This is a genomic window from Roseicyclus mahoneyensis, from assembly GCF_003148775.1.
GTDB classification, from domain to species: Bacteria; Pseudomonadota; Alphaproteobacteria; order Rhodobacterales; family Rhodobacteraceae; genus Roseicyclus; species Roseicyclus mahoneyensis.
In genome coordinates this window covers 55,660-166,759 of the sequence record NZ_QGGW01000001.1, presented here as the reverse complement: position 1 = coordinate 166,759, position 111,100 = coordinate 55,660, and the positions used below count along the sequence as shown (strand labels likewise).

The 111,100-nt window shown below is 65.1% G+C and carries 118 protein-coding genes and 1 riboswitch (2 of these 119 running past the window's edge); of the genes, 64 read left to right on the top strand and 54 right to left on the bottom strand.

Features of this window, described 5'->3' with window-relative positions:
- The 4 genes from fabG to C7455_RS00835 form a co-directional block, all read right to left on the bottom strand.
- Nucleotides 1–271: the start of a 3-oxoacyl-[acyl-carrier-protein] reductase gene (fabG, locus tag C7455_RS00850; protein ID WP_109664225.1), read on the bottom strand. It extends 467 nt beyond the left edge of the window; the window shows 271 of its 738 coding nt (coding positions 1–271); it begins with the start codon at nt 269–271; the stop codon falls past the left edge of the window.
- Nucleotides 272–285: 14 nt separating this feature from the next.
- Nucleotides 286–864, bottom strand: coding sequence for a hypothetical protein (locus C7455_RS00845; RefSeq protein WP_146199896.1), 579 nt, complete (start codon nt 862–864; stop codon nt 286–288).
- Nucleotides 854–1,798 (bottom strand): ACP S-malonyltransferase, encoded by a 945-nt coding sequence (gene fabD, locus C7455_RS00840; protein WP_109664221.1) that lies wholly within the window; start codon nt 1,796–1,798, stop codon nt 854–856. Before fabD ends, C7455_RS00845 begins: the two co-directional genes overlap by 11 nt.
- Before the next feature lie 115 nt (nt 1,799–1,913).
- Entirely contained in the window at nt 1,914–2,867 is a 954-nt protein-coding gene (locus C7455_RS00835) for a hypothetical protein (protein ID WP_109664218.1), read from the bottom strand.
- Nucleotides 2,868–3,147: 280 nt separating this feature from the next.
- Here C7455_RS00835 and rpsF point away from each other — a divergent pair, with 280 nt between their 5' ends.
- The 4 genes from rpsF (at nt 3,148) to C7455_RS00815 (ending at nt 5,735) form a co-directional block, all read left to right on the top strand.
- On the top strand, nt 3,148–3,597 hold the full coding sequence (rpsF, locus tag C7455_RS00830) for a 30S ribosomal protein S6 (protein WP_109664215.1): 450 nt from the start codon (nt 3,148–3,150) through the stop codon (nt 3,595–3,597).
- A gap of 17 nt (nt 3,598–3,614) precedes the next feature.
- The gene (gene rpsR / locus C7455_RS00825) at nt 3,615–3,842 is read left to right on the top strand and encodes a 30S ribosomal protein S18 (RefSeq protein WP_109664212.1); all 228 of its coding nucleotides are present in this window, start codon (nt 3,615–3,617) and stop codon (nt 3,840–3,842) included.
- A gap of 12 nt (nt 3,843–3,854) precedes the next feature.
- Nucleotides 3,855–4,439 carry a 50S ribosomal protein L9 gene (rplI, locus tag C7455_RS00820; protein WP_109664209.1) on the top strand — a complete coding sequence of 195 codons (585 nt, stop codon included), beginning with the start codon at nt 3,855–3,857 and terminating at the stop codon, nt 4,437–4,439.
- Nucleotides 4,440–4,529: 90 nt separating this feature from the next.
- On the top strand, nt 4,530–5,735 hold the full coding sequence (locus C7455_RS00815) for a PQQ-dependent sugar dehydrogenase (protein WP_109666030.1): 1,206 nt from the start codon (nt 4,530–4,532) through the stop codon (nt 5,733–5,735).
- 68 nt (nt 5,736–5,803) lie between these two features.
- Here C7455_RS00815 and C7455_RS00810 read toward each other — a convergent pair whose 3' ends face one another.
- From C7455_RS00810 to C7455_RS00790, 5 genes are all read right to left on the bottom strand, one after another.
- A complete protein-coding gene (locus C7455_RS00810; RefSeq protein ID WP_109664207.1) occupies nt 5,804–7,351 on the bottom strand; it encodes a hypothetical protein in 1,548 nt (515 codons plus the stop codon).
- 244 nt (nt 7,352–7,595) lie between these two features.
- The gene (tig, locus tag C7455_RS00805; protein ID WP_109664204.1) at nt 7,596–8,921 is read right to left on the bottom strand and encodes a trigger factor; all 1,326 of its coding nucleotides are present in this window, start codon (nt 8,919–8,921) and stop codon (nt 7,596–7,598) included.
- 193 nt (nt 8,922–9,114) lie between these two features.
- Nucleotides 9,115–10,599, bottom strand: a complete 1,485-nt coding sequence (gene ggpS, locus C7455_RS00800; RefSeq protein ID WP_109664202.1) for a glucosylglycerol-phosphate synthase — start codon at nt 10,597–10,599, stop codon at nt 9,115–9,117.
- A gap of 16 nt (nt 10,600–10,615) precedes the next feature.
- Nucleotides 10,616–11,386 (bottom strand): HAD-IIB family hydrolase, encoded by a 771-nt coding sequence (locus C7455_RS00795; protein ID WP_109664199.1) that lies wholly within the window; start codon nt 11,384–11,386, stop codon nt 10,616–10,618.
- A complete protein-coding gene (locus C7455_RS00790; RefSeq protein WP_109664197.1) occupies nt 11,383–12,525 on the bottom strand; it encodes an NAD(P)H-dependent glycerol-3-phosphate dehydrogenase in 1,143 nt (380 codons plus the stop codon). Before C7455_RS00790 ends, C7455_RS00795 begins: the two co-directional genes overlap by 4 nt.
- A 338-nt stretch (nt 12,526–12,863) precedes the next feature.
- On the opposite strand from C7455_RS00790, the gene C7455_RS00785 reads away from it, so the two are divergent.
- On the top strand, nt 12,864–13,748 hold the full coding sequence (locus C7455_RS00785) for a UTP--glucose-1-phosphate uridylyltransferase (RefSeq protein WP_109666028.1): 885 nt from the start codon (nt 12,864–12,866) through the stop codon (nt 13,746–13,748).
- Nucleotides 13,749–13,776: 28 nt separating this feature from the next.
- Here C7455_RS00785 and C7455_RS00780 read toward each other — a convergent pair whose 3' ends face one another.
- The 3 genes from C7455_RS00780 to C7455_RS00770 all read right to left on the bottom strand — a co-directional run bounded on the left by C7455_RS00780 (nt 13,777) and on the right by C7455_RS00770 (nt 16,546).
- A complete protein-coding gene (locus C7455_RS00780; protein ID WP_109664194.1) occupies nt 13,777–15,099 on the bottom strand; it encodes a UDP-glucose dehydrogenase family protein in 1,323 nt (440 codons plus the stop codon).
- Nucleotides 15,100–15,227: 128 nt separating this feature from the next.
- Nucleotides 15,228–15,458: a hypothetical protein gene (locus tag C7455_RS00775; protein WP_109664192.1), complete on the bottom strand. Its 231-nt coding sequence runs from the start codon at nt 15,456–15,458 to the stop codon at nt 15,228–15,230.
- Nucleotides 15,459–15,805: 347 nt separating this feature from the next.
- A complete protein-coding gene (locus tag C7455_RS00770) occupies nt 15,806–16,546 on the bottom strand; it encodes a YebC/PmpR family DNA-binding transcriptional regulator (RefSeq protein WP_109664189.1) in 741 nt (246 codons plus the stop codon).
- Between the two features lie 113 nt (nt 16,547–16,659).
- On the opposite strand from C7455_RS00770, the gene C7455_RS00765 reads away from it, so the two are divergent.
- From C7455_RS00765 to C7455_RS00740, 6 genes are read left to right on the top strand one after another with little or no spacing between them, the layout of a single operon-like run.
- The gene (locus C7455_RS00765) at nt 16,660–18,435 is read left to right on the top strand and encodes an SLC13 family permease (protein ID WP_109666026.1); all 1,776 of its coding nucleotides are present in this window, start codon (nt 16,660–16,662) and stop codon (nt 18,433–18,435) included.
- Between the two features lie 43 nt (nt 18,436–18,478).
- Nucleotides 18,479–19,099 carry a heme ABC exporter ATP-binding protein CcmA gene (gene ccmA, locus C7455_RS00760; protein ID WP_109664187.1) on the top strand — a complete coding sequence of 207 codons (621 nt, stop codon included), beginning with the start codon at nt 18,479–18,481 and terminating at the stop codon, nt 19,097–19,099.
- Nucleotides 19,096–19,752 carry a heme exporter protein CcmB gene (gene ccmB / locus C7455_RS00755; RefSeq protein WP_109664184.1) on the top strand — a complete coding sequence of 219 codons (657 nt, stop codon included), beginning with the start codon at nt 19,096–19,098 and terminating at the stop codon, nt 19,750–19,752. The genes ccmA and ccmB overlap by 4 nt, the downstream gene beginning before the upstream one ends.
- Before the next feature lie 56 nt (nt 19,753–19,808).
- Nucleotides 19,809–20,540: a heme ABC transporter permease gene (locus C7455_RS00750; protein ID WP_109664182.1), complete on the top strand. Its 732-nt coding sequence runs from the start codon at nt 19,809–19,811 to the stop codon at nt 20,538–20,540.
- 2 nt (nt 20,541–20,542) lie between these two features.
- A complete protein-coding gene (gene ccmD / locus C7455_RS00745; RefSeq protein ID WP_109664179.1) occupies nt 20,543–20,701 on the top strand; it encodes a heme exporter protein CcmD in 159 nt (52 codons plus the stop codon).
- Complete coding sequence (locus C7455_RS00740) at nt 20,698–21,294, top strand: DsbE family thiol:disulfide interchange protein (protein ID WP_281269393.1); 597 nt, start codon at nt 20,698–20,700, stop codon at nt 21,292–21,294. Before ccmD ends, C7455_RS00740 begins: the two co-directional genes overlap by 4 nt.
- A gap of 16 nt (nt 21,295–21,310) precedes the next feature.
- Here the strand turns inward: C7455_RS00740 and C7455_RS00735 are convergent, their stop codons facing one another.
- The 3 genes from C7455_RS00735 to C7455_RS00725 form a co-directional block, all read right to left on the bottom strand.
- The gene (locus C7455_RS00735) at nt 21,311–21,805 is read right to left on the bottom strand and encodes a MarR family winged helix-turn-helix transcriptional regulator (protein ID WP_109666024.1); all 495 of its coding nucleotides are present in this window, start codon (nt 21,803–21,805) and stop codon (nt 21,311–21,313) included.
- Nucleotides 21,806–21,885: 80 nt separating this feature from the next.
- Nucleotides 21,886–22,152 carry an FAD assembly factor SdhE gene (locus C7455_RS00730; RefSeq protein WP_109664174.1) on the bottom strand — a complete coding sequence of 89 codons (267 nt, stop codon included), beginning with the start codon at nt 22,150–22,152 and terminating at the stop codon, nt 21,886–21,888.
- Nucleotides 22,153–22,154: 2 nt separating this feature from the next.
- The gene (locus C7455_RS00725; protein ID WP_109664170.1) at nt 22,155–22,559 is read right to left on the bottom strand and encodes a helix-turn-helix domain-containing protein; all 405 of its coding nucleotides are present in this window, start codon (nt 22,557–22,559) and stop codon (nt 22,155–22,157) included.
- Nucleotides 22,560–22,682: 123 nt separating this feature from the next.
- Here C7455_RS00725 and C7455_RS00720 point away from each other — a divergent pair, with 123 nt between their 5' ends.
- Nucleotides 22,683–23,885, top strand: coding sequence for a pyridoxal phosphate-dependent aminotransferase (locus C7455_RS00720; RefSeq protein WP_109664168.1), 1,203 nt, complete (start codon nt 22,683–22,685; stop codon nt 23,883–23,885).
- A 3-nt stretch (nt 23,886–23,888) separates the two neighbouring features.
- On the opposite strand, the gene C7455_RS00715 is transcribed toward C7455_RS00720, so the two are convergent.
- Nucleotides 23,889–24,812 (bottom strand): DUF6635 family protein, encoded by a 924-nt coding sequence (locus C7455_RS00715; protein WP_109664165.1) that lies wholly within the window; start codon nt 24,810–24,812, stop codon nt 23,889–23,891.
- Nucleotides 24,809–25,108 (bottom strand): hypothetical protein, encoded by a 300-nt coding sequence (locus tag C7455_RS00710; protein ID WP_109664163.1) that lies wholly within the window; start codon nt 25,106–25,108, stop codon nt 24,809–24,811. The genes C7455_RS00715 and C7455_RS00710 overlap by 4 nt, the downstream gene beginning before the upstream one ends.
- A gap of 141 nt (nt 25,109–25,249) precedes the next feature.
- Between C7455_RS00710 and C7455_RS00705 the strand changes: the two genes are divergently transcribed.
- The 15 genes from C7455_RS00705 (at nt 25,250) to C7455_RS19800 (ending at nt 41,732) form a co-directional block, all read left to right on the top strand.
- On the top strand, nt 25,250–26,515 hold the full coding sequence (locus C7455_RS00705; protein WP_109664160.1) for a hydroxymethylglutaryl-CoA reductase: 1,266 nt from the start codon (nt 25,250–25,252) through the stop codon (nt 26,513–26,515).
- Entirely contained in the window at nt 26,512–27,417 is a 906-nt protein-coding gene (locus tag C7455_RS00700) for a UbiA family prenyltransferase (protein ID WP_109664158.1), read from the top strand. The genes C7455_RS00705 and C7455_RS00700 overlap by 4 nt, the downstream gene beginning before the upstream one ends.
- Nucleotides 27,417–29,834 (top strand): PEP/pyruvate-binding domain-containing protein, encoded by a 2,418-nt coding sequence (locus C7455_RS00695; RefSeq protein WP_109664156.1) that lies wholly within the window; start codon nt 27,417–27,419, stop codon nt 29,832–29,834. Before C7455_RS00700 ends, C7455_RS00695 begins: the two co-directional genes overlap by 1 nt.
- Nucleotides 29,821–30,921: a BtaA family protein gene (locus tag C7455_RS00690; RefSeq protein ID WP_109664154.1), complete on the top strand. Its 1,101-nt coding sequence runs from the start codon at nt 29,821–29,823 to the stop codon at nt 30,919–30,921. The genes C7455_RS00695 and C7455_RS00690 overlap by 14 nt, the downstream gene beginning before the upstream one ends.
- Entirely contained in the window at nt 30,918–32,249 is a 1,332-nt protein-coding gene (locus C7455_RS00685) for a diacylglycerol/polyprenol kinase family protein (RefSeq protein ID WP_109664149.1), read from the top strand. The genes C7455_RS00690 and C7455_RS00685 overlap by 4 nt, the downstream gene beginning before the upstream one ends.
- Nucleotides 32,246–33,091, top strand: coding sequence for a GNAT family N-acetyltransferase (locus tag C7455_RS00680; protein ID WP_109664146.1), 846 nt, complete (start codon nt 32,246–32,248; stop codon nt 33,089–33,091). Before C7455_RS00685 ends, C7455_RS00680 begins: the two co-directional genes overlap by 4 nt.
- Nucleotides 33,084–34,511 (top strand): AMP-binding protein, encoded by a 1,428-nt coding sequence (locus tag C7455_RS00675; protein WP_109664144.1) that lies wholly within the window; start codon nt 33,084–33,086, stop codon nt 34,509–34,511. The genes C7455_RS00680 and C7455_RS00675 overlap by 8 nt, the downstream gene beginning before the upstream one ends.
- A 55-nt stretch (nt 34,512–34,566) precedes the next feature.
- Complete coding sequence (locus C7455_RS00670) at nt 34,567–35,193, top strand: class I SAM-dependent methyltransferase (RefSeq protein ID WP_109664141.1); 627 nt, start codon at nt 34,567–34,569, stop codon at nt 35,191–35,193.
- 101 nt (nt 35,194–35,294) lie between these two features.
- The gene (locus C7455_RS00665) at nt 35,295–36,308 is read left to right on the top strand and encodes a ligase-associated DNA damage response exonuclease (protein WP_109664138.1); all 1,014 of its coding nucleotides are present in this window, start codon (nt 35,295–35,297) and stop codon (nt 36,306–36,308) included.
- Nucleotides 36,305–37,189, top strand: a complete 885-nt coding sequence (locus tag C7455_RS00660) for an alpha/beta hydrolase fold domain-containing protein (RefSeq protein ID WP_109664135.1) — start codon at nt 36,305–36,307, stop codon at nt 37,187–37,189. Before C7455_RS00665 ends, C7455_RS00660 begins: the two co-directional genes overlap by 4 nt.
- Before the next feature lie 36 nt (nt 37,190–37,225).
- On the top strand, nt 37,226–38,314 hold the full coding sequence (locus C7455_RS00655; RefSeq protein WP_109664133.1) for an endonuclease/exonuclease/phosphatase family protein: 1,089 nt from the start codon (nt 37,226–37,228) through the stop codon (nt 38,312–38,314).
- Between the two features lie 24 nt (nt 38,315–38,338).
- Complete coding sequence (locus C7455_RS00650; RefSeq protein WP_109664130.1) at nt 38,339–39,937, top strand: ATP-dependent DNA ligase; 1,599 nt, start codon at nt 38,339–38,341, stop codon at nt 39,935–39,937.
- A gap of 100 nt (nt 39,938–40,037) precedes the next feature.
- Nucleotides 40,038–40,424 (top strand): hypothetical protein, encoded by a 387-nt coding sequence (locus C7455_RS00645; RefSeq protein WP_109664127.1) that lies wholly within the window; start codon nt 40,038–40,040, stop codon nt 40,422–40,424.
- Nucleotides 40,425–40,590: 166 nt separating this feature from the next.
- Entirely contained in the window at nt 40,591–40,773 is a 183-nt protein-coding gene (locus tag C7455_RS00640; RefSeq protein ID WP_109664124.1) for a hypothetical protein, read from the top strand.
- 146 nt (nt 40,774–40,919) lie between these two features.
- Nucleotides 40,920–41,732: a hypothetical protein gene (locus tag C7455_RS19800; RefSeq protein ID WP_146199895.1), complete on the top strand. Its 813-nt coding sequence runs from the start codon at nt 40,920–40,922 to the stop codon at nt 41,730–41,732.
- Nucleotides 41,733–41,735: 3 nt separating this feature from the next.
- On the opposite strand, the gene C7455_RS00625 is transcribed toward C7455_RS19800, so the two are convergent.
- The 9 genes from C7455_RS00625 to C7455_RS00585 form a co-directional block, all read right to left on the bottom strand.
- A complete protein-coding gene (locus C7455_RS00625; protein ID WP_109664116.1) occupies nt 41,736–42,515 on the bottom strand; it encodes a gamma-glutamyl-gamma-aminobutyrate hydrolase family protein in 780 nt (259 codons plus the stop codon).
- A gap of 148 nt (nt 42,516–42,663) precedes the next feature.
- Entirely contained in the window at nt 42,664–43,053 is a 390-nt protein-coding gene (locus C7455_RS00620; RefSeq protein WP_109664113.1) for a RidA family protein, read from the bottom strand.
- Nucleotides 43,050–43,448, bottom strand: a complete 399-nt coding sequence (locus tag C7455_RS00615; RefSeq protein ID WP_109664110.1) for a RidA family protein — start codon at nt 43,446–43,448, stop codon at nt 43,050–43,052. Before C7455_RS00615 ends, C7455_RS00620 begins: the two co-directional genes overlap by 4 nt.
- Nucleotides 43,445–43,864, bottom strand: a complete 420-nt coding sequence (locus C7455_RS00610; protein ID WP_109664108.1) for a GlcG/HbpS family heme-binding protein — start codon at nt 43,862–43,864, stop codon at nt 43,445–43,447. The genes C7455_RS00615 and C7455_RS00610 overlap by 4 nt, the downstream gene beginning before the upstream one ends.
- 95 nt (nt 43,865–43,959) lie before the next feature.
- Nucleotides 43,960–46,104 (bottom strand): malate synthase G, encoded by a 2,145-nt coding sequence (locus C7455_RS00605; RefSeq protein WP_109666022.1) that lies wholly within the window; start codon nt 46,102–46,104, stop codon nt 43,960–43,962.
- Between the two features lie 128 nt (nt 46,105–46,232).
- Entirely contained in the window at nt 46,233–47,126 is an 894-nt protein-coding gene (locus tag C7455_RS00600) for a Hint domain-containing protein (RefSeq protein ID WP_170118963.1), read from the bottom strand.
- Between the two features lie 29 nt (nt 47,127–47,155).
- Nucleotides 47,156–47,326 (bottom strand): DUF2256 domain-containing protein, encoded by a 171-nt coding sequence (locus C7455_RS00595; RefSeq protein WP_109664102.1) that lies wholly within the window; start codon nt 47,324–47,326, stop codon nt 47,156–47,158.
- Between the two features lie 58 nt (nt 47,327–47,384).
- Nucleotides 47,385–48,926 carry an FAD-binding domain-containing protein gene (locus tag C7455_RS00590; protein WP_109664098.1) on the bottom strand — a complete coding sequence of 514 codons (1,542 nt, stop codon included), beginning with the start codon at nt 48,924–48,926 and terminating at the stop codon, nt 47,385–47,387.
- Nucleotides 48,927–48,983: 57 nt separating this feature from the next.
- On the bottom strand, nt 48,984–49,163 hold the full coding sequence (locus C7455_RS00585) for a hypothetical protein (RefSeq protein ID WP_109664095.1): 180 nt from the start codon (nt 49,161–49,163) through the stop codon (nt 48,984–48,986).
- Between the two features lie 199 nt (nt 49,164–49,362).
- Here C7455_RS00585 and pepN point away from each other — a divergent pair, with 199 nt between their 5' ends.
- A complete protein-coding gene (gene pepN, locus C7455_RS00580; RefSeq protein WP_109664092.1) occupies nt 49,363–51,963 on the top strand; it encodes an aminopeptidase N in 2,601 nt (866 codons plus the stop codon).
- A 57-nt stretch (nt 51,964–52,020) separates the two neighbouring features.
- Here the strand turns inward: pepN and C7455_RS00575 are convergent, their stop codons facing one another.
- A complete protein-coding gene (locus C7455_RS00575) occupies nt 52,021–52,791 on the bottom strand; it encodes an acetyltransferase domain-containing protein (RefSeq protein ID WP_109664090.1) in 771 nt (256 codons plus the stop codon).
- 232 nt (nt 52,792–53,023) lie between these two features.
- Between C7455_RS00575 and C7455_RS00570 the strand changes: the two genes are divergently transcribed.
- On the top strand, nt 53,024–53,434 hold the full coding sequence (locus C7455_RS00570) for a hypothetical protein (RefSeq protein WP_109664087.1): 411 nt from the start codon (nt 53,024–53,026) through the stop codon (nt 53,432–53,434).
- A 13-nt stretch (nt 53,435–53,447) separates the two neighbouring features.
- Here C7455_RS00570 and C7455_RS00565 read toward each other — a convergent pair whose 3' ends face one another.
- Nucleotides 53,448–54,233, bottom strand: coding sequence for a transglycosylase SLT domain-containing protein (locus C7455_RS00565; protein WP_109666020.1), 786 nt, complete (start codon nt 54,231–54,233; stop codon nt 53,448–53,450).
- A gap of 242 nt (nt 54,234–54,475) precedes the next feature.
- Entirely contained in the window at nt 54,476–55,006 is a 531-nt protein-coding gene (locus C7455_RS00560) for a transglycosylase SLT domain-containing protein (RefSeq protein WP_245904172.1), read from the bottom strand.
- A 313-nt stretch (nt 55,007–55,319) separates the two neighbouring features.
- Between C7455_RS00560 and C7455_RS00555 the strand changes: the two genes are divergently transcribed.
- The 3 genes from C7455_RS00555 to C7455_RS00545 all read left to right on the top strand — a co-directional run bounded on the left by C7455_RS00555 (nt 55,320) and on the right by C7455_RS00545 (nt 57,927).
- Nucleotides 55,320–55,844, top strand: coding sequence for a hypothetical protein (locus C7455_RS00555; protein ID WP_109664081.1), 525 nt, complete (start codon nt 55,320–55,322; stop codon nt 55,842–55,844).
- Between the two features lie 70 nt (nt 55,845–55,914).
- Complete coding sequence (gatB, locus tag C7455_RS00550; protein ID WP_109664078.1) at nt 55,915–57,441, top strand: Asp-tRNA(Asn)/Glu-tRNA(Gln) amidotransferase subunit GatB; 1,527 nt, start codon at nt 55,915–55,917, stop codon at nt 57,439–57,441.
- Between the two features lie 99 nt (nt 57,442–57,540).
- Nucleotides 57,541–57,927, top strand: coding sequence for a DUF4177 domain-containing protein (locus tag C7455_RS00545; protein WP_109664075.1), 387 nt, complete (start codon nt 57,541–57,543; stop codon nt 57,925–57,927).
- A gap of 10 nt (nt 57,928–57,937) precedes the next feature.
- Here C7455_RS00545 and C7455_RS00540 read toward each other — a convergent pair whose 3' ends face one another.
- Nucleotides 57,938–58,195: a BolA family protein gene (locus C7455_RS00540; RefSeq protein WP_109664072.1), complete on the bottom strand. Its 258-nt coding sequence runs from the start codon at nt 58,193–58,195 to the stop codon at nt 57,938–57,940.
- A gap of 76 nt (nt 58,196–58,271) precedes the next feature.
- Between C7455_RS00540 and C7455_RS00535 the strand changes: the two genes are divergently transcribed.
- Both C7455_RS00535 and C7455_RS00530 read left to right on the top strand, forming a co-directional pair.
- Nucleotides 58,272–58,901: a DnaJ domain-containing protein gene (locus tag C7455_RS00535; protein ID WP_109664070.1), complete on the top strand. Its 630-nt coding sequence runs from the start codon at nt 58,272–58,274 to the stop codon at nt 58,899–58,901.
- A 172-nt stretch (nt 58,902–59,073) separates the two neighbouring features.
- Nucleotides 59,074–60,264: a BaiN/RdsA family NAD(P)/FAD-dependent oxidoreductase gene (locus C7455_RS00530; RefSeq protein ID WP_109664067.1), complete on the top strand. Its 1,191-nt coding sequence runs from the start codon at nt 59,074–59,076 to the stop codon at nt 60,262–60,264.
- On the opposite strand, the gene C7455_RS00525 is transcribed toward C7455_RS00530, so the two are convergent.
- Nucleotides 60,261–61,709 (bottom strand): TrkH family potassium uptake protein, encoded by a 1,449-nt coding sequence (locus C7455_RS00525; RefSeq protein WP_109664064.1) that lies wholly within the window; start codon nt 61,707–61,709, stop codon nt 60,261–60,263. The genes C7455_RS00530 and C7455_RS00525 overlap by 4 nt on opposite strands.
- A 205-nt stretch (nt 61,710–61,914) precedes the next feature.
- On the opposite strand from C7455_RS00525, the gene C7455_RS00520 reads away from it, so the two are divergent.
- Together C7455_RS00520 and C7455_RS00515 are read left to right on the top strand one after the other, a co-directional pair.
- Nucleotides 61,915–62,100: a hypothetical protein gene (locus C7455_RS00520; RefSeq protein ID WP_109664062.1), complete on the top strand. Its 186-nt coding sequence runs from the start codon at nt 61,915–61,917 to the stop codon at nt 62,098–62,100.
- Between the two features lie 41 nt (nt 62,101–62,141).
- Nucleotides 62,142–62,450 (top strand): hypothetical protein, encoded by a 309-nt coding sequence (locus tag C7455_RS00515; RefSeq protein ID WP_109664059.1) that lies wholly within the window; start codon nt 62,142–62,144, stop codon nt 62,448–62,450.
- Nucleotides 62,451–62,523: 73 nt separating this feature from the next.
- Here the strand turns inward: C7455_RS00515 and folE2 are convergent, their stop codons facing one another.
- The 3 genes from folE2 to metZ all read right to left on the bottom strand — a co-directional run bounded on the left by folE2 (nt 62,524) and on the right by metZ (nt 65,468).
- Nucleotides 62,524–63,615, bottom strand: coding sequence for a GTP cyclohydrolase FolE2 (gene folE2 / locus C7455_RS00510; protein WP_109664057.1), 1,092 nt, complete (start codon nt 63,613–63,615; stop codon nt 62,524–62,526).
- Nucleotides 63,616–63,768: 153 nt separating this feature from the next.
- Entirely contained in the window at nt 63,769–64,266 is a 498-nt protein-coding gene (locus tag C7455_RS00505; protein WP_109664054.1) for a GNAT family N-acetyltransferase, read from the bottom strand.
- Nucleotides 64,263–65,468 (bottom strand): O-succinylhomoserine sulfhydrylase, encoded by a 1,206-nt coding sequence (gene metZ, locus C7455_RS00500; RefSeq protein ID WP_245904171.1) that lies wholly within the window; start codon nt 65,466–65,468, stop codon nt 64,263–64,265. Before metZ ends, C7455_RS00505 begins: the two co-directional genes overlap by 4 nt.
- A 69-nt stretch (nt 65,469–65,537) precedes the next feature.
- A riboswitch (SAM riboswitch) is annotated at nt 65,538–65,616 on the bottom strand.
- A 133-nt stretch (nt 65,617–65,749) separates the two neighbouring features.
- On the opposite strand from metZ, the gene C7455_RS00495 reads away from it, so the two are divergent.
- The 6 genes from C7455_RS00495 to C7455_RS00470 all read left to right on the top strand — a co-directional run bounded on the left by C7455_RS00495 (nt 65,750) and on the right by C7455_RS00470 (nt 71,853).
- Nucleotides 65,750–66,643, top strand: a complete 894-nt coding sequence (locus C7455_RS00495) for an alpha/beta fold hydrolase (protein ID WP_109664052.1) — start codon at nt 65,750–65,752, stop codon at nt 66,641–66,643.
- A 219-nt stretch (nt 66,644–66,862) separates the two neighbouring features.
- Nucleotides 66,863–67,777: a 5-bromo-4-chloroindolyl phosphate hydrolysis family protein gene (locus C7455_RS00490; RefSeq protein ID WP_109664049.1), complete on the top strand. Its 915-nt coding sequence runs from the start codon at nt 66,863–66,865 to the stop codon at nt 67,775–67,777.
- Nucleotides 67,778–67,786: 9 nt separating this feature from the next.
- Nucleotides 67,787–68,998 (top strand): toxic anion resistance protein, encoded by a 1,212-nt coding sequence (locus C7455_RS00485; RefSeq protein ID WP_109664046.1) that lies wholly within the window; start codon nt 67,787–67,789, stop codon nt 68,996–68,998.
- A 9-nt stretch (nt 68,999–69,007) separates the two neighbouring features.
- Nucleotides 69,008–69,943: a DUF2927 domain-containing protein gene (locus tag C7455_RS00480; RefSeq protein WP_170118962.1), complete on the top strand. Its 936-nt coding sequence runs from the start codon at nt 69,008–69,010 to the stop codon at nt 69,941–69,943.
- A 26-nt stretch (nt 69,944–69,969) separates the two neighbouring features.
- A complete protein-coding gene (locus C7455_RS00475; RefSeq protein ID WP_146199894.1) occupies nt 69,970–70,629 on the top strand; it encodes a hypothetical protein in 660 nt (219 codons plus the stop codon).
- A 102-nt stretch (nt 70,630–70,731) separates the two neighbouring features.
- Nucleotides 70,732–71,853 (top strand): SPFH domain-containing protein, encoded by a 1,122-nt coding sequence (locus C7455_RS00470; protein ID WP_109664041.1) that lies wholly within the window; start codon nt 70,732–70,734, stop codon nt 71,851–71,853.
- A 47-nt stretch (nt 71,854–71,900) separates the two neighbouring features.
- On the opposite strand, the gene C7455_RS00465 is transcribed toward C7455_RS00470, so the two are convergent.
- The gene (locus tag C7455_RS00465; RefSeq protein WP_109664039.1) at nt 71,901–72,287 is read right to left on the bottom strand and encodes a CZB domain-containing protein; all 387 of its coding nucleotides are present in this window, start codon (nt 72,285–72,287) and stop codon (nt 71,901–71,903) included.
- Nucleotides 72,288–72,499: 212 nt separating this feature from the next.
- Between C7455_RS00465 and C7455_RS00460 the strand changes: the two genes are divergently transcribed.
- The 7 genes from C7455_RS00460 (at nt 72,500) to C7455_RS00430 (ending at nt 79,146) form a co-directional block, all read left to right on the top strand.
- Complete coding sequence (locus C7455_RS00460) at nt 72,500–73,651, top strand: TFIIB-type zinc finger domain-containing protein (protein ID WP_109664036.1); 1,152 nt, start codon at nt 72,500–72,502, stop codon at nt 73,649–73,651.
- Between the two features lie 64 nt (nt 73,652–73,715).
- The gene (locus C7455_RS00455; protein ID WP_109664033.1) at nt 73,716–74,642 is read left to right on the top strand and encodes a carbohydrate kinase family protein; all 927 of its coding nucleotides are present in this window, start codon (nt 73,716–73,718) and stop codon (nt 74,640–74,642) included.
- Nucleotides 74,639–75,076, top strand: coding sequence for a D-aminoacyl-tRNA deacylase (dtd, locus tag C7455_RS00450; RefSeq protein ID WP_109664031.1), 438 nt, complete (start codon nt 74,639–74,641; stop codon nt 75,074–75,076). The genes C7455_RS00455 and dtd overlap by 4 nt, the downstream gene beginning before the upstream one ends.
- A 114-nt stretch (nt 75,077–75,190) precedes the next feature.
- On the top strand, nt 75,191–76,618 hold the full coding sequence (locus C7455_RS00445) for a circularly permuted type 2 ATP-grasp protein (RefSeq protein WP_211315418.1): 1,428 nt from the start codon (nt 75,191–75,193) through the stop codon (nt 76,616–76,618).
- Nucleotides 76,619–76,622: 4 nt separating this feature from the next.
- Nucleotides 76,623–77,564: an alpha-E domain-containing protein gene (locus tag C7455_RS00440; RefSeq protein ID WP_109664028.1), complete on the top strand. Its 942-nt coding sequence runs from the start codon at nt 76,623–76,625 to the stop codon at nt 77,562–77,564.
- Between the two features lie 4 nt (nt 77,565–77,568).
- A complete protein-coding gene (locus tag C7455_RS00435) occupies nt 77,569–78,372 on the top strand; it encodes a transglutaminase family protein (protein ID WP_109664025.1) in 804 nt (267 codons plus the stop codon).
- Nucleotides 78,373–78,405: 33 nt separating this feature from the next.
- Complete coding sequence (locus C7455_RS00430; RefSeq protein WP_109664023.1) at nt 78,406–79,146, top strand: proteasome-type protease; 741 nt, start codon at nt 78,406–78,408, stop codon at nt 79,144–79,146.
- A gap of 131 nt (nt 79,147–79,277) precedes the next feature.
- Here C7455_RS00430 and C7455_RS00425 read toward each other — a convergent pair whose 3' ends face one another.
- Together C7455_RS00425 and dksA are read right to left on the bottom strand one after the other, a co-directional pair.
- Nucleotides 79,278–80,441, bottom strand: a complete 1,164-nt coding sequence (locus C7455_RS00425; protein WP_109664020.1) for an FAD-dependent oxidoreductase — start codon at nt 80,439–80,441, stop codon at nt 79,278–79,280.
- Nucleotides 80,442–80,531: 90 nt separating this feature from the next.
- On the bottom strand, nt 80,532–80,999 hold the full coding sequence (gene dksA, locus C7455_RS00420; protein ID WP_109664018.1) for an RNA polymerase-binding protein DksA: 468 nt from the start codon (nt 80,997–80,999) through the stop codon (nt 80,532–80,534).
- Nucleotides 81,000–81,247: 248 nt separating this feature from the next.
- On the opposite strand from dksA, the gene C7455_RS00415 reads away from it, so the two are divergent.
- The 5 genes from C7455_RS00415 to C7455_RS00400 all read left to right on the top strand — a co-directional run bounded on the left by C7455_RS00415 (nt 81,248) and on the right by C7455_RS00400 (nt 85,916).
- Nucleotides 81,248–82,093: an AAA family ATPase gene (locus tag C7455_RS00415; RefSeq protein ID WP_109666012.1), complete on the top strand. Its 846-nt coding sequence runs from the start codon at nt 81,248–81,250 to the stop codon at nt 82,091–82,093.
- Between the two features lie 299 nt (nt 82,094–82,392).
- Entirely contained in the window at nt 82,393–83,754 is a 1,362-nt protein-coding gene (locus C7455_RS00410; RefSeq protein WP_425450622.1) for a DUF2927 domain-containing protein, read from the top strand.
- 25 nt (nt 83,755–83,779) lie between these two features.
- Nucleotides 83,780–83,944 carry a hypothetical protein gene (locus C7455_RS20030; protein WP_170118960.1) on the top strand — a complete coding sequence of 55 codons (165 nt, stop codon included), beginning with the start codon at nt 83,780–83,782 and terminating at the stop codon, nt 83,942–83,944.
- 15 nt (nt 83,945–83,959) lie between these two features.
- On the top strand, nt 83,960–85,144 hold the full coding sequence (locus tag C7455_RS00405; protein ID WP_109664015.1) for a vWA domain-containing protein: 1,185 nt from the start codon (nt 83,960–83,962) through the stop codon (nt 85,142–85,144).
- 73 nt (nt 85,145–85,217) lie between these two features.
- Complete coding sequence (locus tag C7455_RS00400) at nt 85,218–85,916, top strand: M48 family metalloprotease (RefSeq protein ID WP_109664013.1); 699 nt, start codon at nt 85,218–85,220, stop codon at nt 85,914–85,916.
- 49 nt (nt 85,917–85,965) lie between these two features.
- Here the strand turns inward: C7455_RS00400 and C7455_RS00395 are convergent, their stop codons facing one another.
- From C7455_RS00395 to C7455_RS00345, 11 genes are all read right to left on the bottom strand, one after another.
- Nucleotides 85,966–86,508 carry an RSP_2648 family PIN domain-containing protein gene (locus C7455_RS00395; protein ID WP_109664010.1) on the bottom strand — a complete coding sequence of 181 codons (543 nt, stop codon included), beginning with the start codon at nt 86,506–86,508 and terminating at the stop codon, nt 85,966–85,968.
- The gene (locus tag C7455_RS00390) at nt 86,505–87,707 is read right to left on the bottom strand and encodes an RSP_2647 family RNA methyltransferase (protein ID WP_170118996.1); all 1,203 of its coding nucleotides are present in this window, start codon (nt 87,705–87,707) and stop codon (nt 86,505–86,507) included. Before C7455_RS00390 ends, C7455_RS00395 begins: the two co-directional genes overlap by 4 nt.
- A 43-nt stretch (nt 87,708–87,750) precedes the next feature.
- The gene (locus C7455_RS00385; protein WP_109664005.1) at nt 87,751–88,383 is read right to left on the bottom strand and encodes a DUF6778 family protein; all 633 of its coding nucleotides are present in this window, start codon (nt 88,381–88,383) and stop codon (nt 87,751–87,753) included.
- 215 nt (nt 88,384–88,598) lie between these two features.
- Nucleotides 88,599–89,360, bottom strand: a complete 762-nt coding sequence (locus C7455_RS00380) for an HpcH/HpaI aldolase family protein (RefSeq protein ID WP_109664002.1) — start codon at nt 89,358–89,360, stop codon at nt 88,599–88,601.
- Between the two features lie 88 nt (nt 89,361–89,448).
- Nucleotides 89,449–90,438: a FliM/FliN family flagellar motor switch protein gene (locus C7455_RS00375; protein ID WP_146199893.1), complete on the bottom strand. Its 990-nt coding sequence runs from the start codon at nt 90,436–90,438 to the stop codon at nt 89,449–89,451.
- Nucleotides 90,439–90,517: 79 nt separating this feature from the next.
- Nucleotides 90,518–93,202, bottom strand: coding sequence for an ATP-binding protein (locus C7455_RS00370; RefSeq protein ID WP_109663997.1), 2,685 nt, complete (start codon nt 93,200–93,202; stop codon nt 90,518–90,520).
- Nucleotides 93,202–93,507, bottom strand: a complete 306-nt coding sequence (locus C7455_RS00365) for a hypothetical protein (protein WP_109663994.1) — start codon at nt 93,505–93,507, stop codon at nt 93,202–93,204. Before C7455_RS00365 ends, C7455_RS00370 begins: the two co-directional genes overlap by 1 nt.
- Nucleotides 93,508–93,516: 9 nt before the next feature.
- Entirely contained in the window at nt 93,517–93,912 is a 396-nt protein-coding gene (locus tag C7455_RS00360) for a response regulator transcription factor (protein WP_109663991.1), read from the bottom strand.
- Nucleotides 93,913–94,469: 557 nt separating this feature from the next.
- On the bottom strand, nt 94,470–94,877 hold the full coding sequence (locus C7455_RS00355) for a curli assembly protein CsgF (protein WP_109663989.1): 408 nt from the start codon (nt 94,875–94,877) through the stop codon (nt 94,470–94,472).
- Nucleotides 94,870–95,718 (bottom strand): CsgG/HfaB family protein, encoded by an 849-nt coding sequence (locus tag C7455_RS00350; protein WP_109663986.1) that lies wholly within the window; start codon nt 95,716–95,718, stop codon nt 94,870–94,872. Before C7455_RS00350 ends, C7455_RS00355 begins: the two co-directional genes overlap by 8 nt.
- Nucleotides 95,719–95,744: 26 nt before the next feature.
- A complete protein-coding gene (locus C7455_RS00345) occupies nt 95,745–97,514 on the bottom strand; it encodes a beta strand repeat-containing protein (RefSeq protein ID WP_109663984.1) in 1,770 nt (589 codons plus the stop codon).
- A 336-nt stretch (nt 97,515–97,850) separates the two neighbouring features.
- Here C7455_RS00345 and C7455_RS00340 point away from each other — a divergent pair, with 336 nt between their 5' ends.
- Nucleotides 97,851–98,513 carry a LuxR C-terminal-related transcriptional regulator gene (locus tag C7455_RS00340; protein WP_170118959.1) on the top strand — a complete coding sequence of 221 codons (663 nt, stop codon included), beginning with the start codon at nt 97,851–97,853 and terminating at the stop codon, nt 98,511–98,513.
- On the top strand, nt 98,510–100,390 hold the full coding sequence (locus tag C7455_RS00335; RefSeq protein WP_109663978.1) for a sensor histidine kinase: 1,881 nt from the start codon (nt 98,510–98,512) through the stop codon (nt 100,388–100,390). The genes C7455_RS00340 and C7455_RS00335 overlap by 4 nt, the downstream gene beginning before the upstream one ends.
- A 288-nt stretch (nt 100,391–100,678) precedes the next feature.
- On the opposite strand, the gene C7455_RS00330 is transcribed toward C7455_RS00335, so the two are convergent.
- The 5 genes from C7455_RS00330 to C7455_RS20650 all read right to left on the bottom strand — a co-directional run bounded on the left by C7455_RS00330 (nt 100,679) and on the right by C7455_RS20650 (nt 104,974).
- The gene (locus C7455_RS00330) at nt 100,679–101,062 is read right to left on the bottom strand and encodes a hypothetical protein (RefSeq protein WP_146199892.1); all 384 of its coding nucleotides are present in this window, start codon (nt 101,060–101,062) and stop codon (nt 100,679–100,681) included.
- Between the two features lie 10 nt (nt 101,063–101,072).
- Nucleotides 101,073–103,592 carry an alpha/beta fold hydrolase gene (locus C7455_RS00325; protein WP_170118958.1) on the bottom strand — a complete coding sequence of 840 codons (2,520 nt, stop codon included), beginning with the start codon at nt 103,590–103,592 and terminating at the stop codon, nt 101,073–101,075.
- A 41-nt stretch (nt 103,593–103,633) separates the two neighbouring features.
- Complete coding sequence (locus tag C7455_RS20660; protein ID WP_146199891.1) at nt 103,634–104,488, bottom strand: flavin-containing monooxygenase; 855 nt, start codon at nt 104,486–104,488, stop codon at nt 103,634–103,636.
- 33 nt (nt 104,489–104,521) lie between these two features.
- On the bottom strand, nt 104,522–104,770 hold the full coding sequence (locus tag C7455_RS20655) for a hypothetical protein (RefSeq protein ID WP_425450618.1): 249 nt from the start codon (nt 104,768–104,770) through the stop codon (nt 104,522–104,524).
- Nucleotides 104,771–104,848: 78 nt separating this feature from the next.
- The gene (locus C7455_RS20650) at nt 104,849–104,974 is read right to left on the bottom strand and encodes a hypothetical protein (protein ID WP_425450617.1); all 126 of its coding nucleotides are present in this window, start codon (nt 104,972–104,974) and stop codon (nt 104,849–104,851) included.
- A gap of 134 nt (nt 104,975–105,108) precedes the next feature.
- Between C7455_RS20650 and C7455_RS00315 the strand changes: the two genes are divergently transcribed.
- The 3 genes from C7455_RS00315 to C7455_RS00305 all read left to right on the top strand — a co-directional run bounded on the left by C7455_RS00315 (nt 105,109) and on the right by C7455_RS00305 (nt 108,132).
- The gene (locus C7455_RS00315; RefSeq protein WP_109663970.1) at nt 105,109–105,744 is read left to right on the top strand and encodes a TetR/AcrR family transcriptional regulator; all 636 of its coding nucleotides are present in this window, start codon (nt 105,109–105,111) and stop codon (nt 105,742–105,744) included.
- A 1,131-nt stretch (nt 105,745–106,875) separates the two neighbouring features.
- Entirely contained in the window at nt 106,876–107,649 is a 774-nt protein-coding gene (locus C7455_RS00310; protein WP_170118957.1) for a helix-turn-helix domain-containing protein, read from the top strand.
- 81 nt (nt 107,650–107,730) lie between these two features.
- Nucleotides 107,731–108,132: a VOC family protein gene (locus tag C7455_RS00305; RefSeq protein ID WP_109663965.1), complete on the top strand. Its 402-nt coding sequence runs from the start codon at nt 107,731–107,733 to the stop codon at nt 108,130–108,132.
- Here the strand turns inward: C7455_RS00305 and C7455_RS00300 are convergent.
- Nucleotides 108,111–108,590, bottom strand: coding sequence for a MarR family winged helix-turn-helix transcriptional regulator (locus tag C7455_RS00300; RefSeq protein WP_109663962.1), 480 nt, complete (start codon nt 108,588–108,590; stop codon nt 108,111–108,113). The two genes, C7455_RS00305 and C7455_RS00300, sit on opposite strands and share 22 nt — an antisense overlap.
- A gap of 117 nt (nt 108,591–108,707) precedes the next feature.
- On the opposite strand from C7455_RS00300, the gene C7455_RS00295 reads away from it, so the two are divergent.
- The 5 genes in view from C7455_RS00295 to C7455_RS00275 are tightly spaced (at most 46 nt apart) and all read left to right on the top strand, a layout consistent with a single transcriptional unit that may run on beyond the window.
- Complete coding sequence (locus C7455_RS00295; RefSeq protein WP_211315417.1) at nt 108,708–109,142, top strand: VOC family protein; 435 nt, start codon at nt 108,708–108,710, stop codon at nt 109,140–109,142.
- Between the two features lie 27 nt (nt 109,143–109,169).
- Nucleotides 109,170–109,826, top strand: coding sequence for a glutathione S-transferase family protein (locus tag C7455_RS00290; RefSeq protein WP_109663959.1), 657 nt, complete (start codon nt 109,170–109,172; stop codon nt 109,824–109,826).
- 18 nt (nt 109,827–109,844) lie between these two features.
- Nucleotides 109,845–110,534, top strand: coding sequence for a DUF899 domain-containing protein (locus tag C7455_RS00285; protein ID WP_109663957.1), 690 nt, complete (start codon nt 109,845–109,847; stop codon nt 110,532–110,534).
- Between the two features lie 46 nt (nt 110,535–110,580).
- Nucleotides 110,581–110,886 (top strand): DUF6958 family protein, encoded by a 306-nt coding sequence (locus tag C7455_RS00280; protein WP_109663954.1) that lies wholly within the window; start codon nt 110,581–110,583, stop codon nt 110,884–110,886.
- Nucleotides 110,887–110,924: 38 nt separating this feature from the next.
- A protein-coding gene (locus C7455_RS00275) for a VOC family protein (RefSeq protein WP_109663951.1) crosses the window boundary here: on the top strand, nt 110,925–111,100 show its beginning. Its footprint extends 283 nt past the window's final position; only the first 176 of its 459 coding nucleotides appear in the window; its start codon is at nt 110,925–110,927; its stop codon lies off the right edge, out of view.

Sequence of the window (111,100 nt, the reverse complement as noted above, 5' to 3'; positions counted from 1 at the left end):
TGATGCCTGCGTTGTTCACCAAAATGTCGACCGCGCCCATCGCATCAACGGCCTGCTTTGGCAAAGCCTCGACCGCCTGCGCATCGCTCAGGTTGCAGGCCAGCACATGGGCGCGCGCGCCCATCTCGGCGGCCAGCGCCTCCAAAGGCTCCACCCGCGTGCCAGACAGCGCCACGGTCGCGCCCGCACCGTGCAGGGCCCGCGCGATTTCGGCCCCGATGCCGCCCGACGCGCCCGTCACCAGCGCCGATTTCCCCGTCAAGTCGAACATATCCGCCCCTTCCCTCAATTCGCAGTCGCAAGGCCGAAGCGCGCAAGATCGTCTCCGGTCAATTCATAGCTGTCCCGTGAGGCCCGCGTCTCGCCCATGAACGCGGCGAACCCCGCGTCGCCCAGCATCGCCTCGACAAAGCGGACGCGGTCCGCCTCGGCCGCCGAACTGACATCAGCAGCCACACCCGCCTGACGCTGCACCGCATCGCTGTGCAGCACCAGCGCGCCGCCTTGTGCCACCGACCGGCTTGCCCCCCCCAGAAACAGGAACAATCCGTCATTCACCACAATCCCTGTCGCCCGCGTCTCAAGGCCCGCCGCCCGGATCATCCGCCCCATGCCCGTGACCCAAGCCACGTCATCGGCGCCCGGAATATCGCCCAGCGCGACCGCTGCGATGCCGGGGTTCTCGTCAAGCAGCCGTTCCAGCCGATCAGATGCCGCGCCCGACACCGGCCCCGAGATGTGCAAGACATCGCCCTCAACCCGGAATTCCGTCGCGCCCGCATCCATCATCCGCACCAGTGCAAAACCACCGGCGCCGAAGGCCACCACGACCGCAAGAGCAATCCCCAGCTTCCTAAGCATCACGCAAACTCTCCGCCGCTGCGCGCACCTCGTCGGCGGTGGCGATGCTGCGCGTCTCGACCCCTCGCTCGATCCGCTTGACCATGCCCGACAGTGCCTTGCCCGCGCCGATCTCCCATGTCTCGGTCACGCCTTGGGCGGCCATCCAGACCACGCTCTCGCGCCAGCGCACGCGGCCTGTCACCTGATCGACCAGCCGCGCCCGGATCGCGTGGGGATCGCTTGACGCCTCGGCCGTCACATTGCCCACCAAAGGCACAAGCGGCGCTTGGAATTCGACCGTCGCCAGCGCCTCGGCCATCGCCTCGGCAGCGGGTTGCATCAGCGCGCAATGGAACGGGGCCGACACCGGCAGCAGCAGCGCCCGCTTTGCGCCCTGCAGCTTGGCGATTTCGACCGCCCGCAGCACCGCCTCGCGCGCGCCCGAAATCACCACTTGTGCCGGATCATTGTCATTGGCGGCCGTGCAGACCTCGTTCTGTGCGGCCTCCTCGGCAATCGCTATCACGGCGGCAAAATCAAGACCGAGGATCGCGGCCATCGCCCCCTCGCCCGCAGGCACCGCCGCCTGCATCGCCTCGCCCCTCAGCCTGAGCAGCCGAGCCGCATCGCCGACGCTCAACGCACCCGCCGCGCAGAGTGCAGTGTATTCCCCCAGCGAATGGCCCGCCACATAAGCCGCCGCCGTCACGCCCACCCCCTCGGCCTCCAGCGCGGCCATCGCCGCCATCGAGGTGGCCATCAGCGCCGGCTGGGCGTTGCGCGTCAGCGTCAGCGCGTCCTGATCGCCCTCCCAGATCAGCGCCGACAGCGCCTCCCCCAATGCCGCGTCCACCGCGTCGAACACGGCGCGCGCCTGCGGATAGGCCGCGGCCAGATCCCGCCCCATACCGACGGTCTGTGCCCCCTGTCCAGGAAATAAAAAGGCGCGTGTCATGGCAATCCCCGTCGTGTCTGCGGCATGGGCCTACCGCATGGTGCGCCTTGGTGCAACGACGGCTGACTCGTCTCTGCCGATGCCAGCGGATCGTGCAAACGCCGCTTGACGGTCGTCAGTTGGTGAACCTTCCCACGACGTTATCCACCAGCAGATCACCGCCAGCACCGGGAGGATTCACGATCTCGAAGCGGATGGCCTGTCCGTTCAACGCCGAATTGTACACGGTCGACGTCACTGTAACCGTTCGCAGAGCGTTGATGTCGCCGGTAGAGCCGCTCAGCGTGCCAATGACCGTCGATCCTGCGTATATATTCAGAACATACGCAACATCGCCACTGAACCCATAATTTCCGTCGCCAATATCTACCGAAAAACTGTACGTAGCCGTGGCGGTGTAGGTCTGAGAGAACGTCTGCGAAAGCGCAGCCCAACTGTTCCAACCCTCATGGTAGAGATAGGCCACCAAGGATCCGGTCACGGTCGACTGGTTGATCGCACCGGAGCCGGGATTGAAATCGCCAACATCGCCCGATCCGCTCTTTGTTATGGTCCAACCTGGAACGCCCGGCGACCAGTTGCCACTGCTATGATTGCTCTGCTCAAAGCTACTATTGCTTATGGCGATCGACGTGACGACAGGTGGTGGGGGTGGCGGCGGCGGCGGCGGATCGGTCGGGTCCGTCGGGTCCGACGGGCCCGTCGGATCGGACGGATAGCTCGTATCGTCATCGGGATCGGACGCCGGATCGGGATTAATGATATCGTCGAAAATCCCGGTCTGAATCAGCTCCTCGGGCGCCGGCACGATCGGCTCGAGATCTTCCCAGTATTCTCGCGGAGGGATCTCCAGCGTCGAAGTCCAGGAGGTGTCGAAATAGGGCGATTGCACCTCGTTGCGCACACCAGACGTGTAGCCGGTCACCGCCCCGCCCGCGATTTCCAGCGCAATCAGCGCCGCCCCGGTCGCACCCGCGGTCACGATCACCCAATCGACCGTCGCGGCCCCGGTTTCGTGGCTGGCAAACCTGCGGATCGGGGCGGCAATGGCAAACGGGACACGGATCATAAGGGTATTCCTGCCTGAGGGGCATGACGCACAATGGGTTGCATTCGACTAAAGGATGCCAATGGTCAAAATGTGGCATGATCTTGAAGGCATTGTGATCGCTGCCCCGGCCCCGATCAGCCAAGGGTTCCGGCAGGGCTTGCCATGGCATGGCGCCGCCGCTATAGCCCGCGGGTCTCCGCCGCATGTCATCTTGATCGGCGCTCTACCTCGTGGTCCGGGGGGCGGGGATGCGAATGCCCGGCCTTTGAAAGACGCCCGTACCAGAACTGGAGCTTCCATGCCTCTCTACGAGCATGTGATGATCGCGCGCCAGGACCTTTCCGGCACCCAAGCCGAAGGCCTGATCGAACATTTCGGCACCGTCCTTTCAGACAATGGTGGCGCCGTGGTGGAAAGCGAATACTGGGGCCTCAAGACGATGGCCTACAAGATCAACAAGAACCGCAAGGGCCATTACGCCTACATCCGCACCGACGCCCCTTCGGCGGCCGTGCAGGAGATGGAGCGTCTGATGCGCCTGCATGAGGACGTGATGCGCGTCATGACCGTCAAGGTCGACGCCCATGAGGAAGGCCCCTCGGTCCAGATGCAAAAACGCGACGACCGTGAGCGTGGTGACCGCGGCGATCGTGGTGACCGGGGCGACCGCGGAGATCGTGGCGACCGCGGGGATCGCGGCGACCGGGGTGATCGTGGCGACCGCGGCGAACGCCGCGAACGCCGCTGACAGGAAGGAATACGACCATGGCATCCAAACCGTTTTTCCGCCGCCGCAAGTCCGATCCGTTCGAGGGCGAAGGCGCCCCCAAGATCGACTACAAGGACGTCCGCCTCCTGCAGCGCTACATCTCTGAGCGTGGCAAGATCGTCCCCTCCCGCATCACCGCCGTCGGTGCGAAGAATCAGCGCAAACTGGCCCAGGCCATCAAGCGCGCCCGATTCCTCGCCCTGCTGCCCTATTCCGTGAAGTAAGGAGACGATCCGATGGAAGTCATCCTTCTGCAACGTGTCGCCAAGCTCGGCCAGATGGGCGAGGTTGTGAACGTCAAGGACGGTTACGCCCGCAACTATCTGCTGCCGCAGAAAAAGGCGCTGCGTGTCAATGCCGCCAACCTCAAGACCTTCGAGGCCCAAAAAGCCCAGCTCGAGGCGCGCAACCTCGAGACCAAGACCGAGGCCGAATCTCTTGCCGCCCGTCTGGACGGCCAGCGTTTCGTCATCATCCGCTCGGCCTCCGACGCGGGTGCTCTCTACGGCTCGGTCACGCCCCGTGACGCGGCAGATGCCGCCGAAGAGGCCGGCCTAAGCGTCGACCGCCGTCAGGTGGTGATGCAAAAGCCGATCAAGGAACTGGGTCTGCACGCGGTTCAAGTCGTCCTCCACCCCGAGGTCGAGGTCGAGATCGTGCTCAACGTCGCACGTTCCGTCGAAGAGGCCGAGCTTCAGGCATCGGGCAAGACGATCCAGGAGCTTGCCGCCGAGGAAGAGGCCGCCGCCGAATTCGAGATCGCCGAACTTTTCGACGACATCGGCAGCGCGCAGGGCGACGAGGACGGCGACGACCGCTAAGCTCGACGCTGAATCGCTCGCGAAAATGTCAGGCCGCACCCACCGGGTGCGGCCTATTTCGTTCCGGACAAGACGACAGGAGACATGACCATGCGCCACGCCCTCAGCCTTGCCGCCCTTCTCGCCTTGCCTGGCACGCAGGCGACAGCCCAGACACCGGGCGAACCCTGGCCCGACGGGGCCGCGAACCGCCCCGAGGTGACGCCCGCCTTCGCCGCCCAGACGCGGGCGCCCGCGCAGGTAACGAACCCGGCCCCTGCCCTTTCCATGGTTTCGGACGGTCTCGATAGCCCATGGGCCATCGAGGTGCTGCCCGATGACGCTGGCTATCTTGTCACCGAGCGCGGCGGCGATCTGCACCACATCTCCCGCGATGGCAGGGTCTCCGCCCCCTTCACCGGCGTGCCCGAGGTGGTGGCCGAACGGCAGGGCGGGCTGCTCGATCTGGCGCTGGCTCCCGATTTCTCCGACAGCCGCGTGATCTACCTGACCTTCGCAGCACCCACGGGCGGCGGCCAATCCGCCACCGCCGCCGTCAGCGCGACCCTGTCGCCCGACATGACCCGGCTCGACGACGTCACGGAAATCTTTCGCCAGACGCCCCCCGACGCGACCCCCGGGCATTTCGGCAGCCGGGTCGTGCCCCTGCCCGACGGAACGCTCGTGATCACCACAGGCGACCGGATGCGCCACGCCGCACGCGCGCAAGACCGCGCCACCAGCTATGGCGCCGTGATCCGTGTTGGGCCCGATGGCAGCCCCCCGCCCGACAATCCCTTTCTCGAGGTCGCAGGCGCCCTGCCCGAGCTCTACAGCCATGGCCATCGCAACCTTCAGGGCGCTGCCGTCGATCCCGCCACCGGACGGCTCTGGACGCTGGAACACGGGCCCGCGGGCGGGGACGAGTTGAACCTGATCGTACCGGGCGGCAACTATGGCTGGCCCGTCGCCAGCTACGGCGTGAACTACAACGGATCGGAGATCGGCGATGGCCGCGCCGACCATGCGCCCGACTTCACCGCGCCGCGCTACTATTGGGACCCGGTGATCGCCCCGGGCGGCATGGTCTTCTACGACGGCGCGATGTTCCCCGACTGGCAGGGCGACATTCTGGCCGCCGGACTGATCGCGCAGGCGGTCGTGCGCCTCGATCTCGACGGGGACGTGGTGGCGGGCGAGGAACGTCTGGCCGAGGGTGTTGGCCGCGTGCGCGACATAGCCATCGATGATGACGGATCGATCCTCTTTGTGACCGACGAAGGCGGTGCCTCCCGCCTCATGCGCCTGTCGCGCTAGAGCGCAAAAGAAAACCCCCGGGCGCGCTCGGCTCCCGGGGGTGATGCGACGCAGGATGGCGCGTCGGGTCAGTTGTACCAAGTCTCCATCTCGATGGTCGCAGGACAGCTCACGCCGGTGTAGCTTCCGACCCAGACATCGACCCGGCCGTTCAGCATGAAGGTGTTGAACAGGTCCAGCCGCGGGTTGAAGTTGCCGTTCGAATCATCGTCAAGATACCACTGACCATCAGGTGTGCGGACAAGCAGCACGGTATCGCAAGATGCCTCGCCCTCGATTTCCAGCCGTCCGTAGTCCTGCATGCCCGACAGGAAGAAGCTGAAATTCGGCTGCGCGTTGAAATAGCCGCTGCTGAAAACCGGCAGGCCGCAGTTGTTCAACTGCTGGCTACCGCCAGCAGTGGTGAAGTAATCTGTCGGGCTGTACAGCGCCTGACCCGTAGTCGAAACAGGCACGCCTTGCAGGTTCGGGTTCGGGCAGCCCCCCACGACCGGCGGGGTCATCGACGCGGTGCGGAAAGTGATCGAGCCTTGGCAGGCCGAACTTCCGAACCCGCCGACCCAGAAATCGACCCGGCCATTCAGGGACGTCCCGTTCACCTGAAGCTGCGGCTGCAAGCCATTGGTATCATCATTGAAATGCCACTGCCCAAAGGCGTCGCGCATCAACAGGACAGGATCGCAATCCGAGGCGACGTCGGTGGTCAGCAGATAACCATCCATCTGCGACATGTAGAGCGTGAAGCTCGGCGCCTCGTTCACGTTGCCCCAAGCATCGGGAATGCCGGGGCAATCGGCCAGCGCGTACTGCCCGCCGATCTGCGCCACATAGGCTTGCGGCTGCAGCAACTGCCCCCCGGTCAGCGTCAGGGACGGGCCAACCATGTTGGGATTGGGGCAGATCGCGGCGGGCATCGGGATGGGCGCCGGAACCGGGATGGGCTGGGGCACCTGAACGGGCACTGGCGCCTGCGGCTGCGGCACGATCGGGGCGGGCGCTTGCGGAATAGGCACCACCGTCGTCCCACCCAGCGAGGCGCCGGGCGCAGGCGCCACGGGCAGCGGCGCAGGCATTGCCGCGGGCGGCGGCGCAAGGGCGAAACCGGCCGCGCCGGAAGGTGCGCTGATCGTCGGCGGCGCGACGGGGATCGCCGCACCGGCCTGCGCGATGTTCAGCGTCGCGGCGCATTCGCCGCCGGCAAAGGTTCCGACCCAGACATCGACCTGTCCATCAAGCGACGCGCCGGCGGGGATCGTCAGGCGCGGGTCGAGGTTGCCGTTCGCATCATCATTGAAATGCCACTGACCGTCTGCGGTATTGACCAGCATCGTCGCATCGCAATCGGATGTCACGGCCAGCACCACATTACGGCTGATGTCGCCGGTGACCACAAAGGAATAATCCGGCACCGAGCGGAACTGCCCGAAGCCGAGCATGCCGAGCCCGCATTGCTCCAGCCGATTCTCGCCACCGGCCGTCAGCGAAATGCTTTGCGAGCTGGACAGCTGGTCCATACCAAGGCTGGTCGCGCCTTGCGACATGTTCAGCGCCGGGCAAGCCACGGCGGCGGTGCTGCAGGCCAGCACACCAAAAAGACTTAGTGCGAAAAGACGCATGGGATTTCCTTCCACATGATGGTTCGGCCCGCTCGGCGTTCCGGGCCCGTTATACGACATGCCAGCGTTTTGCCCGTTTAAAGAGCGAACCGATATTGCGGAAACCCTGACCCTGCCGTCACCGTCTGAGTTTACGCAGGGTCAGACCGCCGCGCTAGAAAAACAACGCGGGCGCATGAAAAAGGGCGACGCTTTCGGCGCCGCCCCCATCCGATCCTCTACCGACGCCCGACCGGGCGCAGGATCATTCGTCTTCCAGCGCGTCGACCGCGGCCTTAAGCTCGTCCTTGGTGATCTGCTTCTCGGTGACCTCGGCCAGTTCGACGATGAAATCGATGACCTTGTCCTCGAACAGCGGCGCGCGGATCTGCTGCTGCGCGGCTTGGTTGCTCTGGATAAACTCGAAAAAGGCGCGTTCCTGCCCCGGATACTGGCGGGCCTGCATCATGATCGCCTGCGTCATCTCTGCGTCCGAGACCTTGACCTCGTTCTTCTGGCCCAACTCGGCCAGAAGCAAGCCCAGCTTCACACGGCGCACGGCCAGCTTGCTGTGCTCATCGGTCGGCGTGATCTCGGGGTGGTCATGGCCCTGATGCTCAGGGTTTTCCTCGTGCCACAGCTGGTGGGCGATCTGGCCTGCCTCGGCCTCGACCAGGCTTGAGGGCAGGTCGAACTCGACCAGCGTATCCAATTGGTCCAGCAGCTTGCGCTTGAGCACCTGACGTGCAGCGCCTGTGTATTCGGCCGCCATCCGCTCGGAAATCTGGCCTTTCAGCGCGTCAAGGCTTTCGGCACCGTATTTCTTGGCCAGCTCGTCATCGACTTCGGCCGGAACGGGTTTTTTCACTTCCTTGACCGTGATGTCGAAGACCACGTCCTTGCCCGCCAGATGCGAAGCGCCGTATTCCGCGGGGAATGTGACGTCGATGGACTTTTCGTCGCCCGCCTTCAGGCCGACCAGCTTCTCCTCGAAGCCCGGGATGAACGACCCCGAGCCCAGCACCAGCGGGTAATCCTCGGCCGCGCCGCCGTCAAAGGGCTCACCATCGAGCTTGCCAAGGAAATCGATCACGATCTGATCGCCATCGGCGGCCTTGCCCTTCTTGGTCTCGAAATTCTGCGCGCTCGCAGCAAGGTTCCCCAGCGCCTCGTCGATATCGGCATCGGCGGGCTTGGCGACCAGCTTCTCAAGCTTCACCGCCTTGAAATCCACTGCTGGGATCTCGGGCAGCTTCTCGTAGGACATGGCGACAACGATATCGTCGCCCTCTTTCCAGTTCTCGTTCACCATCTTGACGTCAGGCTGCATGGCGGGGCGGTCGCCGCTGCCCTGCAGGTGGTCTTGCATCGCGCCATCGACCGCTTCTTGCATCGCCTCGCCCAAAAGGCGGGGGCCGAACTGCTTGCGCAACAGCGCCATCGGAACCTTGCCCTTGCGAAAGCCCTTCATGGCAACCTCGGGCTGCGCCTCCACCAGCTTTTCGGTCACCCGGGCGTCCAGGTCCGCGCCGGTGATGATGATCTGGTATTCGCGCTTCAGGCCCTCGGCCAGGGTCTCGGTGATCTGCATCGCATCCTCACGAAAGTCGGGGCCGGACCGGGCAGCAGATTGCGACCCGGGACAACCCGATGGCGTCACGAAATTTGCGCCGTTCTAGGGTTGTGGGCGAGGCACTGCAAGCCCAATCCGGGTGCGCAGGCACGCCGGGGCGACCTGGGGGCAAAACTGCGGTTTTGCGGCGGGGAAAACAGCCGTTCTGCGGTCACGCCGCGCGCTTGGGCCCCGGGGCCACGACCAGCCGCCCCGGCCCCCACTGGCCCAGATCGTTTTCGGCCACCGCCGCGCGCAGCCGCTCCATCCTGTGGCTTCGCTCGGAGCCTTCCATCGCCAGCGCCTGCAAGATCGTGCGATCCATCGCCCGGTAGGAAAACGGGTTGACGATCAGCGCATCCCCCAGTTCGACCGCCGCACCCGCGAATTCCGACAAGACCAGCACCCCTTCGCCATCCACGCGCGAGGCCACGAATTCCTTGCACACCAGGTTCATGCCGTCCGCCAAGGGCGTGATCCACGCCACATCCGCCGCCCGGTAGTAGGACACCAGTTCATCGAAGGGAATCGCGCGGGAAATCAGCGCCACGGGCTGCCATTCGAGCGTGCCAAAGCGCCCGTTGATGCGCCCCGCGATCTGTTCGATCTCGGTCTGGATATCCTCGTAGGACGACATGTTGCGGTTGGCAGACACCGAGACATGCATCAGCCGCACCTGGCCGCGCAAATCCGGGTTGGTCTCCAGCACGCGCTCGAAACTCTGCAACTGCTGCGCGCCGCCCTTGGTGTAATCGGTGCGCCCCACCGAAAGGATCAGCTTGGATTGGCCAAGATCTTGCCAGATCTCCTTGACCCGCGCCTCGGTTTCCGGGCGGCGGGCACGGTCCTCGATGAACGCCACAGCCACGCCCAGCGGACAGACGCTGACGCTCGTCTCGTGGCCCTCATGGGTGATCCGCTCATGCATCACCCGTTCGGTCAGCGCGGTGCCTTCGGTGAACCACTTGCCCGGCACGCGGACAGGGGGCGAGACCTCGACATCGAACAGGCTGCGCACCACCGAAACGAAATTCTCGGCATAGCGCGGGATGTGGAAGCCAACGTCGTCACAGGCCAGCAGGCTTTCCACGATCTGCTTGCGCCATGGCAGCACGTTGAACATGTCGGCCGACGGAAAGGGCGTGTGGTGGGTAAAGGCGATGCGCAGATCGGGCCGGATCGCGCGCAGAAAGCCCGGCACCAGCCACAGATTGTAATCATGCACCCAGACCAGCGCGCCTTGCGCCGCTTCCTCGGCGGCGGCCTCGGCAAACAGCCGGTTGACCTCCTGGAAATTGTCCCAGTCGACGGGGTCGTAATTGTAGCGTTCCTTGAAGGAATGCAGGATCGGCCAGAACGCCTCTTTTGAGGAGACATGGTAGAACTCGCGCACCTGATGCTCGGTCAGCGCAAGCCGCGACACCGTATAGCGCCCTTGCGCATCCTCGATCTCGACCCGCTGTTCGAACCCGGGGTTTTCCGGGTCCTCGGCCAGCTTCCACGCCACCCATGCGCCGTGATTCACATGGCCGAAGAACCCTTTCAGCGTCGGCACGATGCCATTGGGGCTCTTGTTTTCGCGGAACACGGTCTTGCCGTTTTCCTCAACTTCTTCATAAGGTTGGCGATGGTAGACGATCACGAGTTCGGATGCCATTTCCCCTGCCCTCCCCTTACGAATACAGCTTGTGGTGCAAGATCGCCTCGGCGATGCCCGCGACACCGTGCTGGCGCGCGGCATGCACATGGTCCAACCCCGCCACCTGCTCCAGCAGCGCCGGCTCGGAATTGCCCACCGCCACGGCGGGCAGACCCATGGCCAGCATGGACAGATCGTTCAGCGTATCGCCCGCGACCAGAACCTTGCGGTTGTCCACACCCAGATGCGTCAGCAGCCTGAGCAAAGACGGCCCCTTGCTCACATCCTTGGGCAGCACGTCGAAATAGCGGTTGTCCGAGATCAACGCATCCAGCCCCAGCCCCGCGATCACATCCAGCGCACCGGCATCGAAAGCCGCAGGGTCCATGTCGTAGCTGACGCGGTAGCGAAACCCCGAGGATTGCAGCTTGAGCCCCCGCACCGATTGCAGCGCCGCCTGCACCCGCATGCCCGCATTGTTCCAAGCCGCCTCGATCTCGGCCTCAAGCTCGCCGATGGGCGACAGGAAATGGTCCTCATCCACCTCTGCGATGGTGGTGCCCACATCGCCCACCACGAAATCGGGCCTTGGCACGCCGCGCTTGCGGGTCAGGTCGCGGATATGGCCCGGATCGCGCCCGGTCACGAAGATCAGCCCGACGCGGGCGCGGCTGGCCTCGATCCAGTCGTAGAACTGGCGGCGCTCTGAGTCAGTGCCTCCGAGGAAAGTACCGTCCAGGTCGGTTGCAAGGACGAAATCCTTGTCGGCGATGGTCTTGGTCGGGAAGGTTTCGTGACGGGTCATGAGATCCTTTCTGCAAGTGTTGCAATGTCTTGGTCGGTTGCGGGATGGGAAAACGACAGGTCCATCGCGCGCGGTTCCGCCTCGATGGGGCGCGCCCAAAGCGCGGCAAAGGCTTCGCCCAAGGGCCGCCCCTCGTGCAGGATGGCGCGCACAGTCTCGCATATCGGCAGACGCACCCCCAGCTTGCGCGCAAGGTCAGTGACCGAGGTGGCGTTCATCTCGCCTTCGACCACCACCGTCTCGCCGTCGAAACAGGCTGCACGCGCCACGCCCCGGCCCAGTTGCAGGCCCAGCGCCATGTTGCGTGAGGTAGGGCTTGAACAGGTCAGCGTCAGATCGCCCACGCCCGACAGGCCGGTGACCGTTTCACGCCGCCCGCCCAGCGCCTCGGCCAGTGTCTTCATCTCGTCGAGGCCGCGCGTGATCAGCGCCGCGCGGGTGTTCTCGGCAAAGCCCGCGCCGGTCATCATGCCGCAGGCAATGGCGATGACATTCTTGAGCGCGCCGCCGATCTCGACACCCACCAGATCATCCGAGACGTAGGCCCGGAAGCTCTCCGTCGAGAGCGCCAGCGCCAACCGCACGGCAGGGCTTTCGGCGGGCTTGAGCCGGTCGGCGTAGCTGAAGGGAAAGGCGACCGTCGCCGCCGTCGGATGACCGAGCGCGGTTTCCACCGCAAAGGTCGGCCCCGAGACGCAGCCGACCGGGCGACGGCCCAGCTCCTCCTCGGCGACCTGGGTCATCAACAGGCCGGTTTCCGCCTCGATCCCCTTGGCGCAGACCGCCACGGGCACCCCCGCCGCCAGATGTTCGGCCACCTGCCGCGCAACCGACCGGATGGAGCGCGAGGGGACGACGATCAGCACGACCTCGGCGCCCTGCAGCGCCGCCTTCATCTGGTGCACGCCCAGCAGCGCTTCGGGCAGCGTGACACCCGGCAAGAACCGCTCATTGCGGCGCGTTGCGTTGATCGCGTCGACCACCGCCCGGTCACGGCCCCAAAGTCGTGTCGACACGCCTCCTTTCGCCAAGGTGGCGGCAAGCGCCGTTCCCCAGGCGCCCGCACCGATGACGGCGGCGGAGCGATAGGGATGGGCGTGGGACGGCAAAGGGTCGCCGGAAAGCGGCTGATGTCTCATGTGTCCTCGCAGGGTCTGCCACAGGGTCGGGCGGAATGGGCGGATGCCCCGGGGGGCACACAGCATATGGTCGCTTACAGACTATCCATGTCGCAAATGTTGCATCTCTTTTGCGAAAAATCAATGCCGCGGCCGCAAAACAACGGGTCTTGACGCTCGGATCGCCTCACGGGCGGATGTTGAACTGCACGAATTGTTCTCAATTTTGGCGCTCCGCTTGAATTTCAGGCGAGAAAAATGAGATAAAACGACAATATTGTGTCGTTTTTTGACTCTCCGCGGCGATTTGCTATTGTGCTGCAATGCAGCGCAACCCAACCAACAAGGAGATAGACGCCATGACATCCCCCGTCCGCACCGCCATCTTTCCCGTCGCAGGCCTTGGCACCCGCTTCTTGCCGGCGACCAAGGCGACCCCCAAGGAACTGCTGCCGGTGCTCGACACGCCCCTGATCCAGTACGCGATCGACGAGGCGCAGGCGGCAGGCGTCGAGCGGTTGATCTTCGTCAGCCACCCCTCCAAATCGGCTATCGAACGCCATGTGATGGACGACGTGCGCCTTCGCGCCGACCTGCGCGCCCGCGGCAAAGACGATCTGGCCCAAGCCCTGCAGGACGCGGCCCTCTGCCCCGAGGCCGATGACGTGGTCTTTACCATGCAAGACCAACCTCTTGGCCTCGGCCATGCCGTACTGTGCGCGCGCGACCATGTCCTGCCGGGGCCTGTCGCCGTGATCTTGCCCGATGACCTGATCCTTGGCGCGCCCTGCCTGTCCGAAATGGTCGCGGGCTATACGGGCGGTCACATGGTGGCCACCATGACGGTCGCCGCCGAAGAGGTGTCGAAATACGGCATCCTCTCGGTCACGGGCCGCGACGGCGCCCTGCTCCGCGCCGATGGCATGGTGGAAAAGCCTGACCCGAAAGCCGCACCATCGTGCGAGGCGGTGGTCGGACGCTACGTCCTTGATGCCTCGATCTTCGACGATCTGGCCACCCAAGCCCCCGGCGCGGGCGGCGAGATACAGTTGACCGACGCCATCGCGCGCGGCGCGGCCGCCGTGGGGCTGTCGGGCATGCGGTTCTCGGGATTGCGCTTCGACTGCGGGTCAAAGGGCGGCATGCTTCGCGCGACGCTGCATCTGGCCGAAAGCGACCCCGAATGCGCCGCCGTGCTGGCCGATCTGCGCGGCTCCAGCACCGCCCCGCCGCGGGCAGCCTAGGCGGGCGTCATGCCCGGCCGCGCGCGTCTCAGGCGGGCGCCATGCCGGGGCGCCCGATACACTCATAGGCCTCGAACCCGGCGCGCTTGGCGTCCTGCACCGAATAGATGTTGCGCAGGTCTGCCATGCGCGGGCTCGCCATCTTCTTGGCCAGCTTCTTGAGATCCAGCGCCCGGAACTCGTTCCATTCGGTCAAGATCACCACAAGATCGGCGTTCTGCGCCGCCTTGTAGGGGTCCTCGGCCCAGACCACACCGGGCAAGAGCCCCTCGCCCTCGCGCTTGCCCTGCGGATCGACCACCCGCACCTTTGCCCCGCCGCCCACCAGCGCGGGCACGATGGTCAGGCTCGGCGCATCGCGCATATCGTCGGTGTTGGGCTTGAAGGTCACGCCCAGCACGGCGATCGTCTTGCCGTTGAACGTGCCCCCACACAGGTCGCGCAGCTTTTCGATCATCCGGTGCTTGACCGTGTCATTTACCCGGATGACCGTTTCCACGATGCTTTGCGGCACAGCATTGTCCTGGCCGATCCGCGCCAACGCCTGCGTGTCCTTGGGAAAGCACGACCCGCCATAGCCGGGGCCGGCATGCAGGAACTTGTTGCCGATCCGGCCATCGAGGCCGATGCCCTTGGACACTTCCTTGACGTCCGCGCCCACCCGTTCGCACAGGGCCGCGATCTCGTTGATGAAGGTGATCTTGGTCGCGAGAAACGCATTTGCCGCATATTTGATCATCTCGGCCGATTCGAGATCGGTCGTGACAATCGGAAACTCTCGCAAGAACAGCGGGCGGTAGATGTCCGCCATCACCTCGGCCGCGCGCTCGGTCTGCACGCCCACAACCACGCGGTCGGGTTTCATGAAGTCGTCGATGGCCGCGCCCTCGCGCAGAAACTCGGGGTTCGACGCCACATCGAACTCGGCCTGCGGGTTGGCCTTGGCCACCACCTGCTTGACGCGGCGGTTGGTACCCACCGGCACCGTCGATTTCGTCACGATCACCGCATATCCGGTCAGAGCGTTGGCCACTTCCTCGGCGGCAGCCATCACATAGGTCAGGTCGGCATGCCCGTCGCCCCGCCGCGTCGGCGTCCCAACAGCGATGAAGACCGCTTCCGCCCCATCCACCGCAGGCGCGAGCTCCGTGGTGAAGGACAGCCGCCCCGCCTCCACGTTGCGCGCCATCAACGCCTCGAGACCCGGCTCATAGATCGGAACCTTGCCCGCCTTGAGCATCTCGATCTTCTTCGGATCCTTGTCGACGCAGATCACGTCATGCCCGAAATCCGAGAAACACACCCCCGACACAAGGCCGACATAGCCCGTCCCGATCATCGTGATACGCATGGAAAAGCCCTGACTCTATTGTCCTTCGCCCGGGCGGTGTCGCTGAAATCCCCCCAAAGATCAAGGGTCGGGGGCTTGAGGCCGGCGAACGCGTCCTTGAGGTCACAAGGCCATCGCGGGTGTCGCGTTTACCTGGTGCCCAAGTATATCAGAAGCAGGCTACCGACGCCAAAATTACCGACGATATAGGACCCGACGAGGCCCCAGATTCCGAACCCGGACAAGGCCGCCAGTGCCACTGCCCCAAGCCCCCCAAAAAGCGCTGCCATTACAATCGCAAGTATCTTGGGCGATACCGCGACATCGTCAAATGCTGCAACGCTTTGATCGGGAGTGAAGGCTTGGGTCTGGGTGTTCATCAAATCGCTACCTTGTGCAGATGCTGATTTGGCGTAGTCCTGCAGACCCTCTCGCCGCAACAGATCTTCGGAAGCAAGGAAGCATCTTTCGATACAACTCGATACTCTTCCGATAAATTCCTGCAATTGCAGGGTAAATTTATCAAGCCGACGTGACTTTACGCTTTATAGATAAAGCACCGGACGACACTGGTTAAGGAAAGGTAAAGATCACGCTGCCATCCGAAGAAGGGCAACGTGACGCTGTTCGCCCCAAGGCGGACGACTACATGCGCGCGCCATCGCGCGGGCGCTTGGTCGGCTCGGGCGGGGGGGCTGCTGACAACTGCCACGCAACCGCCCCCTGATTACAGCTGCGCCATCACCTCGTCGGAGATCTCGAAATTCGCGGTGACGGTCTGCACGTCATCGTCGTCTTCAAGCGCGTCGATCAGCTTCATAAGCTTTTGCGCATCCTCAAGACCCAGATCGGTCGTGGTGGACGGCCGCCAGACCAGCTTGGTAGACAGGCTTTCGCCCAAAGCCGCCTCAAGGGCTGCCGAGACATCGTTCAGGTCGGTATCGGCACAGTAGACGACATGTTCCTCCTCGCCCGACTCCACATCCTCGGCGCCCGCCTCGATCGCGGCCATCATCACCGTATCGGCATCGCCCACACTGGCGGGGTAGCTCACCTGCCCCTTGCGCTCGAACATGAAGGCCACCGATCCGGTCTCGCCCAGATTCCCGCCATGCTTGGCAAAGAGCAAGCGGACGTTCGACGCGGTGCGGTTGCGGTTGTCCGTCATCGCCTCCACGATCACCGCGACGCCGTTAGGACCATAGCCCTCGTAGCGGATTTCCTCGTAATTCTCGGCCTCACCGCCGACAGCCTTCTTGATCGCGCGCTCGATCACGTCCTTGGGGACGGAGCTTGATTTCGCTTCCTTGACCGCCAGCCGCAGGCGCGGGTTCTTGTCGGGATCGGGATCGCCCATCTTGGCGGCGACGGTGATTTCCTTGGACATCTTGGAAAAGACCTTGGCGCGCAGCTTGTCCTGACGCCCCTTGCGGTGCTGGATATTCGCCCATTTGGAATGGCCTGCCATGGGTTCCTCGACATGCTGTGTGGTCCTGATCGCGCGCTCCTTAGCGCATCGCGCGCGCCATGGGCAATGCCCCCCGCTTTCGCCGGAGGCCCGGCACACCTATGTACACGGTGATGACACCGGATCAGATCACCCTTTTCGCGCTCTTCGGCGCGGTTTTCGCTTTGCTGATCTGGGGTCGCATCCGCTATGACATCGTCGCCTTCTCGGCGCTCATGGCCGGCGTGCTGCTGGGGGTGGTGCAGACCGAGGATGCCTTTGCCGGCTTTGGCCACCCGGCCACGTTGATCGTGGCGCTTGTTCTGGTCGTCTCCGCCGGGCTGGTGCGCTCGGGCGCGGTCTTGCTCATTACCCGCACGCTGGTCGACAGCAGCCGCAGCCTGGGCGCTCATATCGCCATCATGGGGGGCATCGGCGGCGTGCTCTCGGCCTTCATGAACAACGTCGCGGCCCTTGCCCTTCTGATGCCCGTCGACATCGCCACCGCGCGCAAGGCAGGGCGCAACCCGGGCCTGTCGCTGATGCCGCTGAGCTTCGCCACCATCCTCGGCGGGATGATCACCCTGATCGGCACGCCGCCCAACATCATTATCGCCGCGATCCGCGAGGAGTCGTTGGGCCGACCCTTCGCCATGTTCGATTTCGCCCCCGTGGGCCTTGCTGTCGCCGTCGCGGGTTTGGGCTTCGTGGCGCTGGCGGGCTGGCGACTGATCCCGACCCGCGACGACGGCGCGGCGGGCGTCACGCTCAAGAGCGTCACCCCCTACATTGCCGAACTGGCCGTGCCCGAGGATCACAAGCTTGTCGATACGCCCCTTCGCAACTTGATGGCATCGGCCGAAGAGGCCGGCGCGTCGATCCTCGGCCTTACGCGCGACGGCGACCGGAGGCTTGGCCCCCGCCAGAACCTCAAGATCAGGGCCGGCGACATTCTCGTCATCGAAGCCGAACCCGAAGCCCTTGACGAGTTCCGCACAACCCTTGGCCTGCAGATCGTCGAGGCTGACAGCCCCGCCGCAGAACGCCTGAGCGACGGTGCCACGCTGGTCGAGATGGCCATCCCCGTCGGCGCGCGGATCTCGGAGCGTTCGGCGCAGTCCATCGGATTGGGCTGGCGCAAATCGACGGTGATCGTGGGTCTGTCGCGGCGCGGCAAGCAGATCACCCGGCGCCTGCGCCATGAGATTGTCCGGCCCGGCGACATCTTGCTGCTGCTCACCCCCGCCGACACCGCCGACGAGGTCGTCGACTGGCTGGGCGGTCTGGCGCTGGAAAGCCGCGGGCTGGCCGTGACGCAAGACCACAAGGCATGGGCTGCAATCGGGCTGTTCGCCGCCGCCGTGATCCTTGCCTCCTTCGGGCTGATCTATCTGCCCATTGCCTTGGGGATCGTTGTGCTGGGCTATATCGCCCTGCGCGTCGTGCCCCTGTCCGAGCTTTACACCCATATCGAATGGCCTGTCGTGGTGCTGATCGGCTCGATGATCCCGCTGGGCGCGGCGCTTGAGGCGTCGGGAGGCACCTCGCTGATCGCGGGCGGGCTGATCACGGCCACCGATGGCCTGCCCGTCTGGGTCAGCCTGACCGTCTTGATGGTCGTCACCATGTCGCTGTCGGATGTGCTCAACAACACCGCCACCGCCATCGTCGCCGCCCCTGTAGGCATCACCATGGCCCAAAGCCTCGGCGTCTCGCCCGACCCGTTCCTGATGGCGGTCGCTGTCGCCGCCTCCGCCGCCTTCCTCACGCCCATCGGGCATAACAACAACACGTTGATCCTCGGGCCGGGCGGCTACCGCTTTGGCGATTACTGGCGCATGGGCCTGCCGCTCGAGATCATCGTCATCGCCGTCTCGGTCCCGACCATCCTGATCGTCTGGCCGCTCTGAGGCCGCTTCCCCTAGCCGCGTCAATCAGTTACCGCTGCCAAGCATGAACCTGCGCGTAACCGACCTTGCCTGTGCCCGCGGCCCCGCCCAGATCCTTGCTGGCGTCAGCTTTGCCGTGGCACCCGGTCAGGCGCTGATCTTGCGCGGCCCGAACGGAGCGGGCAAGACCACGCTGCTGCGCACGCTGGCAGGCCTGACCCCGCCGCTGGCCGGCACGATCGAGGCCGACCCCGACGCCATCGCCTATGCCGCCCATGCTGACGGGCTGAAATCGCAACTGACGGTCATGGAAAATCTGCTGTTCTGGGCCGGCGTCTTTGGCACACGCGACCCCGCGCCCGCGATCGCGGCCTTTCACCTCACGCCGCTCCTCGACCGCCGGGCGGGCGAGATGTCGGCGGGCCAGAAACGGCGCCTGTCGCTGGCGCGCCTTCTGGTCACGGGCCGCCCGGTCTGGTGCCTCGACGAGCCGACGGTGTCGTTGGACGCCGAAAACGTCGCCCGCTTCGCCGCCGCCGTGACGACGCATCTGGCGGCCGGTGGCAGCGCCGTCATCGCCACCCATATCGACCTTGGCCTGCCTGACGCCACGACGCTCGACATCACGCCCTTCGTCGCCAAGCGCATCCGCACCGACGACCCTTTCGCGGAGCGGATGGGATGATCGGCCTGCTCAAGCGCGACCTGACCCTTGCGATCCGCGCGGGCGGCGGGTTCGGCCTTTCGCTGGCCTTCTTCCTGATCTTTACCACGCTGGTGCCCTTTGGTGTCGGCCCTCAGACCGCCATCTTGTCCGACATCGCGCCGGGTATCTTGTGGCTGGGCGCGCTTCTGGCCTGCCTTCTGTCGCTCGACCGCATCTTTCAGCTCGACTGGGAAGACGGGACGCTCGACCTGATCGCCACCTCGCCCGTGCCCCTCGAAGGGCTGGCCGCGATGAAGGCGCTGGCGCATTGGATCACCACCGGCCTGCCGCTGGTGCTGGTCTCTCCGGTTCTGGGGCTGTTGCTGAACCTGCCCGGCCCCGGCTACCTCTGGCTGATGGCGTCGCTTGTGCTGGGCACGCCCGCGCTGTCGGCAATCGGAGCTTTTGGCGCGGCGCTGACCGTGGGCGTCAAGCGCGGCGGGCTGTTGCTCTCGCTGCTGGTCTTGCCGCTTTACGTGCCCACCCTGATCTTCGGCGCGTTGACCGTGGCGCGCGGCGCAACCGGGCAGGACGCGCTGACACCGCTCATCTTGGTGGGGGGCATCACCTTGGGCAGCCTTGCGATTCTGCCCTTCGCCGCCGCAAGCGCCCTCCGCGTCAATCTGCGCTAGAGGCGCGCGCCTCTGACCCATTGTGAGCGCAATCAGCCCCGATTAAGTTGCGCCTCATGGCATCGTTCTGGGAATATGCGAACCCGCGCAAGTTCATGGCGACCTCCGCCTTCCTCCTGCCTTGGACGGCAGGGATCGCGGGGCTTTGCCTTGTGACCGGTCTTGTCTGGGGGTTCTTCTTCACGCCTGATGACTTCCGTCAGGGATCGACGGTCAAGATCATCTATGTCCATGTGCCGTCGGCCATCATGGCGGTGAACGCATGGTTGATGATGCTGGTCGCCTCGCTGATCTGGGTGATCCGGCGTCACCACGTCAGCGCCTTGGCGGCCAAGGCTGCAGCCCCGGTGGGCATGGTCTTCACCGTCATCGCCTTGGCCACCGGCGCGCTCTGGGGCCAGCCCATGTGGGGGACATGGTGGGAATGGGACCCGCGGCTGACGTCCTTCCTGATCTTGTTCCTCTTCTACCTCGGCTACATGGCCCTATGGGAAGCCATCGACAATCCCGACAGCGCGGCCGATCTGACCGCCGTGTTGTGCCTCGTGGGGTCGGTCTTTGCCATCATCTCGCGCTACGCACTGGTGTTCTGGAATCAGGGCCTCCATCAGGGCGCGACCCTGTCGCTCGACCGCGAACAGAACATCGCCAATGTGTTTTGGTATCCGCTAGTCATCACGCTGGCCGGCTTTGGCTTCCTGTTCCTTGCCCTCGTGCTCTACCGCACCCAGACCGAGATCCGCGCGCGGCGCCTCAAGGCGTTGATCGCGCAGGAAAGGATGGCCTGACCATGATGCCCGATCTTGGCACCTATGCCGTTCCCGTGCTGTCCTCCTACGGCGTGTCGCTGATTTTGCTTTTCGCCGTGATCGCCGCCTCGATCTGGAAGGCGCGCCGCATCCGCGCTCGGCTTGAACAGGTGGAAAGCCGCCGGGACCGCACGACATGAGGATGAACTGGCTGATGGCCCTGCCCGTGGCGCTGACCATGGGGTTCTTCGGCATTGCCGGATACCAGTTGATGAACACGCAAGACGCCATGCAGCAAGGCGTCGACACCCAGTCCTTGCGCTCCGCCCGTCAGGGGCGCGAGGCACCGGACCTGAACCTTCAACCGCTGGGGCAGACACCGCTTTTGACCCGCGACGCGCTGGAGGGCAACGGTCTGGTGATGGTCAATTTCTTCGCCAGCTGGTGCCCGCCCTGCCGCACCGAACATCCCGTCCTGACCGCGCTGGCCGAGGCAGGCGTGCCGCTTTATGGCGTGAACTACCGCGATCGCATCGATCAGGCACTGGGGTTTCTGGACGAGCTGGGCAATCCCTATGACGCCATCGGTCGGGACGAGCAGGCCCGCAATGGTGCGGACTGGGGCGTGGTGGCGATGCCCGAGACCTTCTTCATAGACGAGACGGGAACCGTGGTGCTGCATTTCCGCGGCCCGGTGACGGAGCGTTCGATCCGCACCCAGATCCGACCGGCGCTTGCAGCGGCGGGGCATGATCTGCCGCTGATCGCGGGCGAAGAGGCGGCGGGGGGCTGAGCCAAGCCTCAGGTCGTCAGTAGATGTACCGGATCTGATCCGTCCAGTAGCGCTCCACCCGCTTGAGCGAATGGTTCACCCGGTCGATCCCGTCAGCTCCCAGCACCCCGTGCCGTTCCAGACCGTCGGCGTGGCGGGCGAACAGCGCCCCCACCACTTCGCGCACATGGCGGCCCTTTTCGGTCAGGCGCACGCGCACCGACCGGCGGTCGATCTCGCAGCGCTGGTGGTGCATGTAGCCCATCTCCACCAGTTTCTTGAGATTGTAGCTGACGTTGGAGCCCTGATAGTAACCGCGCGTCTTCAACTCCCCCGCCGTCACCTCATGCTCGCCGATGTTGAACAGCAAAAGCGCCTGCACCGCGTTGATGTCGAGGATGCCCAGCCTTTCGAATTCATCCTTGATGACGTCGAGCAGCAGACGGTGCAACCGCTCCACCAACGACAGCGATTCGAGATAGCCGGACAGGAATGCCGACCGGGTCGTCGCAAGGGGCGCGTGCATACTCATCATGGGCTCCGCATCTTGGTGCTTCACCCCCCTGACTGGCACAAGATTCGCAAAGATTGAGTTAAGCGCGCGGCAAAATCTCAGCGCCCCGCCATGAACTCGGCCCTGAGCCGTTCGAGGAACGGCCTGAGCGAGCCAGGCGGCTCTGCCTGCCCGGAAACCCACTGGTAAAGATCCTGATCTGCCTCGGCCATAACCGTCTCGAAAGCGTCCAGCGTCGCGTCATCGGCCGTGGCCAGATGCCGTTCGGCCCAACCACCCAGGATCAGGTCCATTTCCTTGATCCCCCTATGCCCCGCCCGCATCCGCAACCGCTTGAGCCGGATCTCGCGTGTCTCGTTCGTCATTTTCAAACCTTGTTCGACAGCGCCAGCCGCAGCCGCTTTTCCAGCCGCCCCATCTGATCCGCCAACCGCGCCTGGTCAACCTTCAGCGCCCGCAGATCGCCCAGCAATGCGACCAGATCATCACTCAGCGCCTCGGGCGTCTCGGGCCCGTCCAGCCCGTCACCCCGCCCCGTCAGCAGCCACATGATGGAAACGCCCAACATGCCCGCCAGCATCTGCAGCTTGTTGGCGCGCGGCTCTGACTGGTCGTTTTCCCACCCCTGCACGGTTTTCACCTTGACCCCCATGCGCCGCGCAAGCTCGGTCTGGCTCAACCCCGCCGCCTCGCGTGCACCTGTCATCCGGTCGCCGAAAGTGGCGGTATCGCCGTCATACCAACCCGGTCCCTCTTGCACGTCCGTCGTCATGTCGTGTCCCCTCCGCTGCTTGTTCGCCGCTTGATCGTGACCGGGGTGCACCCTAATGGTGAAGCCAGTGAAACGCCACCCGACACCCTGACACGGATGCCGGCCCAACGAGGACGCGACCCGATGCCCTTCCTTTCCGACACGCTCGCGCGCGTGAAACCTTCGCCGACCATCGCCGTGTCCAACCTCGCGGCCGAGCTCAAGGCGCAGGGCAAGGATGTCATCGGTCTGGGCGCGGGCGAGCCCGATTTCGACACCCCGCAAAACATCAAGGACGCGGCCATCGCGGCCATCGTCGCGGGGAAAACGAAATACACCGCCGTCGACGGTATCCCCGAGCTGAAAAAGGCGATCTGCGCCAAGTTCAAGCGCGACAACGATCTCGACTACACCCCTGCGCAGGTCACCGTGGGCACCGGCGGCAAGCAGATCCTCTACAATGCGCTGATGGCCACGCTGAACCCCGGCGACGAGGTCATCATCCCCGCCCCCTATTGGGTCAGCTACCCCGACATGGTACTTTTGGCAGGCGGCACGCCCGTTTTCGTCGAAGGACCCAGCCAGAACGGCTACAAGATCACGCCCGAGGATCTGGAGGCCGCGATTACGCCCAAGACCAAGTGGTTCATCTTCAACTCGCCCTCGAACCCTACGGGTGCGGGCTACACGGCCACCGAACTCAAGGCGCTCACCGATGTGCTGATGCGCCATCCCCATGTCTGGGTGATGACCGACGACATGTATGAACACCTTGTCTACGATGACTACGAATTCGCCACGCCCGCGCAGGTCGAGCCGGGGCTCTATGACCGCACGCTGACCTGCAACGGCGTGTCCAAGGCCTATGCCATGACCGGCTGGCGCATCGGCTATGCCGCAGGCCCGGTCGAGGTCATCAAGGCAATGGGCAAGGTCCAGTCGCAATCGACCTCGAACCCCTGCACCATCTCGCAATGGGCCGCGGTCGAGGCGCTGAACGGCCCGCAGGATTACATCGCGACCAACAACGAGATGTTCAAACGCCGCCGCGATCTGGTGGTCTCGATGCTGTCCGAAATCGACGGGATGGTCTGCCCGGTGCCCGAGGGTGCGTTCTACGTCTACCCCTCCATCACCGGGCTGATCGGCAAGACGACGGCGGCGGGCACATTCCTCGACACCGACGAGACCTTCGCCAAGGCGCTCTTGGAGGAAAAGGGCGTGGCCGTGGTCTTCGGCAGTGCCTTCGGCCTCTCGCCCGCGTTCCGGATCAGCTACGCCACCGATGACGAGACGCTGCGCGACGCCTGCACACGGATTCAGGATTTCTGCGCGTCCCTGACCTGAGCGTCAGCCGCGAAAGACCCTGAGCGCAGCCAGCGCTGTGTCCCACAGGTCAAAGACCCGCATCACCAGATGCTCGCGCGCGGCAAATCCCGCGCCCGGGCAGGCCGAGCGTTCCGCCTCGATCACGTGCATCAACCGCACGAGGCGGCGGCGGTGCAGCCCTGTGCGCACCTGCAAAGGGTCGGCGACGATCCCGGCAAAGGCGGTGACGGTCGACCCCATCAACAACAGCCCCGCGAAACTCGCCGCGACAAGACCGGGCGACGGGCCGACCGGAAACACCCCATACCAGACCCCGCCCAGCCGGTCGCCCAGCGGGAAATCCGCAATGGCGACGCTGTGCGCCAATGCCCCGGCGACACCGGGCGCCATCGAGATCATGCCGGGCGTCAGCGCGTGGAACACCATCGCGCCCAAGACCAGCGTGAGAAAGGCGGTCACGATCTCGGCCATGGCAGACCGCGTGCCGCTGTAATCGCCCAGCGCGCCCGCGACCCGGTCGGCCATCGCCTGCGCACCCTCGATACTGCCGCAGCGCTGGACGGCGGCGCGAAACGACGGGGCGGCAAGGATGGCGCGCGCCGTCGCGGCCCGGTCGCGGGGGATGCCCTGCGGCAAGGACACGTCCAGCAGGTCGTGCAAAACGGCGGCCTCGACCTGCGCGGCCACCGCCGTCCGGATCACGATGCGCCGCCCGCGCAACCAGCCCGCCGCGCGACCCAAACCCAGCCGCATCAGCACCCATGCCAGCAGGCGCGGCAGCACCAGCACCGGCGAGAGCAGCAGGTTGGCAGGAGCCCGCGCAATGTCCCAACCTAGCGCCATACGGTTGAGCCTGAGGCTGCCGGGCCATGTGAAATACCGCGCGACGAACCCGTCGATCCGGGCCATCGGATCAGTGCCGAAGGGCGCGCGCGCAGCGCTCATGTCAGGCTCAACCCCGCCATCAGCACAAGCACTGCGCCGCGCGCGACGTCCGCCTGAACCTGCGGCCCGTCATGGCGTGCAGCCGACCGCCAGACCCCCACCGTCGCCAAGGCGTTATAGGGCAACGAGAGGCCATAGCCCACCAGCAGCGCCGGGATCGGATGGTCATTTGTGATGAGCCACAGAAAGATCCCGCTCGTCGCGACATTGACCAACAGACCGCCCATCACGGCCCAGGTCCAGAAGGCATCGCCCAGCGGCAGGTGGCCCCGCCAAAGATCCGTGATCTTGCTCATGCCCGAGATATGATATCACGGCCAGTCTTGCACCAGCCCCTGCACGCGCGCATGTCGAAGTCTCTGGTCTGATGGCACAATCCGCGCTAGTCCAAAGACGGTGGCGTCTGTCCGTGGACAGACCGTGTAACGAGGACAGGCATGACGATCCCCTCCCATGTCAAGGACATGCTGAGCCGTGTGCGCGCCCGCTTTCTCAACGCGCCCCTACAAGACCGCATGTTGCCCAGAGATGCGGATTTTGCCACGCTCCGCCCCGTGCGCAAAGCGACCGAAGCCTCGGTCGCGCGCTACTGGGACAGGCTGATGGGCACGGCCACGCCCGAGGATCGCGTGGCGCTGGCCGATCCGATCACCATGGAGAGCCCCGGCCGCTTCGACGCCAATATCGAGAACTTCATCGGCACGGTAAAGCTGCCCGTGGGCATCATCGGGCCCTTGCGGATCAACGGGTTGAACGCGCATGGCGACTATCATGTGCCGCTGGCCACGACCGAGGCTGCGCTGGTCGCCTCCTATGCGCGCGGTGCGCTGGCGGCGACGAAATCGGGCGGCATGTCGACGGCCATCCTGTATGAGGGCGTTATGCGGACGCCGGCCTTCGTGCTGAACAACCTGCTCGATGCGGGCCTCTTCGTCGAGTGGGTGGTGAGCCACGTCGACACCCTCAAGGCCACCGCCGAGAAGACGACGCGGCATGGCAAGCTGGTGTCGCTCGAACCCGTGATCGACAATAACGTGGTGTTTCTCATCTGCCGCTACACCACGGGCGATGCGGCGGGGCAGAACATGGTCACCATCGCCACCAACGCGCTGTGCGAGGCGATCGTGGCGGGCTGCCCGGTCGCCCTCAAGGCGTGGTATATCGAAGGCAATTTCTCGGGCGACAAGAAGGCGTCGTTTCTGGGCCTCGTCACCGGGCGCGGGCGCAAGGTCTCCGCCTCGGTCACGCTCAAGGCGCAGGTGGTCGAAAAGACGCTGGGCACATCCGTGCAGGCGATGCTCGATTACGGGCAGGTCGCCAACCTTGGCGCGCATCTGTCAGGCCAGATCGGCGCGCAGGCCCATTTCGCCAATGGCCTTGCGGCACTCTACATCGCCACCGGGCAAGACGCGGCCTGCGTGGCCGAAAGCGCCATGGGCATCACCCGGATGGAGGCGCGGGGGAATGACCTTTTTTGCAGCGTCACCATGCCCAACATCCTTGTCGGCTCCGTCGGGGGCGGCACCGGCCTGCCCAGCCAGTCGGCGGGGCTGAACATTCTCGGGCTCAAGGGTACGGGCCATGGTGCTGCACTGGCCGAAGTGGTGGCGGCAACCTGTCTATGCGGGGAAATCTCCATTGTCGCGGCAATCGCTGCGGGGCATTTCACACGCGCCCATGAAACGCTGGCCCGCCTGAGATGACGCCCCGAACCCTCTGGACCTACCAGAAGGAACGCTTTCCGCTGGCCAAGACCGCGCCGCTTCTGGCGGTGTTCTCAAGCGCCAGCATCGCGGTGTCGGCAGAGATGGCGGGGCGTCCCCTGCCCGGCCCCGGCGCATTTCTGGCGGGCTTTGTCGTGGCCCTGCTCCTTTTCTTCCAGATGCGGGTCTGCGACGAGTGGAAAGACCTCGACGACGACCGCCGCCTGCGCCCCGACCGCCCGATCCCGCGCGGGCTGATCTCGCTGCGCGCAGTTCTGACGCTCGGGGCGGCATCGCTGCCCTTGGCGGCGCTCGCCGCTTGGGCGTGGCACCCGCCCGTCCTGTGGCTCTTGGCACTGGTTTGGGTCTGGCTGGCCGCGATGACGCTGGAATTCGGATTTCCCGCATGGCTCAAGGCGCGCCCCATCCTCTACCTCGTCAGCCACATGGCGATCATGCCGCTGATCGACCTGTTGCTCACGGCCATGGAATGGCTGCCATCAGGCACGCCCGCACCGGGCCTTGTGCTGTTCCTTGCGCTTTCCTTCGTCAATGGCTGCGTGCTGGAGATCGGGCGCAAGCTCTGGTCCCCCGAGGCCGAGATCGCGGGCGTCGACAGCTATTCCGCGCTCTGGGGTCCGGGGTGGGCAGCGCTTGTGTGGTCGGGCTGCGTCGTGGTTTCCTTTGCGCTTTTGATGGGGGTTGCTCTCGTCACCGGGGCTTTCTGGATCACGCTGACCCTTGGCGGAGCGATGGCCTTGGTCTGCCTTGCCTCTGCCGCAAGCTACGCCCGCGCGCCGACGCCTGCCGCGCAGAAACGGATGGACACTATGGCGGGCCTCTGGGTCTTTGCCTGCTACGCGCTGGCAGGCTTCGCGCCCCTGATCGTGAGGCTGATCTGATGTCCCCCATCGTCCCGCAAGCCCAAGCCACCGAGGTCGGGCAGGTCGGCGGCAAGGCAGCGGCGCTGGCCCATCTGGCGGCCCACGGTTTCGCCCCCCCCGCCTTCTTCGTCATCCCCGCCGAAGCCTTCGAGGGTGACGCGCCGGTGGCCGGTCTGACCGACGCGCTCGCCACCCTCGGCCCCGGCCCCTATGCCGTGCGGAGTTCCGCGCGTGCCGAAGACGGGGTTGAGCACAGCCACGCAGGCCAGTTCGACACGCATCTCAACGTGCCCCCCGAAGGCGTGGAACAGGCCGCCCGCGCCGTCTGGGCCTCGGGCTTTGGCGAGACGGTGGCGACCTACCGCGCGCTCAAGGCGGGCGGTGCCGCCGAAGGGCCCGCCGTCATCGTGCAACGCATGATCGCGGCCCGCGCGGCCGGTGTCGCCTTTTCCGCCGATCCGGTGTCGGGGCGGCGCGACCGCGTGGTGATCTCGGCCATCGCGGGCTTGGGCGAAAGGCTCGTCTCGGGCGAGGAGGATGGCGAGGATTGGACCGTCACCGACGCCGCCACCTGCGCCACCCCACCCACCGTCCTGACGGCGGAGGAGGCGTTGGCCATCGCCGCCCTTGCCCGGCGCGCCGAGGCGACATTCGGCAGGCCGCAAGACGTGGAATGGGCGCTCGACGCCGAGGGCCTTCACATCTTGCAATCCCGCCCCATCACCACGGCGCTACTGCCGCCGCCCACCCCCGACAACGCCCTGACCATCTTCGACAATTCCAACATCGTGGAAAGCTACCCCGGCCTTGTCAGCCCGCTGACCTATTCTTTCGCCGTCCATGTCTACGCCCGCGTCTACCGCGCCTTCGTGGCGCTTCTGGGCGTTCCTGAGGCGACCATCGCCGCCAACTCCGCCGTTTTCGGCAACATGCTGGGGCGGGTCGATGGGCGGGTCTATTACAACCTCGTCAACTGGTATCGCGCGCTGGCGCTCTTGCCCGGCTTCTCGCTCAACCGGGCGTATATGGAGACGATGATGGGCGTGGATACGCCCATGCCGTCGGAGGTGACGAACAGCATCGGCCCACCGCCGGCGACGGGCGCGGCCAAGCTCGTCGAATACCTGCGGCTGGCGCGCGCGGGCGCGGGTCTGGTCTGGCAGGCGGTGCTGTTGCCCCGCACGCGGCGGCGGTTCTACGAGCGGCTCAATGCGGCGCTCGACAGCGGTTTCGACCCCGAGACCGCGAACCCCACCGCGCTGGCGGCTGAATACCGCAAGATCGAGGCGACGCTGCTCGACCGCTGGGATGCGCCGCTCGTCAATGATTTCCTGTGCATGATCGCCTTTGGCGCATCCCGCAACCTGATGGCGCGCTGGCTGGGCGAGCGGGGCCTTGCGCTGCACAACGACGTGATGATCGGTCAGGGCGATATCGTGTCGGCCGAGCCCGCGCGGCGCATTGCCGAGCTGGGCGGCATGGTGCGCGCCGCAAGGATCGAGGCGGCACTGGCCGAACGCGGGCTGATGGCGCTGGAGGGGCACCCCGAGATCGCGCGGGCGGTGGAAAGCTATCTTGCGAAGTTCGGCGACCGCTGCACCGAGGAGTTGAAGCTCGAAAGCCTGACGCTGCGCGACGACCCTGCCAGCCTGATCGCGGCCATCCTTGCGCACGCCGCGCGCGGCGCGCAGGCGCAGCACGCGGCCATCACCCCCGACTGGGCAGCCCTTTTCCCCAACCCGCTGAAGCGCACCATCGCCCGCGCCGTCATGGGCTGGACGAAGGCGCGCGTGCGCGACCGCGAGAACCTGCGCTTCGAACGCACCCGCATCTTCGGCCATGCGCGCCGCGTCTTTCTGGCGCTTGGCCGCGAGTTCGCGGCGCGCGGCCTGATCGAGACGCCCCGCGACATCTTTCACCTGACCACGCAGGAGGTTCTGGGCGCGGTCGAGGGCTTCGGCCTGTCGGGAGACCTCAAGTCTCTGATCGCCTTGAGAAAGGCCGAAGCGCATGCGGCCGCCACCCGTCCCGACCCGCCCGAGCGGATCGAGATGCGCGGCCCCGCCATCGCCCCCTCATGGACCGAGACGATGACCACCCGCGACGACAGCACCCGCCAAAAGGCGACCGGCTGTTCAGCGGGCCGCGTCACGGCCAAGGCCCGCGTCATCCGCGACCCGCGCACCCAGTCGCTTGCTGCAGGCGAGATCCTTGTCGCGCGTCACACCGATCCGGGGTGGATCGCAGTGTTCTCCAACGCATCCGCCATCGTGGTCGAACGCGGCTCGCTGCTGTCCCATTCGGCCATCGTCGCGCGCGAGTTGGGCATCCCTTGCGTTGTCGGCCTGAAGGGCGCGACCGGCTGGATCAGCGACGGTGAAACCGTCACCGTGGACGGCACGACCGGAGAGGTGGAACGTCATGGCACGCTCTGAGATCGAGACCCGCGCTACCTTCGACCACATCCGCTATGCGCAGTTGTGGGAAGACGCCGATGTGCTGACCGCAGCCTTGGGGGACAAGGCGGGCGGCACGTTGGTGTCGATCTGTTCGGCGGGCGACAATGCGCTTGCGATGCTGGTGCTCGACCCCGCCAAGGTGGTTGTGGTCGACCTCTCGCCCGCGCAAATCGCCTGCCTGTGGCTCAGGATCGGGGCCATTCGCTCCCTTGGCCACGCCGAATTTCTGGAACTGATGGGCGCGCGCCCGTCGGATCGGCGAAGGGCGCTGCTGGCGCGCGCGACCGACGGGCTGGACGGGGAAACCCAAGCCTTCTGGGCCGCGCTGGCCGACGATGTCGACCGGTTCGGCGCAGGCGGCGTCGGCAAGTTTGAACGCTACTTCCGCATCTTCCGCACCAGGCTTTTGCCGCTTGTCCATTCCCGCCGCACCATCGCGGATATCTTTACCCCCCGCCCGCCCGCAGCCCGCCGCGTATTTTTTGAGTCCCGTTTCGATACATGGCGTTGGCGGATGTTGTTGAACCTGTTCTTCTCGCGCTTCGTCATGGGCCGCATGGGCCGCGACAAGGCGTTCTTCGACCATGTGGCAGGCAGCCCCGCGCAGCACGTGGCCCGCCGCCTGCGCCACGCGGGCGTCGACACCGACCCGAGCGCCAATCCCTACCTGCACTGGATCATGACCGGCACCCATGGCGCGGCTCTGCCGATGGCGTGGCGGCCCGAGCATTACGACACGATCCGCGCCCGGCTCGACCGGCTCGACATCCGTCCCGGATCGCTCGAGGCCTTTGTAGGCACAGGCGAAATGGCCGACGGCTTCAACCTGTCGGACATTTTTGAGTACATGTCGCCGCCTGTCTTCGAACAGGTCTATGCCAGCATCCTCACCGCCTGCGCGCCGGGCGCGCGGCTGGTCTACTGGAACATGATGGCACCGCGACGGGTGCCTGCGGCCCTTGCGCCGCGCGTGACCACCCAGACCGCGCTGGAGGATGACCTGAAGGCGCGCGACATGGCCTTCTTCTACTCCGACTTCGTGGTCGAGGAGGTCAGGGATTGAGCACTGCCCTGCAAATCGCCACCGCCTTCGGCTCGGTCGGCGTGCTCTTGGGCCTGATGGCGCTGGTGCGCATGGCAGGCCAGCGCCGCCACATCCAACCCGAGGTCAGCCGCAAGCTCATCCATGTCGGCACCGGCCTTTACTCGCTGATCCTGCCGTGGCTCTTTCCCGACCGTTGGCCGGTCTACATGCTGATCGGCCTGACACTGGTGGCGATGATCGCGCTGCGCCTGCCCGCCCTTTCGGGCAATCTCGGCCAGACGCTTCACGCGGTCGAGCGGCGGTCCTACGGGGATTTCCTGCTCGCCACGGCGGTCGGGCTCTGCTTCTTTTTGTCGAACGGAGACCCGCTCCTCTACATCCTGCCCATCGCGGTCCTGACGCTGGCCGATGCGGCTGCGGCGCTGGCGGGCACCACCTATGGCCGCAAGCGTTTTGCCGTGGAGGCGGGCCAGAAAAGCGTCGAGGGCACGGTGGTCTTCTTCACCGTCACGCTGCTGATCGCGCTGGTCTGCCTGATGTTCCTGTCGGGCCTTCCGCCCGCCAATATCCTCACGCTGGCCCTCATGGTCGCCGCCTTTGGCGCGCTGGTCGAGGCGCAAAGCTGGCGCGGCTTCGACAACCTGTTCCTGCCGCTGGGCCTGCTGGTCTTTTTGGCCATCCATGCCAAGAGCAGCCTGTTCGACCTGCTCACGCTGGCGGCGCTGTTCTTCGTCACCCTTGTGGGCTTTCGCGCGCTGGGGCCACGTTTCGGCCTGACGCGCCATTCCGCGCGGGTGCATGTGGTGGCGATGTTCCTGATCCTCGCCGTGACCGAGGCGCAGAACGCTCTGCTCCCCGCGACCGTCCTGATCGCACATACTTGGGCCAGCCTGCGCAACCGAGGTGCGGATGACTATGGCGATCTCGACATCGTGGCCGCACTCGGCCTTTTCAGCTTCGGCTGGCTGGCATTGGGGATTGCCACAGGCTGGAATGCCGTGGCCTTCTACGGGCTGACGGCGATGGGTCTTTCCATGGGGCTGGCGACGTTGGCCCTGCAGGGGCGTCTGATCCTCGTGCCACTGGTGGCCGCCCTTCTCTTCGGCCTGCGCGAGGGGGCGGCGGCGCTGAACCCTCCGGGCACGCTCTGGGCGGAACCGCTCTGGCCCGTGGCGCTGCTCTGCCTTGCAATCGGCGCGGGTGCTGCGGCCCTTGCCCCCGCCGCTTTCGCGCAGGACCGGGTGCTGAAACTGACCACCCTGTCGTTGATCCCGCCGCTCGCCCTTTACGCCGTTCTCGTCTGGAACGGCACGGGCGTGCCTGTCTCTGCCGGAGGTGCAGGTTGACCCACGAGACCTTCAGGACCGAGGGCGCATCGCTCACTCTCCACCTCGACGGCCCGGACTGGGAGGGCGCGCGCGCCGCGACCCTCGGCAATATCGCCTTCCGCGACGCCGAGGCCGGGGCCCGCCTGCTGGCAGAGGCGCTTACCCACCTCCGCGCCGCGGACCGAACCCGTGTGCTGGGGCCGATGGCAGGCGACACATGGCACGCCTACCGCTTCGTCAGCGAGACCGACGGAACCCCGCCATTTTTGCTGGAACCGACCAACCGCCCCCATGAGCCCGCGATTTTCGCTGCGGCAGGTTTCACCCCCGTGGCGCGCTATTTCTCGGCCCGGATGCGGCTCGCCGACATCGACCCCACGCCGCCCCCCGCGACCGACGCAATCACCATCGAGCCTTGGGACGGCGCGAACCCCGAGGCGCTCATCCGCGAGGTCTTTGCCCTCTCGACCGGGGCCTTCGCCGCCAATGCCTTCTACACGCCGATCACCGAAGACGACTTCCTCGCCATGTATCGCCCGGTCATGCCGATGATGCGCCCCGATCTCATCTTTTTCGCCCGCCGCCCGGACGGGTCGCTTGCGGGGTATCTCTTCGCCATCCCGAACTACGCCGAAGGGCTGGAGACCAAGACCATCATCCTCAAGACCTACGCCAGCCTCATACCGGGCGCGGGCCGCCACCTTGTCCACGCCTGCCACAGCGCGGCCCGCGCTCTGGGCTTTCAGACGGTGATCCACGCGCTCATCCACGACGCCAACCGTTCCGCCGAACGCAGCCGCATGGAAGGCGCAACGGTCTTTCGCCGCTACGAGCTTCTGGGCCTCAAGCTCGATGTCTGACCTGCTCCGCGACTTCGCCGCCGCGGTCGCGCGCCACCCCGACCGCACGGCATTGGTCGAGGCGTCTGGCAACGCCATCAGCTTTGCGGATTTGCAAACGCGCAGCCACGCCTTCGTAAGCAGTTGGGCCGCGCGCGGCATCGCGCCGGGCGACCGGGTGCTGCTCGCCATGCCCGTCGGTGCGGATCTCTACGCCGCGCTCGCCGCCGTCTGGTCACTCGGCGCCACGGTTGTGCTGCCCGAACCCGCGATGGGCCTGCGCGGCCTCATCCACGCCGCCCGCACCACCCGCCCCCGCGCTTTTTGCAGCGCCGGGGCTTACGGCCTGCTGCAGCTTGCCCTACCCGCGCTTTGGCCGATGATCCACCTGCGCCCCTCGACCGGCGGTGGCGCAAACCTGGGCAGACCCCTGCCCGGACCCGATGACATCGCGCTCATCTCCTTCACATCGGGCACGACGGGCGCGCCCAAGGCGATCCCGCGCAGCCATGCCTTTCTTGCGGCCCAGCACCACGCCATCGCCCCGCTGCTCGACAGCGCCACCGAGGAACGCGACCTCACAGCCTTCCCGGTCTTTGTCCTCATCAACATCGCCAGCGGCCGCACCTCCGTCCTGCCCGACTGGAAGATGTCGCGGCTTGCCCATCTATCCCCCGACCGCCTCGCCGCCCGGATCGCCACGCAAAACGTCACCCGCGCGCTGCTGCCGCCCGCGCTGTGCGAGACGCTCGCCCGCGCGCCCGCGACGCCCATGCTGCACACCGTCTTCACCGGCGGCGGCCCGGTCTTTCCCGACCTCCTCGACCGGCTGTGGTCAAACCGCCCCGGCCTGCGCATCGCCTGCGTCTACGGCTCGACCGAGGCCGAACCCATCGCCCATCTCGAGGCCGCCGCCATCACCGCCCGCGACCGGGCCGCGATGGATGCGGGCGCGGGCCTCTTGGCAGGCCACCCCGTCCCCGGCATAGACCTTCGGCTGCAACACGGCGAGATCCTCGTCGCGGGCGCGCATGTGAACGCCGGCTATCTGGACCCCGCCCATGACGCCGAAAACAAGATCCGCGAAGACGGGCGCATCTGGCACCGCACCGGCGACGCCGGGCGCCTCGACGGGGCGGGTCGCCTCTGGCTCCTGGGCCGCGCGGGCGCCGAGGTGCGCACCGACGCCGCCACCCTCCACCCCTTCGCCGTGGAGGTCGCGGCCCGCACATGGCCCGGCGTGCGGCAGGCGGCGCTGATGCCGGGCAAGGGCTCGCCCTGCCTCGTGATCGAGGGGACGGCGTCCCACCTGCAAGACTGGCAGGCCCGCGCCCGCGCCCTCGGCATTGTCCGCGTCACAGCCATCCGACGCATGCCCATGGACCGCCGCCATGCCTCCAAGATCGACCGCGCGGCCCTTGCGCGCCGCGACCTCGGCTGACCCCCGCGTCACCACCGCCCCTTGCGCCACGACTGCGGCCGGGCAACCAAGACCCATGACTGTCGAGACCCCCCAAGCCGCCTTCTGGAACCGCGTCGCCCGCCGTTACGCCGCCATGCCCATGCGCAACCCGCAAGCTTGGGAGGAGACGCTGGCACGCACCCGCGCCCACCTGCCGCCCTCGGCCCATGTGCTTGAGCTTGGCTGCGGGACCGGCTCCACCGCGCTGCGGCTTGCGCCCCACACGGCGCGCTACATCGCCACCGATGACGCGGCGGAAATGATCGCTATCGCCTCTGAACGCGGCGCGGACATCCCCGGCCTGCAGCCCCTTCAGGCCCGCCCCGGTGACGGCAGCCTGCCCCAAGGCCCCTTCGATGCGATCCTCGCCTACAACCTTCTGCACCTTTTGCCCGACCTGCCCGCCGCCCTGTCCGAGGCCCATTCCCTCCTCAAACCCGGCGGGCTCCTTATCACGAAAACCCCCTGCCTCGGCGGGCCTTGGCTGGCGCTGTGGCCGCTCGTCCGCGCGCTTGGCCTGTTCGGCAAGGCCCCGCCGCTCCGCTTCGTCTCGCCCGCAGCGCTCGAACGCCGCATCATCACGGCAGGCTTCACGATCGAGGCCCGCGCCGACCTGCCCCGCCGCCCGCCATCGCGCTTTCTCGTGGCCCGCAGAATCTGACCCTTCTCTGTTTCGAAAATATCCCGGGGGCGGCGCCCGGAACGGGCGACGGGGGCAGAGCCCCATCTTGCACCGCCCCCGCGAAAGCCTACCTTGCGGCCATGGTCCTGACCTTCACCGAGGCCGGCATCTACTGCCCGGCCGCCGACGCCTATATCGATCCCTGGAAACCGGTCGACCGGGCGCTGATCACCCATGGCCATTCCGATCATGCCCGCTGGGGACACCGCCGCTATCTTGCGACCGAGGCAGCAAGCCCGGTGATCCGCCACCGGCTGGGCGACATCACGCTCCAGACCATCCGCTACGGTGAGCGCACCCGCATCGGCGATGCCACAATCAGCTTTCACCCCGCAGGCCATGTGCCGGGCTCGGCCCAGATCCGGGTCGAGGTCGGCGGCGAGGTCTGGGTCGTGTCGGGCGATTACAAGACCACGCCCGACGGTCTTTCGGAACCCTATGAGCCGGTGCGCTGCCACGCCTTCATCTCGGAATGCACCTTTGGCCTGCCGATCTACCGCTGGCCCACCGAGACCGCGCTTGCCGCTCAGATCAACAGCTGGTGGGCCGAGACCCGCGCCAAGGGCCAGACCCCCGTGCTTGGCGTCTACGCCTTGGGCAAGGCGCAGCGTGTCTTGCGTCTGCTCGACCCCGCCATCGGCCCGATCTTGACCCATGGCGCGGTCGAAGCGACGAACGCGGTCCTGCGCGCGCAGGGCATCGCGCTGCCGCCCACGGTTCAGGTGACGGCCGATCTCGACCGCAAGGCGCATCGTGGCGCGATGGTGCTGGCGCCGCCCTCGGCGCTGGGATCGGCGTGGATGCGGGCCTTCGGCCCGGTCTCCACCGGCTTCGCCTCGGGCTGGATGCAGCTGCGTGGCGTGCGCCGCAGACGGGCGGCCGACCGGGGCTTTGTCGTGTCGGATCATGCCGACTGGGCAGGGTTGAACAGCGCAATCGCCGCAACCGGGGCCGAGAGGATCTTCGTCACACATGGCTACACCGCGCAATTCGCGCAATGGCTTGTGTCGCAGGGGTATGATGCGGGCATTGTGCGGACCGAATTCGGGGGCGAAACGCTTGACGAGACACCCGAGGGAGAGACCACCGGATGACAGACCTGACCGCAACTGATCGCTTCTGGCGCATCATTGCGCGCTGGATCGACCGTCCGGTGCTGGCCGCCGTCGCCTCGCAGCGCGTCCTGCGCGCCCTCTTCGCCTTTTCCGCCCGCATGGGCAGCGCGCTGCCCGCGGGACTCACCATGACCCGCGACCGCCACGGCGCGCTTTGGCTGACGCCGCGGGGCGTGTCCCCCGACGCGCCCGTGCTGATGTATCTGCATGGCGGCGGCTTCACCATCGGCAGCCCGCGCACCCATGCGGCGCTGGCCGGCCACCTTGCCGCCCATGCCGGGATGCGCGCCTGCATCCCCGCCTACCGGCTTGCCCCCGAACACCCCGCCCCCGCCGCGCGCGCCGACGCCATCGCCGCATATGCCCGACTGATCGACAGGGACACGCCCCCGGCCGCGCTTGCGGGCGACAGCGCGGGCGGCAATCTTGCGCTGCTCGTGGCGCAACACGCCCGCGACACGGGCCTGCCGCAGCCGCGCGCGCTTGCCCTGATCGCGCCCGCCGCGGATCTCACCGGCGACATCGCCGCCCGCTTCGCCGCCGCACCGGGCGAGGTGCTGATCCCGCCCGCCTGGGCCCGGCGCATCAAGCGGGCCTATCTGCCGAACATCGACCCCGCCGATCCGACCATCTCACCCCTGTGCGGCGACCTGACCGGCCTGCCCCCTGCCCTTATCCACGTCGGCGCCGAGGAGGCACTGGCAGACGAGGCGCGCCGACTGGCCGACAGGATGGACGTGGCGGACCTGACGCTCTGGCCCGGCCTGCCCCATGTCTGGCATCTTCATGCGGGCCGCGCCCCCGCCGCCGACCGCGCGCTGGCTGACCTCGGCGCCTTCCTGAAGGCAAGGATTTCCTGACACGCGCCCGACACGCGGCCATGCTACCGTCCCTGCATGGATATCCGCATCACCACCTTCAACATCGAATGGATGGTCTCGGTCTTCGGGGGCCGCTGGGCCGATTGGGACGGCACCATCCCCGACGCCTTCCCCGGCCGGCGCTTGGGCGACATCACCCTAGAGCCCGTGCCCGACATGCCCGCCCTGATTGCCCGGATCACAGGCGTGATCGATGCCATCGACCCCGATATCTTGTGCGTGCAAGAAGGGCCGCCGCGCCGCGACCAGATGGAGGCCTTTGTCGACCGCCACCTTGGCGGACGCTTCGGTGTCGTGACGGCCAACAGCCAGTGGCAGACCAACCATGTCCTGATCCGAAAGGGCCTGCCGCTCGACCATACCGCAGATGACCCCAAGGACCGTGCGACGACCCTGCGCTGGTCCGGCGGCCCGTGGTATCCATGGGGCCTTGTCGCGGCAGAGGCGCGCAAGCTGCAGCGCTACCACCGCCAGCCCGTGCGCCTGATGCTGACGCCCGACGCCGCCGACCCCGACGCGCCGCGGCTGGAGCTGATCTCGCTCCACACCAAGTCGAAATTCTCGAAACTGCGCACCCGACAGCAATGGGAAAGGCGCGAGACCGCCGCCGTGCTCGATGCGCTCAACGTGCGCCAGAAGCTTTCGGCCGAGATCGCGCTCCTGCGTCGCCATATCGAGGCGCAGATCGACGCGGAAGGCTCCGATCACGCCATCTTGGTTCTGGGCGATCTGAACGACGGGCCTGCCGCCGACCTGTTGGAGGGTGAATTCCTGCTTCACAACATCATCGACCAGCTGCTCGGCACCATCCTTTCGCCCCAGACGCGCATGCGCCACGCGATGAGCGACGATGTTCTGGCGACCTCGGCCACCACGCGGTTCCACAACCCGCTTGCGGATGGCGAACTGACCGAGGAACTGATCGACCACATGCTGATCTCGGACGGGCTGGCGACAGGCCGGGCGGGCGTCTTGTTCCGCCCCGGCAGCTGCGCCGTCGACCGCCCTGCATGGGAGGCGCAAAATGAAGAGGCCGACGATCAGGACATACGTCAATTGCGCCCCTCTGATCACCTTCCGGTCTCGGGCATCGTTGCGTTCTGAGCCAACGGGCCTAGCTTGGGCGGCATGAAGGATTTCGCCGCCCTCTTCACCGCGCTCGACCAGACCACCCGGACCAGCGTCAAGACCGCGGCCTTGGCCGAGTATTTCCGAACCGCGCCCGAGGATGACCGGCTCTGGACCGTGGCGCTTTTGTCAGGCCGCCGCCCGCGGCGGGTCATCACGACGACCCGGCTGCGCGAATGGGCCGCCGAACGCGCGGACATCCCGCTGTGGCTGTTCGAGGCCTGCTATCCCGTCGTGGGCGACCTGTCGGAAACCATCGCCCTTGTCTTGCCACAGCCGACCGACCGGATCGAGCGCTCGCTCACCGGCTGGATCACCGCGCTGCGCGCGCTCGACACCGCCGACGAGGCGGCGCGCAAATCCTTTGTCCTGTCGGCGTGGGATGGGCTGGAGCCGACCGAACGCTTCGTCTTCAACAAGCTGATCACCGGCGGCTGGCGCATGGGCGTGAGCGCGAAACTGACCACGCGGGCACTGGCGCAAGCCACCGGCATCGCGGAGGCCGACCTGATCCACCGCCTGATGGGAGACTGGACGCCCGAGCGCGTCTCATGGGCCAGCCTGATCGAGGCGCCCGACCCCACCGCCGACCTGTCGCGCCCCTATCCCTTCAGCCTCGCCTACCAGCTGGAAGACGCCCCCGACACGCTTGGCCCCGTCGCCGACTGGCTGGCCGAGCACAAATGGGACGGCATCCGCGGCCAGTTGATCTTGCGCGCCGGCACCCGCCACCTGTGGTCGCGCGGCGAAGACCTGATGACCGAGCGGTTTCCCGAGCTTGCCCCGCTGACCGATTTCCTGCCCCAAGGCACCGTGATCGACGGCGAGGTTCTCGCCTGGGACCATGCTGCGGACCGCCCGCTGGGCTTTTCCAGCCTGCAGCCCCGGATCGGGCGCAAGTCCGTGCCGAAAAAGCTGCTGACCGAGGCGCCGGTGATCGTGATGGCCTATGACCTGCTGGAATGGCAGGGCAACGACATCCGCGCCCGCCCCCTGTCCGAGCGTCGCGCCACGCTGGCCGCAGCGCTGGACGGCCTGCCGCCCACCCTGCCCCTGCGCCTGTCGCCTCTGGTCGCCGCACAAGATTGGGCGGGCCTTGCGACAGCCCGCGCGCAGGCCCGCGACATCGGGGCCGAGGGGCTGATGCTCAAACGCCTCGCCGCCCCCTACCGCGCGGGCCGCCGCAAGGGCGATTGGTGGAAATGGAAGCTCGACCCGCTGACCATCGACGCGGTGATGATCTATGCGCAGGCGGGATCGGGGCGGCGGGCCACGCTCTACACCGATTTCACCTTCGCGGTCCGCGACGGCGACAGGCTCGTGCCCTTCACCAAGGCCTATTCCGGCCTGACCGACGCCGAGTTCCGCGAGATCACCGCCTGGGTCCGCAAGAACACCACCGAACGCTTCGGCCCGGTGCGCGGCGTCCGGCCCGAACATGTGTTCGAGATCGCCTTCGAAGGCATCCAGGCCAGCCCCCGTCACAAATCCGGCGTCGCCCTGCGCTTTCCCCGCATGGCCCGCTGGCGGCGCGACAAGCCCGTGGCCGAGGCCAACACGCTTGACGATCTCAAGGCGATGCTGGCGCGCTACGGTTGAGGCGCGGGCGAAAAAGCGCCCCGCCCTGTCCCCGAGATGGCCACAATCGGCTGTCACTTGCAGCGTCGGGAGCAGTTCCGCGCAACAACGGGTTGTCATCATGTTTTTCTTCGAAATCCTCGCTGGTCTCATCGGGGCGCTGGTCGGCGCAGTCCTGATCGCGGCGGCCATCTTGATCGCCTTCCGTCTCTGCCGCATGAACCGCCCGCGCTTTGCCAATATCTGGAAGGCGGCCTTCATCGCCTCGGCCGCGGTGATCGTCGCAGATGCCTTTGGCACCGCACTGCTGCCGCAGACCATTGGCCCGATCGTGGTGCTGGCCGTCGGCCTGACAAGCGGGTTCTTCGCCTATTCCAGCGTACTCGAGACGCCCGAAGGCGAGCCGATGGGCCCCCGCGCCGCAGCTCTGGCGCTGAGCGCGCATGCCGCCTTTTCAGTGGCGATGTTCTTTCTCGTCTATCCGATCGTCATCTCGGCGGTGCTGTAGCGGGTCCACTCCAAGGCCCGCCTAATCCTCGGGCAGATCGCGTGCCATGCCCATAATTTCAGCGCATCCACCAATAGACCTGACGCCGCCCTTCGGGTTACCTTGTTGGTCCACCGGAACCGGGCCCGCGCCCGCGCGCTGTGCCCCCAAGACGGGAGAGTGACCGATGGACCACAAGGATCTCGTGCAATACGCGCGCAGCCTGTTCGACGCTCATGGCGACAAGGCCGAGGCCGAGGCCGCGCAAAAAGCCGCCGCCGCCCGCGAGGCGGGCATGACCGACGACGCCGAGAAATGGGACAAGATCCGGTTTCACATCAAGGAATTGCGCGGCCCGCGCGCGACCTGACGCCGGCCACCCGGACCGAACGTCACTGCCATCGGCGCAGGTTTGCCAAACTGCCGCCCAAAACCTCTGGCAGGCTTGCAAGGGCAAGGCACCGATGCGGCGGACGCCCTATGGCACGACGACACCGACACCGCACCCCGTGTCGCTTGGTCGTCCGCCGCATGGGCCTCGTGGTCAGCGCGGTCTTTCTGTGTTTCGGGGTCGCGTGGCTACTGCATCGCCTCGAGGCAACCGAGCCACAGGCGACTTGCGTGGCCGAACCGACCGTCGCCTGCCTTGCCGATCATGCAGAGCGCCTCGCTCTCGCCGACCGCGCAGTCGGTGACCTTGCACAACTTGGCCGGATCGACGCGGCCCACCGGATCGCGCCGCATGGCGCCTTGCGGAACGGCCGCGCCGAAGCAGAGGCAGAAGCGCAGGCCGACGACCGCACCGCCGCCCATCGCATCGAGACATTGACGGCGGGCCTTGGCGACCCGCAAGCCGCGGCTCATGTCATGGACAGTATAGCGGATGCCCGCTTTGTATGGTCCGAGGTGCTGACCGAAACCCTGCCTACACAGACGCGCCTGACGCTCCTGCCGGTCGCGGAGGCCGCGCTGGCCTCCGACGGCGAGCGGCTCATGCTACGGATGCGTCTGGCCGAGAGCTTGTCGCGTCCCGAAAGCCCCGTCATCGACAGGACGGCCGCAATGCGCCTGCTGGACGGGGTGAACGATGTTCCCACCCTTTGTGCACGGGACGCGCGCACGATCTTGCCCCCGGCCATCACTGTCGCCGCCCGGCTTGGGCGCGACGACCTTGTGCAGCGATTCCTCCGCGACGGCATCGGTCACGCGCTGGAAAGTGGGGACGCTCAACTTGTCGCCCGCATGGCCCTGCTGCTTGCAGCCCACGGGCGGGGTTGCGACCGGCCCCAAAGCGATCCGGGTGCCTGCCGCCTTGCGGACAGGCCCTGAGCCTCAGGCGACCGCGGCCACCGGTACCGGCCGCCGGCTTTCGGCCCAGGCCCGCGCTGCCGCCCCGAAAGCCTCGAACAGGGGCCGCGACACCGGGTCTTGCGCCGCGCGGTATTCGGGGTGCCACTGCACCGACAGGGTGAAACCCGGCGCGCCATCGACATAGATCGCCTCGGGTGTGCTGTCGGGCGCGTGACCGTCGATGACGATTCGGCAGCCAGGCGTCTTGATCCCCTGACCGTGCAGCGTGTTGGTCATCACCTCGGTCGCACCGAAGATCCGGTGAAACGGCCCGCCCTCGGTCAGCGTCACGGCGTGGCGCAATGCGAATTTCTCCTCCATCGTGCCATCAGGCGGCATGCGGTGGTTCATCCGCCCGGGCAGATCGCGGATTTCGGGGTAGAGCGAGCCGCCCATGGCCACGTTCACCTCCTGAAACCCGCGGCAGACGCCCAGAAACGGCTGTCCACGCTCGACACAGGCCCGGATGAGCGGCAGCGCCACCGCGTCGCGTGCCCGGTCAAAGGCACCATGCGCCTCGGTCTCGGGCTCGCCGTATTCCTCGGGATGCACGTTGGGGCGCCCTCCGGTGAACAAGAAGCCGTCGCAAACCTCCAGCAAGTCGCCGATGCAGACAAAGCGCGGATCGGCCGGGATCACCAGCGGCAAGCCGCCCGCCACTTCGGCCACGGCCTCGGCATTCATCGCACCGCCCGCGTAGGTGCGGTATTGTTCGTTCACCAGATGCTGGTTGCCGATGATGCCGATGACGGGCCGGGCCATGTGTCTTCCCCTGTAGGACTGCCCAAGATGTAGCGCCGTTTCGGGCCGACGAAAAGACCATGGCTGGGCACGGACGCCCTGCGTTGATGCAGATGCCCAAGGATTGGGCAGCCTTCACCCCCAGGATGCAGGCCGTGCGCGCCGCGGGTCAGCCGTCCACCGCCCGCGCCGCGCGCACCATGATCTCGACCTGCCAGTCCGGATGCGCCAGCCCCGCCACGATCAAGGTCGCCGCCGCCAGATGCGGGCCCAGCGCGCGCTCCCGTTCCTCGCGGAACAGCGCGACACCTTCAGACCCAGTGACGATACCGATGATCTCGGTGATGTCCGACACGGTCATGCCGCCCGCCGCAAGGATCGCCGCGACATTGGCCCAGGCTTGCCGATGCTGGCCGCGCGCATCCACCACCAGCACGCCCTCGGGCGTCATGCCAACCTGACCGGCCACCGTGATCTGGCGTGCGCCCGCGCCGATCTCGACGCCTTGGGCATAGGCCGAAAACGGAGGCGGTGCCGCATCGGTGGACAGAACCCTCACCCTTTACCCTCCGATTGGGACAGACGCGCCGTCGCCTCGATCTCGATCTTCATCCGCGGGTCCTGAAGACCCGCCACGATCATCGTGGCCGCGGGCCTCACCGCGCCCAGCCATTTGCGCGTCACCGGCCAGCACGCTGGCCACATCCCCGCGTCGGGCAAGATGTAGCGCACCCGCACCACATCTGCCATCGTGGCGCCAGCCTCCTGCAGGGCTGCATCGATGTTGGCAAAACTCTGCTCGGCCTGTGCTGCCGGATCCTCGGCGATCTCCATCGTGGCATAGTCGAACCCGGTCGTGCCCGCGACAAAGACCCAGCCATCCTCCACCACCGCGCGCGAATAGCCGATCTCGGCCTCGAAGGGCGAGCCGGAGGAGATCAACCGCCGCGTCACGCCCGCGCCTCGAACCCCGCCGCCTCGATCCCGGCAACAGCCACGGCTGCATCCTTGTCCGACGTGTCGCCGGTTACGCCCACAGCGCCCACCACGACCCCGTCTTGCAACACCAACACCCCGCCGGGCACCGGCACCAGCCGGCCGCCGAAGGCGCCATTCACCGCGCCCATGAAGAACGGCTGTTCTTCCGCACGCGCCTTCTGGACGCTGCCGGGCATGCCGAGCATCACCGCCCCATAGGCCTTTCCCCGCGCGATCTCGAACCGGCCCGGGCTGGCCCCATCCTCGCGCTCGAAGGCAAGCGGATGGCCGCCCGCATCCAGCACAACAACCGACAACGGGTTCAGCCCCATCTCACGCCCCTTGGCCCGCGCCACCGCGATCATCGCGCGCGCCTCATCCAGTGTGATCATCGCGTCCTCCCTTCGGGCCGGCGCGCCACGTCCCCGCGCGCCACCTTCTCTGTTTTCCAAATATCCCGGGGGTCCGGGGGCAGCGCCCCCGGTCCTCAGGCCGCCTTCAACTCCAGCCGCCGGGCATGCAGAACCGGCTCGGTATAGCCCGAGGGCTGCTCGCGCCCCTTGAAGACCAGATCACATGCGGCAGCAAAGGCGATGCCGTTGAAGCCCGGCGCCATCGGAGTGTAGCTGGGGTCGCCCGCGTTCTGTCGGTCCACCACACCGGCCATGCGGCGCAGGATCTCCATCACCTGCGCCTCGGACACGACACCGTGATGCAGCCAGTTGGCGATGTGCTGCGCCGAGATGCGGCAGGTCGCGCGGTCCTCCATCAAGGCAACGTCGTTGATGTCGGGGACCTTGGAACAGCCCACGCCGCCATCGATCCAGCGCACCACATAGCCCAGGATGCCCTGGGCATTGTTTTCCACCTCGCGCGTCACCTGAGCCTCGGACCAGCGCTGGTAGGCGGCCAACGGAATGTCCAGCAGCGCATTGACATAGGCCCGCCGCCCACCCTTGGCGAGCTTGGCCTGTACTGCCGCCACATCGACCTGATGGTAGTGCAAGCTGTGCAGCGTCGCGGCAGTGGGCGACGGCACCCAGGCGCAATTGGCCCCTGCGCGCGGGTGTTCGATCTTGACCTCCAGCATCTCGGCCATGGCATCGGGCTTGGCCCACATGCCCTTGCCGATCTGCGCCCGGCCCATCAGGCCACATTCCAGCCCGATGTCGACATTCTGGTTCTCGTAAGCGGCGATCCAGCTTTTGCGCTTGATGAAATCCTTGCGCGAAAACGGCCCCGCCTCCATCGAGGTGTGGATCTCGTCGCCGGTGCGGTCCAGAAACCCGGTGTTGATGAAGGCCATCCGGTGTTTGGCCGCCCGGATGCATTCCTTGAGGTTGACCGAGGTGCGCCGCTCCTCGTCCATCACGCCGAGTTTTACCGTGTAGCGTTCGAGCCCCAGAATGCGCTCCACCTCGGTGAAAGTCGCGTCAGCGAAGGCCACTTCCTCGGGCCCGTGCATCTTGGGCTTGACCACATAGACCGATCCCGCATGGCTGTTGCGCAACCCGCTATCCTTTTTCAGGTCATGCATGGCGATCAGAACCGTGACCATGGCATCCATCAGCCCCTCGTGGACCTCGGCGCCATCATCGAGCAAGATCGAGGGGTTGGTCATAAGGTGGCCCACGTTGCGCACCAGCATCAGGGCGCGCGCCTTGACCTGCATCGGCGTGCCGTCGGGCGCGAGATAATCGAGGTCGGGCTCCAGCGCCCGCGTCATCTGCCGCCCGCCCTTCTCGAACGTCTCGGTCAGATCGCCCCGCATCAGCCCAAGCCAGTTGCCATAGGCTTGCACCTTGTCCTCGGCGTCGACGCAGGCCACCGAATCCTCGCAATCCATGATCGCGCTGATCGCGGCCTCCATCCGCACATCGGCCAGTCCCGCCTGATCGCGCGAGCCGATCGGATGGGTGCGGTCGAAGACCAGTTCCACATGCAGCCCGTTGTTGACCAGAAGCACATGGCTCGGCGCCTTGGGATGGCCCCGGTAGCCCGCGAATTTGGCCGGGTTTTCCAGAGGTTTGTCGTCGATCAGCAGCTGACCGCGGTCGATATGGTAGCGCCGCGCATCCGCGTGGCTGTGGCCCTCGACCGGAAAGGCACTGTCGAGAAAGACCCGCGCCCGCGCCACGACCCGTGCACCGCGACCCCGATCATAGCCGCCGGATCGGGGCGCGCTGCCCATCGCATCGGTGCCATAGAAGGCATCGTAAAGACTGCCCCAGCGCGCGTTCGCCGCATTCAGCGCAAAGCGTGCATTGGTGATCGGCACCACCAGCTGCGGGCCCGCGACACTGGCGATCTCGGGGTCGATGCGGGTCGTGTCGATGGAAAACTCTTCGCCCTCGGGCAGGAGATAGCCGATCTCGCGAAGATAGGCCTCATAGCCGTCCGCGTCATGGGGCTGGCCGCGCCGCGCGATATGCCAAGCGTCGATTTTCGCCTGCAGATCCTGCCGCTTGTCCAGAAGTGCGCGGTTTTTCGGCGCGAAGGCGTGCAGCATGTCCGAGAACCCGTCCCAGAACCGCCCCACATCGACGCCGGTGCCCGCCAGGGCCCGGTCTTCCAGGAATTGCGCCAGCTCCGCCGCCACCTGCAGGCTTGCGCGCGCCACATATGTCGTCATGTCGATCACCTCTCGATGCAGCCATTCCACCGGTATCCCGCAGCATACCGGAGCCTCGCGCAGCGGATTACGGAAAAAGTTTCCGATCGGCAACAGGCCGCAACGTGGTTTGTACGACAAACCGGGCATCAGCCGATCAGGCGGACAGCCTCGGCCTCGGTCAGGCGGGGATGGGCGGGGCTGTCTGGCAGGGCAATACCCGCAGGCCAGTCGGCGGGCGGGCCGAGGGCGAGGCTTTCGCGCGGCCAGAAACTCTCGCAAGCCAGCGCCTGCGCAAAGATCACCGCATGATCTCTCAAGAGCAATTGATGCCATGTGATGCTGGCCCCGAAGTCGCGCGTGGCCTGCCCTGCCGCAACAAAGGCCGCTGCCGGCACCAGCACCGGTCCCTCGGGGCGATCCAGCCGCACGCATTGGGTTCCGGCGATCAGAAGATCGTCGCCCAGGCCCATGAACCCGCGGCGCAGGCGCACCGGCGCGGCCTGCCCGCGCGCCAGAACGCTGTGCACCCCATGCCAGACGACCGGCTGAAAACCATGGCCATCGGTCCAGACCTTGTCGCCGACGGCGATATCCTCGATCGGGCGCTTGCCGACTTCGGTCAGGATGCGGGTTCCCGCCGCTAACCCACCGGCAAAGCCCGGAGTGTCCCGTCCGCCGCCATGCGACAGCGAAAGCTGATAGCGCTGGCCGGGCTTGAGCGGTAGCGCCGCGCCGATCACCTGCTGGGTTGGTCCGGGCGGTTGACTGGTGCGCAGCACATAGCCGGTCAGCCGGATGCCCTTGGCGACATCGGCAAGTGTCCAGATCCGCTGTGCCAGATCGCCCGTCGCAAAGGCCTGCCCGCCCATCGTGACGGGGGCAGCAAGCCTGTCGCCGTCCAGCAGCACCTGAACCGGCACAGCGGACCGTGCCAGCGTCAGCGGCAGACCCGCTACCGTCTGCGCCGCGGCGATGGGATCGGAGGGCAGGCTACCGCCGAAATCCTCGGGCAGGTAGGCATAGATCGTGCTGGCGGTCATGTGCTGCCCCGATGGACCTGTGCCGGGGATCATCCCGGTCTCTTGGCGGATTTATCCGCTGGGCGCGCGTTCCTGCACCTGTCCGAGCAATAACGCACTTCGTCCCAGACCTTTTCCCACTTCTTGCGCCACGTAAAGGGTCGCCCGCAGGTGACGCAGGTCTTTTGCGGCAGGTCGGATTTCTTGCGCATGCGGGCCATGGGCGGGAGCTAGCCCTGAGACCCTGCAAGGCCAGAGCGCCCGGAACCTGCCCAGCAGCTATAGATCGAGGTGCAATTGCGCATCGGCCACCTGCGGCTTGCGCTTGCGCGGGGCGCGGTCATTGACGAAATGCCGCCCCGCGCCGCCATCCTTCCGGCTGGCATGCTTGTGGACGACCCGCGCCGCCTCGGCGCGGAAGGCATCACCGCGCCGCACTGCCCAGACCGCATCGCGCGCCGCGCGGGCGGCCTCGGTCACATCGACGACTGGCGCGGGGTAGCGCATGCCCAAAAGACGCGCGGCATCCTCCCACGCCCAAGGTGTCTGCAAGAGCGCATCGGGCACCTCGCGCAATTCGGGGCACCATGTCCGGGTAAAGGCGCCCGTCGGGTCCTGATCGTGCCCCTGCTTGACCGGGTTGTAGATGCGCACCGTGTTCATGCCGGTCGTGCCAGATTGCATCTGCATCTGCGGCCAATGGATGCCGGGCTCGTAATCGGTGAAGAGCCGCGCCAGATGCGGGCCGGTCGCGCGCCAGTCGAGCCACAGATGGTAGCTCGCAAAGGAGACCAGCATCGCGCGCATGCGGAAATTGAGCCAGCCGGTGGCGATCAGCGACCGCATGCAGGCATCGACGAAGGGCACGCCCGTTTCGCCCTTTTCCCATGCGGAAAGGCGCAGGGCATCGGGCACCATCGGCCGCAGCCCCTCATAGGCGGAATGCAGGCAGCGCCGTTCCAGCGCCGGTTCATCCTCCAGCTTTTGCATGAAATGGTCGCGCCACGCGAGCCGCGCCTCGAAACTGGTCATGGCACCCGACCAACCTTCGCGCGTGCCCTTGGCCTGCCGCTTGCGCATTGCAGCCGCCTGAGCCGCCTCCCGCCCGCTGATCGTGCCCCAGGCCAGATGGGGGCTCAAGCGTGAACAGGCATCGGCCCCCTCCAGCGGCGAGGACATGGCGCGCCGGTAGGTCTGGCCGCGCAGCTCCAGAAAAGAGGCGAGCGTCGCCTCGGCCAGGACGCGGCCGCCCTTTTGCCGCCCCGGACAGGGATCGAAGGGCAAGCCCAGATCGCGCGCATCGGGGATCGGACCGGGGTCGAGGGCGAACCCGGTCAACCCCTCTGGCGGCGCGAGCATGGCGGCGCGCATCGCGCCGTCGCGCCGCGCGGCCCAACCATCGCGCCCCTTGAGCCGCCGTACGACACCCGCCTGCGGCCGCTCGGACCAGCCCACGCCCAAGGCCGAAAGACGCGCGGCGACAGCACGGTCGCGGGCATAGCTCCAGAGATTGCCGGTTTCCTCGCAACTCAGGACCTCGGTGATCTTGGTTTGCACAAGAAGGTCCGCCAGAACATCGGCCGCGGGCCCCACCCGCACGATCAGGGGCGCGCCAAGCAGCCCAAGATCGTCGCGCAACCCCCTCAGGCTTTCGGCCACGAAACGCCAGTGCCGCGCCGAGGCGTCGTGTTGCGCCCAAGCCTCTGGTTCAACGATGAAAAGCGGCAAGATGCGCCCGCCGCGTGCGGCTGCCTCGGCCAGGACGGGATTGTCCTGCACCCGGAGATCGCGCTTGAACCAAACAAGAACATCTGAACCCATGGCGGGTCAGATAGCAGGCGCGGAGCCCCTGTCAAAGCCCCGCCGCATCGCCCACCGTCAATCTGCGACCGTGGGTACGACCAGCCCGGCCTCGGGCGTGGTGCCGCTGCCGATGACCTGCAGGGCAATGAAGCCCACAAGGATCACGGCAGCCAGAATGATCAGACCGCGCAGGACCATCAGAACCGGCTTGTGGCGGCGTTCCTGTTTCTCGACATTGGTGCTTGGGGCGGACATGGCTGTCTCCTTTCGCCTTGGGTGTCGATGACGCGACACAGGCCGATTGCCCGTGCGACGTGGTCTTTGACTTATGACCGTTCTCCAAGGAAACAAGGAATTGATCCCGTCGCGGCCCTTGCCGCGCCTTGCTCCGGGCCTCCACCCGGCCTAGCCTCGTGCCGAGCCGCCGCCTGCCAGAGGCGCCAGAGGAGAGACGATGAAAGACGCCGCCCCGCAGCCCATCCACCTGGCCGACTACCGCCCGCCTTCGCATCTGGTCGAGACGGTCGCGCTGACCTTTCGCCTGTCGCCGGGGGCGACGCGCGTTCTCTCACGCATCCGGTTCCGCGCCAATCCGGCGGGGTTGGAAAACGGTAATCTGCGGCTGGATGGCGAGGGCTTGCGCCTGATCTCCTGCGCGATCGACGGGGTGGCGCTGACCGCGCTCGACTACCTGTTGACACCCGAAGGGCTGACCGTGCCCGCAGAACGTCTGCCCGCCCAAAGCTTCTTGTGGGAGGCCGAGGTCGAGATCGATCCGGCGGGCAATACCGCGCTCGAGGGGCTGTACATGTCGGGCGGCATGTATTGCACTCAATGCGAAGCCGAGGGGTTCCGCAAGATCACCTTCTACCCCGACCGCCCCGACGTCATGGCCCCCTTCACCGTGAGGATCGAAGGCGACGCGTCCGTGCTCTTGTCGAACGGCAATCCGGGCGCGTCTGGCCCCGGCTGGGCCGAATGGCACGACCCTTGGCCCAAGCCTGCCTATCTGTTTGCGCTGGTCGCGGGCGATCTGGTGGCGCACAGAGACGCCTTCACCACGATGTCGGGCCGCGCGGTCGATCTCAACATCTGGGTCCGCCCCGGAGACGAGGGCAAATGCGCCTATGCGATGGACGCCCTCAAACGCTCCATGCGCTGGGACGAGGAGGTGTACGGCCGCGAATACGATCTCGACGTGTTCAACATCGTGGCCGTCGACGATTTCAACATGGGCGCGATGGAGAACAAGGGGTTGAACATCTTCAACTCAAAATACGTTCTCGCCTCGCCCGAAACCGCCACCGACCGCGATTACGATTTCATCGAAAGCATTGTCGCGCATGAGTATTTCCACAACTGGACCGGTAACCGCATCACCTGCCGCGACTGGTTCCAGCTCTGCCTCAAAGAAGGGCTGACGGTTTTCCGCGACCAGCAGTTCAGCGCCGACACCCGCAGCGCGGCGGTCCAACGGATCGAGGATGTGCTGCAACTGCGCGCCCGCCAGTTCCGCGAGGATGCCGGCCCGCTGGCCCATAACGTGCGGCCCGACAGCTATGTGGAAATCAACAATTTCTACACCGCGACCGTCTACGAGAAGGGCGCGGAAGTCATCGGGATGCTCAAACGCATCGTCGGTGCGCAAGAATACCGCGCGGCGCTCGACGAATACTTCCGCCGCCACGACGGGCAGGCCTGCACCATCGAGGATTGGCTGGCGGTGTTCCAAGACGTGACGGGCCGCGATCTGTCGCAGTTCAAGCGCTGGTATACGCAGGCGGGCACCCCGCGCCTGACGGCCGAATGGCAGGTAGCCGGCGACCGGCTGCATCTGCGGCTTGCGCAAGTGGTGCCGCCGACACCCGACCAACCGCTCAAGGAACCGGTTGTGATCCCCATCGCCATGGGCCTCCTTGCGGCCGATGGCACCGAGCTGTTGCCCGAGACGCATGTGATCCTCGACAGCCGCGAAACGGTTCTGGATTTCGACCTTGCCAAGATGGCGGCGCAGGCGGGCATCGCATTGCCCGACCGCGTCATCCCCTCGCTTCTGCGTGGCTTTTCCGCGCCCGTAATCCTCGACGCAGCCCTCACGCGGGCGGACCGGCTGGTGCTGCTGGCCCATGACCCCGACCCCTTCAACCGATGGGAGGCCGGGCGCAGCCTTATGCGCGAGACGCTGATGGGGATGCTGACGGGGGGCGCGCGCGATCCGGCGCTGTTCGACGCGCTTGGCCGGCTGCTCGCCGACGAACGTCTCGACGCCGCCTTCCGCGCGCTTTGCCTTGCACTGCCCTCCGAAGATGACTTGGCGCAGGCCGCCCATGACGGCGGCCTCGTGCCCGACCCGACCGCGATCCACGCCACCCGCAAGGCGTTCCAGTCCGCGATGGCGTCCGCGCTGCACGGACCCCTTGCCGCTCTCTACGATGCGAAGGACCCCGGGCCGGATTACAGCCCCGACGCGGCCCAGGCCGCAGACCGTGCCTTGCGCAACGCGGCGCTGGCGCTGCTGACGCGCATCGAGGGACCGGACCGCGCCCGGGCGCATTACGACGCCGCCACCAACATGACCGACGAGATCGCCGCCTTCACCGCGCTGCTCGAGGCGGGCGACACCGACGTCGCCCAACGCTTTCACGACCGCTGGAAAGATGACCGGCTGGTGATGGACAAGTGGTTCATGGCGCAAATCACCCATGCCGCGCCGGACCGGGCGGTTGCGACCGCGCGGGCGCTGACGGACCATCCGCTGTTCGACTGGACCAATCCCAACCGCTTCCGGTCGGTGATCGGCGGATTGACGGCCGGCAACCCCGCGGGGTTCCACGACCCCTCGGGCGCGGGCTACGCCTTTCTGGCCGACTGGCTGATCCGGTTGGATGCCAAGAACCCGCAGACGGCAGCGCGGATGTCTACGGCCTATGAGACTTGGGCGCGGTATGACGCCGACCGGCAAGACATGATTCGTGCCGAGCTTGACCGGATCGCGGCCACCGAAGGCCTGAGCCGCGATCTGTCCGAAATGGTGGGCCGCATCCGGGGCGCGTGACCCCGGACGGGGCGCAGGCGGCAGGCTGGTCATGCATATTTGGGGAAAGATGAAGGCTCAGTCCGCGATGGTCGTCGCCAGCCAGATCAGCGCGATCAGCACCGGCTGGTGGATCAGGTAGACGGCAAGGCTGTGGCGCCCGGGCAAGGCCAGCCAGCGGGCGGCACGCGGGGCCTGCCAGCGCGCCAGCCTGTCCCATCCGCCTCGGCCCGCCATGACGCGCGCCGCCGCGATGCCGAAGAGGACCGGCCCGAACCACGGAAAGAGCGGCACATAGTCGACGGACCGCACGCCGATGGCCTGCAAGCCCGTCCACCACATCCATGGCGGGTTCAGCGCCTCGAAGCGGAGGACCTGCGGCAGCCAGATCACCGCGACGCCCAAACCCGCGAGTAGCGGCGCGGGCAACCTGAGACAGGCCAGCCCGAGCAGGCTTGCGGCGGCGATGCAATGCAGGATGCCGAAAAAGATGAAGGCCTCGCGCATCGCCAGAAAGGTCGCGGCCGTGATCGCCAGCGCCGCCGCCGCGATCATCGCGAATCGCCGCCAGAAGCCGCGCCATCGGATGGCCCGGCCATGCGCAAGCCACAGGCTGACCCCGGCGAGGAACAGAAAGGACCCTGCCGTCAGATAGGCCAGCCAACGCCAGCCCGGCCGCATCGTGGTGCCGGGCGCCACCACGCCGAAGAGCTCCAGATCGAACACGAAATGGAACACGGCCATCGCGATGAGCGCCATGGCCCGCGCGAGGTCGAGGGCAACGATCCGGTTCGGACCTGTCGCGAACGCTGTCCCGATCGCCATTCCCGTCACTGTCGCCCGTTCCATCGTGATCGCGTCGCCCTGTTTGATGAGTTGACACTAGCAATGCGCAGCCCCGATGCCCAGACACCCGGGACGGGCGTACGCTCTGGTATCCGTCCCGCAGGGTCCCGGGGCTCGGGCGCGCTGCTCCGGGTCCGCCCCGTGGACGGTCGGGTCGCGAACCGGCCGCAAAAACTCCGGCACTCCGCCCCCCGAATGTCCCAAAACCGGCACAATCGCAGGCTTTTCTGCCGGCATGGAAAACAGATTTGACGCCCTCTTTCGTCCCGGCAACCTTGCGTTGAGCATGATGGCCTTTGCCGGTTTGACGTTGCTTGCCGCCTTCTTGTGGAACGTAGCCCCGAGCTTCGTGCTCCTGCTGCTTATCCCGGCGCTCGCGGTCAGCTTTTACCAGATGGTCCTGAGCCCGGTCTACGGGCTCAGGATGGACGACGAACGGTTGACCGTGATGACCGAGGATGGCACCCGGGTTGTGCCCTTCAAGGACGTTGCCCACATCCGGGTCACGGATCAGGAGAGCGCGTCACGCGTCACGCTGGTGCTGCACGACGGTGCGGAGGTGGCGATACCCTTCGACATGCCGCCGGGCCAGCTCGATCTGATCCGCGCCGTGACCGACCGTGGCATTGCGGTGCGCAGCACCTGAGCGCAGCGACCGGTCACCGCGCCGCGGCCAACATCGCGCGTGTCGGGTCGTGGACCGGCGCCTGGGAGGGTCGTGGCACCGGGCGGACAATGCTGGCCGAGACCGCGACCGGGTGCCTCATCGTGCCCAAACCTTCGGGGCGCAGGATGGGGCGGCGGCGCGGCAGACAATAGTCTTGCGAGCGGACCCAGTCGCGCATGTCTTCGCGCTTGCGGGGGGAATGGAACGGCCCCCAGTCGGCTGCCAGCCCGCGCATGCCCTCGGCGACAACACCGTCGCGCGGTACGGTCGCGGCCATGATCCGGATGCCGCAGCTCAGGTTTGCCGGCCCATCAAGCAACGCCTCGCCGGTCTGCACCGCGCAATTGCGCCAGCGCGCCGTGCCGGGCGCGATCTGCATCAACCCGAACCATTGACCCCCGCCGCCCACGGCACGGGGATCATGGGTGCTTTCATGCCAGGCCAGCGTCGAAACGAGCCCCGCCCAAAAGGCCGCGCGCTGCCCGGGATCGGCCTGCGGATAACCGGGACACCAGGCCGCGATGTCGCGCGGGACCACATCGAGAAGCGGTGCCCCATGGCTGCGCAGCGCCCCCATCACGGCACCCGTCCAGCGCGCGCCGCGCGGATGATCATCCCACCTGAGCCGCGGAATGGCCCAAGTCTCGCGCAGGCGCGGACGCAGGCTGCGCACGGGGGCAAGCGGGCTATGACTGTCGGGGGCTTCGGCCGGACGGGGCACGGGCAGATGTGCCGCCAGAGACGGATCGGGGTCGAGGTCCAGGTCAAACGATTGCATCCCCGCAAAGGTCACAACGACCGATCCCTCGAGCGGGGAGCCGGAAGACTGGTCCTGCAGGTCCTGCGCCGAAGACACTGTCCCGGACCCTGGCCCGAACAGGACAAGACCAAGAGCGATGAAAACGCCCGATCGTGGCAAGCGTCTCCTCCCCAGGTGGCGCACACCCAGCGACTTTGCCCGCGAGAGGCGGGTTTGGCAAGGAAAACGCGAGACCGACTCTCGGGCCCGCGGGGGTGCCTTCAGCCCTGACAGTAGGGCTGCTGGCTCACCCAGGCGCGCATTTCCTCGCGCTTGCTGGCCTGGCTGGGATGCAGCGGGCCCCAATCGGCGGCAACACCGCGCGTACCTTGAGAGATCACGCCGTCCCGCGAAACGGTCGTGGCCCAGATCCGCAGCGCGCAGCTGACATTGGCCGACCCATCGAGCAAGGCCTGACCACTGGTGGCGGCGCAGCCGTAATGCCGTGCCGTCGCGGGGCTGATCTGGACGAGGCCGAACCAACGCCCGCCTCCGCCTACCGCCTGCTCGTTCCAGGTGCTTTCATGGCGCGCCAATGCCGACAGGAGGCCAAGCCAGAAGGCCTCGCGCTCGGGCTCTGTGGCATCTGGGTAGCCGGGGCACCAAGCCTCGATATCGGCGGGCACGAGATCGGGCAGCACGGCGGCATGGGTGTCCAATGCGGCGAAGCCCGCCTGTTCCCACTCGGCCGAGGCCGGCACATGCGACCAGCGCATCACGTACCCGTCTTCGGGCGCGTTGCGCGCGCTCATGCTGGGCACCATTCCACAGCTCGTCAGAGCCGCCACACAGATCGCCGCCACACCGGCAGCCTTTACTTTAACCCCCACAGGGAGACCTCAAAATCCATTTCAGACGCGCCCAAGTGCCCGTCCGGTCCCGGTGCGGCAAGCTTTCTGGCGCGAGGGGCCCGATTTGCGCGGCTTATTGCCGATGAACTCAGCGCGGCACCCGGGCCACAGGGCAGCCTAAGTGGTGTCGGACCGGGCGACTTGCGGCTTGACGGGCGCGCCCGACCGCGGGCATCCGAAAGGCCTGTCGGTTCCGAGTGTGTGAGTGAGTGCGATGCATATCTTGATAGCAGCCCTGGCCCTTGTGGGTGGCGTGGCCTTCTGGATCTATCGCGCGCGCATGGCTGCCAATGCCGCCAAGGACCTGGCCGATCTGGCCGGCGACGTCGTGTCGGCAGCGCGGCGTTTCGGCTTTCGCCGTCGCTACAACGAACACCCCGTGGACAGCGTGGATGACCCGGTGCTGGCCGCAGGGGCGCTGTCGGTGGCCTTTTTGGAACTTGGCGCCGCCGCCACCGCCGACCAGCGCGGCGACCACCTGCGCGCCTTGCAGCGTCATCTCGAGGTCGACCTGAAAACCGCCGAGGAGATCCTCGTGATGGGGCACTGGCTGGTCAATGAATGCAACGGCCCCCAACCCGCAGTCCAGCGGTTGGGCAAACGGCTGATGCGGCTCTCGGGACCCGAAGCTCTCGCTGCCCCGATGACGGTCGTGGAAGAGGTGGCCGCCGCCCATGGCGGACTGGTAGACCGCCAGCGCGACAGCCTTGCGGACCTGCGCCGGATCTTCCGCCGCTGAACGCCCGCCCCCTTGCCCGCCTGCCTGTGCTGACCTAAACGATCCCTCGACGCCAGCCGGAGAGGCCCCCATGCTCGACCTGACCTACCAAACCCCGAAACCCAAGGTGATCGCAGGCGCGAAACACGACTGGGAACTCGTGATCGGCATGGAGGTGCATGCCCAGGTCTCGTCGAAATCCAAGCTGTTTTCCGGTGCCTCGACGCTGTTCGGGTCGGAACCCAATTCCAACGTCGCCTTCGTGGACGCCGGCATGCCCGGCATGCTGCCCGTCATCAACGAGTTTTGCGTGGCGCAGGCCGTGCGCACCGGCCTGGGTCTGAAGGCGCAGATCAACCTGACCTCGGCCTTCGATCGCAAGAACTACTTCTACCCCGACCTGCCGCAGGGCTACCAGATCAGCCAGCTCTACCACCCCATCGTGGGCGAGGGCGAGGTTCTGGTCGAACTGGGCGACGGCACCGCGCGTCTCGTGCGGATCGAACGCATCCATCTCGAACAAGACGCGGGCAAGTCGATCCACGACATGGACCCGGCCCTCAGCTTTGTCGACCTCAACCGCACCGGCGTGGCGCTGATGGAGATTGTCAGCCGCCCCGATATCCGCGGGCCGGAGGAGGCGGCGGCCTATGTCGCCAAACTCCGCCAGATCATGCTCTATCTGGGCACCTGCGACGGCAATATGCAAAACGGCAACCTGCGCGCCGACGTGAACGTCTCGGTCTGCCGCCCCGGCCAATACGAGAAATATCAAGAGACGCAAGATTTCTCGCATCTCGGCACGCGCTGCGAGATCAAGAACATGAACTCCATGCGCTTCATCCAACACGCCATCGACCATGAGGCGCGCCGCCAGATCGCCATCCTTGAGGCGGGCGGCAGCATCTTGCAGGAAACCCGTCTCTATGACCCCGACAAGGGCGAGACGCGATCCATGCGCTCCAAGGAAGAAGCGCATGATTACCGCTACTTCCCCGATCCCGACCTGTTGCCGCTGGAAATCGAACAGGCTTGGGTCGACGACATCAAGGACGCCCTTCCCGAACTGCCTGATGCGAAAAAGGCCCGCTTCATCGGCGATTACGGCTTGTCGGATTATGACGCGAGCGTGCTGACGGCAGACCTCGACGCCGCCCATTATTTCGAGGCCGTGGTGGCCGAGGCCGGTCCCGAAACGGACAGCGGCAAGCTGGCTGCCAACTGGGTCATCAACGAGTTGTTCGGCCGCCTGAAAAAGGAAGAGCACGCCATCACCGCCTCCCCCGTCACGCCTGCCCAGCTTGGCGGCATCATCGGGCTGATCAAATCGGGCGACATCTCGGGCAAGATCGCCAAGGACCTGTTCGAGATCGTCTACACCGAAGGCGGCGACCCCGCGCAGATCGTCGAAGCCCGCGGGATGAAACAGGTGACGGATACCGGCGCCATCGAGGCCGCCGTCGACGCCATCATCGCCGAGAACCCCGCGCAGGTCGAAAAGGCCCGCGCCAACCCCAAGCTCGCTGGCTGGTTCGTGGGTCAGGTGATGAAGGCCACGGAGGGCCGCGCTAACCCGGCGGCCGTGAACGAGATCGTGACGGCGAAACTGGGGCTCTGACCTGCCCTCGGGGACACGCCCCCTTCGCATCACGGCCCTCTCCCCTTGCCCGGCCCCGCGTGCCCCGGCTAAACCGAAGCCAAGCCGCAAGGAGCCGTCATGCCGCGCTACGAGTACAAGCTTGTCCCTGCCCCCGAAAAGGCTCTCAAGCAGAAGGGCCTGAAAGGGGCTGCCACGTTCGCCGCCACCCTCGAGGACGTCCTCAACGAGATGGGGCGCGACGGTTGGTCCTACCTGCGCGCCGACACCCTTCCCGAAGAGGTGCGCACCGGCCTGACGTCGAAGACGACCGTTTATCGCAACATCCTGATCTTCCAGCGCGCGTTGCCGCAAGACCAGCCCGATCCTGCCGCGGCCCGTGCGACACGCAGGCGCCTTCCCCCCCAGGACGAGGAGGACGACGACACCGCCCCGCCCGCGCTGGTCAATCTCTTCGCCGATCCCGAGGACCCACCTGCAGGCCCAGGCCCGACACGCAAGCCCTGAACAGCCCGGCCTAGTCGCTGATGGTCAGCGCCAGCGCATGGATCTCGGCCACCAGATCACGGCCCAGCGCCGCGTGAACCGCCCGGTGCCGCGCGATCCGGCTCATGCCTGCAAAGCCATCGGCCGCGATCGTCACGTTGAAATGGCTCTGCCCGCCGTCCTGATAGCCTCCATGACCGCGATGCCGCTCGCTGTCGTCGACCACTTCCAGAACCCGGGGCTGAAACGCCTCCTGCAGGCGCTGCTCGATTTTCTCTGCCCGCGTCACGATTTTCCCCTCTTTCCTCTTCAACTTACCGCCCAAAACCCTAAACTCACGCTTCCGAGTCGAAAAGGGGAACGCGATGACCAGCAAGGACCCGTTCAATTTCGACCTCCGGGTGTCGACGGACAAGAAGAAACGACGCACCGGCCGCCGCGGCATGTCGGGCGCGTTCGAAACCTCGCAGCGTGTCTGCGAGGCCGAAGGCTGTGAGGAAACGGGCCAGTACCGTGCGCCCAAAAGCCCCGACAACCTCGAGGAGTACAAGTGGTTCTGCCGCGAGCATGTGCGCGAGTACAATCTCAAGTGGAATTTCTTCGACGGCACCACCGAGGCCGAGATGGAGGCGCAGCTTGACCGCGACCGGGTCTGGGACCGGCCCACCAAGCCCTTCAAGAAATCGGTCGAGGAACGCGCCTGGGCGCGGCTTGGCGTCGATGACGCCCATCAGGTGCTGGGCGGCAACGCCACGCGCAACCCCGGGCGCTCGGGCGGGGCGGGGCGCAAGCTGCCCCCCACCGAACGCAAGGCGATCGAGATCCTCGAGGCCAAGGACAGCTGGACCAAGACCGAGATCCGCAAGAGCTACAAGGCGCTCATCAAGATCCTGCACCCCGACATGAACGGCGGCGACCGCTCCGACGAGGACCGCCTGCAAGAGGTCGTCTGGGCTTGGGACCAGATCAAGGACAGCCGCAATTTCGCCGATTGATCGCGCCCGCCCCGGCTTCTTCGTTTCAAAAATATCCCCGCCGGAGGCTCCCGCACCCGCCAAGGTCGCCTCCGCTTGCGGGGGGCCTGCCCGAGGCCACAGGGGCGCGCCCCGCGTCAGCGGGGCGCGCCCGGGCGACAGCGAAGCCTGTGCAAGACCATGACAGGGCCCGATGCCTGACACCCATTTCAAAAGCCTGATCCTCGGCGCGGGGGCTGCGGGCATGATGTGCGCGGCCCATAGCGGCCCCGGCACTCTGGTCATCGACCACGCAAAGGCACCGGGCGAAAAGATCCGCATCTCGGGCGGCGGGCGGTGCAATTTTACCAATCTGCACACGGGGTCCGGCAACTTCCTGTCGGAAAACCCGCATTTCGCCAAATCCGCGCTCAGCCGATACACGCCTTGGGATTTCCTCGATCTCGTCGCGCGCCACGCCATCCCCTGGCATGAAAAGACGCTCGGCCAGCTCTTCTGCGACCGCTCGGCCAAGGACATCATCGCCATGCTGCGCGCCGAAATGGGGGGCGCCGGGCTGTGGCTACAGACCAGCGTGGAGGACATAGCCCACCGCGACGGCCGGTTTCATGCGACGCTGACCCGCGAGGGTGCCCGCATGACCGTCACCGCCGATCACCTCGTGCTCGCCACGGGGGGCAAGTCGATCCCCAAGATGGGGGCCACAGGGCTGGCCTACCGCATCGCCGAACAGTTCGGCCACCGCGTGACCGAGACCCGGCCCGCGCTGGTGCCTCTGACCTTCGACGAGGCGCAAAAGACGGTCTTTGCCGCGCTTGCGGGCACCGCCGTAGACACGCGCGTCACCTGCAACGGGGCGGCCTTCGACGAGGCCATGCTCTTCACCCATCGCGGCCTGTCGGGGCCCGCCATCTTGCAGATCTCGTCCTTCTGGCGCGAGGGCGACCAGCTATCGGTCCGGCTCCGCCCCGAACTCGACCTTTACGACCAGCTGCGCGCGCGCCGCACCGTGGGCGGCGGCAAGGCCACCGCGACCGTTCTGGCCGATCTGGTGCCGCGCGCGCTGGCCCGTCATCTGGCCGAGGCCTGGGGCGTCACCGGCAACCTTGCCGATCAGTCGGATGTCAGCTTGCGCGATCTGGCGCGACGGCTGTCGGACTGGCAGCTCACCCCCACCTCCTCCGAGGGCTACCGCACCGCCGAGGTGACCTTGGGCGGCGTTGCGACCGACAAGATCAATTCCCGCACGATGGAAAGCCAGATCCTGCCCGGCCTCCATGTCATCGGCGAAGCGCTCGATGTCACCGGTTGGCTGGGCGGCTACAACTTCCAATGGGCCTGGGCCTCGGGCGTGGCGGCGGGCCGGGCCATCGCGGCGGCTTAGCCGCGCCAGAAGGCCGCGGTGAACAGGACAAAGACCGCCAGCAGTTCCAGCCGCCCGACCAGCATGGCGAAGATCATGATCCACTTGGCCGCCGTGGGGAACGCGTCCATGGCACCCGTCGGCCCGACCTCGGGACCGAAGGCGGGACCGACATTGGCGACCGAGGTCCAGGCTGCCGTGATCGCGGTCTGCGTCGCAAGCCCGGTCAGCGACAGGGCCACGGCCACCACCCCCATGGTCAGAAAGAACAGGACGGTGAAGGTCATCACCGAATCGATCACGTCTTGCTCGATGGGCCGCCCGTCCAGCCGGGGCACCGTCACCGTGCGCGGGCTGACAAGGATGCGCAGCTGGTTCAGCATCGCCTCTTTCAGCACCAGATAGCGGAACACCTTGACCGAACAGCCCGTCGACGCCGTGCAGCCCCCGATCAGCCCCGCCACGAACAAGACGCCGAAGGCAAAGCTGCCCCAAGATGTCACATCCGCGCTGCCATAGCCCGTGCCGGTCCAGATCGTGACGAGGTTGAAGGTGCTTTCGCGCAAGGCCGGTTCGACCTCATGACCCAGCACCAGCACCCGCCACAGGACAATCGCGGCGACACCATAGGCCATCCAGCGCAGGAAAGCCCGCACCTGTACGTCGCGCAACAGCGCCAAGCGGTTGCCGTTTGCGAACTGGATGAAGCGGATGAAAGGCACCGAGGCAAGGATCATGAACACCACCGCCGCATATTCCGCGGGGCCGGAAAAGGCCGCGAAACTCTGGTCCGTAGTCGAAAACCCGCCCGTGGACAGCGTGGTCAGGGCGTGGACGGTCGCCTCGTACCACTCCAAGCCAAGCGCGCCATAGGTAATGGCACAGGCCAGTGTCAGCACCACATAGGCCAAAATCAGCCCGCGCGAGATGTCGATGGTGCGCGGCAGAACCTTGCCCAGCGTGTCGAACCCTTCCGAGCGAAAGAACTGCATGCCCCCCACCCGCATCACCGGCAAGAACAACAGCGCCACGATCACGATCCCGAGGCCGCCCAGCCATTGCAAGATGCCGCGCCACAGGTGCACGCCCCGCGGCAGGTCATCGAGACTGGGAAAGACGGTGGCGCCCGTGGTGGTCATGCCCGAGACCGCCTCGAAATAGGCGTCGGTCACCGACACGTCGGGCGCGCCCAGCATCAGGGGGATCGCCCCCACCATGGGCAGCACCACCCAGGTGGAGGTGGTCAACAAAAAGGCCTCGCGCACGCTCATCCCGCGCAGGTCGAAATTGGCCGAGGCAAGCGCAACACTGCCCCCCAGTGCCACGGCGACGGCGGCCGAGACGGCGAAAGCCTGCCAGTTGCGATTCCCGTCCCCCAGATCGAGCGCCATGGGGAACAGCATCATCACCCCCATGACCACGGTCAGAAGCCCAAGCACATATCCGACGGGTCGCAGGTCCAGCATGGGCGGAGCGTTGGCGCGCGCGCGCAGCGCTGTCAAGCAAACCGGCCAAGGACGGTGACGCAGCGCCTTTCAGTAAATGATTGAAATGGCGCATGCCTTTGTGTCACGTTTGCAGCGCGCAATATAGAATCCGGGGCGCGTGCCGCGCCTTTTGCACCAGCCGGCCCTGCATCATGCGGGGCCTAGCCAGACAGGAACATTCGACGTGGACGACACGAAGTCCAAGAAGACGCTGAGGGATGGCGACATCGCCACCTACCAGCGTCGCACCGGCCCCACCACCGGCGCGCCCGGCACCGATGCCGACACCCATGCCCATACCGACAAGGACGCGGCCCCCAAGGCCGGAACCGATGCCGGCGCGGTACCGGCCACGGATCGGGACGCCTGATCGTATTTTACAAAATCGCCATTCCAACGGAGGACAGACGCATGAATGACGGCACCGACGACAAGGACAAGAAAGCCAAGGCAACCCTCGACGACAGCCAGATCGAGACCAGCCGCGGCATGAACCGGCGCACCATGCTGCGCGGCTTCGGCATCGGCACGTTGGGCCTTGGCGGTGCGGCCGTGTCGGGCTGCGTGGTCGTTGGGTCTGGTGTGACCGATATCGACAACGGCAATATCACGGATCCCGTCGGTTTTGGCCGCGGCTCGCGGCGCGGCTACCGTACCGGGATCACTGACCGCGATTGGGGCGGGAACATCACCGATCCCGTCGGCTACGGCCGCGGCTGAGCCTTCGGTCTTTCGCACGAAAAGCCCGGCTGCATCCGCGGCCGGGCCTTTCGCGTCTGTGGTGCCGACAGTGTCAACCGCGGTGGATCAGGCTGGAAAACAGATGCGGATCAAGGCTGGCCTGCGCAAAGGTGTTGCCCTCGGTCAGCACGCTGACCGCGTCATGGCTGTGCAGGCTTTCTTGATGGCTCGCGACCACGCGGAAATCGCCCACGCGCGTATCCGCATGCAACTGCTCGGCATAGAGCCGGGCGGCATCCTCGACAAAGATCGGGTTGGCGGCGTTCAGCTCGGCAAAAGCCTGTTCATCCTCGCGCTTGACCATGACCTGCGTCTCGGTCGGCACGGCGGCCCGAGCCATCTCGATCAGATCCTCGAACCAAAGGCAGCCCTCGCCGTCCTTCAGTTCCACCGAAATCCGCGCGACCGAGCGCTGGGAATGGGGCGTTGCCAGCTGGCTCCGCGTGGCGCGCGCGTGTTCCGACAGTTCCAGCGAACATGGGCAGGTCGAGGAATATACATAATCCAGATGCACGATCTTCTGCCGCACGCCGGCCCGCTCCACGAGTTCCAGCGCGATGTCGTAATATTGGTAGCCCGACAGACCCGAGCGCAGGCTTTGGACCCGCGCGGGAAAGGACAGGCGCATCTGGATGCGGGCATCAAAGCTTTCGAGGTCGGATTTGTAATCGTCCAGCGCCGCCTCGATCACCTCGAAGGAAAAGGTCTTTTCCGCATGCACATAGAAGGACCGCATGATGCGGCTCATGTTGATGCCCTTCTTGTCCGCCTCGAGGCTGACGGTGCCGGTGACGCTGGTTTCCAGCGTCAGATCGCCATTGTCGCGCGTGTGATAGCGGATCGGCAGGCGGAAATTGGAGATTCCGACATGCTGGATCTGCCGGTTCGCGCCCCGGATAAGCGACGACGGACCGTTTTGCAGATCGGGCAGCGTGTCCTTGTAGGCGGCATCGGCCCTGAACTCGGTCGGGTAGTGCCGTTCGAACACCGGATAGGGCGCCGCAGCCAAGCGCCCGATAGTCGGGTCAAGCGCCGCGATCTCCTCGGTGCTCGCCGTCGCCGCCCAGGCCCTCAAGCGCGCCAGCGCTGTTTCGACCTCGGCCCGGCTGGGGGCTTCGGTCATCTCGGTCACGTGGATGTTCATGGCAGTCGTCCTCTCGTGTCACGGCACGAACCCGCAAGATAGGACCTGCGTGGGACGTTCCCAATCTTGCCGTACATTTTTTTTACGCTAGTGGGCCCGTTGCGGATCACGTTTTCCCACCGTCCGGAGGGTATCTTTCGACAGGAACCGGGCTCAGGCGGCGCAGGTCGCTGCGCGGGACAGATCCTTGGCCATGACCGCATTGGGCAAGCGCACGCCATGACGTTCGACCTCCTGCCGGGTGACGATCCGCCAGCCGCGCCGGGCAAAAAAGCGTTCGGCCAGCAGGCTTGCCTCGGTCTCCAGCCGGGTCAGGCCGGCGGCGCGCGCGCGACCCTCCAGTACGGCGTAAAGCGTTTCGGCCACGCCCTGCCCCATCGCCTCTGGCGCGACATAGGCGAAATCGATCCAGCCGGTCATCGGGTCCAGCGTCATGAAGCCCAAAAGACGGTCGTCACGTTCGGCCACAATCGTCTGCGCCTCGATCAGACGGCGGCGCCAGTCCTCGCCCATCGGGGGCGCGGGCGACCATGCCGCGCGCTGCATGGCGTCGTAATGGCGCGCTGCCCCCTCGTGCACGGCGCGGTGGAACAGATCGGCCAGCCCCGGCGCGTCGGTGACGCGAGCCGGGCGGATGATCAGACCGTTCATGCGCCCTGTGCAGCCGTCATTGCCCCCATCAGATCAGCGATCAGATCCTCGGGGTCCTCAAGACCCACCGAAAGCCGCACCAGCCCGCGCGTGATGCCCAGACCCTGCCGCTGATCCTCGGTCAGGCGCTGGTGGGTCGTCGTGGCGGGATGGGTGATGATGGATTTCGCATCGCCCAGATTGTTGGAGATGGTGATGATCTCGAGCGCGTTGAGAAACCGGAAGGCCGCCGCCTGCCCGCCCTCGATCTCGAAGGCGATGACCGTGCCGCCGGTCTCCATCTGCGCGCCGTTCAGCGCGAATTGCGGGTGCGAGGGCAGGCCCGGAAAGATCACGCGGGCAATGCCGGGCTGGCCTTCGAGCGCCTCGGCGATGGTCTGGGATGCGCTGGCCTGCGCCCGGCAGCGCAACTCCATCGTTTCCAGCGATTTCAGCATCACCCAGGCATTGAAGGGCGACATCGCGCCGCCTGTGTGCTTGAGATAGGGTTCCACCGTCTTGCGGATGAAGGTCTTGGAGCCAAGGATCACACCGCCCAGACAGCGGCCCTGACCGTCGATGTGTTTGGTGGCCGAATAGATCACCACATCTGCGCCGAGGCCCAGCGTGTCCTGAAACACCGGCGTGGCAAAGACATTGTCCACGATCACCAGCGCGCCGGCCGCATGAGCGATGCGCGAGACGGATGCAATATCAATGACTTCCAGCGCGGGGTTCGAAATCGACTCGAAGAACACCGCCTTGGTGTCTGATCTGACAGCACTTTCCCATTGCGACAGGTCGGTGCCGTCGACGAATGTCACCTCCACCCCGTAGCGCGTCAGCACCTCTTCGAGGATGTAGAGGCAAGACCCGAAGAGCGCGCGCGCCGCCACCACATGATCGCCCGCGCGCAGCATCGACACCAGCGCGCCATTGACCGCCGCCATGCCCGACGCCGTGGCAAAGGCATCCTCGGCCCCCTCAAGGGCTGCGATGCGATCCTCGAACATGCGTACGGTCGGGTTGCCGTAGCGCGCATAGATGTATTCGTCGGGGCCCGTCTCGATGAAACGCGCCTCGGCGGCCTCGGCACTGTCGTAGACAAAGCCCTGCGTCAGAAACAGCGCCTCGCTTACTTCGCCATACTGGCTTCGGCGGGTGCCGGAATGCACGGCACGAGTGCGTTTCTTCAGCGTCTTCAGGGTATTGGCGTCCTTCACGGCGCGCTCCTCTCATCTCGTGCCCAAAGGGGCGGACATGGTCGGGGGCGTGCGATCAGGGTGCGATCAGGCCAGGCGTCCTCGACCTCTTTAGCGGCTTGTTTAACGTGGCCCGCAATCCGGTTCACAAATCACCACGCGCGCTTGGCTACGCTTCAGCCCGCGCGACGTCAAGCGCCGCTGCGGCATGGAAAACACGTCACGAAACCGTTGCGCGGATTTCACCGAAATGTTGCGGTCAGGGTCTAGCCCGCCCCCCAGATATGGCAGGAGCAGGCTGGATGGCGATGATATCCGTCAATGTGACCGGACAGGACTGGGCCAGCGCCGCGCCGCTGGCCCCGGCGCTGCATGCCCTGCCGCCGCGCGCCGCCGTTACGGTGATGATCCACGGCTACCGCTACTCGCCGCGCGACCCTGCCAATGATCCGCATCGCCACATCTTGTCGCCGCGGGGCGGGTCGGCGCGCTGGAAATCGGTGAGCTGGCCGCGCCATCTGCGGCTGGACCGGACCGAGGCCGCGCTTGGCATTTCGCTGGGCTGGCACGCGCGGGGCCACCTGCAGGGCGCGGCACGGCGCGCCTTCGACGCGGGCGATGCGCTGGCCGACCTGCTGTGCGCGATCAAGGCCGCGCGCCCCGACATCCACGTCAACCTCATCGGTCATTCGCTCGGCGCGCGCGTGGCCCTTGCGGCAATGGCGGGACTGCCGGCGGCCCATGTCGACCGGGTGATCTTGCTGTCGGGGGCGGAATACCGCAGCCTTGCCCTTGCGGCCATGGCCTCGCCCGCCGGGCGGACCGCGCAGGTGCTCAACGTCACCAGCGGCGAGAACCTCATCTTCGATTGCGGGTTCAGGCTGGCCGTGCCTGCGCCGCATCCGCGTGACTGGCCGATTGCCGCGGGCCTGCATCAGGTTCCGGGCTGGACGGACCTGCGCATCGATTGCCCCGACAATCGTGCGGCGCTCGACCGGATCGGGTTGGGCATCCGCCCGCCCCGCGTGCGCATCTGCCATTGGTCGAGCTACCTGCGCCCGGGTCTGTTCCGCCTTTATCGCAGGGTCTGCGACCCATCACAGCCCGATATCCTGCCACGTCTGGCTGACGCCCTGCCCCGGCCCGAACGCTCACGGGCAACACGGGGACCGGTGCCGCGGCTTTCCCCCTTGTGATCGCACGGACCGCTTCCGATCTTGGAAAGACGGGCGGGAAACCACCGGCGCGCGTCGCTGCATCTGGTTTTTCGCAAAAAAGCTTTCTAACGTGACGACCGCGGCTGGTCACAGAAAACGGAGTTGGCATGAGTTCGAGTTTCTTGCAGGGTGTTTCGTTTTTCGCGCTGGTCGTCATCACCGTGATGGCGAGTTTCGGCGGGTTCGGGGTGCTTTGAGATGTCGAAACGTTACGCCGGCGATCACAGCCCGACCGGACGGCGCGACAGCGATGCCCCGCGCGAGACGGTGACGGCAGAACGGCTCGAGGTGCCCAGCTTCAAGGGTCGCAAGCCCATGCGGCACGGTGCCAAGATCAATGTCTTGTTCATCTTGCCGCTTGTGGCGATGGCTGCGGCGTTTTTCCAGCCGGTGACGGCGATGGCGGTCGATCTGGCGGGAGCGGGCGCGATGATGCTGGCGGCCTGGCTGACGCGCGACGGGGTGCGGGCCGAGGATGCCTTTGCCGAACGCAAGGTGGCCCGCCGCCCGGCCATTCCGCGCAAGATTTTCGGCTCGGTCCTGATGGGGGCGGGCGTGGGCCTTCTGGTTTTTGGCGGGCAATGGAACCTTGCAGCGGCCATCTTGGTGGGCGCCATCGCGGGTGCGCTGCATCTGGCGGCCTTCGGCCTTGACCCGCTCAAGGACAAGGGTCTTGAAGGTGTGGACCGCAACCAGACCGACCGTATCGCGCGCAAGATCGAAGAGGCCGAGAAGGTGCTGACGCAGATGAGCGACGCGATCAAGCGCGCCCGCGACCGGCAGCTTGAAACCCGCGTTCTGGCCTTTGAGGAAACCGTGCGCCAGATGTTCCGGCAGGTCGAGGCCGACCCGCGCGACCTGACGCAGGCCCGGCGCTATCTGGGCGTCTACCTACAAGGCGCGCGCGACGCGACGGTGCAATTCGTCGAACTTTACGCGCGCGGCCGCGACCCCAAGGTGCGCGCCGATTACGAGGCGTTCTTGAGCGATATGGAAACCAATTTCGCAAAGCGGACCACCGCGATGCTGACCGATGACCGGACGAATTTCGATGTCGAGATCGAGGTCCTGAGGGACCGATTGAACCGTGAAAACCTGCGTATCGAGGGATAGGACAAAGCCATGACCACAACCATTCGCCAACAGGCCGAAGAGGCCGCAAAGATGGTCGAAGAAATCAACGCCGTCGTGCTGCTGGAACCCAGCGCCGATCTGGTGCCCCTGCCCGCCGCCGATGCCCCCACCGCCGAGGAAATCCGCAGGCGCCTGGCCGAGATTGACCTGACCGATACCAATTCCATCGTCACCTTCGGCTCCTCCGCACAGGCGGAATTGCAGCAGATCAGTCAAGCTATGCTGCAAGGCGTCAAGAACAAGGATGTGGGGCCTGCGGGTGACAGCTTGCGCGAGATCGTGGGCACGATCCGCGGCTTTTCCGTGGACGAGCTTGACCCCAACCGCAAGCAAAGCTGGTGGGAACGCCTGTTCGGAAAGGCCAAGCCGATCCACAACTTCATGGCCAAGTACGAAGAGGTTCAGGACCAGATCGACAAGATCACGGAAAACCTGCTGCGCCACGAGCACACGCTGATGAAGGACATCAAGTCGCTCGACAAGCTCTATGAAAAGACGCTGGATTTCTATGACGAGCTGGCGCTCTACATCGCCGCCGGCGAGGAAAAGCTGCGCGAGATCGACACCGTCACCATCCCCGCCAAGGAGGCCGAGGTTCAGGCCGCCCCCGAGGATGATCAGGTGATCCGCGCGCAGGAACTGCGCGACCTGCGCGCCGCGCGCGACGATCTGGAACGCCGCGTCCATGACCTGAAACTGACCCGTCAGGTCACGATGCAGTCGCTGCCCTCGATCCGGCTGGTGCAGGAAAACGACAAGAGCCTTGTCACCAAGATCAACTCCACCCTCGTGAACACCGTGCCGCTCTGGGAAACCCAGCTGGCCCAAGCCGTCACCATCCAGCGCTCGACCGAGGCCGCCAAAGCCGTGCGCGAGGCGACCGACTTGACCAATGAGTTGTTGCGCCAGAACGCCACCAACCTGCGCGAAAGCAACAAGATCGTCCGCGAAGAGATGGAGCGCGGCGTCTTCGACATCGAAGCCGTCAAGGCCGCCAATGCCGAACTGATCGCCACGATCGAGGACAGTTTGCAGATCGCGGACGAGGGCAAGCGCCGCCGCGCGGACGCAGAGGTCGAGATGCAGAAGATGGAAGCCGACTTGCGCGACACGCTCTCGGCCGCATCCTCGCGCGCCACGCAGGCAGCAGCCAACACGACCGGTTCGGGCGCCACGCCCCCGCCGCCGCCCGCGAGCTGAACACGCACCATGCGGCTGCGCCTGCCAGACCTGATGACCTGCGCCGCCGCGCTTGCCCTGTCGGGATGCATCGCCTCGACGCCTGCGCCCGAGGTCTCGCCCCGACCCGAACAAAGGGCCATGGCCCCTGCGCCCTCAAGCGAAAGCGCGGCCTTCGCGCGCTATTACAGGAGCGTTGAGGCGCGGCTGGTCGGTGACGGTCTGCTGCGCACCGATGGCGGCGTGACCGACGCGCCGTTTACGGCGGCCATGCTTGCGGCCAATTTCGAGCGGATCGCGCTCTATGACGAATACGCCCTGATCGGGGGGCGGTTCGTGCAACAGCAGACGCCGTCGCGGTTGCGGCGCTGGGAACAACCGGTCCGCATCCAGGCCCATTTCGGGGCCTCGGTCAGCGCCGACCAGCGGGCCGAGGACCGCTCGATCCTGTCGACCTATGCAACGCGGCTGGCACGGGCCACCCGGCATCCGATCAGCACGGTCAGTTCGGGCGGGAATTTCCACGTGCTCTATCTCAACCGCGATGATCAGCTGACGGCCGGTGACCTGGTGCGACGGCTCGTCCCCGGTGCGGGTCCCGAGGTGATCGCCGAAATCGAGAACCTGCCGCGCTCGACCTTCTGTGCTGTCTATGCCTTCTCGGAAACAGGCGGGCGGCCGGTCTATGTCGCGGCCATCGCCATCATCCGCGATGAACACCCCAGCCTGCTGCGCCGGTCCTGCGTGCATGAAGAAGTGGCCCAAGGTCTGGGCCTGCCCAACGACAGCCCGTCGGTGCGGCCCACGATCTTCAACGATGACGAGGAATTCGCCCTGCTGACGCCACATGACGAGCTTTTGTTGCGCATGCTCTACGACCGCCGCCTGCAGCCGGGTCTGCGCCCCGGCGAGGACCGCGCCACGATCCGCCAGATTGCCGAGGAACTGATTGGAGGTCCGAGTTGAGGCCCGCCCTGACATCCGCCGCAGTGGTGGCACTGCTCGCCTGCGGCCCCGTAGCGGCGCAAGATGCCATCGCCTGGCTGCAAGAGGGTGTCGGCCTTTCCACCCGGGTGATGTCACCCGGCGAGTGGACGCCCGCGGGCGGTCTGGTCCACGCCACCGACCCGCTGACGCTCTGGCAAACCGGCCCCGATGCCACCTTGATCACCGTCCCTGAGGCACCTGCCCGCGTCATCGGCCTGATCGACCGCGAATACGGACGCTCCATCCTGATGGCGCTGGTCTGGTCCGACGCTCCTGTCGTCTGCGGCGAGGATCTGGGGACCATCGGCGTCGACACCGGGCTTGCGGGCTTTCTGACGCCGGCCGATGTCGCAGCGCTGGAGGCCTATGCGGACCCGTCGCTGGGGACCTATCATGGCACCTACGCTGACCAGCTTGAGGCCGAGGCCCCCACCGTGCCCCTGATCGCCGAACTGCCGGACGGCAGCCGCTTTCCGGTCAGCGGCTCGGGCTGGGGCGATGGCGGCTACCCGGTGGCCAGCTTGCGCGACGCCTCGGGGGCCATGGTCGCGGTGTATGCCCAGTTCGACACCGGCACCGACGACTGGCTTTTGCCGGTGAGCTGTGGACAGGCCTCGCACAGGCCGGACGACACCTCGCGACGGGGTGCCACTGCGCTGCGGTGAAAAAAGGTGGGATTTTCCCTCCCCGCATTCCCTGTAGCGACACGCGCCGCCTGCCTATATCATATTTTGCAACCGATCGCTTTTCTAACAGAGGATTGCCAAATGCCGATCATGAATTTCATCAAGGGCCAGTTCATCGACGTCATCGAATGGACCGATGATACCCGCGACACGATGGTCTACCGCTTCGAGCGCTACGGCAACGAGATCAAGTATGGCGCCAAGCTGACCGTGCGCGAGGGACAGGTCGCGGTCTTCATCCACGAAGGCCAGCTGGCAGACATCTTTACCCCCGGTCTCTACATGCTCGAGACCAACAACATGCCGATCATGACCACTCTGCAAAGCTGGGATCACGGCTTTGCCTCGCCTTTCAAGTCCGAGATCTATTTCGTCTCGACCGCGCGCTTCACCGACCTGAAATGGGGCACCAAGAACCCGATCATGCTGCGCGACCCGGAATTCGGGCCGACCCGCATCCGCGCCTTCGGCACCTATACGGTGCGCGTGGCCGACGCGGGCCGCTTCATGACCGAGATCGTGGGCACCGACGGCGAGTTCACCACCGACGAGGTTACGAGCCAGATCCGCAACATCATCGTGCAGCAATTCAGCCAGACGGTCGCGGGCTCGGGCATTCCGGTGCTCGACATGGCCGCCAATACCGGCGAGTTCGGCAAGATCGTGGCCGACCGCATCTCGGCCACCATCACCGAATACGGGCTCAGCCTGCCCGAGCTTTACATCGAGAACATCTCGCTGCCGCCCGCCGTGGAGGAAGCGCTGGACCGCCGCACCTCGATGGGGGTGGTGGGCGATCTGAACAAATACACCCAGTTCCAGACCGCCGAAGCGATGCGCGCAGCCGCCGAGAACCCCGGCGGCGGGGGCGGTATGGGCGAGGGTCTGGGCATGGGCATGGGTCTGGCCATGGCGCAGGGCTTTGCGCAGACCATGGGCGGCGCGCAGGCGCAGCCCCATCAGGCGGCCCATGCGGCCCCCCCACCCCCACCCGTCGAACATGTCTGGCACATCGCGGTGAACGGGCAGACCACGGGCCCGTTTTCCAAGGCCGATCTGGGCCGCATGGCGCAAAGCGGCGAGCTGACGCGCCAGACCCATGTCTGGACCCAAGGGCAGGACGGCTGGAAGGTCGCCAATGACGTGACGGAGCTTGCGCAGCTTTTCACGGTGATGCCGCCGCCTCCGCCGCCCGGCGCGTAAGCTTGATCGTAGGGCGCGCGATCGCGCAGCGCCCTGCGGCCCTTGCGTCAGACGACGTGGCGCCGCCATTCCATCATGGCGGTGACAAGATCATTGGTGACGGCCTTGAACTTGCCCTCCTCGATCTCTTTGAGGGCGGCCTTGGCCTCGCCAGCGTTGATACGCTCGGCGACCGATCCGGCAGAACGGTGGAATTGCAGGTGCAGATCGCCGATGCGCCGCGCGTCGCGGTCGTTGGGATGGGTTTTCAGGTAGCCGTCAAGCCATGTGCCGAAGCGGCAGCTGTGGTTGTCGGCCACACGCGCGGGATCGAGATTGGACACTCCCGCCATCGCAGCCGCCTTGAGGCGCGTCTTCCACGCACCATGTGCGCCGATGGCTTCGGTGATTTCGGTTCTTGTCGTGGTCTCCGCCACGGTTCTTTGGCCTTGCATGTCAAACTCCTGATCCGGGGCCGGGCCGGTCGTCGGTCTGCCGGTTGCCCCTGAGCCTATCAACGTCACCGCCGGGTGAAGGTTGAGACCGGCTTGCCGCGATCGACGCCATGTCGCAGCCCGGACCGGACCAAGGGAAATCCCCCCTTGAACCGCGACGGCTGGCAGGGGATCACTGGACCATTGTCACCAGCAGCCTTTCGAAAGCCGCCATGTCGATCAGTTCCGATACCACCCAGGACCCGCGCCGCCCCGAGGACGAGCATCGCTTTCCCTGCCCGCAATGCGGATCGGACATGCGCTTTGCGCCCAGCGAGGGAAAACTCATCTGCGATCATTGCGGCCATGACGAAGCGATCGAGGACAAGACGGCCGGCCCATGGGGCGGTGAGGCCCCCGCACTTGTGGAACTGGATTACGAGGCCGCCATTGCGGCGAAACTGCCCGCACAAGAGATGGAGGAGACGCGGGTTTCCCAATGCCCGTCGTGCGGTGCGCAGGTCACGTTCACCGCCGCCAACCACTCCGCCGAATGCCCGTTTTGCGCCACGCCCGTCGTCACCGACACCGGCACGCATCGCCACATCAAACCCAAGGGCGTTCTGCCCTTCAAGCTGACCGAGAAACAGGCCCATGACGCGATGAACGGCTGGCTCGGGCGGCTCTGGTTTGCGCCCAACGGCCTCAAGGATTACGCCAAGAAGGGCCGCAAGATGGACGGCATCTATGTGCCCTACTGGACCTATGACGCCGACACCGCGACCCAGTATCAAGGCCAGCGGGGCGACGCCTATTATGTCACCGTGCGCGGGAACGACGGCAAATCGCGGCAGGAACGCCGTATCCGCTGGTCGCGCCGGTCGGGCCGCGTCGCGCGGTTTTTCGACGATATCTTGATCCTCGCCTCGCGCTCCTTGCCCAAGCGTTTCACCGACCGGCTGGCGCCTTGGGACCTCACGGCGCTGGACGCTTACCGGCCCGAGTTCCTCTCGGGCTTCCGCGCCGAGGGCTATACCGTCGAGCTTGCCGAAGGCTTCGAGGAGGCCAAGCAGATCATCGAGGCGCAGATCCGCGAGGATATCCGCCGCGACATCGGCGGCGACGAGCAGCGCATCGACAATATGCAGGTGCGCATCGACGATGTGACCTTCAAGCATATCTTGCTGCCGGTCTGGCTGGCGGCCTACAAGTATCGTGGCCAGACATTCCGTTTCGTCGTGAACGGCCAGACCGGCAAGGTTCAGGGCGAACGGCCCTGGTCATGGGTCAAGATCGCCATCGCGGTGGTGCTGGCGGCAATCGCCATCGGGGCCGGGCTTTATGTCTACGATTTGGTCGAAAACGGCGGGGCTGCGTTCAAATAAACGGCTGGCGTGTGGGCGCGCCGCGACTTAGGGACATGCCGCAGACCAAGACCGGAGGAAGTCCATGCTGCTTTGTGCGGGCGAGGCCCTGATCGACATGTTGCCGCGCCAGACCGACGCGGGCGAGGCTGCCTTTGCCCCCTATCCCGGCGGGTCGGTTTTCAACACCGCCGTGGCCGCCGCGCGGCTGGGGCTCAAGACTGGCTTCTTCTCGGGCCTCTCGACCGATCTGTTCGGCGACCGTCTGGCCGCCGTGCTGACTGCCTCGGGCGTCGATCACCGGCTTTCGGCGCGATCGGACCGGCCCACCACGCTGGCCTTCGTCACGCTGACGGGTGGACAGGCCAGCTACGCCTTCTACGACGAGAACACCGCCGGGCGGATGCTGACGGACGCCGACCTGCCCGCCCTGCCCGAGGATGTGACCGCAATCTTCTTCGGCGGCATCAGCCTTGCCGTGGAGCCCTGCGCCGAGGCCTATGCCACGCTTGCCGCCCGCGCGAACACCGACCGTCTGGTGATGCTCGACCCCAACATTCGTCCCGGTTTCATCGCCGATGAGGCGCGGTTCCGCGCCCGGATGGACCGGATGCTGAAAGCCGCCGACGTGGTCAAGATCTCGGACGAGGACATGGAATGGTTGATGGGTGCAGGCGCCCTGCCCGATCTGGCGGCGCGATTGCTGGACATGGGCCCAGCGCTTGTGCTGGTGACCCAAGGCGCCAATGGCGTCACGGCCTTCGGTGCGGGCGATCCGCTCCACGCGCCTGCCCCCAAGGTCGAGGTGGTCGATACCGTCGGCGCGGGCGACACGTTCAATGCAGGCTTCCTTGCCGGGCTTGCCGATGCGAACCGGATGGACAAGGCATCGGTGCGGGCGGGGCTTGCCCCCGATGTGCTGCGCGCGGCCCTTGATCTGGGGGTGCGGGCGGCGGCCGTCACGGTGACCCGCGCGGGCGCCAACCCGCCCCGCCGCGCCGATCTGGCATGAGGGCGCTGGTTCAGCGCGTCACCCATGCCCGGGTCGAGGTGGCGGGCGCGCTGATCGGCCAGACCGGGCCGGGCCTCATGATCCTTGTTTGCGCCATGCAAGGCGATGGCACGGCGCAGGCCGAGGCCTTGGCCGCGAAAATCGCCAAGCTGCGCATCTTCAAGGATGACGCGGGCAAGATGAACCGGTCGCTGTTGGACACCGGCGGCGGCGCGCTGGTGGTCAGCCAGTTCACGCTGGCCGCCGACACGCGCTCGGGCAACCGCCCCGGCTTTTCCACCGCCGCCCCGCCCGATGTGGGGGAACGGCTCTACCACCATTTCGCGCAGGCGCTCGCGGCGTTGGGACCCAAGGTGGAGACGGGTAAATTCGGCGCCGACATGGCGGTGAGCCTGACCAACGACGGCCCCGTTACAATCTGGCTTGAATCTTAGGCAAATTGCCTAAAGGCTGGGCGAAAATTCGGGGCGCAAGGCCAAACCCCACCGATCCTCTGGCCCTTGCCGCCCGGGTTTGCGCCAATGAAGACGGGTTTTCGACAGGATGACATGACTGACACGCCGCGCTTTTTCGACGAGATGCACCAGCACGGTGGGGCGCCGCGCGCGCCATACGACACCTACTGCGGCTGGTTCGGAAAGGAAGACCTGCGCGACCTGCGCAAGAAATCCAGCGATGCCGAGCAGTTCTTTCGACGCACCGGCATCACCTTCAACGTCTATGGTCAGGCCGAGGCGGATGAGCGGCTGATCCCGTTCGACATCGTGCCGCGCATCATCTCGGGGCGCGAATGGGCGCGGTTGACCCGTGGCATCGAACAGCGCGTGCGCGCGATCAACGCCTTTCTCTACGACATCTACCACCGGCAGGAAATCTTGCGCGCGGGCCGTATCCCAGTCGATCTGATCGCCCGCAACGAGGCATTCTTGCCGCAGATGATCGGCATGGCACCGCCCGGTAATGTCTACACCCATATCGTCGGTGTCGATCTGGTGCGCACCGGCGAGGATGAGTTCTACGTGCTCGAGGATAATGCCCGCACCCCCTCGGGCGTCAGTTACATGCTCGAAAACCGCGAGACGATGCTCCAGATGTTCCCCGAGCTGTTCACCCGCATCAAGGTGCAGTCGGTCTCGGACTATCCGCGCGACCTGCGCCGGTCGCTGGCGGCCAGCGCCCCCGCCAATTGTTCGGAGGATCGTACGGTGGCAGTGCTGACGCCCGGCATCCACAACTCGGCCTATTTCGAACATGCGTTTCTGGCCGACCAGATGGGTGTCGAACTGGTCGAAGGCCATGACATCCGCATCACTGACGGCAAGGTGCAGATGCGCACCACCCAAGGATACAAGCCCATCGATGTGCTGTATCGCCGGGTCGACGACGATTTCCTTGATCCGCTGAACTTCCGCCCTGACAGCCAGCTTGGCGTGCCGGGCATCATGGATGTCTACCGCGCGGGCGGGATCACCATCGCCAATGCGCCGGGCACGGGCATCGCCGACGACAAGGCGATCTACAGCTACATGCCCGATATCGTGGAATTCTACACCGGCGAGAAGGCCATCTTGCAAAACGTGCCGACATGGCGCTGCGGCGACGCGGACTCGCTGGCCTATGTCCTCGACCATCTGGCCGAACTTGTGGTCAAGGAGGTGCATGGCTCGGGCGGCTACGGCATGCTGGTCGGCCCCGCCGCGTCGAAAAAGGAACTGGCAGCGTTTCGGGCCAAGCTGACGGCGCGCCCGGCCAACTACATCGCGCAGCCCACGCTGGCGCTGTCGACCGTGCCGATCCTGACCAAGGCGGGGCTGGCGCCGCGCCATGTCGATCTGCGCCCCTTCGTGCTGGTGTCGCCCGACCGCATCTCGATCACGCCGGGCGGGCTGACGCGGGTGGCGATCAAGAAGGGCTCTCTGGTCGTGAATTCAAGCCAGGGTGGCGGCACGAAAGACACCTGGGTGCTGGAGGAATAGGGCGATGCTGGGCAAGACCGCAGGCGGCCTGTTCTGGATGTTCCGCTATCTGGAACGCTCGGAAAACACCGCCCGCCTGATCGAGGCGGGGTTTCGCATCGCGCTGACCCGCGCCGACGGCGACGACGACGAGTGGACCAGCGTCTTGCAGACGGCGGCCGTGGCGCATCTGTATTTCCAAAAGCACGAGCAGATCGAGGCGTCCAAAGCCATCGACTTCCTGCTGCGCGACGCGACCAACCCGTCCTCGGTGCTTTCGGCCATTTCGGCCGCCCGGATGAACGCGCGGCTTGTGCGCACCGCCATCACCCGCGAGGTCTGGGAGGCGGTCAACGACACCTACATGGTCCTGAAACAGGCACTGGCCCGGCCCGTCTCGGCCCGCGACCTGCCCGAGGTTCTGGCGCTGATCCGCCAGCAATCCGCGCTGGTGCGCGGCGCGATGCATGGCACAATGCTCAGGAACGACATCTTCGATTTCTGCCGTCTGGGCACGTTTCTGGAACGGGCCGACAACACCGCGCGTATCCTCGATGTGAAGTACTACGTCCTTCTGCCGTCGATCAGCCAGATCGGGTCGAACCTCGACAATGTGCAATGGGAAACGATCCTGCGCTCTGTCGCCGGCATGCGGGCCTATCGCTGGATCAACCAGGGCGAAAGCAACCCAATGGGGATCGCCGATTTCCTGATCTTCGACACCCGCATGCCGCGCAGTCTTGCCTTTTCGGTGAAGAAGATCGCCGCGAACCTCGGCTACCTCGAACGCAACTACGGCCTGCGCCACCCGTGCCATGACCAGATCGACGTGATCCTCGCCCGGCTGACCCACAACACCATCGAACGGGTGTTCGAGGATGGCTTGCATGAATTCATCACCGATTTCCTGACCGATGTGGCCCGTCTGGGCCATCAGATCGAGACGGATTACCGGTTCCTGGGATAGACGCATGCGCCTCAAGATCCTGCACACCACCACCTATCACTTCGAGCATCCGGTCTATTACGGGTTGCAACAGCTGCGCCTTGTTCCCAAAAGCCGGACCGGGCAGACGGTGGTGCACTGGAAGATGGAGATCGACGGCGGCACGCTTCAGACCGAATTCACCGACCACCATCAAAACCGCGTCTCGCTGATTTCCTTCGACAGTCAGGCAAACTCCATCGTCGTCCATTGCGAGGGTGAGGTCGACACGGCCGACACGGCGGGCGTGACTGGTCGGCATGCAGGCTTTGCTCCGCTTTGGTTCTTTCAGCACTCCACGGAATTGACCCGCGCGGGCACGCGGGTGCGCGCCTTGGCGCGCGGGTTGAAGGAGGAACAGCCAGAGGACATTGCCCGCCTGCACGCGCTGTCGGCGCGGATCACGGCCGCGGTGCCCTACGAGATCGGCCTGACGCAAGCGACCACCACCGCCGAGGAAGCCGTCGAGATCGGCGGCGGCGTGTGTCAGGACCACGCCCAGATCTTTGTCGCGGCAGCCCGCCACATGGGCTACCCGGCGCGCTATGTCTCGGGATATCTCCTGATGTCGGACCGGGTGCACCAAGATGCCAGCCACGCCTGGGCCGAGGCCTATATCGAGCCGCTGGGCTGGGTCGGCTTCGACGTGTCAAACGGCTATTCGCCCGATGAGCGTTATGTCCGCGTGGCCACCGGGCTCGACTACCGCGACGCGGCGCCGGTCAGCGGTTTGCGATTTGGCAAGCCCGGTGAGGCGATGTCCATCGACATCCAGGTGCAGCAGCAGTAACGCTTCGGGATACAGGCAGGGGATGGCAGGCGCATGACCTATTGCGTGGGGCTCAAGCTCGATCGCGGGCTGGTGTTCATGTCCGACACGCGCACCAATGCGGGCGTCGACAACATCAGCATATTCAAGAAAATGTTCCTATGGGAACGGCCCGGGGAACGCTCGATCACGCTGATGACGGCGGGCAATCTGGCGACGACGCAGGCCGTGGTGTCGCTGCTCAACGAACGCGCGAAACCGGCCGAGGAACGCGGCTCACCCTCCATCCTCGAGGCCCCGTCGATGTTTCAGGTCGCCAAGCTGGTGGGCGAAACGCTGCGCGAGGTCATCGTGGAGCAATCGGGCCGCATGGGTCTGGAGGCCGACAGCCCGTTTTCGGCCACGATGATCCTCGGCGGTCAGGTCCATGGCGGCGAGCCACGCCTGTTCATGATCTATCCCGAAGGGAATTTCGTCGAGGCCGCGCAGGACACACCGTTTTTCCAGATCGGCGAGACGAAATACGGCAAGCCGATCCTCGTGCGCGCCTACAATTCCGCGATGAGTTTCGAGGAAGCGGTGAAGCTGTTGATGCTGAGCTTTGATTCGACGATCAAGGCGAACCTTTCGGTCGGTTTGCCGCTGGACCTGCATCTGTATGACGCCGAGAGCCTGCGTACGGGCCAGGTGCGCCGCATCGAGCGCGACGATCCCTTCTACGAGATGATTTCCTCGGGCTGGGGCGAGGCGTTGAGGGCGGCCTTCGACGGGTTGCCGGCCTATTCGCTGAAGTGAACCTAGCAGGTCGCCGCGCCATGCGCGCCGACCTGCCGTGGGCCGTTTGCCCTGCCGCCATTGTCGCCGGGACCAGTGGCGTACCAATGGCGCGCGCCCTGAGTATTTTTGAAACAGGGTTAGGCGGCAGGTCAGGCTGTCACGTCGAACCGGTGCACCCAATCGAACTTGCCCGCCACCACATGCGGCGCAAACCGCTGCGCCGCCCGGAGCGCCGTATGGACCGCAAAGCGCATCGGACCGGGGCGCAGATGGTAATTCTCGGCGTTGTCATTGGCCGCCTGCACGATACGGGCGCAGCGCGGGCGGCGCAGCGCCTCGTAGCGGACCAGCGCCGTTCGCGTGTCGGGGTCTTCCGACAGGCACCGCGCCAGCACATACGCATCCTCCAGCGCCATGTTCGCACCCTGCGCCAGAAATGGCAGCGTCGGATGCGCCGCGTCACCCAGCAACGCCAAGCGGTGGTCTTGCCAGACCTGCGCGACCGGGTGGCGGAACAGACCCCAGAGAAAAACCTCCTGCGCGGCGTCCAGAAGGCTGCGCAGCTCGGGACAGAAATCGACAAAGGCACGCGCCAGATGTGCGGGGTCATCGCGGTGTTGCCACCCTTCGGCGGCCCAACCGTCGCGTTCCTCCACGGCCACCACATTGACCAGCCGCCGGTCGCGCAAGGGATAGCGCACCAGATGCCGTCCCGGCCCCATGAAGACATGCGCCTCGGGCGACATCGCGCTGTCGACGGGGATGGTGCAGCGCCAGGCCACCTGCCCGGTGAAGAAGGGCCGTGATCTTGGGTTCAGCGCGACCCGCGCGGGCGAATGGAGCCCGTCGGCGGCGATGGTCAGCCCATGGGACTCGACCGTCCCATCCATCAAGGTGATCGCGGTGCCCATAGGTTCGGGCGCGATGGCAGCGACCCGCGTTCCAAGGCGCATCACGACACCCGCCGCCTCTGCCGCCTCAAGCAGCGCGGCCACCAGATCGGCGCGGTGGACCAGATGCCACGGGTGATCGGCACGGCCAAGCGGGAGAGAGAACACTTCAGCACCGCGGCGGAAATCGCGCAGGCGCACCGCCTGAGACCGGGGGCTGAGGGCGGCAACGGCGTCCGCGACGCTCAGCGCCTGCAGCACGCGCCAGCCATTGGGGCTGATCTGGATGCCCGCGCCAACCTCGGTGATCTCAGGGGCCTGTTCCAGCACGGTAACTTGCGCGCCATGGCGTGCCAGCGCCAGCGCGGCGGCCAGCCCGCCGATGCCGCCGCCCACGACCGTCACCTCCTGCCCGATCAGCATACCTCGCCCCCCTGACCCGTCCCAAATGCAAAAGGCACCCCAAAGGGTGCCCCCGCCTTATTCCAGCCCGCACCCGCGGGCGCAGCGCGGTCAGTCGTCGCGATGGACCTTCTCGCGGCGCTCGTGACGTTCCTGCGCCTCGAGGCTCATGGTAGCGATGGGGCGCGCATCCAGCCGTTTGAGGCTGATGGGTTCGCCCGTGACCTCGCAATAGCCATATTCGCCCTCTTCGATCCGGCGCAGCGCGCCGTCGATCTTGGAGATCAGCTTGCGCTGGCGGTCGCGGGTGCGCAGTTCGAGGGCCCGGTCGGTTTCCTCGCTGGCACGGTCGGCGATGTCGGGAATGTTGCGCGTGCCGTCCTGAAGCGATTCCACCGTGCCACGACTTTCGTCCAGCAACTCGTTCTTCCAGGTGATCAGCTTGCGCCGGAAATATTCGAGCTGACGCTCGTTCATGAACGGCTCGTCCTCGGCGGGACGATAATCGTCGGGTAGAAACGTTTCGACCTTCATCTCGCTCCCCTCAGCGAAGCCGGCGTCGTCTTGTCGGTCTGGCATGACACCCTTCCGGCCCCTTGGCGCCCGATTACAAGACCCGGCGCTGCTTGTCGACACTCTTGTGCGTGATGGGTCACGATCGGGAAAAAGCGCAATCTCGTGCGCACCTTCGGGGCTGTTTTTCACGCGCTGCTACAGGGTTTTGCGCAGAATTCCCGCATGGGTTGAAGATGCCGCCCCTGCGCCCCCCGCCCTTTTCCCGCGCTCTGCGACAGGGTATGGCTGAGGTCACACCGGCGGAGGACCCGATGCTTACCCGTTTCGAAGGCAACGACAGCTATGTGGCGACCGAGGATCTGACGGTCGCGGTCAATGCCGCCGTGACGCTGGAACGCCCGCTGCTGGTCAAGGGCGAACCGGGCACCGGCAAGACGGAACTGGCGCGGCAAGTGGCGGCCTCGCTGGGCCTGCCGATCCTTGAGTGGCACATCAAATCGACCACCCGCGCCCAGCAGGGGCTTTACGAATACGACGCCGTCTCACGCCTGCGCGACAGCCAGCTCGGCGACGCGCGGGTCAATGACGTGAAGAACTATATCCGCAAGGGCAAGCTGTGGCAGGCCTTCGAGGCACCGACCAAGACCGTGCTCCTGATCGACGAGATCGACAAGGCGGACATCGAGTTTCCCAACGACCTGTTGCAGGAGTTGGACCGGATGGAATTCTTCGTCTACGAGACCGGCGAGACGATCCGCGCCGCAGTGCGCCCCATCGTCATCATCACCTCGAACAACGAAAAGGAACTGCCGGACGCCTTCCTAAGGCGTTGTTTCTTTCACTACATCCGCTTTCCGGACATGGAGACGATGAAGCGCATCGTCGAGGTGCATTTCCCCGGCATCAAATCCACGCTGCTGACAACGGCGCTCACGCAATTCTACGAGATCCGCGACCAGCAGGGGGTCAAGAAGAAACCCTCCACCTCCGAGGTGCTGGACTGGCTCAAGCTGCTTCTGGCCGAGGATCTGACCCCCGAGGACCTGCGGCGCGACGGGGCGTCGAGCCTTCCGCGGCTGCATGGCGCACTGCTGAAGAACGAACAAGATGTAGCGCTCTTCGAGAGACTGGCCTTTCTGGCCAAACGTCAGCGCTGATCTGTGCACAACGATCCGAAACCGAGCGTTTTTTTCGCCACACGAAACGAATCCGGCGAAGGTCGTCCGATTGTTCGTAGTCCATGGAACGATGGCAAATCATTGGCGATCCGACAGGAAACTTGGACAACGGAACCCAATTCCTGCCACATTCGGCCATCAATGTGCCATGAACTGATCATGATTGCCGAATCCCCGCGCGACGGTGCATGGACGAAACTCGCTCGCCGATGCCTGTCACGCACCTTGCCCACCGCGCCCCGCCTGCCAGTGATGAGACGCCCCTGATGTTTTTGCGCCTGCTGCATTTCTCTGTGCTCTCGGCTTTTGTCGTGTCGGGCTGCGTGTCAACCGTGCCGTCCCGCGACGTGGCCGAGCGTCGGGTGACCCCCGAAATCGTGCAGGCGATCCCGGCGATGAACCAGTTCGGCGCCACGCAGACCAGCGCGCCCGAGCGATCCAATGCGCAGATCGCCGCCGATTTCCTGGAGTTGTCCTTCCAGATGGAGTCGGGGCGCCAGATCGAACGGCTGTCACGGTTCGAGGGGCCGGTGACCATAACGGTAGCCCCCGGCGCGCCCGCGTCACTGTCGCCCGATCTGGACCGGCTGATCGACCGGCTGCGCACCGAGGCGCGCATCGACATCCGCCGCGTGCCTTACGGCACGCAGGCCAACATAACGGTCGAGACCCTGCCGCGCGAACGCATGCAGCGCTTCGTGCCCGAAGCCGCTTGTTTCGTCGTGCCCCGCGTCACGTCCTGGGCCGAGTTCCGCCGCGCCCGCAATTCCCGCGATATGGACTGGACCACGCTTGAGGTGCGCGAGCGCGTCGCGGTCTTCTTGCCCAATGATGTCGCCCCTCAAGAGGTGCGCGATTGCCTGCACGAAGAGGTGGCGCAGGCGATGGGTCCGCTCAACGATCTCTACCGGCTCGATGACAGCGTGTTCAATGATGACAATTTCCATGCCGTTCTGACCGGCTTCGACATGCTGATCTTGCGGGCCTATTACGATGACGCGATCAGGTCCGGCATGACACGGGCCGAGGTCGCGGCCGTCCTGCCCGGTATTCTGGCGCGGCTGAACCCGCGCGGCGAGGGCGTGGGTGGCCCGGTCGATCAAAGCCCGACGCCGCGCGCGTGGATCGAGGCCATCGAGACCGCCCTTGGCCCCGGCACCCGCGCACCTGAGCGCGTCATCGCCGCCGACCGCGCTGTGACCATCGCCCGCCAGTCCGGCCTGTCGGATGCGCGTCTGGCCTTCAGCTATTTCGCCCTTGGCCGCCTGTCGCTGGCGACCGATGTCGAGGGATCGGTCAACGCCTTCCTCGCCGCTGCCAACATCTATGACCGGATCGCACCGGGCGGAATCCACGCGGCCCATATCGACATGCAACTGGCCGCCTTCGCGCTCAGTTCCGGCCGCGCCGACGAAGCGCTGCGCCTCAGCGGTCAGGCACTGCCGGCCGCGACGCGGGCGCAAAACGCCTCGCTCCTGTCGACGCTCTTGATGATCCGGGCCGAGGCGCTGGATGCCATGGGCCGCGCGTCCGAAGCGCGTCAGGTCCGCCTCGACAGCCTTGCCTGGGGTCGCTATGGCTTCGGCAACACCGCGGCGGTGGGCGCGCGCCTGACAGAGGTTGCAGCGCTGGCCCCGTGACACCAGACCGGGCGGGACAAGAACCATGCTGAACTTGATTGGGGGCGCCTGCGGCATCGCGCTGGGGCTTATCGTGGCACGCCGCAAGGGCGGCAATCGGCTTGATCTGCTGCATTACGCCACGATCTTCGGGATCATCGGCTTCTTGCTCGGGGCATTCGCCATGCTTGTGATCCCCGCCCCTGCCTGACATGCTCGGGGCACGATGTTCCTGCCCTTTTTCGAAACGCTCCGCGCCGCCCGTATCCCCGTCAGCTTGCGGGAATACCTGAGCTTTCTCGAAGGCGTGTCGCGCGGCCTTGTCACCTATGATGTCGACGGGTTCTACTACCTTGCCCGCACCGCGATGGTGAAGGATGAACGCCATCTCGACCGGTTCGACCAGTGTTTCGCCCATGCCTTTGGCGGGCTTGAGGCGATCACCCCCGAGCAGGTGCTGGAGGCCGCAGAGATCCCCCCGGAATGGCTGGAAAAGCTGGCCGAAAAACACCTGACCGAAGCGGAACGCACCGAGATCAAAGCTTTGGGCGGCTTCGACAAGCTGATGGAAACGCTGCGCGAGCGTCTGCGTGAACAGCAGGGCCGCCATCAGGGCGGATCGAAATGGATCGGCACCGCAGGAACCTCGCCCTTCGGGGCGCATGGATACAACCCCGAGGGCGTGCGCATCGGGCAGGACCAAAGCCGCCACCGCCGCGCGGTCAAGGTCTGGGACAAGCGCGATTTCAAGGACTTCGCGGACGATGTTGAACTTGGCACCCGCAACATCAAGGTGGCACTGAAGAGGTTGCGCCAATGGGCCCGCGATGGCGCCGCCGAAGAGTTGGATCTCGATGGCACGATCCGCGCCACGGCAGAACAGGGCTGGCTCGACGTCAAGACGCGGCCCGAGCGGCGCAACGCGGTCAAGGTGATCTTGTTTCTCGACGTGGGCGGGTCGATGGACGATCACATCCGCGTGGTGGAGGAGCTGTTTTCCGCCGCGAAATCCGAGTTCAAGCATCTGGAACACTATTATTTCCACAATTGCCTGTATGAAAGCGTCTGGCGCGACAATCGCAGGCGTTGGACGGAAACAATCCCGACCCATGAGGTGATGAACACCTACGGGTCTGATTACAAATGCATCTTCGTGGGCGACGGAGCCATGTCACCCTACGAGATCGCCTTTGCCGGCGGCGCGAACGAGCACTGGAACGAGGAGGCCGGACAGGTCTGGCTTGAACGCGCCCGCACCCAATGGCCCAATCACCTGTGGATCAATCCCACGCCCGAGCGGGCCTGGGGCTACACCCAGTCGATCGGGATGATCCGCGAGATTTTCGCGGGACGTATGGTGCCTATGACGCTGGAAGGGTTGACGCGCGGCATGAGGGAACTGGGGCGATGAGCGACCCTGCGACATCGGGCCCATCGGTCAAGCGCCCGTTGCCGACCCCCTTCGTGCGCCCCATATCAGCCACATGTTGAAGCTGACCCCCATCCTTCTGGCCATCGGCTACGCGCTGCTGATGTACCAGTTTTCCGCGTGGCGCACCAAGCGCGAGCTGGACGCGCGCTCGACCGAGCTGGCCGACCCGCGCCTGCGCGGGTTGATGGCCCGCATGGCCGAGGCCCTGGGCGTGGAGCGTATCCGCGTCAACATCTACGAGGTCGAGCCGGTGAACGGTCTGGCCGCGCCGGATGGGCGGATTTTCCTGACGCGGGGCTTTTACAACAAGTATCGGGCGGGCGAGGTCACGGGGGAAGAACTGGCCAGCGTGGTCGCGCATGAACTGGGCCACGTGGCACTGGGTCATTCACGGCGGAGGATGATCGATTTCTCGGGACAGAACGCAGTACGCGTGGCGCTGGCCACGGTTCTGGGCCGGTTGATCCCCGGCGTCGGCGTCTGGATCGCCAACACGCTGGCGGGCATGCTGGCCGCGCGTCTGTCGCGGCAAGATGAATACGAGGCGGACGCCTATGCCGCCGCGCTGCTCACAAGGGCCGGGATCGGCACGGAGCCGCAGAAGGCGCTGTTCCTCAAGCTCGAAAAGCTGACCGGCATGGGTGGGCGCGGCATACCCGCATGGCTGATGAGCCATCCCAAGACCGAAGACCGTGTACGCGCCATCGAGGCGCTGGAAGCGCGCTGGACGCGGGAATTGCCACAGGAGTGAGGTGCGTTTTGCTGCAGCAAGACCGCAGGGAAAACGCTTTTATGGCAGCCTAGCCCAACGCTTTGGCCAGCCGCGACAGCCGCACCCGCTTTAGCAATGCGCGCATGTCCATGTCTTGGCCGGACAGCCGTTGAGCCGTGGCGTGGACCCCTGTCACCACATCCCCGACCGGACCGGGATGGGCCAGCCACAGATCATACAGCGCCGCGTCGGGATGGACGGCGCTCACCCCGTGGGGGGACAGTTCGCGCGCCGGAAAATCCCGCAGGTTGAGGGTGATGATCGTCCCGGCCTGCCCCGTGATGGCGGTCGCCAGCACATGGATATCGCCCCCGTCGGGCAGCCAGAGCCGCGCCTCCATGGCCGGGTCGGCGGCGACGCGCGCCTGTGGAAAGGCAAGACCCAGCGCCGCAATCTCGCCCCGCGCCAGAGCCTCGTCTGCTGCGCCGCCATGCCGCGCCGCGGTGCGGGCCCATTCCTCCAGCAAACGATCCGACCACAGCGGCGCGATCAGCCCCGCGCGCGCCACCCCCAGAACGATCTCGCGCAAGACCGTGGGGTAAAGCACGCAGGCATCGATCACCGCCCTCATGGCATCAAGCGGAACGCCAGCGCCTTGAGATAGCCTGTCTCGGTCAGGGCCGGGTGCTGCGGATGGTCTGGCCCGGCGAAGCCGGTGTGGATCACGCGCGCATCGCCCCCCGCCCGACCGATCCCGCGCAGGCAGGCCGCGCGGAACTTGCCCAGATCAGCGGCATGACTGCACGAACACAAGATCAAGACACCGCCCGGCGCAACCAACGCTGTGGCCAGACGCGCCACCCGCTCATAAGCGCGCAAGCCCGGCTCCAGCGCGGTCTTCGACGGCGCGAAGGCGGGCGGGTCGCAGATCACCAGATCGAATTGCGCCCCCTCGGCGGCCAGCGCCTCCATCTCGGCGAAGGCGTCGCCCTTGCGGGTGGTGAGCCGATCCGCGACGCCCAGTGCCACCGCCCCCTCCTGCGCCATCACCAGCGCGGGTTCGGAGCCGTCGATGGCCACGGCGTGCTCGGCCCCCGCCGCAAGCGAGGCCAGCGCAAAGCCGCCCACATGCGCGAACACGTCCAGCACACGCGCACCCCGCGCCAGACGGGCCGCAAAAGCGTGATTGTCGCGCTGGTCATAGAACAGGCCGGTCTTCTGCCCGCCCATCACATCGGCCATGTAGGTGGCGCCGTTCATCGGGACAGGGATCGCCGCCTCAGGTGCGGTGCCAGCCAACACCGCCGAAACCTCGGGCAAGCCTTCGGCCAACCGCGCACGGGCGGTTCCGTTCTTGATGAGCGTGGAACACCCCGTGGCGGCCAGAAGGCCCTGCGCCACCAGATCCTCGCGCTCTTCCAGCCAGATGGCGTTGGGCTGCATCACCAGCGTATCGCCGAAACGGTCGACGATCAGCCCGGGCAGGCCGTCGCCCTCGGCATGGATCAGGCGGTAGAAGGGCGTCGCGTAAAGCCGTTCGCGCAGGTCCAGCGCGGCCTTGATGCGGGACGCCAGCCACACCCCATCGATGACGGCAGCCGGGTCACGGTCAAGCAGGCGCAGGCCGATCTTGCCCTCGACCGTGGCCACGCCAAGGCCCAGCGGCTGACGCTCGGCATCCTCCAGCACGGCCAGTGAGCCGGCGGGAATGGCGCGCGAGCGGCGATCAAGCACAAGGTCATCCGACCACGCCCAGGGGGCGCCATGGCGGATGCGGCGGGCGTCGGCCTTGGGGCGCAGACGCAGGACGGGATAGGAAATGGGGGGCATGGTCATGCCCCCCCTCTAGCCCGGTCGCCGCCGCAACGGAAGATCAGTTCTGGACCTGCGCCACAGTCAAAAGGTCGAAGTAAGGCGTCGGGAACTCGATCCGGGCCCATTCCTGAAGGCGGGCGGTGATGCGGACGGTCTGCGTGATGCCCTGCGCCTCGGCCTCGATCGCCTGACGGCCGCCATAGGCGCGGAAGGTCAGGTCGACATCGCGCGGACCAGACAGGATCTCACCAGTTTCGGCATGGCGCACGGTCAGGACGAACTCGATCTCATGCTCGCCGCCGACGGTGTAGCGGGCACGTTCCGTCACCGCGTGGAAGCGCGTCACTTCAAGCGACACGACCACCGGGGTCGAGGCCCCTTCGCGCGGGCGCAGGACCGGACCGAGCGCTTGGGTCATCAGGGTTTCGATCTGGTCGTACCGGTCACCGGGCGGGTCGCCGCGCCAGACGATATCGGCGACGGGCTTGATCGAATTGGCCTCGGAGACAGTCAATGTCCGGGGCACGTCGATCTCGACCGCGGTGATGGACCAATCCTGCGTTGGCGCGTCGATCACAGGGGCGATGGTGCTGATCGATGCGTTGCGCATCACATCAAGGGGCGTGCCGCAGGCCGACAGGCCAAGCAAGGCCGCAACGATCAGCGCGGGGGTTGTGAAGATACGTTTCATTGCCGGGCCTCCTTGCCGCCTTTTGGCGGGCTTTTCGGATGATCTGCTCATGGATCACGCCGCCCGGGGGTCGGACGACAGAGACAAAATCGCCCCGGCACAGGGCGAAAGCGCGGTCGAACCACGTCAGGGCAAGGGTTTTCCTCGGGTCATTTGCGGTCGGATTTGCGTCAGGTTTTCGGCAAATGCGGCGGAAATCCGACCCAGCTTCCGGCTCAGGGCGCGGTCAGCCCCGCCTTGGCGGCGCGCGCGCCGGCGATGATCCAGGCCTGTTCCGAGGCGACGAACCAGGCGTTGACCCCGTGGCGTGCCAACGTGCGGCCCGCGGCGGCATCGGCCACGAAGGTGGCGTAGCCCTTTCCCGCAGCCTTCGCCGCACGGCCCACGCGGCCCTGCGCCGCCTGCAGTTCGGGGCTGGACTGGTCGGTCTTGCCATAGGCGACGGACAGGTCGGCGGGGCCGAGAAACAGCGCGTCGATGCCCGCGACCGCGGCGATGTCCTCGCAGCACGCGACCGCCTCGGGGTCCTCGATCTGGGCGATGACGACGGTTTCGGACCGGCTGCGTTCCAGAAGTGTCGCCATGTCGGACCCGCCAAAGCCCGCCCAGCGGGTCGACCCGGCAAAGCCGCGCCCGCCATGGCCAAATCGCGCCGCGCGCGCCACGCGGGTGGCCGTGGGCACGTCGATGACATGGGGCACCACGACGCCCAACGCCCCAAGATCCAGCGCCGCGCCGATCTCGGCCGCATCGGCCTTGGGCACCCGCACCAGAAGCGGCAGGTCCGCCGCCCGGGCAAGCGCGCCGCAGGCATTCATCGCCGCCCGGTCGAAGGGGGCGTGTTCGGCGTCAAGGCAGACGAAATCGAGACCCGACAAGATCAGCACCTCGAGCACGTCGATGGCGGGCGTCTTCATGAAGGTGCCGACAAGGGTCTTGCCCCCGATCAGATCGCCGCGGAATGTTGCCTGTCCCATCCATCACCCCCATCGCTTGCCCGTGACAGTGGCGGGCGTGCGGGGGGATTGCAATGGCGCGCGCGGCGCCCCGGGTCAGGCGCAAGGCCTAGCGCGCCACAAGCCCAGGCAGGGATACGGCGGCGGGCATGGGGTCGGGCACCGGCACCGGTGTCGACGTCGTTGGCGCAGGTGACGGGGCGCGCGCCACCTGCCCGTTCAGCCGCAAGGCGCGCCGCCCTCCGGACTGGCCCAACCGCCCGGTGGCCACGACGCGCCCGCCTGCCGCCTCGAGCCTGACCGCCTGCAGGTCGGAGGCGTCAAAGGGCAGCACATCGCCAACCGCCAACCCCTCGACCCGGGCGAGCGGGCGCGTGAGGCGCATCAGCACCGCCTCCACCGACAGCGGCAGGGCGTCGAGCATGCGGGCGCGCGCCGCGATCCAGCCCGGATCGGCGACGGGCCCCGCCGCGGGGGTGGGTCCGGCACCCTCGAGCTTGGACTGCGGAAGGGCCAGCACGACGCGCGAACGCCGTTCGACCCCGTCAAAGCCCAGACCGGCGGACATCACGGTATAGGCCCCATCGGGCATGAGCAGGTTGATCTGGCCGCGGTCGCGGATGCGGCTGCCATAGGCCATGCGGGCGGGCCAATCGCGCCCCGCGATCCCCCCGGCCTCACGACCCAGCGCGGCCAGCGCCAGATCGATGAAATCGCGCACCAGCGCCTCGTCGATGCGGGTGACGGGACGCGGCGGCAGCTCGGCCGCCTCGATCCGGCCGGTGGTCTGCACCTCGACCAGCGCGTCGATCAGGCCGGGACCGACCGCCAAAAGGCCGCGCGCGCCCCCCTCGGCCTCCAGCGCGGCGATGAGACCGTGATCGGGCAAGCCCGCGACCAGCCCGTCAAGGTCGCACCCGGCTGTCACCGTGATGGCGCTGGGCATCAGGCCCAGCCCGTCGAAGGGCGTGGCGGCATGGCGCAGGGCCCGGCCAAGCGCGCGGATGGCCTGCGGCACGGCATCGGGGGGCGCGGCGGGCGGGCGGGCATGGGCGGCGATCTTGCGCCTGAGCACGGTGGGATCGACGGAAAGGGTCATGGCCTGTGAGCGGTGTCCGAAGAGCTGGCGCAGGTTTCCACCCTGCACCTCGCAGGATTAAGGCGCGGTAAACGCCGCCTCAGGCCGCGCGCAAGGCGCGCGCGGGCAACCTAACGCGAAAGCGCACCCCGCTGTCGCTGGGCACATAGGTCAGCCCGCCGCCCAGCCGGGCCATGATCTCGCGGCTGATGGCAAGGCCAAGCCCTGCCCCAGGCGCCCCCTTGGCGGTATCGGCGCGGGCGAATTTCTCGAAGATCAGCGCGCGTTGGCGGGCCGGAATGCCGCTGCCGTTGTCGGAGAACTCGACCTCGACCCGGCCGGGGCGCTGGCGCACGGCGATGGTCAGTTCGGGCGTCTCGGCGTCGCAATATTTCTGCGCATTCGAGATCAGATTGATGAAGACCTGCGCCAGCCGGTCGGCATCGGTCCAGATCGTCACCGCCTCGGCGGCCGGGTCGCGCAAGATCGCCAGCCGCCCGGTGCCGACCTGCGCGCCCGCCGACCGGATCGCGCGGTCCAGCACATCGCCCAGCATCGCCTCGCCCTCGTGCAGCGTGACGCGCCCGTGTTCCAGCACCGCAAGATCTAGCAGATCGTCCAGCAGCCGCGTCAGGCGCAGGCTTTCATCATGGATGATGCGCGAGAACCGCGCGCGGGCGGCATCATCAACCGGATCGGCCTGCATGAGGATTTCCGAAAACGCCCGGATCGAGGTCATGGGCGTGCGCAGCTCATGGCTGATCTGGCCCAGAAAGGCATCCTTTTGCCGCGACAGTTCGGTGAGCTTGGCATTGGCCTCGCGCAGGCGGGCGGCGGTCTGGGCCAGTTCGCTCGATTTCGCCTCGAGCTGGCTGGAATATTCCATGATCTGCGCGGTTTCATCCGCCACCGCCAGCAAGTCGCGCACCGACACGCTGGCCCCGCCGATGATCTGGGCGACCATCGCATGGGCCGTGGCGGCCCCCACCGATCCCGCCATCTCGCGCTCCAGCCGTTCGAGGAAATCGGGCGTGGGTTCAGGCAGCCCGCCTGCCCTGCCCTGCGCCTCGGCGGCGGTCTGAAACAGCCGACCCGCGCGCCCCGCCCCCAGAATGCGCTGCGCCATGATCAAGAGGTCATCGGCCATGCCCACCGCGCCCTGCCAACCATAGAGCGGGCGGGAATGGTCGTAGACATTGACGAATTGCGCGCCCTGCAAGCGTTCCAGCGGGCCGGGAAAGGACAAAAGCGAGCCAAGGATGAACAAAAGCGTGTTGACCCCCAGCGACAGCACCATCGCGGTCAGCAGCGGATCGGTCGATTGCAGGCCCAAGGGCGTCGCCGGGCTGAGCCAGCCGATGCCGAAAGGCCCTGCCGCCAGAACGGTGGGAATGATGCCGCCGGTCTCGGCCACATTGGGAATCAACAAGAGCCATGCCCAGATGGCAAAGCCCGCCCCGATGCCCAAGGCCGCCCCGATCCGCGTCGCGCCGCGCCACAAGATGCCGCCCAGAAGGGCTGGCAGGATCTGCGCGACCCCTAGAAAGGCGATGAGCCCGATATCGGCCAGCGCATCCGCGCCCCCCGACAGGCGGTAGTAGCCGTAGCCCAGAAACAGAACGCCCCCGATCGACAGCCGCCGCGCCATCAGCGCCACGCGCCGCATGTCGCCCGACATCGGATCGTCATGCCGCGTGAACTGCAGCCAGAGCGGCATGATGATATGGTTCGACAGCATCGTGGACAGGGCCAGCGCCGCCACGATCACCATCGAGGTCGCCGCCGAAAAACCTCCGAGAAACACCAAAAGCGCCAACCCCTCCTGCCCCAAGCCCAGCGGAACCGTCAGCACGAAAAGATCCGGATTGCCCTCGGTCCCGTAGATTTCGAGACCCACCACCGCGATCGGCACCACAAAAAGGCTGATGAGCAGCAGATAGAGCGGAAAGGCCCATGCCGCCGTCGCAAGATGGCGCTCGTCCGAGTTCTCGACCACCAGCACCTGAAACATGCGCGGCAGGCACAAGATCGCCGTGCCCGCCAGCACCGTCAGCCCCAGCCAACGCGCGCCGTTCCAACCGGCTTGGGTGACGGGGCTTGTCTCGATCCGGGCCAGCATGTCGGCGGGCCCGTCCGCCACGCCCCAGACCACGAAAACGCCCACGGCAAGGATCGCGGCCAGCTTTACGATCGCCTCGAGGGCGATGGCCGACACGAGGCCCGGATGGCGTTCGTTCACGTCGAGCGAGCGGGTGCCGAAAATGATGGTGAACAGCGCGAGCCCCGCCGCAACCCAGATCGCCGTCTGTTCCGTATCGGGCGCCCCGAAGGCCCCGGGCCGGGCAAAGACCGAGAAGGACAGCGTCACCGACTGCAATTGCAACGCGATATAGGGCGTCGCGCCCAACACCGAGAGCACCGTCACAAGGGCCGCCAGACCACCCGACTTGCCATAACGGCTTGAGATCATATCGGCGATGGAGGTGATGCGCTGCGCGCGCCCGATGCGCACCATCTTTCTGAGCAGCCAGAACCAGCCGATGAACACCAGCGTCGGACCAAGATAGATGGTCAGGAATTCGAGCCCATTGCGCACCGCCGATCCGACCGCGCCATAAAAGGTCCAGGCGGTGGTGTAGATCGACAGCGACAATGTGTAGGTGATCGGCGAATTGAGCCAACGCGCCTTGCCCTCTGTGGCGCGCTTTTCCGCCAGAAAGGCGATGCCGAAAAGAATCGCCACGTAAAGCACGCAGACCGCCACCAGCCCGTCGAAACTGAGCATCAGCGCGCCTCTCCCGGATCTGGTCGGGTTTCCGGGGCGGGGGTGGCCTCAGGCGGTGCCCCCTCGGGTCTGTCGCTTTGCATCAGGGCGCGCGACACGAAGCCGGTCAACACGATCAGGCCGACCCAGACGGTGAAATAATAGATCAGCCAACCCGAGATCTGGACCCCCGCCTCCTGTGTGTCGCCTCGGATGAAGATCGGGGCGAAAACCAGCACAAGACCCAGCACCGGCAACAGTCGGGCCGCATCTTGCAACCGGGCCTGCCGGTAGGTGCGCCGTTCGAGAAACAGCCGCCGTGCCATGGATCGCCCTCAGCCGGTGCCGCGGGCCTGACCGGCCCGCGCCGCGCCCAGCCGGTCTATGGTGGTCAGCAGGTCCGCATTGGAAAAGGGCTTGGTCAGATAGGCGGTCGCGCCCAGCTCCAGCGCGGTCTCGCGGTCCCGGGCCTGACCGCGTGCGGTCAGCATCAGGATCGGCAGATCGGCCGTGGCGGGGGCCGCGCGCAGGTCGCGCAAGATCTCCAGCCCCGAGCGCCCCGGCAGCATCACGTCGAGCACGACGACATCTGGCGCGACCCGCGCCACCGCGCCGAGCGCCGTTGCCCCATTGCCATGACCATGCACGTCCCATCCTGCCCGCGACAGGATGAAGGTGATGGCCTCGAGGATGTTGCCCTCGTCCTCGATCAAAAGGATGCGTCCGCCCACGGCTGTCCTCCCTCCGCCTTGGGTGGGATGAGTGTGCAGCGCGCCGCGCGATTAGGCAATGGGCATGGCGGGACGGTGTCGCGGCGCCTAACCCGCCGTCACACCGCGGATCGGGTCGCAGGCAGGTACCGGCATCGGGAACTGGATCACCTGCTGCAACCAACACTGCCCTCACACTGAACATGGCGGTCAAGAACCCGCCGTGGTCTGCGTCAATGCAATCGAAACCGACCGGCAGGTGCGGGCAAGAGCTGAAACCAGCCGGTGATCTGTCCATGACTCGGGCAGGAGTTCATGCTTCGGGCAACAGCGGATCCTCAAGCTCGACGATGCCCGGCGAAGATCGCAACTTGGCGTCAAGCGTCCAACGACGGGAGGCCGCATCGCGCAATCAGCGGCAGACAACCGATGACCATGCGCCCTTGGTCCGGGACAGCATCCCGGGGTCTTCCTCCGCCGCAAATCCTCGGTTTGGCTGGTCCAGATCAAGGGCTGGAGCCAACGAGACGACAGACCTGTGGCAGGTCAGGGCAATGTCGCTCGGTGCATCGCGCAGCCTAGAATTCGGGAATGATGATCTCGATTGTTTCGTCACCCTGTATCAGGGTCAAGACGACGTTGCCGTCGACGCTGTCGAACAAGACACTGAAGTCGCCGATGGTGAAGTTGTCCGGCAAGGGCGCGTCGGGATCGTCAAGCTCCAGATTGCGTATGTTCGCAGTGATCGCAGACGCGATCGCCGAAAGGGAGCGGCGTTGAATCTGGGCCGCGAAATATTCGAGGTCCGATTGCGGCGTCCGCGCGACCACGGGGGCGTTGAATTGCCTGTTGGCCAGCCCCAGCAGATGGGAGCCGTTGAGCGGTGGGCCGCCAAAGCTTGGGTTGACCGACTCGAACCTGAGGGATTCGGCCGAAACCCCGGAGGCCGCACAGATCGCGATCATGACCGAAAGGCGCTTAAACATCGTTGAACATCTCCGTCAGGGCGATATCGATCGCGAGGAACAGCGCGCGCGTTGCGGGGTCGTTGACCACGTTGAGCTGCTCGACCTCCAGAAGGCGATCGGTGCGCACCAGCGCGAAGATGTCTCCGCCGCGGGAGGAGCTGTCGATGAACTGGGCGGCGGCACCCGTGGCGATGATCTCGCCGCTGCGCACGTCGATCAGTTGCACCATCACGCTGACCTGATCGCGAGAAGCCCGGTTGCGCAGGCGCACCCCGGCAATTCCCATCCCCGTGCCATTGTCGATCAGGCGCCGATCGTAGCCAACGACCGCCCCGTGGATAAGATAGTCACTCACCCGCAGTGGGGCCATTTCGATAGCGGGCGGGACGCGACCGGCCAACTGGTCGCGCAGCATCTCGGGGGCGGCGGCAACCACCTCGGCCTCGTGGAACGCGTTGATCTGATCTGCCAAGCGGCGCTCGTTGAGCAGATTGTTCAAACCTGCCCTGTCCAGCACGCGGTAGGCGTCGTTCCCGTTGGCGCGCATCAAGATATACTCGGTCAGGAACCGCCCGGAGGCGGCAACCGCCGTGGAGGTTCCGCCCTCGATCCGGGCGCCGGTAAGGTCTTCGAATTGTGCCACAGCGACGCTGCGTGGGCGGGGGCCCGAGAAAAACAGGTTGGCCGCCTCGGACACTTGGTCCGAGGCGGCCAATTGAATGACCGGCCCGCTCTGGTCGGAGACCTGTTGATGCCGCGACGCCGCCATCTCGCCGCATCCCGCCAGACAGGCGGAGACGATCAAGATTGCCAAACGCAAGAACACCGATGGCCGCCGGATCAAAGAGTGACTGGTCATTCGCGAGTCGACTTTCTTCAAAAGTGTCAGAAACTGCCGTCGCAGGTGGTACCGTAAGTGCAACCGGAGGCCACGATCAGGCTTGAGCCGTTGCTTGCCGCCTGAACAAAGCCAGTGCCAAGCGACCTGAACGAGGAGGTGTATCCCGTCCCTTGCTCGGTAACGGCTCCAGCAAAGCCGGATCCGTAAACAACGTGGGACAAGTTCGAGGTGCCGAACTCATAGTCGAACGAGTTGTAATCTCCGGTATAGTCGAGGTCATAGAAGGCCCCACCACCACCGATCGCGGTGATTGAGTTTCCATCGCCCTCGATATCGAGATCCAAGATGTCGGTGTCACTACCCTGTACGTTCAACTGAAGCCGGTTGTTGTAACCGATCACATCGAGCGCGACCTCACGGAATTGCGTGATCGTGCCATAAAGCGCGTTGCCGTCACCATCGATGGTCACATCGACGTCGTACACGTCGATCGTCTCAAACGCGGCAGCAATGGGGCCCGAAGTGTTCGAATTGCCCAGCACCGTGAACTGATAACCACCGTTTTCCATGTTCAATGTAGAGCGGTTGCTGAGAGTGAAGTTGTTTTCAGAGACCTCGGCTCCCAAACCGCCGAAGGTAATGGTCGGGTTCGACGACGTGTCATCATAGGTGTTCATGAACCTCACGGCGTTATCCGTACCGTAGACCGACACTTCGGCATTGCCGGACGTCAAGACAATGTTGTACCCATTGTCACCGATGGAGGCCTCGGTCCCGATCCTGATCGACACGTCGGTGAAATCATCGGCTCTCACAACGTTGTCGGTTCCGAAAATATCGAGTGCAGAGGTGGCATTCGCGGTTGAGACACCATTGTTCGCACCAGTGTCGCTGTTGACCGTAAGCTCGCTGCCCGAACCGCCCACTCGGAACACATTCGTACCCTCGCCAGAGGCCGCAATGGCTACAGTCGAACGGGCGTCCGTCACATCCACCGTCAGATTGTTCACGCCAGCCGTGTCATTGCTTTGTGTGACCGAGACGTCGTTTTCGTCGCCGACAAGGTCGAAATCAAGGATGTTGTTGATGCCAAGCTGTCGGATCAAGACAGTGTTGTTGGTACCCGCACCATAGCCCGCGCTGCTTTCGATTTGGACATTGATCTGGCTGTACTCTGTGGCCGAGGCGGCCGCACCATCGTTGTCCTGCACGACGGTGATGGTGTCACCCGAACCGATCGCTGCCACGTAGATATCGGCGAATTCGTCATTCGTGACATTTACGACAATATCATCGCCGGTGATGTTGATGTCGAACAAGCCGTAGTCTTCCGCTCCGGACTGGGCATTGGTCGCGGCATCGACCGTGTTTCCGTCACCCGTGACGTCGATGGTTTGCGTGGTCTGCGCCACCGCCCCACCGAATGAGCGCAAGTAGATCATGTTCGCGGCGCCATCGAGCGTGATGGTCGAAATCGTGTTGCCCAACTGCGTCACGAAGACATAGTTCGCCGTGGGGTCGCTTCCGGCTGTGTTGGAGACGTCGATGACCAGGCTGTTCGAGCCCCCGGCTGCATCTTGAACGGCGCCGTCGTTCACGGCGGAGTTTACAAAGAGGTTCTGCCCTGTCGTCGTGGCCATCAGGGTGTTTGTGTCGCTTCCCGTGGCACCGATCTGCGAAATGTTTGAGCTGGTGGGAAGGTCCTGAGCGAGAGCGAGGCCAGTAGACAGCACAAGCGCGGTCGTTCCAAGCAGCACAGCATGTGCGACACGGGTCTGTGCCTTGCGGTGCGTAGAAATTGGGGTCTTTTGCATGATTATGCTCCGATTGCGTGACCAGTGGCCGCTGTCGCACTTCGGCGCGGATTCACAAATACCACCTACAGGGTAGCGTCCGCAGGTTGACTTGAGATTTCACGCCCGCAATGCCCGCGCCATACCATTCACATGGTACGCATGCGGGTCGGGGTTGTGGTCGATGGCAACGCTGCGCTAATGTTCACTTGCAGGCCTTTGGTGGCCTCCGGTTTTTTTCCAGTATTCGTCGGGTTTATTTGTGTAACGGTGCCATCGGGCGCAGACCGTTGCGATGCAATGACCCGACCGTGTTTTCGGTTCGCTGGGCAATCTTGCCCGCAGAGGTCAAACACGATGATCACCATTGCGGTATTGGAAGACAATCTGCTTCTCAGCGACCGGATGGTCAGCATCCTGCGCGGCTGGGACCAAGTATATTCGGTGTGTGCATTCGCATCAAACCAAGCGTTCTGCGCGCATGCATCAGCCGAGACCGTCGATATCCTACTAGCCGATCTGAATGTCGAAGACGGCAGCGGCGTCGAAAGTATCGCCTATTTGTCGAAAGCTCAGCCGGAAAGCATGTCGATCGTCATTTCAGCTCTATCTGACAGCGAAAGTATAGTCAGCGCAATATCATCGGGGGCAGTCGGATATCTGCACAAGGACGACAGCTCCTTCGAAATCGTTGCATCGATCAAGACCGCCTTGGCCGGAGAGTCGCCCATTTCACCTGCCATTGCGCGCAAACTCGTGGGTCGGTTGCATTCGTCGGCCGCACCTGAAAAACCTTGCGGTGCACCCGTTGAACGCACGGGTCAACAAATTCTGACCGCTCGTGAAATCGAGGTGCTGAACCTGATCGCCAAGGGCTTGTCCTATTCTGAATGCGCTGCAGTTCTGGCCATTTCGGAACAGACGGTGCCGGTACATGTGCGCAACATTTATCGGAAACTCCATGCGAAAAACAGATCCGAGGCGGTGTACGAAGCCCGCTTTCTCGGGGTGATCACATGATGATCGTCACAAGGGCCGGACATCGCCGTTTCGTGGTCATGATCTGTTTGCTCATGCCGTTCTTCATGATCTTTCTGCTGTATCAATTCCTGCGGATCGCCGACACCAGTGCGGTGATCACGCAATTCCACAACGAATTGACCCAAGCGACAGGATCTCTACCCTTTTCCAACGTGACCCCGGATCGGGACCGGCTCGAGGGGCCGACCGTGTCCGGTGTGCTGGACATGTCTGCGGCGCCCATAAGACCACAAGACCACATTTTCATCCCGTCCTTTTCGGGTGCGCTTGTTGTGTATGTCGACGGAAGAGTCGCATTCAACAGCACCGTCAACCCCGGCACTCAAACGGCAAACGTGAGCGAAAGCGTGCTTCTGCCTGGCCCTTTCGGGTTTGGGGAAGCCACGGAAATCACGTTCGGGCTCTATCGAAACGATACGATCTTTGTCGGGATGTCCCAAGTGTATCTGGGCTCCGAGGAAGCGATGAGACGCGCAGCCTTGCGGTATGATTTCTATTCTTCCTTCCTGAGGGCAGTGTATTGGGGTGCCGAAGCCTTCAGTATCTTCGTGATGGGGTTGTTGTTCATCTTTCGCGCAATCGACAGGCGTTTGATTCCACTCTTCATTATTTTCTCATACTTTCTGGCCGTGCAATCTCCGGTCACATTGACGGATTATGTCAACTTCTCGGGATACCTGCCCTATATCAATTGCCTGGGTTTTCTGGTGTCCTGGAGCCTGTTCGCATTTTATCAAGACCTTTCCAGCGACGGCCAGAGAAAATTACAACCGAAGTATCTATATATTGCAATTGGCAGTGCCTTAGGGGCATTGCTGTTCAACCTGCTGTTACCGCAGTTCGGCAGATACTTGCATTTGCTGGTCACATTTCCTGTGATGGTGACGGCACTTTATGCAACAGGGTTCTTGTCGTTGCGGCAGGTGCTGCGGTCAGGCCGGGTCGACTCGGCCGTTTTTGCTGTGGCCGCGCTAACGGTCGGAGTGTCGTTGACGCATGACCTGATGGTACGTACGGGGTTTCTTGGGTCGCATGTATTGGCCATCGGTACATCATCGTTCAATTTCTTTTTATGCACCGCGTTCCTGGTGATATCGCGTATCCTTAGCGCAAAGGCCGCACTTCAAGATCAAAACAAGATCATGGAGGAAGCGTTGACCCTCAGGACAGAACAGCTTGTTCAAGAGTTCAAGGTGCAGGGTAAACTGCGGGAACAGAATGCGGCAAGCATCGAGACCCAAAGGATCACCCGCGACCTGCACGACGGCGTTTTAACCTATTTGTCCATGATCCAATCTCTCGCAGAAACGGCACCAACCGGAAACAGTGATTATATCAATGGCTTGGCCAAAAACGCCATCCGCGAAATCCGCGTCATCCTCGAAGTGAACCTGTTGGAAAAAAATTCCATCTTCGTGACGTTGTCTGTCCTCAGAAGCCAGGTCATCGGCCCGCTCAAACATGCAGGGGTTGATGTCCAATGGGATTTGCTGGCACTTTTAGACCAAACCATAATTGATCGAAAACACGCACTGAACCTGTTCCGCATAATGCAAGAAGCGATACACAATGCAGTTCTGCGGGCGCAATGCACATCCCTGATCGTCAAGGCAACACATGATCCGATGAACAACTCATTGGTTATTGGAGTGACCAATACAGGAGGGTACGAATTGGTGTGCGCGCATGAGGCAGGCCATGGTATTGGCAACATGCGTCGTCGCGCCACCATGATCGGGGCGGAGTTCACGCTGCAGCCACTGGCTGGAGGTGCCCAACTCGAACTTCGTTTTGCCGCATCTGCGGGCGGCACCCTTCTGGCGGTACGTCCAACCAGAGCAGATGCGCGCCTCTGATAATCAGACATTATTCTGAACCATACGGCGCCCGGGTTTTTCGTTCGGGGCCCGGTTTCATTGATCTGATTGAAGCAGCTGTTGCTGCATGCTTCATAAAATCGAACCGTCGGGCGTGACGAAGGACAAAATTCTGCGTAACCGCCCGGCCTCACTGCTTTGCGGGGCATAGAAGGCGAACGATGGTGTCCACGACGAGTTAGAAGCGAACGCTAGGTCTAATGCGTGATCATGATGCTGTACTTCGAGGACCAGAGATTGGTAGCTACAAGCCCCTTGATCAAACAGCTATCCCCGATCCCCCTTGAGCCATCGATAGGCATCAATGTAGTCGAGAACAAGCGAGACCGTATTCGTCACGCCGAGCACGATCAAATAGATACCGAACGGTGTCGTGCTGTTCGGACGCAAGATCACGATCAGAATTACCAACCCAGTCCAGAACGGCAGATGAGGCAAAGCCATCGTGCGCGAAAATCGTTGTTCGACGAACAGGATGATCACGTTCAGCGCCATAGCGATGATCGCCAGAAACGCCACCGTTGTTCCCCAATCTTCCGCGACAAAGGCGAGGCTTGAAAGATTAACCGGTACAAGCCAGAACGAGACCCAGATCTGCACCCAAAGGGGTATCGACCGGAACGATTTCCAAATCGTGAGAGTGATATCCAACACTGTCGTTCTAGCTCCCGGTGCTTGCATGAAAATCGGCAAAGCGTTGGCGCAGTTCGTTTTTCAGAACCTTGCCAGTTGCGCCGATTGGCAGTTGGTCGACAAAAGTGAGGTCCGGCACCTGCCAGGACGGCACGGATTGGGAAAACAATGCGCGGATCTCTTCGCTGTTCGTGTCCTTGCCGCCAGCGCAAACGCATACCAAAAGCGGCCGCTCGTCCCATTTGGGGTGTGGCACGGCGATTGCTGCTGCATCGACAACATCGGGATGCCGTTTGGCGATATCTTCAAGATGAACCGAACTGATCCACTCTCCGCCTGATTTGATGAGGTCCTTGTCCCGGTCGGTGATCGTCATGCACGAATCTGGTCCGATTGATGCAATGTCACCGGTGTCAAACCATCCGTCCCTTGTTGCGGGTTCATCCGCTCCAAAATGGCGGTCGATGACCCAATGCCCGCGAACTTTCAGGGAGCCGACTATATTCTCGCCCCCGGAACTCTGCGCGCCCCCAGAATCGGTCACTTTCAGCGAGACCCCAAACGGGGCACGGCCCTGTTGCTTGAGGCGTCGAACGGCATCGTCGGCGTCAAGACTGGCGATTTCCGATGGCGTAAGCGCGCTAATCGTGCCCAGCGGCGATGTTTCGGTCATGCCCCAGCCGTGCATAACTTCGACACCGTAATCCGTACGAAAGGCGCGGATCATCGCTTCGGAGACTGCGGATCCGCCGATGATCGTGCGCTTCATGGTGGTGAATTTGGTCCCTGTCTTCCGCAGGTGCCCAAGCAATGCCTGCCAAACCGTTGGGACACCGGCAGACAGGGTCGTTTTCGTTTCTTCGAAGAAATCAAATAGCGCGTCACCCGACAGGCTCGCGCCGGGCAAAGCCAAAGAGGCGCCAGAGATCGCGGCAGCAAACGGCAACGACCACGCATTCACATGGAACATGGGCACGATTGGAGCTACCGTGTCATCCCGCGAAATGGACAGGACGGCAGGGCCGACGGCTACCATCGCCTCAAGCACAAGCGCCCTGTGGGAATAGAGCACTCCCTTTGGGTTACCGGTGGTACCTGAGGTATAGCACAAGATGGCGGCCGCCTGCTCATCCAGCGATGGCCAAGCGGCGATCGGTGCCGCCCCGTCCAGCAGGTCTTCGTAGCCTGGTTCGGTCCACATCGGGTCCTGCGGCGCGTTGGACATCTGGAACCAGTATTCGACCCGCGGGCACATCGGCTTCAGCATTGCGATCAGGCCCGAAAAGGTGCCGTCGAAGAACACGATCCTGTCGTCCGCCTGGTTTATCATGAATTGCAGGTGATCGATCGACAGGCGAGGGTTGATCGTGTGCAAGACAGCCCCGATGCCGGTCGCCGCGTAGTAAAGTTCCAGGTGGCGATGCGTGTTCCATGCGATGGATGCCACCCGGTCGCTCTCGCCAATCCCGAGGTCGACAAGCGCCTGCGCAAGCCTGCGTGCACGTTGCCCCGTGTCGCGCCAGGTCTGCCGGTGGATGGGGCCTTGCTCGCCGAGTTTCGGCGGTGCTTGTCGCGACCAGATGGGCACATCAGGTGACGAAGCCTCCACGTGCTCGAGGATCGAAGACAAGGTCAACGGCAGGTATTGCATCTGTCCAAGCATCTTGGCCCTCTTCGTGTCGCCGGTGGGGATTGGTGATTGGACCTGCGCGCATTGCGTCGCGGCCGGTTCAGGAAATGTACGCTTCGCGCTGCCCAAAACGTCACGTGCAAGCCATTGCTCAATCACCATGGCCGCGTCCTGCCAGCGGTCATCGACCGTCAGCATGTGAGAGGCCAAGGGCAACATGATCGGTTCCACCGCGTGAAAACGTCCGGTTTCAACGATGTTTTTATGGCTGACAATCTGGTCGAACTCGGCCCCGATCACGGCAACCGGAGTGCCCGGAGGGGCGCGTCTGCGCAGGGGCTTGAACAGCATGTCAAGAAAGGCGCGAAAGCTCTCGGCCTGCAAATGGCGCAGCAAATGATCCTTGTCGATCCGGCTTTCATCGCGGGAAAACAACAACCCGCGAGCGGTGTCCGGATCGGCGACGACGCCATAGAGGTTCAGCGTCGCAATTGTTCGAACCAGAGCCTTGGGGCGCTCCGTTGCAACGCGGTGCAGTGCATGCCACGCCCCCGACGGCGGTACCGAGGCCAGCAGGGCCATCGCGCGCAGGGGGTGTTGCGCAGCATACTTTTGCACAATGTACCCACCCATCGAGTGACCGATCAGAACAGGGTTGTCCAGCCCTCTGGCTGCGACCGCGACATCGGATACGTAATGCGCGAGGGAGGACCACCGAACGCGCCCTTCCGAGTTGCCATGGCCGCGCAGCGACAGGGCGCGGCACCGAAATCCCCTGTCCGCAAACCACGGCAGAAAGAAGTTGTCCCAATACCAGGCCGACGACCACGCGCCGTGGACAAACAGAAGATCGGCGCGCGGGGTGCCGGTCATCGGCTCCAGCGTGGTCACCTCAAGCGCGCCGGCTTGGCCGGCCATGCGCTCGACCATCCTGGTCAATCGCGGCTGCACCATGTGGGTTACTCGGCCGCGATGCTTGCCAGGCCCGGCGAGGTTCGGTGAACCGGCGCAGGCTTGGATCGCGCGATCTGGGCCTTGAGCCGCGCGCGGAAGGCCATGTCGTTCACAGTGATCGTGTGACGCGGAGACTCCACCTGGTGCACATCGGGATCGGCCAACTCGGCGTCGATCAACGCCTTCAGTGGTCTTTTTGGGGTCCACAGTCCGGCCAGATGGCGTGCGGCAAGCTTCGCTTGCAGCTCGGCCCCGGGCCAAATGCATCCAAGCGGCTGGAACAACCCAATAAAATAGAGGTTCGGGAGGTTCTCAGGGATCATTTTTTCATAGAGGCGCACGGGCGACGTCGACAAGTCCAGGACGGACTTGTCCAAGAACGGATGGGTAATCTTGAACCCTGTGCACGCGACCACCGTGTCGAATTCACGCGATGAGCCGTCCACGAAGTGCACGGTCTTGCCATCGAACCTGTCGATGTCGCCCGTTGGCAGGACCTTGCCGTGTCGGATAGCCAAATACAGATCTGAATTCAGCGTTGGGTGGCTTCCAAAGATTTCGTGATCAGGTTCAGGCAACCCGATGGCACTGTTCTTGCCTTGGATAAGGTTGAGTAGAAACTTCAACCCCCGAAGCTGCGCCCATTGGGGCCATTTGCGGTGGCGGTAGTAAAACTTGTCGACCGGCTCTCCAAGAATGAATTTCGGGATCAGGTAATAGCCCCTGCGCCAACTGATATACGTGTGCTTCGAGACCCGGGAGGTTTCGACGGCCACATCGCAGGCAGAGTTGCCGCCACCGATGACCAGAACACGTTTGCCCGCGAATGGGGCTGCGCGCTTGTAATCATGTGAATGGATGTATTCGCCTTCAAACTTGCCGGGGTAGTCAGGCTACCGCAGGGTGTGGTGGTGGCCGCTCGCGACGCAAAGCGCATCGAAGACGCGACTGCCCTCGATCCCCTCCCCGGATGTCCAGATCAGGCGCCAGCGCCCATCCGGCAGTGGCTCGGTCTTTGTTACGACAGTCTTGAACTTGATGTGGCCCCGCAGACCAAATTCTGTCGCATAGGCGTTGAAGTACCTGAGCAACTGAACATGCGACGGGTAGTCCGGGCTGTCTTGCGGAAGCGGAAAGTCCATATACTCGGATGTGTATTTCGAACTGATGATGTGGGTCGTCTCGAAGACGCTGGAATGGCCAGTGGCATCATTGAAGCGTCAGTTGCCTCCGACATCCTCGCACCTGTCGAACGCCGTCACGTCAAAGCCAAGATCCAGGAAGTTCTTGATAGTCGGCAAGCCCGCCGGGCCTACCCCGATAACTGCAACTGATTTTTCAGACATGGAAACTCCTCCTGCGACACGGCTTTCATATCGTGACACATGTGTCAAGTATTTACTGACACATGTGTCATAAGATGATCCATTGCTGAACTCGGGCATGGAAACGACGCACGTGGCGTGTCATACCGCGTGCCATGCAGCGCGAACGCATCCCCCATTCGGAAACACGAAAGATGAACCTCAGTCAGTTCATCGCGGCAGGTCGGCATGTGTTTGCGACGATCGGGTACGACGCCGCCTCTGCACGTGACATCGTCAAACAAAGCGGCTTGGCTCAGGGGTCATTCTACAACTATTTCAGCGACAAACGTGCGTTGTTCGAAACCATATTGGCACAGATCTTCGAGCCCCTGGTTCCTCTGTTGAAGGCTGAACGGCAACAAGCGACATCACCGTATGAATTCTTATTCAACGCCTTTGAAGCCTGCTACGTCTTGCCGCTCAATGAGCCGGAGACGGCAGCCATAATATCCCGCAATCAGACAATATTCAGAGAACTGTTCTATATCTCTGGCGAACAAAACCAAATTCGAGAGGATCTGCGCGCAGACCTCGAACAGGGGCAGGCCGAGGGCAAGTTCAGACATTTCGACAGTGGCATGATGGCCGATGCCATGATCTCGCTGGGGATGGACCTGGTTGTTCAAACGGCAAAGGATCCGGTCGCCGGAAAGGCAAGACTGGTTTTTTTGGCTGAGCTTTTTTTGCCAAGGATTGTTCCAGATGATTTGGATGGATCATCAGACTCGAACGCACGACGAAGCCATTGAAAACCTTGGAAACGGAGGGCGGTAGATACGTGCTATACGTTCGAGGAACATATGCGCAGACCCAAGTTCTCGTAACCGCAAACGCGTGCCTGACCTGCTCCAGCGCGTCATTTTCTTCAGACGCTTTTCCCCACGGCATTCATGTGCCTCTTTGATCAGTTCGAGATTATGTCTGGAACGAACTGCCCAGTTAATCTGGACGCCTCGGCCAGCGTCTTAAAGCGCATCCTTTCCGGATCGAGAGCGGTGCCGGTCGGGAGAGGAATGGACACCCGGAAGTTTGCATCAAAACCCCAACGCAGGTCCACGGCAGTGTTGTCTTGCGCCTCGACCACAAAACCGTGGCGAGCAGTGACGTCCTAGCAGGCCTTGAGCACGTCGAGCGACAGCCGCTGACTGAGCGCTGGGGTCAAGTTTCGCGGAGATTTGGTGATTGGCATGTCTGGATGTTGTCACGGCGGATTTCCGACGCTCACAACGCAAAAAGCCCCCGCTTTTCAGGAGGACTCGTCAAACGTTGAGGTAAAACGCGAGTGACTATACAAAAGTTTTGTCGGATTCTAACTATCTGGAAAGGTTAGGCTAATTTGGTTGCGGGGACTCGCAGGCAACGATTGCTGCGATTGGTTGTGCGCGAGATACCTCGGCTCGTAGCCTAGGTTAGATTGGAGCTAAGTGCCCGCCAATGCTTGGCGCTGCGTGTGATCCTTACCACCACGGCGATTCTGCTGCTTCTTCTGAACCTCCGCCGCGAAGGAGAAAGCGGTTGGCGCGCGGCTTGATGTCTGTGAGAGAAGTGATGCCATCAACCGCCATATGCTCGACGCCGCCGCCCGCCGCCCACTTCATCGGAACATTCTGGCTGGCTGGCACATGCCGTTGACGGACGCCGCCAAAGCGAAGCACAGTAACGTCGCGCTTGCGGCCTCTCGGATCGTGCGCCTTGGCGGTTCTTACGCCTGTTCTGGGTCGCGCAGCTGGCCTCGCAGCCGAGCCAGCCACCGAGTCCTCGGCTCCTGGCTGCCTATGCGTCCAAACCCTGTTATCCTGGTCGAACGAATACGCAGGTGTTTGCGAAAGCTGGAAAGGAGTGTCGTGACACAATCGGAGGGAAGCAGCGCTGTTCACGTGATGCGTTCGGCAAGCCCGCCGCAACTTGCGGGACTGGTCCATCGGATCACCTGCTACAACGCTGACGGATCGGACAGCGCCGGAGACCGCGAAATCGCCTCCTTTGTCGTACCTATCATCTTCAGCTTCGCCGACCCGTTCTGGATCGCCTTCGACCGGCCTCCAGTTATGGACGAACGGATCGGCAGCTTCGTCTCCGGCCTGCATCCCGGCTATGTTGATATCGCCTATGGCGGGCCGATCTCCTGCGTCCAGATCGACCTCACCCCTCTCGGCGCAGGCCTCTTCTTTCGCCGCCCGATGTCCGATTTCGCAACGCGCCTCGTGCCGCTGGAGGATGTCGGGGATCCGACCCTGATCGACTTGCGCGAGCGGCTTGGCACGGCGGGCACACGGCCCGAGCGGTTGGGGATCGCGGTGGCTTTCCTAGAACAGCGGCTTCTAGGCCAGCCAGTCGATCCTGCGGCAGCCTTTATCTGGTCAGAGATCCAGCGCAGCCGGGGTGCGCTGCGGATCGACCGGTTGACCGATGATCTAGGCTGGAGCCGCAAGCGTCTGGCGACCTATTCCCACAACGCGTTCGGGCTGACGCCAAAGCGGCTGGCCCGGATCGCACGATTTCACCATGCAATTCACCTTGCAAACAGCGCTGGCCGCCCGGACTGGGCCGGCATCGCGGTCGATTGCGGTTATGCCGATCAGGCACATCTGGTGCGCGACTTCACGACCTTCGCAGGCGCGACGCCGGAGCGGTGGCGCAACCGCGAGAGTTAGGCGCCGCCGAAACAAATCTTCAATCCATCCATGGGCGACCGCGGCTAAGCTCCGGCGAAGCAACAGACATGGAGATTGAAGATGACTGAGGCCCCGAGGATTTACCCTACCTTCCGCTACCGTGACGCTGCAGCCATGATGAAGTGGTTATGTGATACCGTCGGCTTCACCGTCCATGCCCGCCATCCGGCCGAAGGCGATGTCGCCCATGCCGAGCTGGCCTACGGGTCGTCGATGATCATGATCGGCGCGGTCCGCGACGACGCCTATGGCGCGCTCGTCGGTGCTCCGGGGCAGGACGGTGGCAAGTCCATTTATGTCGCGGTCGAGGACGTGGACGCGCTGCACAGACGGGTTGCCGCCTCTGGCGTCGTGATCGAGGAAGGGCTGGTCGACCGAGACCACGGCAGCCGCGAGTTCATCTGCCGCGATCCAGAGGGTAACCTTTGGTGCTTCGGCACCTACTGGCCGAAGACGGAGTAGGCAAGTGGCGGCACCTGCCGCAGATCGGCCCGCAGCCGGTTCGGCGCGCCTTCGGGCAGGGCCGCGTCGAGAGTTGCATGTGTCTCGCGCCAGGTCGGCAGCGCCGCCGCAAGAAGTGCCACGCCTTCGCCCGTGATCTGGACCAGACGGCTGCGGCGGTCCGTCTTGTCCGGCTTGATCTGCACCAGCCCCCGGCGTTCCAGCGGCTTGAGGGCTGCGGTCAGGGACGTCCGATCCATGGCGAGGAAGGACGCAAGCACCCCGATCGAGGGCGGCTCGGGTCGGTTCAGCGCCATCAGCAGCGAGAACTGCCCGTTGTTGAGGCCATAAGGCCGGAGCGCATTGTCGAAGAGTCGCGCCAGCGCCCTCGCCGCGCGCTGTGTGTGCAGGCACAGGCAGGTCTCGGCGACATGAACGACGATTTCGCGGTCGAGCGGCTTGGCTATGGACTCGGTCATGATAGGTTGGTATCAACTTATATTGGAATGATCAATGCGGCTCGTCATCGCAGGGCCTTCGACCGTTCAAGGTCGGTGAGGATGCAGCGCCGGAAAGCCATACAGGGAGACCAAATCATGATGACACCGCAGCTCTACCTGTTCTTCAAGGGCGACTGCCTCGAGGCCATGACCCACTATGCCGAAACGCTTGGCGGGACGATCGAAGGGGTCTTCCTGAACAAGGATGCGGGCTCGCCGGAAGAGCAGATGCCGGGCGGTGACGACATGGTCATGAATCTTGCCATGCGGCTTGGCGACACCCTGATGATGGCCTCGGACAATTCCGACGAGATGTATGAACGGCCGCAGGGTTTCCGCATCCAGATCGAAGCGCCATCGACGGGCGAGTTCGACCGGGTTTTCGCCGCGCTGTCCGACGGCGCGCGCGACATGCCGATGCCTCCCGGCGAAACCTTCTGGGCCGAGCGCTTTGCCATGTTCACCGACAGGTTCGGGACCCCTTGGATGCTGAATTTCACAGGGTCGCGGTCGCCGGATGCAACCACATAACCATCGCAGCAGCCGCGGAGTCATTCCATGTCCGATCTTGTTCTAACTACCGCGGATTGGGTTCCCGACGAGCCGCGCGGCTACGTCCGCGACCTGCGCGTCCGATGGGCGCTGGAAGAGGCAGGGCTGCCTTACCGCGTGGCCACGACATCCTTCGAGGATGTCGAAGCGCGGCTGCCGTTCCAGCCGTTCGGGCAGATACCCTGGCTGACCGATGGCGACCTCACGCTGTTCGAAACCGGCGCGATCCTGCTGCACCTCGGGGAGCGGAGCGAGGTGTTGATACCAGTCGATCCGGCGGGCCGGGCCAACGTGCTGCAATGGGTGTTCGCCGCGCAGAACTCCATCGAGACGGCGGCGTTGCCTTGGGTCATCTGGAGCTCCGCCGGAGACGAAACGCGCTGCCCCGGTCGCGATGGGCTGGATGCCTATCTGGACGGGCGGCTCACCCGGTTGGAGGCCGTACTTGCCGGGCGCGAGTGGCTGGCTGACCGGTTCAGCGCCGCTGACATCCTGATGGCGGACGCGTTGCGGCTCTTCAACGGATCCGACGTGCTTGCAGATTTCCCGGCCTGCCGCGCCTACGTGGAGCGCGCCACCGCGCGCCCTGCGTTCCGCAAGGCGCATGCCGATCAACTGGCTCACTTCGCCGCCGCCGATGCGCAGCGCGCAATTGCGTCTTGAGGGAAAGGAAGCGCGACAATGGCAGACACCACGCTCAGACCGAAGGTCGTTTCCAAGGACGAATGGGCCGAGGCGCGTGCCGCGCTGCTTGCCGAGGAGAAGGCGCTGACGCGCGCGCAGGACCGACTGGCCGCGGCACGCCGGCGCCTGCCCCGTCACGAGGTCGAGGATCGCTACAGGTTCGAGACCGGGACCGGTCCCGTCTGCCTGTCCGACCTCTTCGACGGGCGCGACCAGCTCATCGTCTACCACCACATGCTGCGCCGCGCCGATCCCGATCCCTGCCCAGGCTGTTCGATGTTCGCCGACAGCGTGCCGCATCTCGCGCATCTTCACGCCCGCAACACCTCGCTCGTCATGGTTTCGCAAGCGCCGCTGGCCGAGATCAAGACCTTCAAGGCCCGCATGGGCTGGACCATGCCCTGGGTCGAGACGCGCGACAGCTTCAACGCCGATTTCGGTGTGACCGGCGGCTTCGGCCTCAACGTGTTCCTGCGCGAGGGCGGCACGATCTGGCGCACCTATTTCACCAACGCACGGGGCGTTGAAGCGCTCGGCAGCGTCTGGAGCTTCCTCGACCTCACCCCCTACGGCCGGCAGGAAACCTGGCAGGACGCTCCCGGCGGCACGCCTCAGGACGCGCCCTACGAGTGGTGGCGGCTTCATGACGATTATGGCGAAGCGGACGGGGGATGCTGTGGGACGTGATGGGCAAGTCAGATCAGAAGCCGGATTGGGGGAGTAGGGAAAGCCAATGCCCGATGAAAAGATCGAGATCGAGAACTTCACGTCGCCAGGGCGGACCGAACGCGTGAACCGCGCGAAGTACGAGGCGATGCGGGACGCGCTGCTGGCGGTCCTGCCGGACACCGCGCCGGGGCTCAAGGTGCCCGACGCCAAGGCGGCGCTGCTGCCATTGCTGCCCGACGAGCTGTTTCCCGAGGGCGCCACCGCCGGCTGGTGGCTGAAGGCAGCACAACTCGACCTCGAAGCCAAGGGCATCATTAGGCGCGCCCCGTCGAAGCCGGTGCAGCTTTACCGGACCAATGCCGGGACATGAGCCAGGCCACAAACGCTCCAACGAAAAGGACGATTGATATGCCCCATAAAGTCCGCACCTGTCTGTGGTTCGAAAAGGACGGCCTTGCGGCCGCGCGCTTCTACACCGGCCTTGTCCCGGACAGCGTGCTTGAAACGGATGCGCCGGAGGGCTCAAACCCGATCATCGTCGCCTTCTCGCTGGGCGGCGTGCCCTATCAGATCCTCAACGGCGG

Excerpts from the sequence above, each read along its gene's own strand:
- ggpS (WP_109664202.1), bottom strand. The coding sequence starts at position 10,599 with ATGGCATCCGAACTCGTGATCGTCTACCATCGCCAACCTTATGAAGAA.
- C7455_RS00415 (WP_109666012.1), top strand. The coding sequence starts at position 81,248 with ATGCTTACCCGTTTCGAAGGCAACGACAGCTATGTGGCGACCGAGGAT.
- C7455_RS00280 (WP_109663954.1), top strand. The coding sequence starts at position 110,581 with ATGCCCGATGAAAAGATCGAGATCGAGAACTTCACGTCGCCAGGGCGG.
- dtd (WP_109664031.1), top strand. The coding sequence starts at position 74,639 with ATGAGGGCGCTGGTTCAGCGCGTCACCCATGCCCGGGTCGAGGTGGCG.
- C7455_RS00585 (WP_109664095.1), bottom strand. The coding sequence starts at position 49,163 with ATGTCCGCCCCAAGCACCAATGTCGAGAAACAGGAACGCCGCCACAAG.
- C7455_RS00445 (WP_211315418.1), top strand. The coding sequence starts at position 75,191 with ATGACTGACACGCCGCGCTTTTTCGACGAGATGCACCAGCACGGTGGG.
- C7455_RS00490 (WP_109664049.1), top strand. The coding sequence starts at position 66,863 with ATGTCGAAACGTTACGCCGGCGATCACAGCCCGACCGGACGGCGCGAC.
- C7455_RS00485 (WP_109664046.1), top strand. The coding sequence starts at position 67,787 with ATGACCACAACCATTCGCCAACAGGCCGAAGAGGCCGCAAAGATGGTC.
- C7455_RS00770 (WP_109664189.1), bottom strand. The coding sequence starts at position 16,546 with ATGGCAGGCCATTCCAAATGGGCGAATATCCAGCACCGCAAGGGGCGT.
- C7455_RS00505 (WP_109664054.1), bottom strand. The coding sequence starts at position 64,266 with ATGAACGGTCTGATCATCCGCCCGGCTCGCGTCACCGACGCGCCGGGG.
- C7455_RS20030 (WP_170118960.1), top strand. The coding sequence starts at position 83,780 with ATGCTGAACTTGATTGGGGGCGCCTGCGGCATCGCGCTGGGGCTTATC.
- C7455_RS00625 (WP_109664116.1), bottom strand. The coding sequence starts at position 42,515 with ATGGCCCGGCCCGTCATCGGCATCATCGGCAACCAGCATCTGGTGAAC.
- C7455_RS00700 (WP_109664158.1), top strand. The coding sequence starts at position 26,512 with ATGACGCCCCGAACCCTCTGGACCTACCAGAAGGAACGCTTTCCGCTG.
- rplI (WP_109664209.1), top strand. The coding sequence starts at position 3,855 with ATGGAAGTCATCCTTCTGCAACGTGTCGCCAAGCTCGGCCAGATGGGC.
- C7455_RS00605 (WP_109666022.1), bottom strand. The coding sequence starts at position 46,104 with ATGACGACATATGTGGCGCGCGCAAGCCTGCAGGTGGCGGCGGAGCTG.
- C7455_RS00690 (WP_109664154.1), top strand. The coding sequence starts at position 29,821 with ATGGCACGCTCTGAGATCGAGACCCGCGCTACCTTCGACCACATCCGC.
- fabD (WP_109664221.1), bottom strand. The coding sequence starts at position 1,798 with ATGACACGCGCCTTTTTATTTCCTGGACAGGGGGCACAGACCGTCGGT.
- C7455_RS00650 (WP_109664130.1), top strand. The coding sequence starts at position 38,339 with ATGAAGGATTTCGCCGCCCTCTTCACCGCGCTCGACCAGACCACCCGG.
- C7455_RS00735 (WP_109666024.1), bottom strand. The coding sequence starts at position 21,805 with ATGAGTATGCACGCGCCCCTTGCGACGACCCGGTCGGCATTCCTGTCC.
- ccmD (WP_109664179.1), top strand. The coding sequence starts at position 20,543 with ATGATGCCCGATCTTGGCACCTATGCCGTTCCCGTGCTGTCCTCCTAC.
- C7455_RS00610 (WP_109664108.1), bottom strand. The coding sequence starts at position 43,864 with ATGATCACACTGGATGAGGCGCGCGCGATGATCGCGGTGGCGCGGGCC.
- C7455_RS00375 (WP_146199893.1), bottom strand. The coding sequence starts at position 90,438 with ATGACCCTTTCCGTCGATCCCACCGTGCTCAGGCGCAAGATCGCCGCC.
- C7455_RS00555 (WP_109664081.1), top strand. The coding sequence starts at position 55,320 with ATGCATATCTTGATAGCAGCCCTGGCCCTTGTGGGTGGCGTGGCCTTC.
- C7455_RS00600 (WP_170118963.1), bottom strand. The coding sequence starts at position 47,126 with ATGACCGCCAGCACGATCTATGCCTACCTGCCCGAGGATTTCGGCGGT.
- C7455_RS00310 (WP_170118957.1), top strand. The coding sequence starts at position 106,876 with ATGCGTTCGGCAAGCCCGCCGCAACTTGCGGGACTGGTCCATCGGATC.
- C7455_RS00440 (WP_109664028.1), top strand. The coding sequence starts at position 76,623 with ATGCTGGGCAAGACCGCAGGCGGCCTGTTCTGGATGTTCCGCTATCTG.
- C7455_RS00645 (WP_109664127.1), top strand. The coding sequence starts at position 40,038 with ATGTTTTTCTTCGAAATCCTCGCTGGTCTCATCGGGGCGCTGGTCGGC.
- C7455_RS00400 (WP_109664013.1), top strand. The coding sequence starts at position 85,218 with ATGTTGAAGCTGACCCCCATCCTTCTGGCCATCGGCTACGCGCTGCTG.
- C7455_RS00720 (WP_109664168.1), top strand. The coding sequence starts at position 22,683 with ATGCCCTTCCTTTCCGACACGCTCGCGCGCGTGAAACCTTCGCCGACC.
- C7455_RS00775 (WP_109664192.1), bottom strand. The coding sequence starts at position 15,458 with ATGAACACCCAGACCCAAGCCTTCACTCCCGATCAAAGCGTTGCAGCA.
- C7455_RS00355 (WP_109663989.1), bottom strand. The coding sequence starts at position 94,877 with ATGTTTAAGCGCCTTTCGGTCATGATCGCGATCTGTGCGGCCTCCGGG.
- C7455_RS20650 (WP_425450617.1), bottom strand. The coding sequence starts at position 104,974 with ATGTCTGAAAAATCAGTTGCAGTTATCGGGGTAGGCCCGGCGGGCTTG.
- C7455_RS20655 (WP_425450618.1), bottom strand. The coding sequence starts at position 104,770 with ATGGACTTTCCGCTTCCGCAAGACAGCCCGGACTACCCGTCGCATGTT.
- C7455_RS00325 (WP_170118958.1), bottom strand. The coding sequence starts at position 103,592 with ATGGCCGGCCAAGCCGGCGCGCTTGAGGTGACCACGCTGGAGCCGATG.
- pepN (WP_109664092.1), top strand. The coding sequence starts at position 49,363 with ATGAAAGACGCCGCCCCGCAGCCCATCCACCTGGCCGACTACCGCCCG.
- C7455_RS00315 (WP_109663970.1), top strand. The coding sequence starts at position 105,109 with ATGCAGCGCGAACGCATCCCCCATTCGGAAACACGAAAGATGAACCTC.
- C7455_RS00380 (WP_109664002.1), bottom strand. The coding sequence starts at position 89,360 with ATGGGACAGGCAACATTCCGCGGCGATCTGATCGGGGGCAAGACCCTT.
- C7455_RS00815 (WP_109666030.1), top strand. The coding sequence starts at position 4,530 with ATGCGCCACGCCCTCAGCCTTGCCGCCCTTCTCGCCTTGCCTGGCACG.
- C7455_RS00460 (WP_109664036.1), top strand. The coding sequence starts at position 72,500 with ATGTCGATCAGTTCCGATACCACCCAGGACCCGCGCCGCCCCGAGGAC.
- C7455_RS00300 (WP_109663962.1), bottom strand. The coding sequence starts at position 108,590 with ATGACCGAGTCCATAGCCAAGCCGCTCGACCGCGAAATCGTCGTTCAT.
- gatB (WP_109664078.1), top strand. The coding sequence starts at position 55,915 with ATGCTCGACCTGACCTACCAAACCCCGAAACCCAAGGTGATCGCAGGC.
- C7455_RS00340 (WP_170118959.1), top strand. The coding sequence starts at position 97,851 with ATGATCACCATTGCGGTATTGGAAGACAATCTGCTTCTCAGCGACCGG.
- C7455_RS00780 (WP_109664194.1), bottom strand. The coding sequence starts at position 15,099 with ATGCGTATCACGATGATCGGGACGGGCTATGTCGGCCTTGTGTCGGGG.
- C7455_RS00715 (WP_109664165.1), bottom strand. The coding sequence starts at position 24,812 with ATGAGCGCTGCGCGCGCGCCCTTCGGCACTGATCCGATGGCCCGGATC.
- C7455_RS00395 (WP_109664010.1), bottom strand. The coding sequence starts at position 86,508 with ATGAGGGCGGTGATCGATGCCTGCGTGCTTTACCCCACGGTCTTGCGC.
- C7455_RS00525 (WP_109664064.1), bottom strand. The coding sequence starts at position 61,709 with ATGCTGGACCTGCGACCCGTCGGATATGTGCTTGGGCTTCTGACCGTG.
- C7455_RS00350 (WP_109663986.1), bottom strand. The coding sequence starts at position 95,718 with ATGACCAGTCACTCTTTGATCCGGCGGCCATCGGTGTTCTTGCGTTTG.
- C7455_RS00725 (WP_109664170.1), bottom strand. The coding sequence starts at position 22,559 with ATGACGACGGACGTGCAAGAGGGACCGGGTTGGTATGACGGCGATACC.
- C7455_RS00695 (WP_109664156.1), top strand. The coding sequence starts at position 27,417 with ATGTCCCCCATCGTCCCGCAAGCCCAAGCCACCGAGGTCGGGCAGGTC.
- C7455_RS00365 (WP_109663994.1), bottom strand. The coding sequence starts at position 93,507 with ATGGCACGGCGGCTGTTTCTCGAACGGCGCACCTACCGGCAGGCCCGG.
- C7455_RS00710 (WP_109664163.1), bottom strand. The coding sequence starts at position 25,108 with ATGAGCAAGATCACGGATCTTTGGCGGGGCCACCTGCCGCTGGGCGAT.
- C7455_RS00370 (WP_109663997.1), bottom strand. The coding sequence starts at position 93,202 with ATGCTCAGTTTCGACGGGCTGGTGGCGGTCTGCGTGCTTTACGTGGCG.
- C7455_RS00750 (WP_109664182.1), top strand. The coding sequence starts at position 19,809 with ATGGCATCGTTCTGGGAATATGCGAACCCGCGCAAGTTCATGGCGACC.
- C7455_RS00570 (WP_109664087.1), top strand. The coding sequence starts at position 53,024 with ATGGAAAACAGATTTGACGCCCTCTTTCGTCCCGGCAACCTTGCGTTG.
- C7455_RS00565 (WP_109666020.1), bottom strand. The coding sequence starts at position 54,233 with ATGCAATCGTTTGACCTGGACCTCGACCCCGATCCGTCTCTGGCGGCA.
- C7455_RS00305 (WP_109663965.1), top strand. The coding sequence starts at position 107,731 with ATGACTGAGGCCCCGAGGATTTACCCTACCTTCCGCTACCGTGACGCT.
- C7455_RS00470 (WP_109664041.1), top strand. The coding sequence starts at position 70,732 with ATGCCGATCATGAATTTCATCAAGGGCCAGTTCATCGACGTCATCGAA.
- C7455_RS00670 (WP_109664141.1), top strand. The coding sequence starts at position 34,567 with ATGACTGTCGAGACCCCCCAAGCCGCCTTCTGGAACCGCGTCGCCCGC.
- tig (WP_109664204.1), bottom strand. The coding sequence starts at position 8,921 with ATGCAGATCACCGAGACCCTGGCCGAGGGCCTGAAGCGCGAATACCAG.
- C7455_RS00535 (WP_109664070.1), top strand. The coding sequence starts at position 58,272 with ATGACCAGCAAGGACCCGTTCAATTTCGACCTCCGGGTGTCGACGGAC.
- C7455_RS00425 (WP_109664020.1), bottom strand. The coding sequence starts at position 80,441 with ATGCTGATCGGGCAGGAGGTGACGGTCGTGGGCGGCGGCATCGGCGGG.
- C7455_RS00295 (WP_211315417.1), top strand. The coding sequence starts at position 108,708 with ATGATGACACCGCAGCTCTACCTGTTCTTCAAGGGCGACTGCCTCGAG.
- C7455_RS00480 (WP_170118962.1), top strand. The coding sequence starts at position 69,008 with ATGCGGCTGCGCCTGCCAGACCTGATGACCTGCGCCGCCGCGCTTGCC.
- C7455_RS00675 (WP_109664144.1), top strand. The coding sequence starts at position 33,084 with ATGTCTGACCTGCTCCGCGACTTCGCCGCCGCGGTCGCGCGCCACCCC.
- C7455_RS00495 (WP_109664052.1), top strand. The coding sequence starts at position 65,750 with ATGGCGATGATATCCGTCAATGTGACCGGACAGGACTGGGCCAGCGCC.
- C7455_RS00515 (WP_109664059.1), top strand. The coding sequence starts at position 62,142 with ATGAATGACGGCACCGACGACAAGGACAAGAAAGCCAAGGCAACCCTC.
- C7455_RS00390 (WP_170118996.1), bottom strand. The coding sequence starts at position 87,707 with ATGCCCCCCATTTCCTATCCCGTCCTGCGTCTGCGCCCCAAGGCCGAC.
- C7455_RS00385 (WP_109664005.1), bottom strand. The coding sequence starts at position 88,383 with ATGAAACGTATCTTCACAACCCCCGCGCTGATCGTTGCGGCCTTGCTT.
- C7455_RS00595 (WP_109664102.1), bottom strand. The coding sequence starts at position 47,326 with ATGGCCCGCATGCGCAAGAAATCCGACCTGCCGCAAAAGACCTGCGTC.
- C7455_RS00530 (WP_109664067.1), top strand. The coding sequence starts at position 59,074 with ATGCCTGACACCCATTTCAAAAGCCTGATCCTCGGCGCGGGGGCTGCG.
- dksA (WP_109664018.1), bottom strand. The coding sequence starts at position 80,999 with ATGCCAGACCGACAAGACGACGCCGGCTTCGCTGAGGGGAGCGAGATG.
- C7455_RS00455 (WP_109664033.1), top strand. The coding sequence starts at position 73,716 with ATGCTGCTTTGTGCGGGCGAGGCCCTGATCGACATGTTGCCGCGCCAG.
- C7455_RS00740 (WP_281269393.1), top strand. The coding sequence starts at position 20,698 with ATGAGGATGAACTGGCTGATGGCCCTGCCCGTGGCGCTGACCATGGGG.
- ccmB (WP_109664184.1), top strand. The coding sequence starts at position 19,096 with ATGATCGGCCTGCTCAAGCGCGACCTGACCCTTGCGATCCGCGCGGGC.
- C7455_RS00790 (WP_109664197.1), bottom strand. The coding sequence starts at position 12,525 with ATGAGACATCAGCCGCTTTCCGGCGACCCTTTGCCGTCCCACGCCCAT.
- C7455_RS00785 (WP_109666028.1), top strand. The coding sequence starts at position 12,864 with ATGACATCCCCCGTCCGCACCGCCATCTTTCCCGTCGCAGGCCTTGGC.
- C7455_RS00705 (WP_109664160.1), top strand. The coding sequence starts at position 25,250 with ATGACGATCCCCTCCCATGTCAAGGACATGCTGAGCCGTGTGCGCGCC.
- C7455_RS00730 (WP_109664174.1), bottom strand. The coding sequence starts at position 22,152 with ATGACGAACGAGACACGCGAGATCCGGCTCAAGCGGTTGCGGATGCGG.
- rpsF (WP_109664215.1), top strand. The coding sequence starts at position 3,148 with ATGCCTCTCTACGAGCATGTGATGATCGCGCGCCAGGACCTTTCCGGC.
- folE2 (WP_109664057.1), bottom strand. The coding sequence starts at position 63,615 with ATGAACATCCACGTGACCGAGATGACCGAAGCCCCCAGCCGGGCCGAG.
- C7455_RS00430 (WP_109664023.1), top strand. The coding sequence starts at position 78,406 with ATGACCTATTGCGTGGGGCTCAAGCTCGATCGCGGGCTGGTGTTCATG.
- C7455_RS00665 (WP_109664138.1), top strand. The coding sequence starts at position 35,295 with ATGGTCCTGACCTTCACCGAGGCCGGCATCTACTGCCCGGCCGCCGAC.
- C7455_RS00465 (WP_109664039.1), bottom strand. The coding sequence starts at position 72,287 with ATGCAAGGCCAAAGAACCGTGGCGGAGACCACGACAAGAACCGAAATC.
- C7455_RS00795 (WP_109664199.1), bottom strand. The coding sequence starts at position 11,386 with ATGACCCGTCACGAAACCTTCCCGACCAAGACCATCGCCGACAAGGAT.
- C7455_RS00640 (WP_109664124.1), top strand. The coding sequence starts at position 40,591 with ATGGACCACAAGGATCTCGTGCAATACGCGCGCAGCCTGTTCGACGCT.
- C7455_RS00335 (WP_109663978.1), top strand. The coding sequence starts at position 98,510 with ATGATGATCGTCACAAGGGCCGGACATCGCCGTTTCGTGGTCATGATC.
- C7455_RS00765 (WP_109666026.1), top strand. The coding sequence starts at position 16,660 with ATGACACCGGATCAGATCACCCTTTTCGCGCTCTTCGGCGCGGTTTTC.
- rpsR (WP_109664212.1), top strand. The coding sequence starts at position 3,615 with ATGGCATCCAAACCGTTTTTCCGCCGCCGCAAGTCCGATCCGTTCGAG.
- C7455_RS00590 (WP_109664098.1), bottom strand. The coding sequence starts at position 48,926 with ATGGGTTCAGATGTTCTTGTTTGGTTCAAGCGCGATCTCCGGGTGCAG.
- C7455_RS00405 (WP_109664015.1), top strand. The coding sequence starts at position 83,960 with ATGTTCCTGCCCTTTTTCGAAACGCTCCGCGCCGCCCGTATCCCCGTC.
- C7455_RS00545 (WP_109664075.1), top strand. The coding sequence starts at position 57,541 with ATGCCGCGCTACGAGTACAAGCTTGTCCCTGCCCCCGAAAAGGCTCTC.
- C7455_RS00655 (WP_109664133.1), top strand. The coding sequence starts at position 37,226 with ATGGATATCCGCATCACCACCTTCAACATCGAATGGATGGTCTCGGTC.
- C7455_RS00810 (WP_109664207.1), bottom strand. The coding sequence starts at position 7,351 with ATGCGTCTTTTCGCACTAAGTCTTTTTGGTGTGCTGGCCTGCAGCACC.
- C7455_RS00835 (WP_109664218.1), bottom strand. The coding sequence starts at position 2,867 with ATGATCCGTGTCCCGTTTGCCATTGCCGCCCCGATCCGCAGGTTTGCC.
- C7455_RS00560 (WP_245904172.1), bottom strand. The coding sequence starts at position 55,006 with ATGAGCGCGCGCAACGCGCCCGAAGACGGGTACGTGATGCGCTGGTCG.
- C7455_RS00435 (WP_109664025.1), top strand. The coding sequence starts at position 77,569 with ATGCGCCTCAAGATCCTGCACACCACCACCTATCACTTCGAGCATCCG.
- C7455_RS00285 (WP_109663957.1), top strand. The coding sequence starts at position 109,845 with ATGGCAGACACCACGCTCAGACCGAAGGTCGTTTCCAAGGACGAATGG.
- C7455_RS00345 (WP_109663984.1), bottom strand. The coding sequence starts at position 97,514 with ATGCAAAAGACCCCAATTTCTACGCACCGCAAGGCACAGACCCGTGTC.
- ccmA (WP_109664187.1), top strand. The coding sequence starts at position 18,479 with ATGAACCTGCGCGTAACCGACCTTGCCTGTGCCCGCGGCCCCGCCCAG.
- C7455_RS00575 (WP_109664090.1), bottom strand. The coding sequence starts at position 52,791 with ATGGAACGGGCGACAGTGACGGGAATGGCGATCGGGACAGCGTTCGCG.
- C7455_RS00660 (WP_109664135.1), top strand. The coding sequence starts at position 36,305 with ATGACAGACCTGACCGCAACTGATCGCTTCTGGCGCATCATTGCGCGC.
- C7455_RS00290 (WP_109663959.1), top strand. The coding sequence starts at position 109,170 with ATGTCCGATCTTGTTCTAACTACCGCGGATTGGGTTCCCGACGAGCCG.